This window comes from Nocardia sp. NPDC049707 (genome assembly GCF_040674855.1).
Classification (GTDB): Bacteria; Actinomycetota; Actinomycetes; order Mycobacteriales; family Mycobacteriaceae; genus Nocardia.
Window position 1 is genome coordinate 227626 of the sequence record NZ_JBFANN010000002.1, and the last position, 115343, is coordinate 342968.

General features: G+C 65.6%; 105 protein-coding genes, 2 pseudogenes and 1 riboswitch (2 of these 108 only partly in view). Of the genes and pseudogenes, 68 read left to right on the forward strand and 39 right to left on the reverse strand.

The window, feature by feature from the left end; genetic code table 11:
* Together AB0J29_RS03460 and AB0J29_RS03465 are read left to right on the forward strand one after the other, a co-directional pair.
* Positions 1-1000 carry the 3' portion of a cytochrome P450 gene (locus AB0J29_RS03460; protein WP_364778486.1) on the forward strand. The gene continues 236 nt to the left of window position 1, outside the view, so only the last 1000 of its 1236 coding nucleotides appear in the window; its start codon lies off the left edge, out of view; its stop codon occupies positions 998-1000.
* 602 nt (positions 1001-1602) lie between these two features.
* Positions 1603-2826: a cytochrome P450 gene (locus AB0J29_RS03465; protein WP_364778489.1), complete on the forward strand. Its 1224-nt coding sequence runs from the start codon at positions 1603-1605 to the stop codon at positions 2824-2826.
* 428 nt (positions 2827-3254) lie between these two features.
* Here the strand turns inward: AB0J29_RS03465 and AB0J29_RS03470 are convergent, their stop codons facing one another.
* A complete protein-coding gene (locus tag AB0J29_RS03470) occupies positions 3255-3737 on the reverse strand; it encodes a hypothetical protein (RefSeq protein ID WP_364778492.1) in 483 nt (160 codons plus the stop codon).
* Between the two features lie 95 nt (positions 3738-3832).
* A complete protein-coding gene (locus tag AB0J29_RS03475; protein ID WP_364778495.1) occupies positions 3833-4480 on the reverse strand; it encodes a TetR/AcrR family transcriptional regulator in 648 nt (215 codons plus the stop codon).
* A 150-nt stretch (positions 4481-4630) separates the two neighbouring features.
* On the opposite strand from AB0J29_RS03475, the gene AB0J29_RS03480 reads away from it, so the two are divergent.
* The 6 genes and pseudogenes from AB0J29_RS03480 to AB0J29_RS03505 all read left to right on the forward strand — a co-directional run.
* Entirely contained in the window at positions 4631-5296 is a 666-nt protein-coding gene (locus AB0J29_RS03480) for an SRPBCC family protein (protein WP_364778498.1), read from the forward strand.
* Between the two features lie 395 nt (positions 5297-5691).
* Positions 5692-7857 (forward strand): acyltransferase family protein, encoded by a 2166-nt coding sequence (locus AB0J29_RS03485; RefSeq protein ID WP_364778501.1) that lies wholly within the window; start codon positions 5692-5694, stop codon positions 7855-7857.
* 361 nt (positions 7858-8218) lie between these two features.
* Positions 8219-9121, forward strand: coding sequence for a class I SAM-dependent methyltransferase (locus tag AB0J29_RS03490; protein WP_364778504.1), 903 nt, complete (start codon positions 8219-8221; stop codon positions 9119-9121).
* 501 nt (positions 9122-9622) lie between these two features.
* Positions 9623-10795 (forward strand): aminoglycoside phosphotransferase family protein, encoded by a 1173-nt coding sequence (locus AB0J29_RS03495; protein ID WP_364778507.1) that lies wholly within the window; start codon positions 9623-9625, stop codon positions 10793-10795.
* Positions 10796-11110: 315 nt separating this feature from the next.
* Positions 11111-12388, forward strand: a complete 1278-nt coding sequence (locus AB0J29_RS03500) for a cytochrome P450 (RefSeq protein WP_364778510.1) — start codon at positions 11111-11113, stop codon at positions 12386-12388.
* 134 nt (positions 12389-12522) lie between these two features.
* A pseudogene (locus AB0J29_RS03505) lies at positions 12523-12644 on the forward strand (IS256 family transposase); the annotation flags it as partial.
* A 71-nt stretch (positions 12645-12715) separates the two neighbouring features.
* Here the strand turns inward: AB0J29_RS03505 and AB0J29_RS03510 are convergent.
* Complete coding sequence (locus AB0J29_RS03510; protein WP_364778513.1) at positions 12716-13714, reverse strand: AraC family transcriptional regulator; 999 nt, start codon at positions 13712-13714, stop codon at positions 12716-12718.
* A gap of 296 nt (positions 13715-14010) precedes the next feature.
* Between AB0J29_RS03510 and AB0J29_RS03515 the strand changes: the two genes are divergently transcribed.
* The 9 genes from AB0J29_RS03515 to AB0J29_RS03555 all read left to right on the forward strand — a co-directional run bounded on the left by AB0J29_RS03515 (position 14011) and on the right by AB0J29_RS03555 (position 23035).
* A complete protein-coding gene (locus AB0J29_RS03515) occupies positions 14011-14985 on the forward strand; it encodes a quinone oxidoreductase (RefSeq protein ID WP_364778516.1) in 975 nt (324 codons plus the stop codon).
* 43 nt (positions 14986-15028) lie between these two features.
* A complete protein-coding gene (locus AB0J29_RS03520; protein WP_364778519.1) occupies positions 15029-15922 on the forward strand; it encodes a TauD/TfdA family dioxygenase in 894 nt (297 codons plus the stop codon).
* Between the two features lie 41 nt (positions 15923-15963).
* Positions 15964-17016 carry a 3-keto-5-aminohexanoate cleavage protein gene (locus AB0J29_RS03525; protein WP_364778522.1) on the forward strand — a complete coding sequence of 351 codons (1053 nt, stop codon included), beginning with the start codon at positions 15964-15966 and terminating at the stop codon, positions 17014-17016.
* A gap of 138 nt (positions 17017-17154) precedes the next feature.
* A complete protein-coding gene (locus AB0J29_RS03530) occupies positions 17155-18495 on the forward strand; it encodes an MFS transporter (RefSeq protein WP_364778525.1) in 1341 nt (446 codons plus the stop codon).
* Positions 18496-18520: 25 nt separating this feature from the next.
* Positions 18521-19123: an alpha/beta hydrolase gene (locus AB0J29_RS03535; protein WP_364778528.1), complete on the forward strand. Its 603-nt coding sequence runs from the start codon at positions 18521-18523 to the stop codon at positions 19121-19123.
* The gene (locus AB0J29_RS03540; protein WP_364778531.1) at positions 19120-19884 is read left to right on the forward strand and encodes a CoA transferase subunit A; all 765 of its coding nucleotides are present in this window, start codon (positions 19120-19122) and stop codon (positions 19882-19884) included. The genes AB0J29_RS03535 and AB0J29_RS03540 overlap by 4 nt, the downstream gene beginning before the upstream one ends.
* A gap of 1 nt (position 19885) precedes the next feature.
* On the forward strand, positions 19886-20542 hold the full coding sequence (locus AB0J29_RS03545; protein ID WP_364778534.1) for a CoA transferase subunit B: 657 nt from the start codon (positions 19886-19888) through the stop codon (positions 20540-20542).
* An 84-nt stretch (positions 20543-20626) separates the two neighbouring features.
* Positions 20627-22234 carry a long-chain fatty acid--CoA ligase gene (locus AB0J29_RS03550; protein WP_364778537.1) on the forward strand — a complete coding sequence of 536 codons (1608 nt, stop codon included), beginning with the start codon at positions 20627-20629 and terminating at the stop codon, positions 22232-22234.
* 99 nt (positions 22235-22333) lie between these two features.
* Positions 22334-23035, forward strand: coding sequence for a hypothetical protein (locus tag AB0J29_RS03555; protein ID WP_364778542.1), 702 nt, complete (start codon positions 22334-22336; stop codon positions 23033-23035).
* A 94-nt stretch (positions 23036-23129) separates the two neighbouring features.
* Here the strand turns inward: AB0J29_RS03555 and AB0J29_RS03560 are convergent, their stop codons facing one another.
* Positions 23130-23609: a hypothetical protein gene (locus tag AB0J29_RS03560; RefSeq protein ID WP_364778545.1), complete on the reverse strand. Its 480-nt coding sequence runs from the start codon at positions 23607-23609 to the stop codon at positions 23130-23132.
* Positions 23610-23967: 358 nt separating this feature from the next.
* Between AB0J29_RS03560 and AB0J29_RS03565 the strand changes: the two genes are divergently transcribed.
* The gene (locus tag AB0J29_RS03565) at positions 23968-24708 is read left to right on the forward strand and encodes an NAD(P)H-binding protein (RefSeq protein ID WP_364778548.1); all 741 of its coding nucleotides are present in this window, start codon (positions 23968-23970) and stop codon (positions 24706-24708) included.
* Positions 24709-24914: 206 nt separating this feature from the next.
* On the opposite strand, the gene AB0J29_RS03570 is transcribed toward AB0J29_RS03565, so the two are convergent.
* Positions 24915-25469 carry a hemerythrin domain-containing protein gene (locus AB0J29_RS03570; RefSeq protein WP_364508909.1) on the reverse strand — a complete coding sequence of 185 codons (555 nt, stop codon included), beginning with the start codon at positions 25467-25469 and terminating at the stop codon, positions 24915-24917.
* A gap of 500 nt (positions 25470-25969) precedes the next feature.
* Between AB0J29_RS03570 and AB0J29_RS03575 the strand changes: the two genes are divergently transcribed.
* From AB0J29_RS03575 to AB0J29_RS03585, 3 genes are read left to right on the forward strand one after another with little or no spacing between them, the layout of a single operon-like run.
* Positions 25970-27448, forward strand: a complete 1479-nt coding sequence (locus AB0J29_RS03575) for an NAD(P)/FAD-dependent oxidoreductase (RefSeq protein ID WP_364778551.1) — start codon at positions 25970-25972, stop codon at positions 27446-27448.
* Entirely contained in the window at positions 27445-28329 is an 885-nt protein-coding gene (locus AB0J29_RS03580; protein WP_364778554.1) for an SDR family oxidoreductase, read from the forward strand. Before AB0J29_RS03575 ends, AB0J29_RS03580 begins: the two co-directional genes overlap by 4 nt.
* Before the next feature lie 13 nt (positions 28330-28342).
* Entirely contained in the window at positions 28343-28963 is a 621-nt protein-coding gene (locus tag AB0J29_RS03585; protein ID WP_364778557.1) for a TetR/AcrR family transcriptional regulator, read from the forward strand.
* 153 nt (positions 28964-29116) lie between these two features.
* On the opposite strand, the gene AB0J29_RS03590 is transcribed toward AB0J29_RS03585, so the two are convergent.
* The 3 genes from AB0J29_RS03590 to AB0J29_RS03600 all read right to left on the reverse strand — a co-directional run bounded on the left by AB0J29_RS03590 (position 29117) and on the right by AB0J29_RS03600 (position 34790).
* Positions 29117-30262 carry an IS701 family transposase gene (locus tag AB0J29_RS03590; protein ID WP_364778948.1) on the reverse strand — a complete coding sequence of 382 codons (1146 nt, stop codon included), beginning with the start codon at positions 30260-30262 and terminating at the stop codon, positions 29117-29119.
* A gap of 76 nt (positions 30263-30338) precedes the next feature.
* A complete protein-coding gene (car, locus tag AB0J29_RS03595; RefSeq protein ID WP_364778560.1) occupies positions 30339-33818 on the reverse strand; it encodes a carboxylic acid reductase in 3480 nt (1159 codons plus the stop codon).
* 624 nt (positions 33819-34442) lie between these two features.
* The gene (locus AB0J29_RS03600; RefSeq protein ID WP_364778563.1) at positions 34443-34790 is read right to left on the reverse strand and encodes a DoxX family protein; all 348 of its coding nucleotides are present in this window, start codon (positions 34788-34790) and stop codon (positions 34443-34445) included.
* Positions 34791-34891: 101 nt separating this feature from the next.
* On the opposite strand from AB0J29_RS03600, the gene AB0J29_RS03605 reads away from it, so the two are divergent.
* Complete coding sequence (locus tag AB0J29_RS03605) at positions 34892-35776, forward strand: sigma-70 family RNA polymerase sigma factor (RefSeq protein WP_364778566.1); 885 nt, start codon at positions 34892-34894, stop codon at positions 35774-35776.
* Between the two features lie 111 nt (positions 35777-35887).
* On the opposite strand, the gene ilvD is transcribed toward AB0J29_RS03605, so the two are convergent.
* The 5 genes from ilvD to AB0J29_RS03630 all read right to left on the reverse strand — a co-directional run bounded on the left by ilvD (position 35888) and on the right by AB0J29_RS03630 (position 41905).
* Positions 35888-37594, reverse strand: coding sequence for a dihydroxy-acid dehydratase (ilvD, locus tag AB0J29_RS03610; RefSeq protein ID WP_364778569.1), 1707 nt, complete (start codon positions 37592-37594; stop codon positions 35888-35890).
* 102 nt (positions 37595-37696) lie between these two features.
* The gene (locus tag AB0J29_RS03615; protein ID WP_364778951.1) at positions 37697-38902 is read right to left on the reverse strand and encodes an MFS transporter; all 1206 of its coding nucleotides are present in this window, start codon (positions 38900-38902) and stop codon (positions 37697-37699) included.
* Positions 38903-38996: 94 nt separating this feature from the next.
* Positions 38997-39470, reverse strand: coding sequence for an HAD-IIIC family phosphatase (locus tag AB0J29_RS03620; protein ID WP_364778572.1), 474 nt, complete (start codon positions 39468-39470; stop codon positions 38997-38999).
* 591 nt (positions 39471-40061) lie between these two features.
* Positions 40062-41171, reverse strand: coding sequence for an alpha/beta hydrolase (locus tag AB0J29_RS03625; protein WP_364778575.1), 1110 nt, complete (start codon positions 41169-41171; stop codon positions 40062-40064).
* A 77-nt stretch (positions 41172-41248) separates the two neighbouring features.
* On the reverse strand, positions 41249-41905 hold the full coding sequence (locus AB0J29_RS03630) for a hypothetical protein (protein ID WP_364778578.1): 657 nt from the start codon (positions 41903-41905) through the stop codon (positions 41249-41251).
* A gap of 18 nt (positions 41906-41923) precedes the next feature.
* On the opposite strand from AB0J29_RS03630, the gene AB0J29_RS03635 reads away from it, so the two are divergent.
* Positions 41924-42160, forward strand: a complete 237-nt coding sequence (locus tag AB0J29_RS03635) for a hypothetical protein (RefSeq protein WP_364778581.1) — start codon at positions 41924-41926, stop codon at positions 42158-42160.
* Positions 42161-42210: 50 nt separating this feature from the next.
* On the opposite strand, the gene AB0J29_RS03640 is transcribed toward AB0J29_RS03635, so the two are convergent.
* Positions 42211-43011, reverse strand: coding sequence for a VOC family protein (locus AB0J29_RS03640; protein WP_364778584.1), 801 nt, complete (start codon positions 43009-43011; stop codon positions 42211-42213).
* Positions 43012-43584: 573 nt separating this feature from the next.
* Here AB0J29_RS03640 and AB0J29_RS03645 point away from each other — a divergent pair.
* Positions 43585-44061: a hypothetical protein gene (locus AB0J29_RS03645; protein WP_364778587.1), complete on the forward strand. Its 477-nt coding sequence runs from the start codon at positions 43585-43587 to the stop codon at positions 44059-44061.
* 119 nt (positions 44062-44180) lie between these two features.
* Here AB0J29_RS03645 and AB0J29_RS03650 read toward each other — a convergent pair.
* Positions 44181-44545: pseudogene (locus AB0J29_RS03650) on the reverse strand (acyl-ACP desaturase); the annotation flags it as partial.
* Positions 44546-45198: 653 nt separating this feature from the next.
* Between AB0J29_RS03650 and AB0J29_RS03655 the strand changes: the two are divergent.
* Positions 45199-46749, forward strand: coding sequence for an acyl-CoA carboxylase subunit beta (locus AB0J29_RS03655; RefSeq protein ID WP_364778590.1), 1551 nt, complete (start codon positions 45199-45201; stop codon positions 46747-46749).
* A gap of 183 nt (positions 46750-46932) precedes the next feature.
* Here AB0J29_RS03655 and AB0J29_RS03660 read toward each other — a convergent pair whose 3' ends face one another.
* From AB0J29_RS03660 to AB0J29_RS03680, 5 genes are all read right to left on the reverse strand, one after another.
* Positions 46933-47541 (reverse strand): hypothetical protein, encoded by a 609-nt coding sequence (locus tag AB0J29_RS03660; RefSeq protein ID WP_364778593.1) that lies wholly within the window; start codon positions 47539-47541, stop codon positions 46933-46935.
* Positions 47538-48185: a helix-turn-helix domain-containing protein gene (locus AB0J29_RS03665; protein ID WP_364778596.1), complete on the reverse strand. Its 648-nt coding sequence runs from the start codon at positions 48183-48185 to the stop codon at positions 47538-47540. Before AB0J29_RS03665 ends, AB0J29_RS03660 begins: the two co-directional genes overlap by 4 nt.
* Before the next feature lie 244 nt (positions 48186-48429).
* Positions 48430-49491, reverse strand: a complete 1062-nt coding sequence (locus AB0J29_RS03670; protein WP_364778599.1) for a fused (3R)-hydroxyacyl-ACP dehydratase subunits HadA/HadB — start codon at positions 49489-49491, stop codon at positions 48430-48432.
* Between the two features lie 66 nt (positions 49492-49557).
* Entirely contained in the window at positions 49558-50973 is a 1416-nt protein-coding gene (locus AB0J29_RS03675) for a lipase family protein (protein ID WP_364778602.1), read from the reverse strand.
* A gap of 263 nt (positions 50974-51236) precedes the next feature.
* Positions 51237-52412, reverse strand: a complete 1176-nt coding sequence (locus tag AB0J29_RS03680) for a lipase family protein (RefSeq protein ID WP_364778605.1) — start codon at positions 52410-52412, stop codon at positions 51237-51239.
* An 856-nt stretch (positions 52413-53268) separates the two neighbouring features.
* Between AB0J29_RS03680 and AB0J29_RS03685 the strand changes: the two genes are divergently transcribed.
* From AB0J29_RS03685 to AB0J29_RS03700, 4 genes are read left to right on the forward strand one after another with little or no spacing between them, the layout of a single operon-like run.
* On the forward strand, positions 53269-53766 hold the full coding sequence (locus AB0J29_RS03685) for a DUF2599 domain-containing protein (RefSeq protein WP_364778608.1): 498 nt from the start codon (positions 53269-53271) through the stop codon (positions 53764-53766).
* A gap of 49 nt (positions 53767-53815) precedes the next feature.
* The gene (locus tag AB0J29_RS03690) at positions 53816-54511 is read left to right on the forward strand and encodes an NAD(P)-binding oxidoreductase (protein WP_364778611.1); all 696 of its coding nucleotides are present in this window, start codon (positions 53816-53818) and stop codon (positions 54509-54511) included.
* A gap of 32 nt (positions 54512-54543) precedes the next feature.
* Entirely contained in the window at positions 54544-54846 is a 303-nt protein-coding gene (locus tag AB0J29_RS03695) for a putative quinol monooxygenase (protein ID WP_364778614.1), read from the forward strand.
* Entirely contained in the window at positions 54843-55133 is a 291-nt protein-coding gene (locus tag AB0J29_RS03700) for a hypothetical protein (protein WP_364778617.1), read from the forward strand. Before AB0J29_RS03695 ends, AB0J29_RS03700 begins: the two co-directional genes overlap by 4 nt.
* 14 nt (positions 55134-55147) lie before the next feature.
* Here the strand turns inward: AB0J29_RS03700 and AB0J29_RS03705 are convergent, their stop codons facing one another.
* Together AB0J29_RS03705 and AB0J29_RS03710 are read right to left on the reverse strand one after the other, a co-directional pair.
* Positions 55148-56035 (reverse strand): helix-turn-helix transcriptional regulator, encoded by an 888-nt coding sequence (locus tag AB0J29_RS03705; protein WP_364778621.1) that lies wholly within the window; start codon positions 56033-56035, stop codon positions 55148-55150.
* 85 nt (positions 56036-56120) lie between these two features.
* Positions 56121-56345, reverse strand: coding sequence for a DUF397 domain-containing protein (locus AB0J29_RS03710; RefSeq protein WP_364778624.1), 225 nt, complete (start codon positions 56343-56345; stop codon positions 56121-56123).
* 572 nt (positions 56346-56917) lie between these two features.
* Here AB0J29_RS03710 and AB0J29_RS03715 point away from each other — a divergent pair.
* Positions 56918-57157, forward strand: coding sequence for a hypothetical protein (locus AB0J29_RS03715; RefSeq protein ID WP_364778627.1), 240 nt, complete (start codon positions 56918-56920; stop codon positions 57155-57157).
* Positions 57158-57349: 192 nt separating this feature from the next.
* Positions 57350-57547 (forward strand): hypothetical protein, encoded by a 198-nt coding sequence (locus AB0J29_RS03720; protein ID WP_364778630.1) that lies wholly within the window; start codon positions 57350-57352, stop codon positions 57545-57547.
* On the opposite strand, the gene AB0J29_RS03725 is transcribed toward AB0J29_RS03720, so the two are convergent.
* On the reverse strand, positions 57544-57675 hold the full coding sequence (locus tag AB0J29_RS03725) for a hypothetical protein (RefSeq protein ID WP_364778633.1): 132 nt from the start codon (positions 57673-57675) through the stop codon (positions 57544-57546). The genes AB0J29_RS03720 and AB0J29_RS03725 overlap by 4 nt on opposite strands.
* 414 nt (positions 57676-58089) lie before the next feature.
* Here AB0J29_RS03725 and AB0J29_RS03730 point away from each other — a divergent pair, with 414 nt between their 5' ends.
* From AB0J29_RS03730 to ligD, 15 genes are all read left to right on the forward strand, one after another.
* A complete protein-coding gene (locus AB0J29_RS03730) occupies positions 58090-59349 on the forward strand; it encodes a helix-turn-helix domain-containing protein (protein ID WP_364778636.1) in 1260 nt (419 codons plus the stop codon).
* An 84-nt stretch (positions 59350-59433) separates the two neighbouring features.
* Complete coding sequence (locus tag AB0J29_RS03735; protein WP_364778639.1) at positions 59434-59868, forward strand: CBS domain-containing protein; 435 nt, start codon at positions 59434-59436, stop codon at positions 59866-59868.
* Between the two features lie 229 nt (positions 59869-60097).
* Positions 60098-61306: an aminotransferase class V-fold PLP-dependent enzyme gene (locus AB0J29_RS03740; protein WP_364778642.1), complete on the forward strand. Its 1209-nt coding sequence runs from the start codon at positions 60098-60100 to the stop codon at positions 61304-61306.
* Complete coding sequence (locus tag AB0J29_RS03745; protein WP_364778645.1) at positions 61303-62595, forward strand: heavy-metal-associated domain-containing protein; 1293 nt, start codon at positions 61303-61305, stop codon at positions 62593-62595. Before AB0J29_RS03740 ends, AB0J29_RS03745 begins: the two co-directional genes overlap by 4 nt.
* Entirely contained in the window at positions 62592-64190 is a 1599-nt protein-coding gene (locus tag AB0J29_RS03750; protein ID WP_364778648.1) for a decarboxylase, read from the forward strand. The genes AB0J29_RS03745 and AB0J29_RS03750 overlap by 4 nt, the downstream gene beginning before the upstream one ends.
* On the forward strand, positions 64190-65509 hold the full coding sequence (locus AB0J29_RS03755; RefSeq protein ID WP_364778651.1) for a pyridoxal-phosphate dependent enzyme: 1320 nt from the start codon (positions 64190-64192) through the stop codon (positions 65507-65509). Before AB0J29_RS03750 ends, AB0J29_RS03755 begins: the two co-directional genes overlap by 1 nt.
* Positions 65510-65592: 83 nt before the next feature.
* Positions 65593-66219 carry a TetR/AcrR family transcriptional regulator gene (locus AB0J29_RS03760; RefSeq protein ID WP_364778654.1) on the forward strand — a complete coding sequence of 209 codons (627 nt, stop codon included), beginning with the start codon at positions 65593-65595 and terminating at the stop codon, positions 66217-66219.
* Positions 66220-66317: 98 nt separating this feature from the next.
* Positions 66318-66489, forward strand: a riboswitch (M-box (ykoK) riboswitch).
* A 234-nt stretch (positions 66490-66723) separates the two neighbouring features.
* Positions 66724-67443, forward strand: a complete 720-nt coding sequence (locus AB0J29_RS03765; RefSeq protein ID WP_364778657.1) for an MgtC/SapB family protein — start codon at positions 66724-66726, stop codon at positions 67441-67443.
* A complete protein-coding gene (locus tag AB0J29_RS03770) occupies positions 67440-69176 on the forward strand; it encodes an ABC transporter permease subunit (RefSeq protein WP_364778660.1) in 1737 nt (578 codons plus the stop codon). Before AB0J29_RS03765 ends, AB0J29_RS03770 begins: the two co-directional genes overlap by 4 nt.
* A 32-nt stretch (positions 69177-69208) precedes the next feature.
* Entirely contained in the window at positions 69209-70528 is a 1320-nt protein-coding gene (locus tag AB0J29_RS03775) for a nitrate/sulfonate/bicarbonate ABC transporter ATP-binding protein (RefSeq protein WP_364778663.1), read from the forward strand.
* Positions 70529-70548: 20 nt separating this feature from the next.
* Positions 70549-71031 carry a hypothetical protein gene (locus AB0J29_RS03780; RefSeq protein WP_364778666.1) on the forward strand — a complete coding sequence of 161 codons (483 nt, stop codon included), beginning with the start codon at positions 70549-70551 and terminating at the stop codon, positions 71029-71031.
* A 38-nt stretch (positions 71032-71069) separates the two neighbouring features.
* Entirely contained in the window at positions 71070-72170 is a 1101-nt protein-coding gene (locus tag AB0J29_RS03785; RefSeq protein ID WP_364778669.1) for an SPFH domain-containing protein, read from the forward strand.
* 31 nt (positions 72171-72201) lie between these two features.
* Positions 72202-72600, forward strand: coding sequence for a cold shock domain-containing protein (locus AB0J29_RS03790; RefSeq protein ID WP_364778672.1), 399 nt, complete (start codon positions 72202-72204; stop codon positions 72598-72600).
* Positions 72601-72904: 304 nt separating this feature from the next.
* The gene (locus AB0J29_RS03795) at positions 72905-73990 is read left to right on the forward strand and encodes an ATP-dependent DNA ligase (protein WP_364778675.1); all 1086 of its coding nucleotides are present in this window, start codon (positions 72905-72907) and stop codon (positions 73988-73990) included.
* Positions 73990-75000, forward strand: a complete 1011-nt coding sequence (gene ligD, locus AB0J29_RS03800) for a non-homologous end-joining DNA ligase (RefSeq protein WP_364778954.1) — start codon at positions 73990-73992, stop codon at positions 74998-75000. Before AB0J29_RS03795 ends, ligD begins: the two co-directional genes overlap by 1 nt.
* Before the next feature lie 48 nt (positions 75001-75048).
* Here ligD and AB0J29_RS03805 read toward each other — a convergent pair whose 3' ends face one another.
* On the reverse strand, positions 75049-75810 hold the full coding sequence (locus tag AB0J29_RS03805) for a DUF4190 domain-containing protein (RefSeq protein WP_364778678.1): 762 nt from the start codon (positions 75808-75810) through the stop codon (positions 75049-75051).
* A gap of 303 nt (positions 75811-76113) precedes the next feature.
* Between AB0J29_RS03805 and AB0J29_RS03810 the strand changes: the two genes are divergently transcribed.
* A complete protein-coding gene (locus AB0J29_RS03810; protein ID WP_364778681.1) occupies positions 76114-76482 on the forward strand; it encodes a hypothetical protein in 369 nt (122 codons plus the stop codon).
* Positions 76483-76496: 14 nt separating this feature from the next.
* On the opposite strand, the gene AB0J29_RS03815 is transcribed toward AB0J29_RS03810, so the two are convergent.
* The 6 genes from AB0J29_RS03815 to AB0J29_RS03840 all read right to left on the reverse strand — a co-directional run bounded on the left by AB0J29_RS03815 (position 76497) and on the right by AB0J29_RS03840 (position 82700).
* Positions 76497-77132, reverse strand: a complete 636-nt coding sequence (locus AB0J29_RS03815) for a helix-turn-helix domain-containing protein (protein WP_364778957.1) — start codon at positions 77130-77132, stop codon at positions 76497-76499.
* A 19-nt stretch (positions 77133-77151) separates the two neighbouring features.
* Positions 77152-78297 carry an acyl-CoA dehydrogenase family protein gene (locus tag AB0J29_RS03820; RefSeq protein WP_364778684.1) on the reverse strand — a complete coding sequence of 382 codons (1146 nt, stop codon included), beginning with the start codon at positions 78295-78297 and terminating at the stop codon, positions 77152-77154.
* A 257-nt stretch (positions 78298-78554) separates the two neighbouring features.
* Complete coding sequence (locus tag AB0J29_RS03825) at positions 78555-79307, reverse strand: SDR family oxidoreductase (protein ID WP_364778687.1); 753 nt, start codon at positions 79305-79307, stop codon at positions 78555-78557.
* The gene (locus tag AB0J29_RS03830) at positions 79307-80152 is read right to left on the reverse strand and encodes a fumarylacetoacetate hydrolase family protein (RefSeq protein ID WP_364778690.1); all 846 of its coding nucleotides are present in this window, start codon (positions 80150-80152) and stop codon (positions 79307-79309) included. The genes AB0J29_RS03825 and AB0J29_RS03830 overlap by 1 nt, the downstream gene beginning before the upstream one ends.
* Positions 80153-80225: 73 nt before the next feature.
* Positions 80226-81533, reverse strand: coding sequence for an MFS transporter (locus AB0J29_RS03835; protein ID WP_364778693.1), 1308 nt, complete (start codon positions 81531-81533; stop codon positions 80226-80228).
* Between the two features lie 123 nt (positions 81534-81656).
* Positions 81657-82700, reverse strand: a complete 1044-nt coding sequence (locus AB0J29_RS03840; RefSeq protein WP_364778696.1) for a mandelate racemase/muconate lactonizing enzyme family protein — start codon at positions 82698-82700, stop codon at positions 81657-81659.
* Positions 82701-82918: 218 nt separating this feature from the next.
* On the opposite strand from AB0J29_RS03840, the gene AB0J29_RS03845 reads away from it, so the two are divergent.
* Positions 82919-83590 (forward strand): GntR family transcriptional regulator, encoded by a 672-nt coding sequence (locus AB0J29_RS03845; protein WP_364778699.1) that lies wholly within the window; start codon positions 82919-82921, stop codon positions 83588-83590.
* A gap of 16 nt (positions 83591-83606) precedes the next feature.
* Here the strand turns inward: AB0J29_RS03845 and AB0J29_RS03850 are convergent, their stop codons facing one another.
* Positions 83607-84338, reverse strand: a complete 732-nt coding sequence (locus AB0J29_RS03850; protein WP_364778702.1) for an FCD domain-containing protein — start codon at positions 84336-84338, stop codon at positions 83607-83609.
* Between the two features lie 149 nt (positions 84339-84487).
* Between AB0J29_RS03850 and AB0J29_RS03855 the strand changes: the two genes are divergently transcribed.
* The 3 genes from AB0J29_RS03855 to AB0J29_RS03865 are packed head-to-tail and all read left to right on the forward strand — an operon-like array spanning position 84488 to position 87374.
* Positions 84488-85243: a (Fe-S)-binding protein gene (locus AB0J29_RS03855; RefSeq protein ID WP_364778705.1), complete on the forward strand. Its 756-nt coding sequence runs from the start codon at positions 84488-84490 to the stop codon at positions 85241-85243.
* Entirely contained in the window at positions 85240-86754 is a 1515-nt protein-coding gene (locus tag AB0J29_RS03860) for a LutB/LldF family L-lactate oxidation iron-sulfur protein (protein WP_364778708.1), read from the forward strand. The genes AB0J29_RS03855 and AB0J29_RS03860 overlap by 4 nt, the downstream gene beginning before the upstream one ends.
* The gene (locus tag AB0J29_RS03865) at positions 86751-87374 is read left to right on the forward strand and encodes an LUD domain-containing protein (protein ID WP_364778711.1); all 624 of its coding nucleotides are present in this window, start codon (positions 86751-86753) and stop codon (positions 87372-87374) included. Before AB0J29_RS03860 ends, AB0J29_RS03865 begins: the two co-directional genes overlap by 4 nt.
* Positions 87375-87457: 83 nt before the next feature.
* Here the strand turns inward: AB0J29_RS03865 and abaF are convergent, their stop codons facing one another.
* On the reverse strand, positions 87458-88831 hold the full coding sequence (gene abaF / locus AB0J29_RS03870; protein WP_364778714.1) for a fosfomycin efflux MFS transporter AbaF: 1374 nt from the start codon (positions 88829-88831) through the stop codon (positions 87458-87460).
* Between the two features lie 268 nt (positions 88832-89099).
* Between abaF and AB0J29_RS03875 the strand changes: the two genes are divergently transcribed.
* The 11 genes from AB0J29_RS03875 (at position 89100) to AB0J29_RS03925 (ending at position 101309) form a co-directional block, all read left to right on the forward strand.
* Positions 89100-90011: a dihydrodipicolinate synthase family protein gene (locus tag AB0J29_RS03875; RefSeq protein ID WP_364778717.1), complete on the forward strand. Its 912-nt coding sequence runs from the start codon at positions 89100-89102 to the stop codon at positions 90009-90011.
* Positions 90012-90074: 63 nt separating this feature from the next.
* Positions 90075-91547 (forward strand): aldehyde dehydrogenase (NADP(+)), encoded by a 1473-nt coding sequence (locus AB0J29_RS03880; RefSeq protein WP_364778720.1) that lies wholly within the window; start codon positions 90075-90077, stop codon positions 91545-91547.
* Positions 91544-92767 carry an FAD-dependent oxidoreductase gene (locus AB0J29_RS03885; RefSeq protein ID WP_364778723.1) on the forward strand — a complete coding sequence of 408 codons (1224 nt, stop codon included), beginning with the start codon at positions 91544-91546 and terminating at the stop codon, positions 92765-92767. The genes AB0J29_RS03880 and AB0J29_RS03885 overlap by 4 nt, the downstream gene beginning before the upstream one ends.
* Complete coding sequence (locus AB0J29_RS03890) at positions 92764-93096, forward strand: (2Fe-2S)-binding protein (RefSeq protein WP_364778726.1); 333 nt, start codon at positions 92764-92766, stop codon at positions 93094-93096. The genes AB0J29_RS03885 and AB0J29_RS03890 overlap by 4 nt, the downstream gene beginning before the upstream one ends.
* Positions 93093-94538: an FAD/NAD(P)-binding oxidoreductase gene (locus tag AB0J29_RS03895; RefSeq protein ID WP_364778729.1), complete on the forward strand. Its 1446-nt coding sequence runs from the start codon at positions 93093-93095 to the stop codon at positions 94536-94538. Before AB0J29_RS03890 ends, AB0J29_RS03895 begins: the two co-directional genes overlap by 4 nt.
* Positions 94538-95539 (forward strand): proline racemase family protein, encoded by a 1002-nt coding sequence (locus AB0J29_RS03900; protein WP_364778732.1) that lies wholly within the window; start codon positions 94538-94540, stop codon positions 95537-95539. The genes AB0J29_RS03895 and AB0J29_RS03900 overlap by 1 nt, the downstream gene beginning before the upstream one ends.
* Before the next feature lie 137 nt (positions 95540-95676).
* Positions 95677-97038, forward strand: coding sequence for an amino acid permease (locus tag AB0J29_RS03905; protein WP_364778736.1), 1362 nt, complete (start codon positions 95677-95679; stop codon positions 97036-97038).
* A gap of 50 nt (positions 97039-97088) precedes the next feature.
* Positions 97089-97793, forward strand: coding sequence for a GntR family transcriptional regulator (locus tag AB0J29_RS03910; RefSeq protein ID WP_364778739.1), 705 nt, complete (start codon positions 97089-97091; stop codon positions 97791-97793).
* Between the two features lie 277 nt (positions 97794-98070).
* Positions 98071-99300 (forward strand): hypothetical protein, encoded by a 1230-nt coding sequence (locus AB0J29_RS03915; protein ID WP_364778742.1) that lies wholly within the window; start codon positions 98071-98073, stop codon positions 99298-99300.
* 105 nt (positions 99301-99405) lie between these two features.
* Complete coding sequence (locus AB0J29_RS03920; protein ID WP_364778745.1) at positions 99406-100875, forward strand: SDR family NAD(P)-dependent oxidoreductase; 1470 nt, start codon at positions 99406-99408, stop codon at positions 100873-100875.
* Between the two features lie 44 nt (positions 100876-100919).
* Complete coding sequence (locus tag AB0J29_RS03925) at positions 100920-101309, forward strand: DUF2784 domain-containing protein (RefSeq protein WP_364778748.1); 390 nt, start codon at positions 100920-100922, stop codon at positions 101307-101309.
* Here the strand turns inward: AB0J29_RS03925 and AB0J29_RS03930 are convergent.
* Positions 101249-102022, reverse strand: coding sequence for an alpha/beta fold hydrolase (locus AB0J29_RS03930; RefSeq protein ID WP_364778751.1), 774 nt, complete (start codon positions 102020-102022; stop codon positions 101249-101251). The genes AB0J29_RS03925 and AB0J29_RS03930 overlap by 61 nt on opposite strands.
* A gap of 47 nt (positions 102023-102069) precedes the next feature.
* A complete protein-coding gene (locus AB0J29_RS03935; RefSeq protein WP_364778754.1) occupies positions 102070-102975 on the reverse strand; it encodes a dienelactone hydrolase family protein in 906 nt (301 codons plus the stop codon).
* Positions 102976-103019: 44 nt separating this feature from the next.
* Here AB0J29_RS03935 and AB0J29_RS03940 point away from each other — a divergent pair, with 44 nt between their 5' ends.
* Positions 103020-104366 (forward strand): CoA transferase, encoded by a 1347-nt coding sequence (locus tag AB0J29_RS03940; RefSeq protein ID WP_364778757.1) that lies wholly within the window; start codon positions 103020-103022, stop codon positions 104364-104366.
* A 33-nt stretch (positions 104367-104399) separates the two neighbouring features.
* On the opposite strand, the gene AB0J29_RS03945 is transcribed toward AB0J29_RS03940, so the two are convergent.
* Positions 104400-104972, reverse strand: coding sequence for a TetR family transcriptional regulator (locus AB0J29_RS03945; RefSeq protein ID WP_364778760.1), 573 nt, complete (start codon positions 104970-104972; stop codon positions 104400-104402).
* A 102-nt stretch (positions 104973-105074) separates the two neighbouring features.
* Between AB0J29_RS03945 and AB0J29_RS03950 the strand changes: the two genes are divergently transcribed.
* Genes AB0J29_RS03950 through AB0J29_RS03960 form a run of 3 tightly spaced genes read left to right on the forward strand, consistent with a single transcriptional unit; the run spans position 105075 to position 108241 of the window.
* A complete protein-coding gene (locus AB0J29_RS03950) occupies positions 105075-106280 on the forward strand; it encodes an FAD-dependent monooxygenase (RefSeq protein WP_364778763.1) in 1206 nt (401 codons plus the stop codon).
* A gap of 30 nt (positions 106281-106310) precedes the next feature.
* Complete coding sequence (locus AB0J29_RS03955) at positions 106311-107357, forward strand: nucleoside hydrolase (protein ID WP_364778766.1); 1047 nt, start codon at positions 106311-106313, stop codon at positions 107355-107357.
* Positions 107354-108241, forward strand: coding sequence for an amidohydrolase family protein (locus tag AB0J29_RS03960; RefSeq protein WP_364778769.1), 888 nt, complete (start codon positions 107354-107356; stop codon positions 108239-108241). The genes AB0J29_RS03955 and AB0J29_RS03960 overlap by 4 nt, the downstream gene beginning before the upstream one ends.
* 3 nt (positions 108242-108244) lie before the next feature.
* Here the strand turns inward: AB0J29_RS03960 and AB0J29_RS03965 are convergent, their stop codons facing one another.
* On the reverse strand, positions 108245-108886 hold the full coding sequence (locus AB0J29_RS03965; protein WP_364778772.1) for an NAD(P)H-binding protein: 642 nt from the start codon (positions 108884-108886) through the stop codon (positions 108245-108247).
* 120 nt (positions 108887-109006) lie between these two features.
* On the opposite strand from AB0J29_RS03965, the gene AB0J29_RS03970 reads away from it, so the two are divergent.
* Positions 109007-109501, forward strand: coding sequence for a MarR family transcriptional regulator (locus AB0J29_RS03970; protein ID WP_364778775.1), 495 nt, complete (start codon positions 109007-109009; stop codon positions 109499-109501).
* Between the two features lie 86 nt (positions 109502-109587).
* Here AB0J29_RS03970 and meaB read toward each other — a convergent pair whose 3' ends face one another.
* The 3 genes from meaB to AB0J29_RS03985 are packed head-to-tail and all read right to left on the reverse strand — an operon-like array spanning position 109588 to position 114739.
* A complete protein-coding gene (gene meaB / locus AB0J29_RS03975) occupies positions 109588-110598 on the reverse strand; it encodes a methylmalonyl Co-A mutase-associated GTPase MeaB (protein WP_364778778.1) in 1011 nt (336 codons plus the stop codon).
* Complete coding sequence (scpA, locus tag AB0J29_RS03980; RefSeq protein ID WP_364778781.1) at positions 110595-112895, reverse strand: methylmalonyl-CoA mutase; 2301 nt, start codon at positions 112893-112895, stop codon at positions 110595-110597. The genes meaB and scpA overlap by 4 nt, the downstream gene beginning before the upstream one ends.
* Complete coding sequence (locus tag AB0J29_RS03985) at positions 112895-114739, reverse strand: methylmalonyl-CoA mutase family protein (RefSeq protein ID WP_364778786.1); 1845 nt, start codon at positions 114737-114739, stop codon at positions 112895-112897. The genes scpA and AB0J29_RS03985 overlap by 1 nt, the downstream gene beginning before the upstream one ends.
* A gap of 174 nt (positions 114740-114913) precedes the next feature.
* Here AB0J29_RS03985 and AB0J29_RS03990 point away from each other — a divergent pair, with 174 nt between their 5' ends.
* Positions 114914-115343: the 5' portion of a TVP38/TMEM64 family protein gene (locus AB0J29_RS03990; RefSeq protein ID WP_364778789.1), read on the forward strand. 215 nt of this gene lie beyond the right edge of the window; only the first 430 of its 645 coding nucleotides appear in the window; its start codon is at positions 114914-114916; its stop codon lies beyond the right edge, outside the window.

Consider the following 115343-nt stretch of genomic DNA (forward strand, 5'->3'; position numbering starts at 1 on the left):
CGATCCGAGTGTCTGGCACAAGACCGCACCTGCGGATATCCCGATCATGCCGATGATCGAGCCCCGACCCAACGCAATCCGCACCAGCGGCGCAGATCACGCTCGCTACCGCGATACCTTGAACATCGCCTTGGCCGGGATCGACCTCAACTCCTTGCAACCCATGGTGCAGAGAACCGCCATCCCGATCATCAACACGTTCTGCGAGGACGGGAACGCCGACGTGTTGAAGCAATACGTCCTCCCGCTGGTCTTCTCAGTCTTCTGCCAAGTACTCGGCTGTCCACCAGACATCGGTGATGAGGTCGCAGCGGCCAGTGCCGCGATGTTCGACAGTGTGGATACTGAAGCAGTGAACGCGCAAATGGGCAACGCGTTGTTCAACCTTACCGCGCTGAAGCGCGCGCACCCGGCTGGCGACGTCGCCACGAGACTCGTCCAGCATCCCGCCGAGCTGACCGACGAAGAGATGGTGCAGCAGCTTGTCCTGCTGTTTGCTACCGGTATCGAACCACCACTGAACCTCATCGCCAACACCCTGCTGTTGATGCTGACCGACCCCCGCTTTACCAACCATGACAATCACTTCACAACCAAGACCGCACTCGATGAGAGGCTGGCAACCGACCCGCCAATGGCGAACTATTGCATTACCTATCCTCGCCAGCCAATTCTGATCGACGACGTCTGGTTGCCGGCGAATCAGCCGGTCATCATCAGCATGGCCGCGTGTAATACAGATCCAGAGATGAACACAGGCGAATTCCTGGACAACGGATGGAATCTGGCGTTCAGCACCGGACCGCACAACTGCCCTGCCCACGCACGGCTCTACGGAGTTCTGCTCGCACAGGAAGCTATCGATCAACTCCTGGACGCCCTCCCAGAGATGCGGCTGGCGTTGCCACCAGAGAAGTTGGACTGGCGGCCGGGCCCATTTCACCGAGCATTGAAAGCGTTGCCGGTTGTGTTCCCGCCTTCTTCTCCATTGCAGCTCTGAAGGCGTAAGTCTTTTGAGACGCGGCGACCAGCACATCCCACCGACAGCACCGATCTGACGGTGGACGAATACACCGGCCAGGCCGAATTCGCGCTCCAAAACCGCGGAGGTGCCCCGTCCACAGTGGCCGGCCTGCTGCTGGCCCAGTGTCGACATGTCGCCGAGATTTCGTGTGGCAGGGGCTAATTCCTGACCCGAGTGCGCTGCTGCGAGGTGCGGGTGAACTTGGTGGACGCCAACATGGCGATGCTGGCCGCCGCGACCGAGCATGCCCGCGGCCTCGGTACTGGTCGTCACGGAGCTGCATTCTTGCCTTGATAGGGCCCGGCTGCCCGACGGTGAGGATCTGGGCGTGCCGAACACCGGCCCCTCGGCTACCTTGCCGTAGCGGATGGCAGATTCCGTCGGCAACCACGTCGACAGTTGAACAGGCAACCTCACCAGTCCGGCCGACCCACCGCTTGCCAAAAAATATCGCAACTTTGCCGGAAATGACTGAGCCCCAACGGGTATCGACGGCTACGTTTGTTGTGAGCGCCCAGGGGACGCGGTGGCAACACGCAAGCCCCCGCCCGCTGGTTTACGGTCAGATTGGAGTTTGCATGGAAAACTACACCGACCCCATCGTCCTCGATCCCGAAGGTCGGGACATTCAGGGTGAGATCGCCCGCATCCGGAAGCGGGGACCGGTCACCAAGGTCGTGCTCCCGGGCGGAGTGCCAGCATGGTCGGTGACCGACGCGGCCATGCTCAAGGAGATTCTTTCTGGCTCAGAGGTTTCCAAGGACCCGCACAAGCACTGGCCCGCGTTCCGGAATGGGGAGATCGGCAAGGACTTTCCTCTCCTCAACTGGGTGAATACGCGCTCGATGTTCACCGCCTACGGATCCGAACACCGGCGGCTCCGCAACTTCGTGGCGCCAGCGTTCACCAACAGGCGCACCACGGCGCTGGAGCCCCGCATTCAGGCGATTGCCGATGACCTGGTGACGGGTCTGGATGCCGCGCCGGAGGGCAACCCCGTGGACATCCGCGAGCATTTCGCATATCCGCTGCCGCTCCGTGTGATCAACGAGTTGATGGGAGTTCCCGAGCACCTGATAGGGCCACTGCGGAAATGCGTGGACGGCATCTTCGACATCGCCTTGAGCGAAGAGGAAGCCGTAGCCAACTACGAGGAGATGATCGGGCTCCTGCAGCATCTCGTCGCGTATCGTCGCGAGAATCCGGCTGATGACATGACCAGCACGCTCATCTCCCACGCGGACGATCCCGCAAAGGATTTCAGCGTCGAGGAACTCGTCGGGACGCTATATCTGACAATCAATGCCGGGCACGAGACGACGGTGGATCTGATCGACCAGTCGATATACCTGTTGCTCACCAACCCGGAACACCGGGCCGCCGCGCTCGACGGCAGTCTGCCCTGGGCGGATGTGATCGAGGAAGCACTGCGGTTCGAGCCATCGATCGCGCACGCCCCGCTGCGCTACGCGGTCACGGATTTCGTCCTCGGTGACGTGGCGATCACCGAAGGTGATCCGATACTCTCCTGCCCCGCTGGCGCGAATCGGGACCCCAAGATCTACGGCGACAGCGCGGACAAGTTCGACCCCACACGGCCGCACAAAGACCACATGGCGTTCGGGTACGGCGCCCACCGCTGCCCGGGCGCACCGCTGGCACGGCTGGAGGCACAGGTGGCCCTTCCCTCCCTCTTCCAGCGGTTCCCGCACATGAAACTCGCCGTCTCGCCCGACGAACTCGGCACTGTACCCGGCTTCATCGCCAATGGGCACGACCGCCTGCCGGTACTCCTGAAATAAGGTGCTGCCCTCGATCCGGTGACCGCCCACCCGACGGACGGTTCGCCGGGGGCGTTTGTGAGCCTGGCCGGTCTTGGACACGACGTAACGTCGGGCAGGTTCGGCCGAATCGATTGTTACGGCACGACGGTGACAAGGTGGCGGCCCGCCGCGTGAGCAGGCCGCCATCGAGCCGGCCGCTACATCGTCATCCTCTCCAGTCGGCAACTAAGCCAAGCACCAACCTGCTGCCGACGCTGCACGATCCGTCGAATCACCCGTTACCAGTGGATATCCAAGATCCCAATACAAGCTCAGGCATCACCGCCGAAATCGACACGCGCACCGGCACACTCGCCCGCAGCGGAGCTCGCAGGTGCGTCGGGTTCGGCGCACATCGCCGCCAGCGCGGCGGTCATCCCCGGGTTCGACCCGGAATCCATTGATCTTCAACTGCTGGTCGGCGCGGCCGAGGAAATGCAGCAGACCGGCCGCATCCCATCGGCCGAGGTCACCCGTGCGGTACATACGGGCACCGGGCGGGCCGTACGGGTCGGCCATGAACCGCTCCGCGGTGCCGGGGCCCGGTGGTAGCCGTTGGCGAGGAGATCGATCCGGCGCGCGGGCTCGAACAGGGCGACTCGCCCGACCAGCGGTTGCTGTCGTGCGGCAAGTGCCGCGCAGGCGGCCAGCATCGGCGACCACAAGTCGCCCGCATCAGTGAGGCAGTCGATGCCGGCGAGCTGCACACCGATCCGAAAGGTCAATTCGCCGCGGTCGGGAACGATGACCACCGTGAGCGGAAAATGCGTGCCACCAAGGACTTCGACGGACGCGACCGAGAAGTCCGCGTCCCGGTCATCGAGCAGGCCGGTGTCGACAGGGAAGTTCTCGAAGACGAGCGCGGTGTCGAAAAGGTCAGCCTTCCCCACCGCGGACATGATGTCGGGCAGCCCGACATCGCTGAGCTGACACGATGGCGGGGCATGTCGCATCCGTTCGAGTGCCGGCCGCCGCTGCGGCGTGGTCAGTGTGTGATCAGGGTGTTGAGTTCGTCGGCGAACAGCAGGGCGGGGTCGAACTCCATTCCGGTGAAGTGCCCGGCGAGTTCGAGGGACAGGACGCCGTGGAGCCGGGTCCAGAAGGACATCGCTCGATGCAGAGTTGTGGTTGGCACGGAGCGGTCGTCGGCCCATCGGCGATGGTGTTCGAGGTGGGTGTCGAACGGTGTTACCTGCGGGTCCGCGCCCCCTACAGAGCATGCCTCGATCAGCATCGTCAAGATCTCGTTCGAGATCTCGGTGGTGTCGTCGGGTGCGTGGTAGCCGGGGACGGGCGTGCCGTAGATGAGGAAGTACCGCTGTGGGTCGGCCAAGGCCCATTTCCGTAGTGCGTAGGCCAGTCCGGTCAGGTCGGCGCCGGATTCTCGGGCCGCGCGCAGGGTGTCGGCGAGGCTTCGGTAGGCGTCGCGAATGAGTTCGGTGATCAGTTCGTCGCGGCTGGCGAAGTACCGGTACAGAGCGGGGCCGCTCATGCCCACCTGTTTGGCGATGGCATTGAGCGACAGCGCGGACGCCCCCGCCGTGGCGATTTGCTGCCAGGCGCACTGCTTGATCTCCGCCTGCATCTGCACTCGATAGCGCTCCCGGGGAGTCTTCACACCTGGGTTTGTCATCGACCGCTCCCTTCCTGGCTGTGCGCCAACAGTTCAGTTAGAAGATATCACTTTTGCTCTTGCATCTCACTCGCAAAGCGTTATATCTTCTAACCATTGCAATAGATGCTCACCAACTTTCATGTGAGCCCGTCGATGAGGAGCAGAATCATGAACGACACCCGCCTGCCCCGCACCACGAAGGCGCCAGCCGAGTTCGGCACCAGCCCTCGCCGCGGCCGGGTCGCCCTGCTCGGGATCGCGCTGGTCACCGCCTTCCTGGGCGCTACCTTCAGCCCCGCGCTTGCCGACGGCCCAGCCGACTCGACACCCCCGACCTGCGAGGGTGCGGGGATCGACACCGCGGCCCCGATTCACTACCGGACCGAAGCCCTGATCAAGGCGCCGCTGGACACCGTCTGGAATCTGCAGACCGACGTAGCACGCTGGCCGTCCTGGCAGCAGCCGGTCACCAGCATCGAGCGTGTGGATTCAGGGCCGCTGCAGGCTGGTTCACAGTTCCGATGGACCACTCCCGCCCCCGCCACCGCCACGACCCCCGCGACCACCCTGACAATCACCTCCACCGTCCAGCAGCTGCAGCCATCGCGGTGCATCCGGTGGAGCGGACCGGCGATCGGTGCTGGGATGCGCATCGACGGCGGAATTCATGTCTGGACCTTCACCCCGGTGGACGGCGGCGTCCTGGTGCGCACCGAGGAGAACTGGAACGGCACCCAAGTCGAGGCAGACGTGCCGACCGCCACCCACTTTCTCGGTGCCGGTCTCGAAGCCTGGCTGGCCGACCTGCGGACCGCCGCCGAAACACCGCACTGACCGGCGGCCGACCTCCTGGTTTTCACCGACAGTGACAGTTCGTCGCCCACACAGAAACTTCAGGGATGGGCGGCGCTGGCACCGGCATTCGAACTCGCCCGCGACATCGGCCACAGCCTTCGGCGTCGACGCCGACACCACTCAGCTCGCTGACCAAATCAGAGCAAGAGGACTTGAAGTCGAGTACGTCGTAAGTCGAAACATTGAATTCCTCATTGCAGGGTCGAACTATCCGAAGTTTCCGATTGTCGGAATTGTCGGTTCGAGCCGCTCAGGCATAGTGAAATGCCGATACCGAACTCGATCTGTTCGGCGACCGAATCATCGAGGTCAGGAAACCTGGTACGCGGTGAGTTGCCGTGACACAACCGGCGAGATCGATAACAATGCCGCCCATGGCGGTGGCGGCGAGCGGCGGATTGATAGATCGGCGGGCTGATCGGGCGCTCAATGCGACACCGCGCGGGAGATTTCGGCCCGACATCGAGGGGTTACGGGCAGTCGCCGTACTGGCCGTTGTGCTTTTTCATGCGAACACGCCGGGCGTCGGGGGCGGATTCGTTGGAGTCGATGTCTTTTTCGTCATTTCCGGCTTTCTCGTCACCGGAATTCTCTGGCGGGAAGCGGCGGCCGCCGACACTGTCGGACTGATCCGGTTCTACGGCGCGCGGGCCCGCCGACTGCTGCCCGCGGCGGGTGTCGTGGTGGTTGCCACCGTGATCGGCGCGGCCGTACTGCTGCCGCCGCTGCAGGCCCGCCAAGTCCTTGGCGATGGGATCGCCAGCGCCTTGTACACCGGGAACTATCGACTCGCGCTGCGCGGCACCGACTACCTCGCCGACGACATGTCTCCGTCGCCGTTTCAGCACTTCTGGTCGCTCGGTGTGGAGGAGCAGTTCTATCTGTTGTGGCCCGCGCTGATCGCCGTCACGGCCTGGTTCGCGCGGCGGCGCCGAACTGGTTCGGCTGCTGCATTCCCGTACCTGATCGTTCTCGCGGTTATCGCCGCGCTGTCCTTCGCGAGTTCGCTGATCTTGACCCGCACGCTGCCACCGTGGGCATTCTTCTCGCTGCCGACGCGGGCCTGGGAGCTGGCTGCCGGCGGCATGATCGCGCTGTCGGCCGGTGCGTGGTCCCGGTTACCGAAATCGGTCGCCGCCCCTGCCGGATGGATCGGGCTGACCCTGATCGTCGCGGCGTGTATCCAGCTGAACGGGAAGACATTCTATCCGGGCACTGCGGCCCTGCTGCCCGTTCTCGGTACCGCCCTGGTGATCATATCGGGTTGTGTGGAAACACCATTCGGGGTTGGCCGCGGACTGGCACTGCCGGCAATGCGGGCGATCGGCCGCGTGTCGTACTCCTGGTATCTGTGGCACTGGCCGGTCTTACTGCTGGCACCGTACGTGCTCGGTCACCAGCTCGGACCTGGTGGTTCGATGGGCGCGGTCGTGATGGCAGGTGGACTCGCGATGCTCACATTGTGGCTGGTCGAGAACCCGGTCCGCTTCGCTGCCTCGTTGCGAGGGTCGGCCGCACGCAGTCTCGCCTGTGGCGGCGCGATCACCGCGGTCGCCGGTGGTGTGGCACTGATGCTGCTCGTACTCGTTCCCATCCCGGTCGGTCGCGGTGCGGCGGCCGCGGCGCTCACGCTCGCCACGCCGGCCGCACCCGCCACCCCCAGCACCGACGCGCGCGACGCGGCGGTCCGGCAGCTGACCGCACAGACGCAGGCCGCAGTCGCTGCCTCGGCCGAAATCCGAGCTGTCCCTTCGAATCTCACCCCCTCGCTGGCCGACGCGCCCGGCGACAAGGCGGGCGTATTCGTCGATGGCTGCGTGCGATCGTGGCGTGACGTGGGACAGGCCGAGTGCGCCTCCGGCGATCCGGACTCGGACACGACAGTGGCCCTGGTCGGCGATTCACACGCCGCGATGTGGCATCCGGCGTTCGAGCCGATCGCCGCGCAGCGGCACTGGCGGCTGGAAACCATGGCCAAGGTCACCTGCCCATTGCTCGGCTTGCCCATCACCAGCCCCTATCTGGGCCGGGAGTACACCGAATGCGAGCAGTGGCGCGGCCAGATCCTGACCCGGTTGCGGGCCGAACGCCCCCGCCTGATCGTGGTGAGCATGTCCCGGCGCTACGGCGCCGACTTCGGCTTCGTCTCGTACGACCAGGCCTGGGTCGACAGCCTGAACCGCCTGGTCGGCCAGCTGCGAGCGACCGGAGCGGCGGTCCTTGTCCTCGGATCGATCCCCGATCCGCACACCACCGTGCCAGCGTGCCTGTCCGAACATATCGACAATGCCGCGGCATGCACGCCAGCGCGGCCGGTCGCCGTCAACGACGTGGGTATCGGGGTCGAGCAGGCGGCGGCCACCGCCGACGGCGGCCAGTACGCCGATCTGACCTCGCTGTTCTGCACTGCCGCCTACTGTCCCCTCATCATCGGTGACAACCTGGTGTACCGCGACGACAATCACCTCACCGTCAGTTACGCCAGAACGCTCGGACCGGTCATCGCCGCACTCGCTGATCGTGCGCTCGCCAACGGCTGAGCCGGCCACGCAGGTGCACGCGGAGTCGACGGCAATGAGGTACTCGTCGGGCATAATTCGGCGATGAAATCCTCTCGATCAGAATCACCGATATTCTTCGCATACGAACCACGGTGATAACCGACCATCCGACGCAAATCATCCCCATTGCGACGATGCATATCGCAACACTCCCGAGTCAGCCGTTGCCGGGTGTTGCGCTGACCCGACGGCGGCGGTATTCGGGATCGGGAGGAATCGGCCGGAACCTCGGGCGTTGCCCAGAGGTTGCGGATGAGAGGAAAATCGATGAGGTGGATGCGGAGCGCCGGCTCCGCTTCAGCAGGGCTCTGATGATCGCTGACACCATGAGGTGATATCTATGCGAACGGATGGAGACAGCTGGGACATCGTGACCAGCGTGGGTTTGACTGCCTTGGGCGTCGCTACGTTTCGCGCACTCGCGACACTCGAACCAGAGCCGCTGATCCGCGACGGCTATGCGACGTGGTTCGTCGAGGCGGCGGGTGAACCGCACTTTTTGCACATGCTCGACGACCCGTCCTCGGTGGGCCGAGTCGGTCTTATCAGGCGGTTTATGGGAGTTCGGACAAAGTTCTTCGACGAGTTCTTCGCCGCGGCGTGGCGGCGGGGTGTGCGTCAGGCAGTGATCCTCGCATCCGGTCTGGACGCGCGAGCGTATCGGCTGGATTGGCCCGTTGGCACGGTCGTCTTCGAGATCGATCAGCCCCGTGTGCTGGAGTTCAAGAGCCGGGTGCTCGCCGAGCACGGTGCCGTGGCCACGGCCGAACAGCGCGCGCTGGCGGTCGATCTGCGCGATGACTGGCCTGCCGCGCTCACTACCGCAGGTTTTGATCCGGGGCGGCCGGCGGCGTGGTCGGCCGAGGGGCTATTGCCGTTCCTGCCGGGTTCGGCACATGACGCATTGTTCGAACGCATCGACGCCCTGTCCGCACCCGGCAGCTGGGTGGCCGCTGACGATTTCGGCCGCGGCCTGGACCAGCACCACTTCGACATGGCGGAAAACTTCTTCGGCCCTAACCCGTTCAGCAACCTGAACGTGCGCGACCTGTGGTACGACGACGCCCGCGCCGATCCTGGGGACTGGCTTTCTGAGCACGACTGGTCGGTCCATCGCGCCACCCCCTTCGACCTGGCCGCCACCTACGGTCGCCCGATCACCGATCTGCCTGCCGAGCTGCCCATCGAGTTGCTCAACTTGATGCGGCAGGCGTCCTACATATCTGCCGAGAAGCACCGGTAAAGGCGCGAATTCGTCATGGGTGAACTGCGACTGCCCGGTCGGCCGGTGGGGATGGGCTCTCATGCCGCCGCTGCCGCCTCCCACAGTCTCGCCACCCAGACCGCTTCGACATCATGCGACGCGGCGGCAGCGCGTGCGATGCGGCGATAGCCGCTGCGCGGTGCGAAGCGTGGCCGAGCCGGGTTCCACGAGCATCGGCGGAGACGATTTCGTCTCGTTTGCGCCGTCGGGAACTGACATCCCCACCGTGGCAAGGCGTACGGCTCGAGCGGTTCGGGTCGTGCACCCTCGGGACTGTGTGCCAATTTCCACGCGAGGGGGCATCGAGTAGATCGCGCTGACCTCGCCATATGCGGTCACCGTCCCGGGGTTCGATGCATGATGGGCAATGCCATTGTCGTACAACATCTTCCAGAAGGATGGGGTACTGTCTGCGGGCGTCGACCGTTGAGGTCAGTTGCTCGGACAGTGTTGTCGTACTTCTGGAATCGAGGCAAGCGCATGAACCATAAACTCTGGTTGCTCGGGCGATCCGCGACGGTCGGTGCTCATATGCTGAGTGAGAAGATCACCCGACCGATGGCGCGGTCCATCGACGATGTCCCGGTTTCCGGCGAGAAGATCACCCCCGAGTGGCTGACAGCTGTCCTGTGCCGCGATGTTCCCGATGCCGAGGTGCTGTCGTTCGACACGGCCAACGGCAGCCGGGGTACCTCGACCCGAGTCGCGATCCGGGTCGAATACAACGACGTGGGCACCCAGTCGGGACTGCCGACGGAGCTGTTCGCGAAGACCACCACGGCGTTCAGCCAGCGCATACTCCTCGGCGGCGGAAAGATGATCGACGGAGAGACCCGCTTCTTCCGGGACTTCCGACCCAGAGTCGACATGGAGGCCCCGATCGGCTACTGGGGCGCCTCCGATCCATCGTCGTGGCGGTCGATCGCGCTGATGGAGGACATCGCCGCGACACGCGGGGCAGCATTCAGCGAGCCGACGGCTCCCATCGCCCGCGACCAGATCGAAGACCTGGTGCGCAATCTCGCGCGGCTGCACGGCACATTCTGGGAGGACTCGTCGATCGGCGTCCTCAACACCCCGGCCTACATGCTCAACGCCTACCTCGCCGCGATCGACATGAAGAAGCGGTGCGAGGTCGGCCTGCGCCGGGCGGAAGAGGTCGTTCCCGAGGCTTTGCACGGGCAGAGCGAGCGGTTGTGGGCGGGCGTCGAACGGGCCATCGCGATTGCGACCGACGACGTTCCCGCGACCTTGCTGCACGGCGACCCGCACATCGGGCAAACCTACGTGACTCGTGACGGCCGAATGGGGTATGTCGACTGGCAGGTGGTGATGCGTGGCGGGTGGGCCCACGACTTCGCCTATACCGTCAACTCCGGATGTGAGCCCGAGGACCGGCGTGCGTGGGACCGCGAACTGCTGGAGGCATACCTGGACGAACTCGGCCGTGCCGGCGGCGAGGTGCCATCCTTCGACGACGCCTGGTTGCTGTACCGGCAGCAGTCCATGTTCGCCTACGCCGCATGGGCTTTCACGATCGGCCGTGCGGCCTATCAACCCAAGATGCAATCGACCGAAACGTGTTTGACGTTGTTGAAGCGCATCACCACAGCGATCGACGATCACGATTCGTTGAAAGCCCTCGACGTCTAGTCCGGCAGTGGAGGGTGTGGTGCGTGTGCAGCGTCAGGTATCACACCCTCCGATCATCACCCGCGTCGATGCCAAGCCCCGCAGTCCACGACCACGGCTGAATTACTACGATCGCGCTGTCTCCGGCGACGCGGCTCATTTGCGCCAAGAAGATTCTGCCAGTACGGGTCTCATGCTGTCCTGCAGCACTGCGCTGCTCGCTATACCATCGACGCTTCCTGCCGAGCCAGCAGAACGATCGTGCTCTCCGGAGCAGCGACTCGGCACAGTGCAGTGCTACAGCAACGTGTAATACGAACAGTCTGGAGTTTCTTCTTGAGTACGTCGCAGTTCCGGGCGCACGCACAGTCGTGCCCGGTCGCCCACGGCTCGCCGATTGATTCCGACGGCCCGCGAATACCGCTGCATACGCCGGAGTTCGCCGCCGATCCGCACCATGCATATCGTGAAATGCGAAGGCAGTACGGCTCGTTGGCGCCGGTCGAATTGGCGCCCGATGTACCGGCTACGCTGGTCATCGGCTACCACACTGCGCTGCGCATCCTCAACGATCCCGAGCACTTCCCCGCCGATCCGCGCGAGTGGCAGAAAACGGTCCCGCCCGAGTGCCCGATCCTCCCACTGCTGGAGTGGCGTCCCATGGCCAGCAGGAGCGCGGGAGCCGACTTCGTGCGATATCGGCAGGCCATCACGGCAAGCATCGAGGCAGTGGATCTGTATGCCCTGCACGACATTGTGGAGAATATCGCGATCCCCCTGATCAACGGGTTCTGCCAGGATGGCCGTGCGGAGCTGATCAGTCAGTACGTATATCCGCTGGCGTTCGAAGTGGTGAATTCCATGCTCGGCTGCCCGCCGGAAATCGGGCAGCAGGTCGCCGCCGGCACGGCCGCGTTGCTCGAGGGGGTCGATGCCGAGAAAGGCAACCAGATACTCGGCGAGGCGCTGATGAACCTGGTAACCCTCAAACGAGTCCAGCCGGGAAACGACATCACCTCGGTACTACAGCAGCATCCGGCCGCCCTGGATGACGTCGAGGTATCGCATCATGTGTCGCAGGTCTACGGCACAGGTATCGAGTTCGAGCTGAACTTGATCGTCAATACCTTGCTGCTGATCTTCACCGACGATCATTTCGGTGACAGTGTTCGCGGCGGGAACATGTCCTCGCGGGAGGCATTGGACGCGGTGTTGTTCAACGACCCGCCACTGGCCAACCTGCTGATCACCTACCCTCGTCAGCCGATCCTCATCGACGGTGTTTGGCTGCCGGCCAACCAGCCGGTCGTCATCAGCATGGCCGCCTGCAACAACGACGATTCCATTCGGACCGGTGACCTGACAGGCAATCGTTCCCACCTGGCTTGGGGTATCGGCCCACACGCCTGTCCCGCGCAATCTCTGGCCTATTTGATCGCTCAGGATGCCATCGACCAACTCCTCGACGCCCTACCCGAAATCCAGCTCGACGTATCGGACGGTGCGCCGGCCTGGCGGCAGGGGCCCTTCCACCGGGCACTGACGGCACTACCGGTCACCTTTCCACCCACTTCTCCGTTGAACGTGCACAACGAACCTGCGCGCCTGCCCTGACTCACGTCACCGGACCGGTGGATCGACCGGAGCGAGAAGGGCGGACTCGAACCGAGTTCCCGCGATGCATCGCACAGCGCCCACTCTGCGAAGGCGCCACCGACCCAGGTTCCCCGGGCGGGTAGCAGGACCACCTGACCGAGAACATGCTCGAGACCGCATTGCCAGCGGAGATGACCGAGCACGTCGGTATAAGAGACACGACCCGGCGGGTTGCGGAAGCGGCAACTCCCGCAACGGAACTCGATCGAAGACGTGCTGACAGAGATCGGTCCGGTCGAGATCAAGGCCTTCAGACAGTTTCGGGCAAGCTCATCGGGGGACGGCTCAGGTTCCGCGAGTTCTCCATTGTGTGGGGCTGCAGCCGTGGCGTTGGCGGAACCACCGGGAGAAGTTGCCGGGAGAGGAGAAGGCGAGCAGTTCGGCGATCTCGGTGACGGTGTGGCGGCGGCTGGTGACCATGTGTTGAGCCAGTTCGGCACGGATGGCATCCAGCAAGGTTGTGAACGTTTCGCCCTCGGCGGCGAGGTGGCGGTGGATCGTGCGGCGGTCGACGCCGAGGCTGCGGGCGATCTGATCGACCGAGCAGCGGCCGGTGGGAAGGAGGAGTTCGATGAGTTGGCGGACGCGGTCGAGTGTTGTCGCGGACTGGACGTCGCGGACGGGGCCGAGGAACTGCTTGGCGTAGGCGCGCAGTTGAGGGTCCGACATGGCGTTCGGGGCGTCGAGATCGGTTGTGTAGATGACGATGCCGTTGAAGGGCTGGTCGAACGTGACGTGCGGGCCGAGGATGCGGTGGTGGGTGCGCCGGTCGCGCGGCGCGTCGTGGGTGAAGCGGACTTCCATTGGTTGCCAACCGGTCCCGAGAAACCCGCGCAGGAGTCCGTGCAGCACGCCGACGACCAACTCGATGGCTTGCCGGGGTTCGCCGGGCGCTCCCAGATCGAGGGTCACCCGGATGGTGGCGATGCCGTCGTGCTCGGTGAGGCGAGTGTGCAGGGCCTCGTTGTACATGTGCTCATGCCGGGACATGACCCGCAGCGCGCTGCGGACATCGGGCTCCTCCCGGATGACCAAACTCAATGGGCCGAGGTTGGCGAAGCGGCGGCGTTCGGCCAGCCGTAACCCGAAATCCTCACACCCGGACGCGCTCGCTGAGCATTCGAGCAGATCGGCTACGGCGGCGGCGGGAACCCAGCGGTCCTGCAGGCTCAAGCTGGCCGGATCGAGACCGGCTGCACGGATCAGCTCCACTGGGTCCAGGCCGAGTGAGCGCCCGAGTTCTACATAGCTGTGCAGTGCGGCATAGCGAGCCAGCGGCTTCAACACGCTCTCCTGTTGTCCCGAGATGAACGCAATCCTGTCCCGCCAAGATAAGCATGCGTAAGCGATCTGACTTACTGTGGATTCCATCACAGCGACGGTGACCAGCGGAAAGGAGGAGATCGTGATTGGTGAGCGCACCCGGCACGACCTTCCGCTGACATCGCGCACTCGATCAGTCCGGTAACCGTGAGCGCCCGTCGAGGGCGTTGTGGATGACGGATTCCGGACATCCGTTTTCGGACCTGTAGACCGCCCGCGCCCGTACGAACGCGGCGGCGATGAAGAGGAGATTCACTATGGCACAGGCTGTTCGCTTCTATCAGACCGGTGGCCCGGAGGTGTTGCGCTGGGAAGAGGTCGAAGTGGGCGAGCCCGGGCCCGGCGAAGTGCGCATCCGGCACGAGGCGGTCGGATTGAATTTCGCCGATACCTACTTCCGCAGCGGCCTCTACCCGGCAGCGCTACCCGCGGGCATGGGAGTCGAGGCGGCCGGCGTGATCCAGGCGGTCGGGCCGGGCGTGGACGAGTTCGATCCCGGCGATCGGGTCACCTACACCGGCAGCCCGCTCGGCGCCTACAGCACCGAACGAGTGATGCCCGCCGAGCATCTGATCCGGTTGCCGGACGAGATCGGCTTCGACACGGTCGCGTCGATGACGATGCGCGGATTGACCACAGCGTATCTGCTGCGCCGCATCCATCCGCTGCGCGCAGGTGACACCGTCCTGCTGCACGCAGCGGCCGGAGGCGTGGGTCTGATCTTCACGCAGTGGGCGAAGCTGTTGGGGCTGACCGTGATCGGTACGGTATCCACCGACGAGAAGGCCGAGATCGCACGGGCGCACGGCTGCGATCACGTGGTGATCTACACGCGCGAGGATGTCGCCGCGCGGGTGCGGGAGCTCACCGATGGAGCCGGTGTGCCGGTGGTCTACGACAGCATCGGCAAGACTACGTTCGACACTTCGCTGGATGCGCTTGCGCGCCGCGGTCTGCTGGTGTGCTTCGGCACCGCCTCCGGGCCGATACCGCCCATCAACGCCATGCAGCTGGCGGTCAAGGGCTCGCTGTTCGTCACCCGTCCCGCGCTCGCCGACTACATCGCCGACCCCGCCGAGCGCGCCGAACTGGCCGGCGAGCTGTTCGCCCACGTCGCTGCGGGGCGGATCCGTATCGAGATCAACCAGCGCTACGAGCTGCCTGATGCCGTGCGTGCGCACCGCGATCTGGAATCCGGCCGCAGCATCGGCTCCTCGGTCTTCACCCTCTGACACCCACCCGCTGCGGCGGCTCGATCCCATTGGAGGACCACTCATGACAACCATTGCCCCTCTGGACGATTCGACGGTGCGCAGCTCGATCGGCGTGAAGCCGCTGACCTGTACGATCGGCGCCGAGCTGGTCGATGTCGACCTTGCGCTGGCGGCTCATGACGACGCGCTGTTCGCCGAGTTGCGCGCCTTGTTGCTCGAGTACAAGGTGTTGTTCGTTCGCGACCAGGACATCAGCCGCGCTGATCATGTCGCTCTCGCGCAGCGTTTCGGCCCGTTGGAGGACCATCCCGTGGTCGGCAGCGATCCGGACCACCCCGGCCTGGTGCGCATCTACAAGGACCTCGACAGCCCGGCCGAGCACTACGAGAACGCCTACCACTGCGATGCGACCTGGCGCAAGAACCCGCCCATGGGCAGCATCCTGCGCTGTGTGGAGGGGCCGGCGGTGGGCGGCGACACCATCTGGGTGAACATGGTCGAGGCCTATCGGCGCCTGCCCGAGCAGGTCAAGCAGCGCATTCAGACGCTTCGGGCCCGGCACAGCATCGAAGCCAGCTTCGGCGCGGCTCTGACGATCGACAAGCGCCACGAACTCGCGCAACGGTTCCCCGACGCCGAGCACCCGGTGGTGCGCACCCATCCCGAAACCGGCGAACAGATCCTGTTCGTCAACTCCTTCACCACGCACCTGGTCAACTACCACACAGCCGAGAACGTGCGTTTCGGCGCGGACTACGCCCCTGGAGCCGCCGAGCTGCTGCACTACCTGATGCGGCAGGCCACCATCCCGGAATACCAGGTGCGCTGGCGGTGGACGAAGAACAGCTTCGCCATCTGGGATAACCGCTCCACCCAGCACTACGCGGTCCAGGACTATTGGCCCGCCGTCCGAAAGATGGAGCGCGCCGGGATCGTCGGCGACGCGACCTTCTGAAAACGATTCACCCGCAACCTCACTCGATTCGGAGAATTCTGATGCATTTCCACGACGACGCGCTGTTCCCGGAGAACCAGGAGAAGCTGGTCATCACCAGCGCACCGTACGGCCCGGAGTGGGAGCCGGACGACTTCCGCGAGGATCTGCCGCTGACCATGGAGGAACACGTCCAGCAGGCGGTGGACTGTTACGAGGCCGGTGCGACCGTATTGCACATCCATGTGCGTGAGCTCGACGGTAAGGGCTCCAAGCGGCTCTCGAAGTTCAATGAGTTGCTCGCCGGGCTGCGTGAGGCCGTCCCCGAGATGATCCTGCAGGTCGGCGGATCGATCTCGTTCGCACCCGAAGGCGAAGGCGCCGACGCGAAGTGGCTGTCCGACGACACCCGCCACATGCTGGCCGAACTCGATCCGAAGCCGGATCAGGTGACCATCGCGATCAACACCAGCCAGATGAACATCATGGAGTTGATGACCGCCGACGACATCGCGGGTACGTCGATGGAGCGTCCGGAGCTCGCGACGGCGTACCGGGAGATGACCGTGCCGGCCGGTCCCGAATGGGTCGCCGAGCACCTGCGCCGCCTGCAGGCCGCCGGGATTCAGCCGCACTTCCAGCTTTCGAGCATCCCGCAGCTCGAGACGGTCGAACGGCTCATCCGCCGCGGCGTATACACCGGTCCGCTGAACCTGACCTGGGTCGGTATCGGTGGCGGTTTCGACGGACCCAACCCGTACAACATCATGAACTTCATCCAGCGGGTTCCCGACGGCGCGTGCCTGACCCTCGAGACACTGATGCGCTCGGTGTTGCCCGTCAACGCCATGGCGATCGCCATGGGACTGCACACCCGCTGCGGTAACGAGGACACGCTGTGGGGCCGCAAGGGCCAGAAGATGACCTCGGTCCAGCAGATCCAGCAGCTGGTCCGGGTCGCCGGGGAACTGGGCCGCGAGGTCGCCACCGGCAAGGAGGCCCGCGAAATCTACCAGATCGGCACCACCTACGCCGACGCCGACGAGACCCTCGCCAAGATCGGATTCGCACCCAACCGTAAGCCCGGCCAGGTCGGTTTCACCCAACACGCCTGAGCATCAGACCTCGGGCGGTAGCTTCGGCCGCCGCTCGGCTCGGGGCGCGGGTCACAGGGATCTCGCGCCCCTATCTCTTCCCCTCAGCTCCGGTGCGCCGCACCACCGTCACGGTGCACCGGATTCGTAGGAGCACCAATGGAGTTGCACACTACCGCCACCGGGGCGGATGACCACACGGTCGCCGCCCCGGCCCCGGCGGCCACCCGCGTACAACCAACCCGCCGCTGGTATCCGTGGATGGTCTTCGCGCTGGCATTCGGCCTGCTGCTGGCCGACTACATGTCTCGGCAGGTCCTCAGCGCCGTCTTTCCCTTCCTGAAAAACGAATGGGCTCTGTCCGATTCACGGCTCGCATCACTTACCAGCATCGTCGCACTCATGGTCGGACTGCTCACCCTGCCATTGTCGGTGCTGGCCGACCGCTGGGGCCGGGTTCGCTGCCTGGTGCTGATGGCCGTGGTATGGAGCGCGGCGACCCTGCTCTGCGCGGTCGCCGCCGACTACGAGCAGATGCTCGCCGCCCGCTTCCTCGTCGGCGTCGGCGAGGCCGCCTATGGCAGCGTCGGCATCGCGGTGGTACTCAGCGTGTTCGCCCCGCGGGTGCACGCCGCCCTCAGCGGGGCCTTCATGGCTGGCGGCTCGTTCGGATCGATGCTCGGTGTCGGCCTTGGCGGCATCGTCGCCGTTCAGCTGGGGTGGCGCTGGTCCTTCGCCACCATGGCGATCTTCGGTCTGATCCTGGCAGTGCTGTTCCGCGCAGTCGTGACCGAGGCGAAACTGGCCCGCCACGCCACCGAACCGGGACCGCAAACACCGCACGGTGGCAACGGCTTCCGCGCACCGGTGTCGACGCTGTTCACCAACCCGGCGGTGCTGTGCGCCTATCTGGGCAGCGCCCTGCAGATCTTCACCGCCGCGGTCCTGCTGTCGTGGACGCCGAGCTTCTTCAACCGCTACTACGATCTGGCCCCCGACCGGGCCGGCGCGGTCGCCTCGGTATTCGTGCTGCTCGTCGGCGCGGGCATGGTGAGTTGCGGTGTGATCACCGACCGGGTCGGCCGCGCGGACATGTCGCGCAAATGGACCGCCGCCATCGTCTTCTGCACGATCTCGCTGCTGTGCCTCGCGGTCGGCTTCAGCCTCGCTGCCGGTCCATTGCAGCTGGTGCTCATCGGTATCGGCGCCTTCTTCTCGGGCGGGTCGTCGGGGCCGACCGCAGCCATGGTCGCCAACCTCACCCATACCTCGGTGCGGGCGTCGGCATTCGGCACCCTCACCCTGGCCAACAGCCTGCTGGGGCTCGCCCTCGGCCCGTTCGTCGTCGGTGTCCTCGCCGATCACCTCGGTCTGGCGAACGCACTGCGACTCGCACCGCTCACCTACCTGGCCGCCATCGCCGCCCTGATGCTGGGCAAACGCGCCTACCCCGCGGGGCTGCGCAAGCTCGTCGCCGTCGAGCGCATGGCCTCGCACTGATCTGGGAAAGGAACTGCCACACATCATGAAAGACACCCCCGACCCCACCGTCGTGATCGTGCCCGGGCTGCGCGACCACGTGCCAGAACACTGGCAGACCCTGCTCGCCGAACGGCTGGACACCGTCCACACCGTCCCGCCGCTCGAGCGCGACAAGTTGTCCCGCGCCGCCCGGGTCGCCGCTCTCGACGCCGTACTCGGCGACATCGAAGGCCCAGTGGTGCTGGTTGCGCACAGTGCCGGCGTCATGATCACAGTGCACTGGGCGCAGCAGGCCACCCGGCCCGTGCAGGGGGCGCTGCTTGCCACTCCGCCGGACTTCGAAGCACCACTGCCGCAGGGATACCCGTCACCGGACGAGCTCGACGCGGGTGGCTGGAACCCGATTCCCCGGCAGCGGCTGCCGTTCCCGAGCATTGTGGCCGCCTCCACCAACGACCCGCTCGCGTCGCACCGGCGCGCCGCGGGCATGGCCGAGGCATGGGGCAGCCGCTTGGTCGACCTCGGCGACGTCGGACACCTCAATCCCGCCTCCGGATACGGTTACTGGCCTCGCGCGGAGGAACTGCTGCGTGAGCTGATCACTACCACCACCCCTTCGGTGTCCGGTGCGGAGGCCCGGCGGTGAGCAAGGTCGTGACCACGGCCGCGGAAGCAGTTGCCGACATCGCGTCCGGATCTTGTCTCGCGGTCGGTGGATTCGGTTTGTGCGGCATCCCGGACGTACTCATCGCGGCTGTTGCCGCACGTGATGTCACCGATCTCGAAGTCATCTCCAACAACTGCGGGACCGATCAGAACGGGCTGGGAATCCTGCTGGCAGACAAGCGGATTCGTCGCATAACCGCATCCTATGTCGGGGAGAACAGCGAGTTCGCCCGCCAGTATCTGTCCGGTGAACTCGAAGTCGAGCTGACCCCGCAAGGCACGCTCGCCGAGAAACTCCGCGCCGGCGGTGCCGGTGTCCCGGCGTTCTTCACCCCCGCAGGTGTGGGCACCCCGGTCGCCGAAGGCGGCCTGCCGTGGAGGTACGCGCCCGACGGATCGGTCGCCGTGGCCTCGCCACCCAAGGAGGTCCGCAACTTCGGCGGCCAGTGGGGCCATCGGCGATACGTGCTCGAGGAAGCCCTCACCGCGGACTACGCACTGGTGCACGCGCTCGTCGGCGACACCGAGGGCAACCTGGTGTTCAACAAGTCCGCCCGCAACTTCAACCCGCTCGCCGCCATGGCCGGACGCATCTGCATCGCCCAGGTCGAGAAGCTGCTTCCCGCAGGTGATCTCGACCCCGAACATATTCATCTGCCCGGCATCTTCGTCGACCGCATCGTGCACACCGGACCGCAGCTCAAACGGATCGAGAAACGCACTGTCGCCCAGGAGCATTGATATGACCACCGCCAGCACCGTTCTCGGCTGGTCCCGCACCGAGATGGCCGCTCGTGCCGCCCGCGAACTGCGGACCGGCGAATACGTCAACCTCGGCATCGGCCTGCCGACCCTGATTCCCAATCACCTGCCCGAGGGCGTCCGCGTCACCCTCCACTCCGAGAACGGCATTCTCGGCACCGGCCCCTACCCACGCGAAGCCGACGTCGATCCCGATCTGATCAACGCCGGCAAGGAAACCGTCACCACCCTCGCGGGTGCCTCGTTCTTCGACTCCGCCACCAGCTTCGGCATGATCCGCGGCGGTCACATCGACACCGCTGTCCTCGGCGGCATGCAGGTCTCGGCGACCGGCGACCTGGCCAACTGGATGGTGCCCGGCCACATGGTCAAAGGCATGGGTGGCGCGATGGACCTGGTCCACGGCGCCCGGAGGGTGATCGTCCTCATGGAACACACCGACAAATCCGGCGCGTCGAAGATCGTCCCGCGCTGCACACTCCCGCTGACCGGCGAACAGGTCGTGCAGCGCATCATCACCAACCTCGCTGTCATCGACGTCACCGCCACCGGCTTGGCGTTGCGCGAGTGTGCACCTGGCATCACCGAGGCCGATGTCCGCGCGGCCACCGCCGCACCGCTGACCACTGTGCCCTGACCACTGTGCCCTGGCCCTGACCGAGCGCCCGACGGCTGCGTCCCTGCCCGCGCCGGGTCCCGGCGATTCCCCGAAAGGTATTCCGTGCTCAATCTTGCTGTGCTGCTGGAGGATTCGGCGCGTCGCAATCCCGATGACGACGCCGTCGTGCTCGGTGCCGAACGCCTCACCTACGCCGAACTCGACACCCGCGCCAACCAGATCGCACACCTGCTGACCACCTGCGGCGTCGAGCCCGGCGGCAAAGTCGCACTGTCGTGCCCGAACCTGCCGGAATTCCTGATCGTCTACTACGGCATCCTCAAGGCCGGCGCGGTCGTCGTTCCCCTCAACATCCTGCTGCGACCCCGCGAAATCGCCTATCACCTCACCGATTCCGAAGCCGACTTCTACTTCTGCTTCGAAGGCACGGCCGAGCTGCCCATGGGGGAGTTCGGTCACGAGGGATTCCAGCAGGCACCGGGCTGCCGCGATATGGTCTTGATCACCGCCGATCCGCAGGCCCCTTCGCCGTATCCAGGGGTCGACACCCTGGCTCGAGCTGTCGCGGCCCAGCCAGCAGCGTTCGCCACCATCACCCGCCGCGCCGACGACACCGCGGTCATCCTGTACACCAGCGGAACCACCGGCCGTCCCAAGGGCGCCGAACTGACCCACGCCAATATGGTGATGAACGCGCTGACGGCCAACCGACTGTTCGACAACCGCCCCGACCGACACGACACCCATCTGGTGACGTTGCCGCTGTTCCATTCCTTCGGCCAGACCATCCACATGAACGCCGGTGTCTCGGTCGGCGCGACGCTGGTGCTCATGCCGCGTTTCGACGCGGCCGCCGCGCTGCGGACGCTGGCCGATGAGCGCATCACCTTTTTCGCGGGAGTGCCGACCATGTACTGGGGGCTGCTCCAAGCCGGCGATGCGAGCGTCGACGTCGAGCGGATCGCCGGCACGCTGCGCAAGGCCGTGTCCGGCGGCGCTGCCCTCCCGATCGACATACTGTCGCGCTTCGCGCAGCGCTTCGGTGTCCAGATCCTGGAGGGCTACGGATTATCGGAAACCTCCCCGTTGGCGTTGTTCGCCGATCCGGACCGTGATCCCCGACCCGGGTCGATCGGAATTCCGGTGTGGGGCATCGAAGCCCGGCTGGTCGACGCGCAATGGCACACGGTCACCGCTGTCGGGGAGATCGGGGAGATCGCGGTACGCGGCCACAATGTCATGAAGGGTTATCACAACCGTCCCGAGGCCACCGCCGAAGTGATGCGCGACGGCTGGTTCCGCACCGGCGATCTCGCCCGCCGTGACGCCGACGGCTTCTACTACATCGTCGACCGGGCCAAGGACATGATCGTGCGCGGCGGATTCAATGTCTATCCCCGCGAAATCGAAGAAGTCCTGGCCGCCCACCCTGCGGTCTCCCTCGCAGCTGTTATCGGCATCCCCGACTCTCACTACGGCGAAGAGATCAAGGCCGTTATCGTTCCCGAAGCCGGAACCACGATCACTGAAAGCGAGCTCATCGCCTGGTGCCGACAGCAGTTGGCCGCCTACAAGTATCCCCGCGTCATCGAATTCAGCGCCACGCTGCCGATGACCGCCAGCGGCAAGATCCTCAAACGCGAACTCGCCGCATCCCACAGTGCAACTGTCGCGGCCGAATCGGCGGCCGACACGAGTTCTGGCGCCTGATCCTCGGCGCCTGATCCGGGAGCGGTGCATAACCCGTTCCATGACTACCGGCAATCACCTCACGGTATTGCCGATCGCATCAACGATGATGAGGAAAAGATGAGGAAAATCGTTACGTTGGCCGCGGGTTTGGTGGCCGCGGTCGGTATCGCGTCCGGTTCGGCGGGCGCGGAGCCTGGTGGTGAGGACGGTGCGGTCGGTTTCACAGCCAATGCGACCGATACCCAGTCGATCGTCACCACCGATGCGGGTTCGATGGTCGTGGAGGAGGGCATTTTCAAGATCAAGTCCGCGGGCGGCACCACGCTGGCGGGTATGCCGCTGACGTTCCGGGTCGATGACTTCGAGTTCCCGATCGCGGCGGATATCGCTGATCGGACCGCGACGTTGACCCCGCAGTTCGACATGGCGCACGCGAGCTACAAGCCGGTCGCGTTGCCGTTCGAGGACAAGGCGCCGTGGAAGACCGATTACGACCGTGAGCAGGCTGCTTGGTCCCGGATGACGAGCACCATCTCGATGGGTGCCACGATCGGTACCCTGGTCGGCGGTCTCGGCGGTGCGGCGGTCGGCTGTGTGCTCGGTGGCATCGCCGGTGCGACCGTCGCGGCGGCCGCGATCATCGGCCTGTTCGGCGCCTTCATCCCGGCCGCGGCCATCGGCTGCCTCGGTGGCATCGTCGCGGTCGGCGCCCTCGGTACCGTTGCCGGCCAGCTGTTGGTGACCGGCCCGGTTGCCATTGGTGCGGCTATTCAGTACTTCGCCACTATCGCCGCGCCGCCGGTGGCACCGGCGAAGTAGGTAGTGGGGAAGATCCCAGTGGCGTTCGCTGGGGACACCGGACCCCGTTCGGCCTTGCGGCCGGGCGGGGTCTTCGGCTGTTGGGCGGTCGGGCTCACGGCCTGCCCGTGTCCGTTGCGGCGAGGCCGGGCACGCTCCGGAGGCCAGCACCGAGGTGCGATGTCACCGGCCGGACCGCTGACTCGCGCCCGGCGTCGGCGACGAACTGTCGTTCGCGGTCGACGGCTTCGTGCAGGCGGCGGACGAGATCGTTGAATGTTGTTCCCGGGCGGGAGATTTCGTCGCTTGCGGGCGGCACCGGCAGCCGCGCAGTGGGATCGATATGGGTGATGCCGGCGTCGCGGGCGCGTATCCGTTCGACTGGCCATAGTGCGGCCGATACGGGGACTTCAGTGCGAGCGAGTGCATCTCGTACTCCCCCAGGCGTCGCCTGCGGCCACGCGCTTACTGGCGCGCTTCTCGAGTTCGGCCAGCGCGCGCCGATCAGCACGTAGGCGAGCCACGGGTGGAGGTTCGCTCCGGACAGCAACCAAGCCACGGCGGACAGCACGTGCTCCAGCGCCTGCCCGGACACAGGCTTGTCGGTGCGTCCGCGAACTGTGCGTCGGCTCGTAACCGCCGCACAGACGTCCGCGACCGCCTCCCTCCCCTACCAACGCCGAGGCCGCATACCCAGCGGTGGTTGCAGTATTGGCTAGCTGAACGGCCCGCAGCCGTGGAGTCGCGCAGTCGGAGCCTGAATTTCATCTGTCTCCGACAGGCACATGCCATCACTGTTTTGCTGGTGGGATGCAGGGTAGCCCCCTACTAGCGCCACGGACGCGGGAGAAAGGAGGTCTGGGCCACCGCATTGCACAGGACTTCGGACATCAAGGCAATCGACCTGTATGAACCTCCGCCATGCCCGGTGGCACGCCTTGAAAGGGGAATCCATGAAGCTCGTAGTCATCGGCGGTACCGGACGGATCGGCTCACAAGTGGTCCAGAAGCTGACCGCAGCCGGACATGAGGCCATCCCCGCGGCACCGTCCACCGGTGTCGACCTGATCACGGGGAAGGGCTTGGACAAGGCGCTGGCGGGCGCCGACGTCGTGGTCAACGTGGCGAACTCGCCGACCTTCGACGAGGCGTCGGTGGACTTCTTTCGCACCTCCATGAACAATCTGCTCGCGGCAGGAGAGCGTGCCGGTGTCGGACACCAGGTCGTTCTCTCGATCGTCGGCGTGGACCAGGTGCCCGAGCTGAACTATTACCGGGCCAAGACCTTGCAGGAGGACCTGCTCCGGCGCGGCCCGACGCCGTACTCCATCGTGCGCGCAACCCAGTTCTTCGAGTTCATGGACGCGACCTTGTCCTGGACCTCCGACGACGACACCGTCCGCCTGCCCGCGACCCCGATCCAGCCGATGGCCGCCGCGGACGTCGTCGACGCGGTCGTCGAGGTTGCCACCGGCGCCCCGCTACAAGGGATCCGCAACGTCGCCGGTCCGGATGTCTTCCCTCTCGACGAACTCGGCAGACTCACCCTGGCGGCCGAGCACGACAGTCGCACCGTCGTCACCGACGACAAGGCTGGCATGTTCGCAGCCGTCACCGGCGATGTACTCACCGCAGGACCGGACGCATACCTGGCACCCACGCACTACCGGGACTGGCTCCAGACGGCCCACTGAACCAGGAAGACCACGTCGGACTCGTCGACCCCGTCCATACAGACCGATCTCGTCGATGGGCGTCACACCGCCGACGGCCGAGCCGACCTCGCCGTCGGCGCCACCGCGATCACCGCAGTCGCCGCCGAACTCGGTGTTTCCGCCAGCCTCACCGCACCCCAGTCCTGCCGCACCCCAGCGGTATCCAGGTGCTGCCAGTAATTGTTTCAGTGCGAGCGCATGTCGCGCAGGGCGTCCCGCACTCGATCGAATACGGCCAGCGGCGGGCTCGTCACGAGGTTCGCCAGGCCGGTCTCGCCCGCGTGCGGATGCGGACGGGTCGGGGCGAGCTTCTCGGCGGCGCGCACCATGCCGGCCCAGCGTTCGAGTTGGTTCACCGAGAACTGTTTGCGCAGGAAGGGGAATTCCTCGGTCTCCTCATGTGCGGCATGCTCGGTGACCTTATCGGCGAATTCGGCGAGCTTGGCATCGAAATCGGGATGGTCGACGCCCAGGTCGTACAGTTCGGCCAGCGCGTGCTTCACCGCGTTCTCCTCGGCCAATCTGGGCCTGATGATGTCGTCGGCGCCGAAGGACGCGCGCCGCGCCACCGAGTGCACAACCTCCTCCTCCGCGGTTTCATGCACCGCGAGCAGGCGCACCAGCTCGGCGAACAGTTCCCGCTTATCGTCCTGGCCCGACTTCAACTTGTCGAGCAGGCGCCGGATCTGCTCGTGCTGGGCGGTCAGCAGATCGATCGCATTCTGATCCAGCTTTCCCATCGCGCACCTCATTTCTGCGGCGGAGTACTACACATCTTCCTCCGAAGGCCGACCAGCGCGCCACGGGCAAACCTGCCGACGGGCCGTTTGCCGCGCGCCCCGGGTAGGTCGGCAATGTTGACCATGCCAGAGCTCCTTACGCGATGCCCTGGCCGAATGCCTGACCTGGGTCAATACGGTCTCACCCGCCGGGCCGCGGACGAGCGGGTGCGGCGAATCCTTGGCGCCGACGCCGCCGACCGCTCGATGCGGACAGTTCGCGTGGTCGCGGACTGATACGCCGACCTGCGAGCTTCGGCGACTGCCTACGCATACTCACACGCTGTCCAGCTATGCGCGGCCCGCTGTGGAAGCGAGCGCGGAGCCCCCAATCCGCCCCGTTGAGCTGCGATAACACCGCTCGGCCTTGACACCTGACGCACCGTAAAGGAATCATCTGATTCCATTAGAATCGACCGATTCCAATGATTTCGAGTGCGGACTCGTCCGCAGGAGTGCAGATGGACCAGCCGACGACGCGACCCGACCATGTGCCGATCGTTGTCATCGGGGCCGGTTTCGCGGGTATCGGGTTGGCGGTGAAGCTGCGCGAGGCCGGATTCCGCGACTTCGTCATCCTCGAACGCGGTTCCGACCTCGGCGGCACCTGGAGCGCCAACACCTATCCGGGCTGTGCGTGCGACGTGCCTTCGATGTTGTATTCGTATTCCTTCGCCCCGAACCCGAATTGGTCGCGCCGCTACGGCACCCAGCCGGAGATCCTCGACTACTTGCGCGGTGTGGCGAATAAATACGATGTGCCGCAACACATTAGGTACGACACGGAAGTACTCGACGCCGTGTGGGACGAGGCCGCGGGACGCTGGCGCCTCCGTACCGGGCGAGGGTCACTGACCGCCGATGTACTGGTTTCGGCGATCGGCCCGTTCAGCGAAGCACAGATCCCCCGCCTGCCCGGTATCGCGAATTTCACCGGCACCCAATTCCATTCGCTGCACTGGGATCACGACCACGAGCTGACCGGTGAGCGGGTCGCGGTGATCGGCACCGGCGCGTCCGCGGTGCAGTTCATCCCGGAAATCCAGCCCATCGTGGCACGCCTCACGGTGTTCCAGCGTTCGGCGCCGTGGATCGTGCCGCGCATGGATTGGGCGACCAGCACCGTCGAGCGCACACTCCTGCGCCGAATGCCCTTGCTGGGCAAAACGGTCCGCGCCGCATACTTCACCGGCATCGAGGGGTTCGGGCTGGTCGGATTCGTGGACAAGCGGTTCCGTCATCCGTTCGAGGCGCTGGGTCGATTGCAGCTGCGTCGGCAGGTTCCCGATCCGCGACTGCGCCGGAAGCTGACGCCCGATTACATGATCGGCTGTAAACGCGCGATCTTCTCCGACGCCTACTATCCCGCGCTGTCCAAACCCAATGTCGAGGTCGAGACCGCGGGGATCACGGAGGTCCGGCAGCGATCGATCGTCACGGTTGACGGCACCGAACACGAGGTCGACACGATCATCTGGGGCACCGGATTCGGTGTGCCGCCACGGATATTCGAGGCGGTACACGACACCGCGGGGCGCACCCTCGCACAACTGTATCGCGAACGCCCCCAAAGCTATCTCGGCACTACCGTCACCGGTTTCCCGAACTTCTTCACCACCCTCGGCCCGTTCGGCGCGGCCGGGAACCAGTCGGCGATCTTCATGATCGAGGCCCAGATCCGCTATATCGTGGACGCGGTAAAGAATATGCGCGACAAAGGACTTCGCCGCATCGAGGTGCGTCCGCAGGTCCAGCGGGACTTCGTCGAGGAGATGGAGCAACGCAGCCGAGACACGGTTTGGGTCACCGGCGGCTGCCGCAGCTACTACCAGACCGCCGACGGTCGACACAATGCCGGGCTGTATCCGAACTGGAGCTTCGAATACGCCAGGCGCACCATGCGATTCGATTCCGATGCCTACCTGATCGAGACATCATGAACCTGCTGCGGCTGCTGCCGACCGAGGACACCTTCGACGTGGCCGACAAGGTGGTGGTGATCACCGGCGCCGCACGCGGCATCGGTGCGGAACTGGCGCAGATCTTGCACCGCCGCCGCGCCCGGGTCGTCATGCTCGACCTGGACGAGGCCAAGGTCCGCACTGCCGCATCGCGATTGGGGTCACGTGCGGTCCCGCTGTGCGCCGATGTCGCCGACCGCGACAGTATGGTCGCCGCGATGGCGACGGTCCGTGACCGCTTCGGCCGCATCGATCTCGTGGTCGCCAATGCCGGTATCACCCCGACGCCCGCCACGCTGCGCACCATGGACCCCGCCGATTTCGACCGGGTCATCGGGGTCAACCTGACCGGCGTCTTCAATACCGTCCGACCGGTCCTCGACGATATCGTCGCCACCGGCGGACACGTCGTTGTGGTCTCCTCCTGCGCGGCATTCGCGCCCGGTATGGGCGGGTCCCCGTACATGATCAGCAAGGCCGGCGTGGAACAGCTGGGCCGCGCACTGCGGGTCGAACTCGCCGCCTCCGGCGCCACCGCCGGGGTCGCCTATTTCGGCATCGTCGACACCGCCATGACCCACCACACGCTCGACAACGACGAATTCGGCCGCGCGGCCGATGCCAAGCTGCCCTGGCCGCTCAACCAGCGCATCAGCGCCGCCCAAGCCGCGCTGGCCATCGCCGATGGCATCGCGCACCGGGCCCCACGCACCATCGCACCCCGGGTTTGGGAGCCCTACTCCCTGCTGCGCGGCGTCATCAATGTGCTGATGGACCAGTATCTCAGCACCGACGAACAGCTGCGGGTGCTGCTGCGCAAGCTGGAACAACGCCAGCGCGGCGAGTCCAGCAGCGCATGACATGATCCACACCGTGAGTTCGTCCGCCACCACCTGGCGCGGCAGCACCATGGCCAGCCGCGCCGCCGAGCGCCGCGAGCAACTCGTGCGCGCCGGCTACGCGCTGCTCGGCGGCGAGGGGGCAGCGGCGACCACGATGCGGGCGGTGTGCCGTGAAGCGGGCCTGAGCCTGCGCTACTTCTACGAGAACTTCGCCGATCGTGAAGCCCTGCTCATCGAGATCTACGACCAGACCGCACAGGGCCTCGTCGATGCCGTCACCACCCGGCTGCGCGATGCCCCCGTCGATGAAACAGCCCGTGCCCGAGTGGCTTTCGACGCCGCGGCGCAGTATTTCGCGGACGATCCGCGCCGTGGGCGGATCATGTTTCGCGAAACCCTGGCCGATGACACGCTGCGCGCTCGCGGTACCGACGCACTGCCCGCCTTCGTCACGCTCGTCGCCGCCCAACTCGCACCGGAGCAGGCCGCGCGCTTCACCTCCGCACCGGGCCGGATACCGCTGCCGGTCAGCGCGATATCAGGCGCGCTCGTCGCACTGTTCCTCGATTGGCTCGACGGCGATATCGAGGCCAATCGCGATCAGGTGGTCGACTATGCCACCCGACTAATACTGCAACGGCGTTTCAGGTGAGTGGGTGTCCTCGTCGCCGGTAGTGGCTGAGGCGGGCTTGATGTTGGCGTCGTCGTCGCCACCTCGACCAGGCCCAGACATGGGTGTCGGGGTGGTCCTCGCGGAGGATCAGGCGTGCGAGCAGGCGACGGATCTCGGGTAACGTGAGTGCGATCATGCCCTCGTCGTGGTCGGCGAGTCCCCTTTTGCGGCAACAGCTTTAGAGGTCGACAGCCAGGCCAGGGCGAGCATCGACAGCGTGATGTGGGCGTACCAGGCCCGCCAGGTTCGGACCTGGTAGTGATCGAGCCCGGCCTCGCCTTTGGCCTGCTGGAACGCCTCTTCCACATGCCAGCGGGACCCCGCGACCCAGGCCAGGTCGACCAGCCGCGAACGGGCCGGGCCGTGGCAGAGGTAGTAGGCGATCTCGAGTTCGCCCTTACTGTTGGGAGTCAGCGAGCGACGCGCCAACAACCAATGCCCGCGTCCGCGTTTCCAGGTCCCGTCGATCTGCCGGTATGCCCAGTCGTATTCGCGTGGCCCGTGCGCGCCGGCGCCGACCGACAACCGCTGCCACCGGCTCGCGGGCAGCTCTGCGATCAGGGTATCGGCGCGCGCGGTGCGGTCGGCGCGGGTGGTCATCGCGTGGTCACAGCGTGTGGCCATCACATACGACACACCGTGGCCCTCGAGCCACTCGCGCAGGTACCCGGCCTGACCGTAGGCCTCGTCGGCAGTGAACCACGAAAACGGCACCCCTGCCGCCAGCGCCCGTTCGAGCATGGCGATGGCCTGGCGCGGCTTGGTCGCGAACTCCACCTCGTCGGGGATACCCGCGTCCCGGCACCGGTCGCGGTCATCGATCCAGGACTGTGGGATATACAGCTCTCGATCGATCAGCGCATGCCCGCGTGGCGAGGCGTAGGCCAAGAACGTGCCGATCTGACAGTTCTCGGTGCGCCCGGCCGTACCCGAGTACTGTCGCTGCACCCCTGCCGAACGCCTGCCCTTCTTCACGAAACCCGTTTCGTCGCAGATCAACACCCCCTCCGGATCACCCAGATGCTCGACCACGTACGCGCGCACGTCGTCGCGGACCCCGTCCACATCCCACCCGCCCGTACGCAACAACCGCTGAATCCCATCCGGGCACACCGCACCGGCATGCTCGGACACCGTCCACCCGTTCTTGCGCTCCAGACCCGCCACCAAGCCCACCACATACTCCCGCGCCCGCGCCCGCGGCTCCACACGCCCGAACCGGCCCCCGATCCGCGACATCAACGAATCCAACTCGGCCACAACACGATCCAACACCACACGCAACATCTACCAGCACCCCGCCACTGAAAACGCCGTTGCAGTACTAACCATCAGCATTCTCGAGCTGAGCTGACTACAGCAGTCCACGCAACCGCAGATCGCTGACGTACTTGTCGATGAGTGCGGGCGTTAGATGCGGAATATCGTGTTCGGCACCGATTTTCGCGGCTTGTACGGCCGCGGTGAAACCGCTTGCCGGGAGTGCGGCGCCACGGATCGGCCGATCGGGTCGGCGATAGGCGTGCAGTAGCGGTAGCAGCGAGGCCTGGCGCTGTTTCTCAGGGAGCCCGCGCAGCGCGGTTTCGAATCGGCGCAACCATTCCTGATAGTCGTCGATCCGCCGGATGGGATGGCCGGATTCGATGAGCCAGTCGACGAATTCGTCGAGGGAGATGCCGTCGTCATGCGGATTGAGGACGTCGAAGGTGCAGAAATCGGTGCGCGCCTCGGCGCCGATGGCGGTGATCGCCTCCGCGGTGAAATCGACGGGCAGCCCGTCGTAGTGTGCGCGTTGGCGTTTGCCGTCAGCATCGGTCTCGTAGAACGAGTACGGGGCGATACCGGTGGCCACGAGGCTGAGCAGCAGTCGGGTGAACATGTCCGGAACGTTGAGCTGGCCGCCGAATCGACTGTGCGCCAGGATCATGTCGGATCGGAAGACGGCGACCGGAAGTCCGCACAGATCGTACGCTTCCCGCAGCAGGACCTCCCCCGCCCATTTGCTGTTCCCGTAGCCATTGGCGTAGCTGTCGTCGATGGCGCGCGTTGGGCTGATTTCCCGGATATCGCCGTCCTCCTCGAAGGACGCGGGCGGGATCTGGGCGGCGACGGCCACGGTGGACAGATACGTCACGGGCTTGATCCGCGAGCTTATGGCCAGGCGGATGATTTCCGCGGTACCGACCACATTGGGTCCGAACAGCTGGTCGTACGGCAGGACATGGTTGACCAGCGCTGCGGGGTGCACGATCAGATCGACGGTATCGGCCAGCCGATGCCAGGTCGCATCGTCCAGGCCGAGATTCGGTTCGCCGATATCGCCGGGCAGCACTTCGAGGCGGCGGGCGGCTAGCTCGCGATAGTGCCGCAGCAGCTCCGGATCACCGCTGTCGAAAGCCGCGTCGAGCCGTTCCCGCGCTGCCGCGGCGTCTTTGCCTCGGATGATGCAGACGAGCGTGCCGCCCGACTTGTCCAGTCGCTCCAGCCATTCCAAGCACAGGAAGCGGCCGAGGTAACCGTTGGCACCGGTCAGCAGCACCGTCCGAGTCTCGGTGGTGTGCGGGAGAGTCGTTGCGGCGGATAGTGTTTGCGGGTCGATGAACTTATCGAGTGTCAGTTCATCGGCACGTGCGAGTCCGGCGTGCGTATGGACCGCGGCGAAGGTGGGCCGGATCGCACCGCCGCCCTGCGCCGACTCGATGTACTCTGCCAACTCCCGCAACCCGTTGGCCGGGCTGACGATAACGCCCACCGGCACGTCGACGCCGACGATATCGCGGAGCAGATTCGAAAACGACAGCGCGGACAGGGAATCGCCACCCAGATCGGTGAAATGCGCATCCGGTCGCAGATCGGTTGTCGCACAACCGAGCAAGGCCCGCGCGGCTCGGCTCACGGTTTCCAGAACCGGCAAGTCGGCGGCTTCGCGACGCAGTGCGAGCAGTTCGTTCGTTTGCCCTTCGGCCAGTTCGGTATAGAGCTGCTGCAGCCGCTCGCCGTAGCGCTCGATCAGTTTGGGACGCAACAACTTGCCGATGCCGGTGAGCAGCCCGTTTTCGGTGGTGAAACGTTCGGTTTCGATGAGGAAATCGCGAGGGATCTCATATGACTCGAGATCGGCCTCCTTGGCGATGCGCTGTAGCGAATCACTCAGTGCCGCTTTGGGATCGGCGAGGTGCAACGTCTCCTCGGTCGGGACGACGACCGCGAGCAGATAGGCGCGTTCACTGCTGCCGTAAACGAAGATCTGCTCGAGCAGGGGGCTGCTCGCGTAGACGGCTTCCAGGCGCGCGACCGCGACGAATTCGCCTTGGGACAGCTTCAGCACATTATTGCGGCGGTCGAGGTAGACGAGTTCATCGTGGGCGAACTCGGCAACGATGTCGCCCGTCCGGTAGAAACCGTCCGCATCGAAGATCTCCGCGGTGACCTCGGGACGCTTGTAGTACCCGGGAATCATGGTGGTGGTCTTGAGCAGCAGTTCACCGCGCGGATGCGGCTGGTCGGTACCGAAGTATCCCAGCTCCGGCACGTCCACCAGCTTGTAGTCGAGCACGGGTGGACGGCGGATCATATGGTCGACCATGACGGCGCCGCCCGCCTCGGTCGAACCGTAGCCATCGTGCAGGTCCATCTCGAGTACCGACTCCATGAAGGTTTTCATCTCGGCGGCCAGGGGCGCACTGCCGACAACGGCCGAGATGAATCGGCCGCCCAGGAAGTCCTCGCGCAGTTCGGTTTTCACCGTACGGTCGAGTTCGGCGCGGTCGATACCCGGATCCGAACGACGTTCCATTTCGCTCTGATAGCGCTGGAAGACCATATCGCACACGCGTGGCACGAAGAATACCTCGGACGGCCGGACGAGCCCGATATCCTCGAACAGCGTGGAAATATCGCTCTTGGCCGTGAAATACGCGGTGCCACCACGGGCCAGCACTCCGTAGAGCGATAGACGTCCGGCCACATGGCTCATCGGCATGTAGTTCAGGCTGATCCCCGCGACCTCGGGCTGGAGCATCCACATCGCGGCCACCAACCGGCTGGTGTACATGGCACCCTTGGGGGTTCCGGTGCTGCCGGAGGTGTAGATCAGCAGTTCCAAGGCGTCGTCGTCGGGTACGAACAGCGGTGCGAACGGCAGGGTGCGACCGCGTTCGAGAACCGACTCCAGCGATTCCACCACAATCGGAGTGTTCGCCAGGCGACTGCGAGCGGATTCGAATGCGTCGCGCTGATCATCGTCCTCGGGGTGGTAGTCGAAGACCACGAGGCGTTCCGGCGCTGGTCCGGCGAGGACGCATTCCACTGCGGTAGCGAGGTTTTCGGGGGTCGCGGCGAGGATACGCGGTGCGGTCTCGGCGAGGATCGCGGACAATTGCTTCGGTGCGGCGCCGGCCTGCAGCGGTACAGCGACCGCGCCGAGATACAGGCACGCCAGATCGAGCGTGGCGTAGTCGCCGCTGGTGAAGCCGAATGTGGCGATGAAGTCGCCTGCTTTGATGGGGTTGTCGGGATTGTGATGCCAGGCTGCGGCGATCGCACCGACGCGCGCCCACAACTCGCCGTAGGTGATGGTCGCGAATTCGGGCAGCGGTCGCAGCGTGCACCGCCCCGACTCGTCCGTGGTGGGTTCGAGGACCCGATGCCCAAGCGCGGGGCGATCGGCGTAGGCCGCCATGACCATCGCCACGATCTGTGATGGCCGCATTCCGGGTTCTCGGATCGCGGCGGAAGTCTCCGGTATCGGTCGCGCGTCGCGAATGTCCGGATAGGTGGCATACAGGTCGGCGATGCGACTCATGACCGATTCCATACGCGTATCAATAATCATGGCCAGCCTCCTTCGGTCGCATGCCGACCGTCGGTCGTTCCTGCGGATTGAAGACGCCTGTATTCAGTAACATGTTAGCTTGGCTAAATATTCCAGGGCAATACACATTCGGTAACGGGCCTGGTCAGATAAGTGCGTCACGCGGCGCCATGCGATCCGGACGATCCCGCTCCCCGAGCTTGTCGAGACGCTATTCGGCGATCCAGTCTCTATTGTGCGCGGCTCGTCAACGAGATCATCCGGATCCGCGTACACACCCATGTGCCGCGCGTAATCATCGGCGATCAGGCGGCTCAGTTCATCCACCGGGTCAGCGCAGTGTCATAGGCGAATGCGCTCGATGCCGCTTGCGATCGGGCGTAGAGCCGGGTCGGATCCGCCGGACTCCATGCGGGAATGTACCGAGCAGACAAGGGAATCCGTGGTCTCCGGCAGCGGCACCGCAAAGTTGGGCTCGAAATGGCATGCAGTGCAATATCGCATCGCATGCATGTGCGCATAAAGTGCTGTGCCGCACGGAATGTCGAACCGCCTGGCTCGACCGATGGCCGCGCCCATAGCGTGGACGAGCTGGTCCGACAGATAGCGGGCGGCAGGATCGTCGGCACAGTGTGCATGGATCGATCAGGCGTAGGCGAACAGGGCGAGCGACGCTGCGGACAGGATCAGGTAAGGCAGGGGGTAGGCGAGGTCGGTGTACCACTTGGCTCGGATGATGGCGATTTCTGCGCCGAGGAAGTAGAGGACCAGGCAGCCGGCGGCGGTGAGGCCTAGTGGCAGGATGGCCAGGCCGATCAGGAGGCCGAGGCCGCCGAGGGCCTTCAGGACGGCCAGCGGGTTGAGGGTCCACTGTGGAAGGCCGTAGCCGCGCATGGTCTCGCGCACCCGGTCCGCCTTGACGATATCGAAGCCGGCGGCGCCGAACGCGGCCACGGCGGCGAGGATGGTGACGACGACATATGCGATGGACATGGGGAACTACCCTCCGGGTATCTCGGTGCTGTGGGTCTGCGATCGTGGGTGGGCACCCGATCGTCATTCACATGACGGATGCCGACCGCGAAAGGTGACCGATGCACGCACAGGAATTGTTGGCGCGACGATTCGAGACGCACCGCGATCACCTGCATGCCGTCGCCTACCGGATGCTCGGATCGGCCAGTGAAGCCGAGGACGCCGTGCAGGAGGCCTGGCTACGGCTGGACCGCACCGACCCGAGCGATCTCGAGAATCTCGCGGGGTGGCTGACCACGGTGGTCTCCCGGATCTGCCTCGATATGCTGCGCTCGCGGGCCGCCCGACGCGAAGATCCGATCGATCGGATCGCCGAACTCGGCGACGCCGCCTACGACCGCGATCCGGAAAGCGAAGCGGTGCTGATCGATGCGGTCGGACGCGCGCTACTGGTGGTGCTGGATGCGCTCGGTCCCGATGAGCGGGTCGCGTTCGTGTTGCACGATATGTTCGCCGTGCCATTCGATCAGATCGCGCCGATCGTCGGGCGCACCAGTGCCGCCACCAAGAAGCTCGCCAGCCGCGCCCGATCGCGGGCGCACTGCGCTGCGACCGCATCCACCGCCGAACTCGCCGAGCAGCGGCAGGTCGTGGACGCCTTCCTCGCCGCCGCCCGCAACGGTGATCTCGACGCACTGATCGCCGTCCTGGCGCCCGATGTGGTGCGTACGGCCGATCCGGCCGCGCTGCCCGCCGGGATGGCGCCGGTCGCACGCGGCGCGCAAGCGGTGGCCGGCGAGACCGTCATCCTGCGCCGCCGCTCCCAGGTCGCCACGCTCGCGCTGGTCGATGGCGCGGTCGGCATCATTGTCGCTCCGCGCGGCAAACTGCTACTCGCACTTGTGGTCCGGGTCGAGGACCATCGAATCGCGAGCTACCAGGTGATCGCCGATCCTGCTCGCCTGCGGCAGCTCGATATCGCCGTACTCCCCGAATTGCCCTGAGCCGGACATATCCCAGGCTGCCGCAGCTGAGTCCGCCTGCCGCTACGCGGCGATACCGACGACTGCGCCCTCCGGTGCGGGCATCGAGCGTGGCGACCGGAGTCGCTTACTTCAATCGCAGACCGCCCCGAACGATGCCGAGCCGACCAGCTTCGTATATTTGGCGAGCACGCCGCGGGTGTAGCGCGGCGGCAACGGTTTCCAGCCGTCGCGCCGGCGGTCGAGTTCTTCGGGGGCGATGAGCAGGTCGAGGGTGCCTGCGGCGACATCGAGGCGGATCTGGTCACCGTCGTGCACGAACGCGATCGGCCCACCATCGACCGCCTCGGGAGCGATATGGCCGACGCAGAGACCGGTGGTGCCGCCGGAGAAGCGCCCATCGGTGAGCAGCAGCACGTCCTTGCCGAGGCCCGCACCCTTGATGGCCGCGGTGATCGCGAGCATCTCGCGCATACCGGGACCGCCCTTCGGCCCTTCGTAGCGGATGACCACCACATCGCCCGCCGTGATCGTGCCGTCCTCCAGCGCATCCATCGCCGCCCGCTCGCGATCGAAAACCCGTGCCGTACCGGTGAATACGTCGGAATCGAAACCTGCCGATTTGACCACCGCGCCGCCGGGCGCGAGCGATCCGGCGAGAATCGTGATACCACCGGTCGGGTGGATCGGAGCTGCCATGGCCCGCACCACCTTTCCGTCCGGATCCGGTGGCGCGATGGTCGCAAGGTTCTCCGCGACCGTGCGACCGGTGACAGTCAGGCAATCGCCGTGCAGCAGCCCGGCGTCGAGCAGTGCCTTCATCATCACCGGCACACCGCCGATCCGGTCGACATCGGTCATCACATGCCGCCCGAAGGGTTTCACATCCGCGAGATGCGGCACCCGGCGGCCGATGCGGGCGAAGTCCGCCAGTTCCAGCTCAACTTTCGCGTCGTGCGCGATCGCGAGTAGATGCAGTACCGCATTGGTCGAGCCGCCGAATGCCATCACCACCGCGATTGCGTTCTCGAAGGCCTCCTTGGTGAGGATGTCGGCCGTCGTGATCCCCCGCCGCAGTAGTTCCACCACCGCCGCACCGCTGCGCCGCGCGTAACCGTCGCGGCGCCGATCGGTCGCGGGCGGTGCCGCACTGCCGGGCAGCGACATACCCAATGCCTCGGCCGCGCTCGCCATGGTGTTCGCGGTGTACATGCCGCCGCACGCGCCTTCACCAGGACAGATGGCCCGTTCGATGGCGTCCACATCCGCCCGACTCAGCAAACCGCGCGAACAGGCGCCGACCGCCTCGAACGCATCGATGATCGTCACTTCGCGCTCGCTGCCGTCGCTGAGTTTCGCGATGCCGGGCAGGATCGAGCCCGCGTACAGGAACACACTCGCCAGGTTCAGCCGCGCCGCCGCCATCAGCATCCCGGGCAGGGATTTATCGCATCCGGCCAGCAGCACCGAACCGTCGAGCCGCTCGGCCTGCATCACGGTTTCCACACTGTCGGCGATGACCTCGCGCGATACCAGCGAGAAATGCATGCCCTCGTGCCCCATGGAAATGCCATCGGAGACCGAAATGGTCCCGAACTCCATCGGATACCCGCCGCCCGCGAACACCCCCTCCTTGCACGCCGTGGCAAGCCGGTCCAGCGACAGATTGCACGGCGTGATCTCGTTCCACGAGGAGGCCACGCCGATCTGCGACTTGCCCCAGTCGCTGTCGTCCATGCCAACCGCCCGCAGCATGCCGCGCGCGGCCGTCTTCTCCAGGCCATCGGTGACGTCGCGACTGCGCGGCTTGATATCGGGACCGTTCGGATCATTCACCATGGCCACATCATTCCCCGCCCGCATCCGCACTGCTGCCGACCACGCGGACACGCCCGCGATTCGATCGCCGCCAGGCCGTTCGGACTCGCCATCGACCGCGGCCTACCGCGCGGTCGCGCCGCGCTTCACCCTGGCGCCATATGTTCCCCCGCCGACGAAGACGAGCAGCGCCACCAGTTGTATGGCAGCGGTGACGCTGACGACGGCGGTCAGCGAACGGGTGTAGAGCAAGCCCAACAGCGCGGATCCGACGAAGGCGGCCAGGCCTGAACCGGCGGCGAAAACACCATAGGCGGCACCGCGTCGATGCGCCGGGACCAAGTCGGCGACGGTGGCGCGGAGTGTCGATTCCTGCGCGCCGAGCACGGCACCCCAGAGCAATGCGCCCACGACTGCGGGAATCGCATTGTCCTGAAAGGCGAGTGGCGGGATGAGGGCCGTCAGTATGGGCACCGCCATGAGGATTCGGACACCGGCGCGGTCGTAGCACCAGCCGGTGAGCAGGGCGGCGAGGGCACCGACGGCCATTGCCGCGGCGTAGACAACCGGGATGACCGCCACCGGGACGAGATGGTGGGTGGCCAGGTGGAAGGCGAGCAGGCCGAAGCCGGCGAAACCCGCCGTCGTCGCGGCCGCGAAAGTCAGGTAAGTCCAGAATTGCGACGACAATCTGGTTGGCACCGTTGCGGTTTCGGTTGTGCGCACCGCCGGTTCGTATGCGGCCGGATTCGGCACGCGGGCCCACAACCGCGCCAACGCCACCAAGACCGCGACACCTGGTATCGCCAGTGCGTAGAACGCAGGGCGGAAGTCGCCCGCCGAGAGCACGAGTATCCCCGCGACGACGAGCGGCCCGACCAGCGCACCGAGCTGGTCGAGTGCCTCGTGTACCGCGAACCCACGACCTCGACCGACGGCCGCCGCCGCATGCGATATAAGCACATCCTTCGCGGGACTGCGCGCCGCCTTTCCGGCCCGCTCCGCGATGACGAGCACCCCGGCCGACCACAGCCCGGTCGCCAACCCGAGCAGCGGAACCGAGGCGACGGTAAGGGTGTAGCCGCCGAACGCCAGCGGCCAGTAGGCGCGCGTCCGATCGGTCAGCGGACCGCTCACCAAACGACCGGCGAGCGCGAATGCCTCACCCGCACCGGTGATCAGACCCACCAGAACAGCGCTCGCGCCGAGTGAGGCCAGATACGGGCCGGTGACCGCGCGAGCGCCCTCGTACACGATATCGGCGAGCAGACTGACCACACCGAATCCGACGACGAACCGCCAGGGACTCATCGCCGTTGGTCCGGGCATGACCGCCGACACGCTCAGAGAATAGCGACAATACCCACACCGGAGCTACTCGAGCGATGCCGCCAAAGGTCGTTGTTCCGGCCGACGGGGCACGCTAGCCTCGGACGCTCGCGAAGCCCATGGGCGGCGTTGGCGACGGACCCGTGCGCAGCACCGGGCGGAAGTCGGGAAGTGCGGGCAGCACATCGGCATTGCGGGCGGCATAGCAGCGCACCCGCGGGAGCGCCCGGGTTACCTCGGCCCGCTCCACCGGTTCGGCATCGATGAACCCGATGGTGTCCAATTCCAGGCCGAGGGTGTGTGCGATCCGCAGTACCGACGCCGATTTGCGGCCCCAGCCGATCTCGATGGCCGAGAACGTGTCGTAGAGCCCGTGCCGGTAGAGCTTATTGAGGGTGAGGTCACGGTCGCTGCGGCTGGCAACGGCGTGCCAGATGCCGCGCTCGCTGAGCTTCCGCAAGGTGCGCAGGGCACTGGGGCGTGGTGCGCCGCTGGTCGCATCGCAGACGACACCATCCCAGAGGGTGTTGTCCAGTTCCCAGACAAGACATCTCAGAGCCGGTGTCATCGCCTGCCCCTATCGGTTGGTCAGCACTGCCTCTCCTGCCGTGTCGCCGGCGGATGGGCTACTGCGAAAACCATCCAGCGAACGGCACGTGCCGGACAAGCCCCCGCTTCCTCGGGCGCCCGTTCGACCGTGGCGATACTACCGGTACCGCCCGCGAATGCTCCTGTCAAAAGCAGTAGTAGCGGCCAACGAGCCGCTCATAGACTCGAGCGGGGGTGAATCGTCGGATCGAGAACGAGAGCCGAACGTCGCTGTCACACAGGTAGGTTTGGCGTGGTTCGGGTGCTTCCAAGATTGTCCGCACCTTTCTGGCTACCGTCTGCGCGGACTGTCCGCGCTCCGGATATCCGGTTACGCGCGCCAGTGCCGAAGTCCGATCGGCCGTGTAGTCCTCGATCGGATCGGCCACGCGCGCACCGGAATCGCTGATCGGAGTGACCATCCGCCCCGGCGCGAGCGCCGGGGCGGTCGAGGAGTTCTCGATAGAACTCGATGCGTGGTTTCGAGCAGCGCATGTTCTCGCCGCTGGTGCGGAAGGTGAATCCAGGGATACGACATAACGAGCCCTCATCGCCGACATCCTCGGGGTGTTCAGAACGGTGTCTTCGGTGTTCCGTCGGGTAGGCCTGCGAGCGCGGTGAGGCCCATGCGTAGGGCACCCGACGCTTCCAGCAATACTTCCCTGGCGATTGGGCTGATACCGGTGGCGTTCACGAGGCTGTGAATCACCCCGGGGTGGCGACGAATCGCGGTCGGCACCCCGGCCGCGGCGAGTTTCCGTGCGTACGCTTCGCCTTCGTCCCGCAGCACGTCGAATCCCGCGACCGCGATGTATGCCGGTGCCACACCCGAGAGATCATCTTGCAGTAGCGGCGAGACGCGCGGGTCGGTCACCAATGCCGGGTCGGTCAAGTAGTGGTTCTTGTACCAGTCCATGACGGCCTCGGTGAGGAAGTAGCCGTCACCGAAGAGCCGGTAGGACCCATGTTTGGTGGACACATCCGTGATCGGCATGAAAAGCAGTTGAAATGCCGGGACCGGCGTCGGTGCCTTCCGCGCGGCCAGCGCGGTCTGCTGTGCGATGACCGTGGCCAGGTTGCCGCCCGAGCTCTCACCGCCGACACCGATCGCATGGGCGTCGATGCCGAATTCGGTCGCGTTGGCCGCGATATGAGCGAATGCGGCGAGCGCATCGTCCAAGCCGAACGGAAAGGGATGCTCAGGTGCCAGTCGATAGTCGACGGCAATCACCATCAGGGACGCGTACTGGGCAAGGTAGCGGGCGACCGAATCGCTGGCGCTGAGATCGCCGAGTACCCATCCCCCGCCGTGGCAGTACACCAATGCCGCGGCCGGGCCATCGATCCCGGACGGGCGGTACAACCGGGCGGGAATCTCGCCGGCCGGGCCGGGAATGGTTATGTCGCGCACGGTTTCGACCGGTAGTTCGTCACCGAAAACCCAGGCCTCCGACGTGGCCTGAGCGCGGGCTTCCTCGACGGGCAAGCGGTCGAAGGACTTGGTGACCACATTCAGCAATCGCACGCCCGCTTGGGCGTCCAGGTCGAGCTCTTGGTCGTCGACGCGGATCGGTTTGCCCGCGATGAGGCGCTTCACACCGACAGGTAGTAGCGATGTACCGCGGGCAACACCGCGTGCGATGCGCTCTGGAAGGGTGTGGGACTGCGTGGACAGATCCACGCAATCAGTCTGAGCTATGCGGTGTACGACCACAACAGCCCGAGCACAGGCAACGGCGCGGTGTGCGGTTCGCCACGTCAGGAGTTCGGCCGGGCGGGTGTTCGGACGGCTATTTCGCCACCCAGTTCGTAGCCGCCACTCAGCTGCAGTCCGTCGCCGCTCCAGAAGCTTCCGGGGTCGTACGAGTTGGGGCTTCGGTGTTGCGGCAGCAGTCCCATCGACTGGTAGGTCGCCGCCACGATCTCCGCGCAGTACGCGCTCTCCAACTCCTGGACAGCCGCTCGGCGCGATCGACGACGGGGCAGGCGTGCGCGGCCGCGTAGCCAGCGTCCGGCGAGAGCGGCGGTGGAGGGAAACGGGGTGCCGTCGAGTCGAGCGATGGTGCGCAGCAAGCTGTCTTCCATCTCTCGCGTTGCCGGACAGTTCAATTGGCGCAACCAGGCCTGCTGACCGTAGCGGTGTGCCCACACCAGTACCGCGTCACGCAGGTTGTGCAACTGGACGCCGCGGTGCGCGACGCCCGACCACATATCGGGCAGAGATCGACCGAGCTCCGCATGCCAGATCAACGCGGGCAGATCGTCGAGCACCACCGACATGCCGACATGGTTCACCGGACTGTTCGTCGTCATCCGAATCGCCCGGTCGGCCGCCGAATGGCCACGGAACAGCCAGATGTCGCCGGTTCTGGTGAGCTCGAGCGCCCGATCGAGACTGATGCTCGTCCCCGTCATGGACGTAGCGTATGCGGTATGAGGTGGTGGAAGACAGTGGGATTGGCGGGCGCGGCCGGTGTGGTCGCGACCGGTGTGGTGATCGTGCGCGCTGAGCGCCGTCGCCGTGCCTACACTCCGGACCAGGTCCGCGAACAACTGCACGTGCGATTCGCCCAGGCGACCTCGGCCGAGGCGACCGCCGAAACCGTTGCTCCAGCACCTCGCGACGCGGTCGGCATCCGTACGCGCATCCGACGTCTGTTTCGGCGCTGACCACAGGGCCCCGCCGCGGCGGGGCCCTGTGACGGCTGCTGCGACACTCGCTACTGCGGCATATCGCCCACCATCACATTGGTGTCGATGATTCCGAATACCTCGCCCTGCGGCGCCGCGACCATCGCCATCCGCCCAGCGGGCGAGTCGGTGGCGGGCATCAGCACCGTCGCCCCGAGCTGGGCGGCCCGCTCCACCCCGGCGTCGACGTCGTCGAACTGGAACCAGGCCAGCCAGTGGCTGGGCACGGGCTCGCCGGGCATCACGGTGTCGTCGTTCATGCCGCCCGCGGGCTCGTCACCACCGCGCGGGGTGAACATCGCGTAGATCATGTTCTTGCCGTCGCCGATGTCGGCGTAGGTGTAGCCGAAGACGTCGGCATAGAACTTCTTCGCGGTGTCCGGCTGCCGGGTATGCAATTCGTTCCAGCAGTAGGCGCCGTGCTCGTTGTAGACGGCGGCGCCGTTATGCGCGCGGGCCTGCCAGACGCCGAATATCGCGCCGACGGTATCGACCCCGATGAACATGCGCCCGGCGTCGAGCACGTCGAACGGGGGCATGGCCACCTGCCCGCCGGCCTCGGCCACCTGCTCGGCGATTGCGTCGACATCGTCGGCGGCGAGGTAGGTCGTCCACACCGAAGGCATCCCCGCCTGCGGCTTGGGACCGATTCCGGCTACCGCGTTCCCACCCTTCGATCCCATCAGATATCCGCCGGCCTCATCCCCACCGCTGCCGATAGTCCAGCCGAACAGACCGGCATAGAACTCGCTCGCCTTCACCGGGTCGTCGACCTGGCAGTCGACCCAACACGGGGTGCCCTCGGACCAAGGTGTGCTTCGAACAGGCATCGGTATCTCCGTTCACTCGTCGGTTGCCTGCAGCCGCGGGCGGGTGTACCGATCCCACCCGACATGATGCCGATCACACTGCTTTCTAGTAGTGAACCAGCATCTTCAGCTGGCGTCCTGGAGTTTGCTGAACGTTCACAGTCGCCCGCACGCCGGATCCGGGCATCCGAATGCCACCGCGCCGATTGTGCGGATCAGCCAAGTAGACACGCCGGCGCCGACCGGGAAACAGAGGCGGGGTAGAAATCGGTTCACCGGTATCGGATCGCATGACGGTGGGCGCACCCGCCGAACAGGCTCGGGGAGTCAGGGTTCGGCCTGTTCGGCCGCGGTGCACGCCCTCTCAGGCGAGCGAATTCCACGGTCTCCCGCAGTGCCTCCGGATGGCTCTGTCCGCGGCAGACGGGCGAGCGATCCAGAATGCTCCACCCCCAATCTCCGAGAACTCGAAATCACCTCCCCCCGAACCTGATCGGCATCCCTGGGCGCGGCTGATCAGACGACCACCACGCATTGCCATCCCATCGGTTCCGGTCCACAATACGTGCACGTCAGGGTGATTCGGGTTCTAGCATGAAGCGGGTGCGTCTGCTACTTCCGCTCTTACTTCTCCCACTCGCCGCCTGCGCCGACCCGACACCGACGCCGAGCGCACCGACCATTACCACTACCGAGTATGTCCGTACACCGGCGGACTGTACGAAATTGGAGCTGACCGCACTCGTCGTCGAACCGGGCCACGGCTATATTTTCGGCACGCATGCCGAATGGCTGCCCAAGGGGCAGTTCGTTCGGATCCGAGTCGCGATTACCAATGCCGACAACATATTTCACACGACCCGCACCAGCGACTACGAACTCGACGACGCAACGGGGACCGCGCATCCGGTCAGCAACGATGCCATGGCCATCAAACGTCAATCCACCGAGGTGACGATCGGTGCCGGGAATCGACTGGAACTCGATCTCTGGTACGACATCCCACTCGACACCGCCCCGAAACTCCTGCGCGACAATGTCTGTGCCACCACCACCACGCTCCCTGGTTAGTCCGCCAGTTTCAGCGCCTGTCGAATCGTCAGCCTCCCTTGGGTCTGCATCGGCGATGCTGATAGCAGATCTTCTCCGCGATCACGACGATGCCGTAGGTTGCGACCGCCATGCCGACCGCCGGTATTTCTGTGACTATCCCGGTCGCCTGTTCCTGCCATGTCACATACGCGACCGAGCACAGGAACTGCGGTCCCTTCTCCGGTTTCGCGATACCCGATGTAATATGCGCCATTCTGGCCTGCACGAGGGGCACCGGATCCACCACACCAGATAATCGCGCATGACGATCGCATGACGGTTTTCCTCCGCGGCGCAGTGCCCGACCCAGGTGCCCCGGACACCGCCAGTGAGTACGACTCCGAGATCTCCCGGTGATAGGAGGCAGATTGTCCACGGTGAGCAGGTTGGTCACCACGGCGGTTCGCGCGACCTCCGGCAGCATCGTTTGCTTCGGATACCCATCGATGCCGCCCATGACCGCTGCGAAATCCCCTCGCGCCCACCGCGCGGCCGATCCGGTGATCACCGCGGGCCAACCGGCAACCGGAACCAACGGCGATTCCACCACTTGCGCGGCCTCCGCCATACAGGTGCGAGTGATAGTACCGAGATCTCCGCGCCGCGTGCATCGGGCCTGAAAAGGCAAATATTCGACCAGTTCAGATTCCATGTTCTTGCTGCCGGAACCAGCTTGTTCGCCCACCATGACTCCAAAGATCAGCTACGTTCGGGCCGAAATCGCATACCCGTTTCGGTAATTGGGAAAGTCATCACACCGCGCCGACCAGCTCGAACGAAATCACAAGCAGCGGAGCGATTCTCGGTAGCAACATTTCCGGTCATTCGGATGGCCGGATATCACCGGGCAAGACCGATGCCCGACGCGGACACCGACGCAGGCGCGCCACCCCGACGCAAAGGCTGTAACACTCGGCGGCAATTCACCGACGGCACCGAGGACGGCACGCCGGTGCCCAACGGACCTGTGAGCGGTCCTATGACTAAGGTGGAATCCCTATGCTGCGGGTCATATGCCCGATAGCATCGAGCGCCTTTGTGTCGTTCGGTCGATCCGAGCAGTGCATGGCGACGAGTTCGGGCATAACCCCCATATGGAAGGATGGCATAACCCATATGAGCGGCACACGAGAAAAGCTGGAGGAGCTCCGGGACATCCTGGAGCTAGCCGAGGAACCCGCTGGCGAGACCGGCATCGCGAAACGCAAGAGCAAAGGCATACCGAGTGCGCGCGAGCGCGTCCGCATGCTGTTGGACAAGGGTTCCTTCGTGGAAATGGGCGCGCTGGTGCGCCATCCGGGCAGCACCGACGGCATGTACGGTGACGGCGTGGTCACCGGGCGCGGCTACATCGACGGCCGACCGGTCGTCGTCATCGCTCACGATCAGACCGTGCACGGCGGTTCGGTCGGTGAGATGTTCGGCCGAAAGGTCGCCGCCGCAATGGAATTCGCGCAGGTAAACGCCTGCCCGGTGGTGTCGATCAACGATTCCGGCGGCGCCCGCATCCAGGAGGCGGTGACATCGCTGGCCTGGTACGCGCTGATGTGCCGACGCCAGGAGGATCTGTCCGGCTTCGTGCCGATGGTCGCGGTCATGCTCGGCAAATGCGCGGCCGGTTCGGTATACGGCCCGATCAATATGGATGTGCTGGTCGCGACCGAGAAGTCGTATATGTTCGTCACCGGTCCGGAGGTCATCAAGGGCGTGACGGGTGAGGTGGTCAGCGCCGACGATCTCGGTGGCGCCATCGCCCTACAGGCCAATGGCACGGTGCACCATGTCGCCGCTGACGAGCAGGCCGCCTTCGACTGGGTCCGCAGCTATCTGAGCTACCTGCCGTCGAGTTGCCTGGAACAGGCTCCGGTGGTGAATCCGGGCCTGGAACCGGAGATCACCGCCCACGACCTCGAGCTGAACTCGATCATTCCGGATTCCGACCGGTCCGGTTACGACATGCACGAGGTGCTGCTGCGCATCTTCGACGACGGCGACTTCCACGAGATCGGCGCGGGCACAGCCCAGAATCTGATCACCGGCTTCGCCAGGGTCGATGGACGCAGTGTCGGCGTGGTCGCCAATCAGCCGCAGGTACTCGGTGGCGCGCTCGACGGACTGTGCTCGGATAAGGCGGCATATTTCATCCGGCTGTGCGATGCCTTCGGTCTGCCGCTGATCTTCGTCGTCGACACCCCCGGCGTGCTGCCCGGCCTCGAAGAGGAACGCAACGGCGTCATCAAGCGCGGCGGCCGGTTCTTCCGTGCGGTCATCGAGGCCACCGTGCCGATCGTCTCGATCGTGACGCGCAAGGCCTACGGCGGCGGCTACGCTGTGATGGGCTGCAAGCCGCTGGGTGCGGACCTGGCCCTGGCCTGGCCGACGGCACAGATCGCGGTCATGGGCGCCGAGAGCATGGTCGGCATCATCGGCCGCAGACAGCTGGAGGCGACCCCGCCCGACCAGCGCGCCACCGTGCGCCAGCAGATGATCGATTTCTACAACGCCACCGTGGCCACCCCGTGGACCGCGGCCGAACGCGGCTATATCGATGCCGTGGTCGAGCCGTCGCAGACCCGTCTGGAGATCCGCAGGGCGCTGCACCTGCTACGGGACAAGGGCGCGGTCCCACAGCACAACCCGCGCAAGCACAGCCTCTTCCCGGTCTAGGCAGTCGACGCAGATCGAGTCTGTATGCCCGTTTGTGTTGCGGCACAGCGCAAACGGGTATCGATCGTGCGATATCCGATGTGCGTTCGCTCGCCGCGCGGCCTGATACCGCTGTGCCCTGACATCATCCGCGCCCACCGCGAGTGTCCCTATCCACTCGAATGAGCGCGCCGCACTTCGGCACTAGGCTTGATCCGGACGCGTCCCGTGATTGCCCCACATGCGGTCCACCGTCGCCCATTCGGCCTCCCACAACCGAGCCCTGCGCCGATCGAGCGCGCGGCGCAGCAGTGCGTAGCCGCAGCCGAAGCCAACCGCGATCCCGAAGACCATGCCGGTGGTGATCAGCAATGCCTTGCTCAATGCCCGGGTGCTCGACGGCGGCTCGGTGACCTTGCCCGCCCCGTCGAGCCAAATCTGCACCGTGGCACCAGCTTTCACCAAACCGGTGGCCTGGTAGTCGCTGGTATGCGTGACACCGTCGGCGTCGCGCCACTGCGCCCGAGCCGGGGTGATGGGCGCATACAGCGGTGCCTTGCCGACCTCGAGCACGGTCGCGTCGACCTCGTGCAACTGCGCCGCTTCCGCCCGCACGATGCGGTCTTCGGTCTGATAGATCCGGCCGCCGACCGCCATCGACAGCAGCGGGGCGATGATCAGGAACAATAATGTGAGCACCGCGGCGACCGCCAGTTGCAGACGATCCTCGCGGCGGCGCATCGGATTTCGATCCAGGCCGACCCGGCGGCAGGTGCGGCGGACAACGTTCGGCGACCCGGTTGCTGCGGTCATGACGGTGACACCTCGCTCTGGAATTCAGCTCTCAGCCCGTGAAGGGTGTCGAAGAATGCGTCGATGAGATCGGGCAATCCGTCGGTGTCCGAGCCCGTGCCCCAGGCCTGAAGGGCGGCGATCAGCAATCCGGACCCGGCCGCAACGGCCACCTCCGGCCGCCGGTCCACCGCGGGATCGACATCGAGTCTGGCGGCGATGATCCGGACGGATTCGCGCTGCCCCTCGAGCCGGATGCGCTGATAGCCCGCGGCCAGTGCCGGTTCGTCCTCGAAGCGTTGGAACAGTGCCCAGCGCCGGGCCAAACCCGCGGCCTTCGGTCCGGTGTATTCGGCGACCAGCCAGTCGTGCAGCGCATTGCGGTAGGCGACCAGCGGCGGCTCGGACCGGGGACGACGGCGCAGCGCCTCGTTGAACAGGTGCACGTCCTGGTCGATTTCACCGAGTACGGCCTCCTCGATGGAGGAGAAATGACGACTGAAGGTCCGCCGGGTGACCCCGGCGCGCTCCGCGATGTCCTCGACGGCCACCGAATCCAACCCACGCTCGTTGAGCAGGTCGAACGCGGCGCGCGACATGGCCGCGCGACTGCGCAGCGTACGCAACCGACGGCCGTCGAGGTCGACTTCGTCGTCGATACCCATATCGGCAGTCTACGCCCTATTGTCCCGTCGGGACATTAGTTCGGTGTGATTCGCATCAGGGCTTACGCGCCAGCCCGGTAACGATGAACTGCTCCCAGACGGTGAACTCACGGCCCGCGCCGGCGACCGCTGCCGCGGCACCGACTCGATAGATCCAAAATGCCCCATTTCCGCAAGCATTCGCACATCTGCGAGTACGTTCCCAACATCTTCGGCCCAGCATCTTCGGCCCAGCATCTCCAGCTCAGCGCAGCAACACCTCCGCGCTGGCCCGGCCGAACAGCTTGCGGCCGTCGGAGATCGCGGTGAGGGCGATGGTCGCCGCACGGCGGTCCGGATCCAATTCCTTGACCCGGCCGCGGAATTCGATCTTGCTTTGCGAGGTGGCCGCGACCGCGGCGAATCCGGCGAACCGCACACCGAATTCGGTCATCGCGGCCGGATCGCCGAGCCAATCGGTGAGATAGCTCGCGCCGAGGCCCATGGTCAGCAGGCCATGGGCCACCACGCCGGGCAGTCCCGCGGCGACCGCGACCTGCTCGCTGAAGTGGATCGGATTCGAATCACCCGATACCCCAGCATAATTCACCAGATCGCCGAGGGAGAGCGGAACGACGCGGGTGGGCAGTTCGGCGCCGATGCGCAGTTCGTCGAATTCGGGGATGCCGCACGATGCCCGCACCGTGATCTTGTCCACACCGGCCTCGGGCAACACCTCGTCGAAGCATTCGAACATCCTGCTGTCCACCGCATGTTCCGGCCGCCGCCGAATCGGGTCCTGCCGTTCGGTCAGCGCCTCGCCGGTCATGATGACGCCGTCGACCGCCGCGACCAGTTCGGTGGCCGCCTCGGCCCCGGTGCGTGCCACCACGGTGGTGTACGCGGTCTGCAGCAGTTCGTTGTACTGGTTGGTGAGCACATTCCGGATGAGCATGAAGTCCATATCGCTGAACTGCCGGAACGATTCGACGTAGGAGTCGCAGCGCAGTCGGTCACCGGCGATGAGCGGCCGGTGCACCCGAATCCTCTGCTCGGTCTGCAGCACCTGGCTGAAGTCGTAACCGGTCAGCACCGAATCGAACATCTTGCGCTGCAACAGCGGCCAGATGATCGACGAAAAGGTGGGCGGTGCGATGAGCCCGTCGTAGCCGAGTTCCCACGCCGCGTCCTCATACCAGTGCGCCGGGTGGAAGCCGCGAACCGCACGGGCGAATTCGCGAATCTTCTCCCGCCCGACCTCGTAATGGTCGGACATCCGATAGTGGCGGCCCACCATCGCGCTGGCCTGCTCAGATCCACTCGACACCGTCACATATCATAAATCGCGGCCAAGCGCCGGATGCTACGCTGATAGCAGATCGTAATAAGTCCCTTAACATTCATCATCCGCAGGCATGCCCTGCAGACGCTGATCCAGCCAGATCATCGCCTCGGGATAGCCGAGTGCACCGGCGATGATGTGTTCACCGAGGACGCTGCGATACACCGCCGACACGCCGAGGTCGCACTGCTCCCGGTAGAGGTTGCGCGCGCCCTGCGCCGGAATCCAGAATTCCTGCTCGCCGTTGTAGATGTAGAGCGGTGCCGCGGACCGCATGCCCGCCATGCGTGTCATGTCGTAGATCTCGGTGGCGACCTCGGAATGCAGCGGATCCGGAATCTTGGCGGCGATATCGATAGGCAGCATCAGCACCCCGACCGCGCCGAATACGCTGCCGCACAGATCTTTCAGCGGTGACGTCGCAGCCCACTGTGCCAGATTGTTCATGCTGGCCAGGATCTCCGGGCGCTCCCGGCCGACACCGAAGGTCGCGGCCAGGAAGACCCCCGAGGCGAGGTTGCCGTTCATGCTGCGCCCGAGGATTTCATAGTCCGCGGGCACGCCGCCGAGCGCGGCGCCGACGATCGATCCGGCCAATTCCGGCGCGTAGCTCTCGATCAGCTTCACCGCCCCGTTGGTGGCGATGGCGCCGCCGGAGTAGCCGGTCATACCGAATCGGCTGTCACCGAATTCGTCGGGGCGCAGTCCGCGCACCGCGCGAATGGCATCGAGAACGGCATGTCCGGCGACGTAGGGCTCCGCATAGGCCATCCACGGTCCCTCATGGTCCGGAACCAGCACCGCGTAGCCGCGCAATGTCGCCAATTGCGTTGTGGGCGGAACGAAGTCGGTGATGCTGGTATTGGGGGACCAGCCGTGCGCGAGGGTGTAGCCAGGCGTGCAGTCCCGGCCGAGCGCGTCGATCGGGAGGTTGTTCACCACGACCGGTCGGCTGCCCGGACCGGGCCATGCGGTGGCCGGAATGATCAATGTCGCGGTGGCATACGAGGCCGCGCCGCGCGAATCGGTGGTGCGATATTTCAGCAGCAGCGCCTGCCGTATGGGCACCAGCACCAAGGGCGCGGCGGTGGCGCTGACATCCCGCACCTCCACCAACTCGCCCGGTGCGTAATCGTCCAGATTCGCCGGCCACACATCGAAGATCGGATCACCGATGGCGCTCGGTGCCGAGGCCTGGCGCAGGGCGGCCAGCGCCGGGGACAGGGTCGTGGCCTCCGGCATCGGATCAGGCACCTGCGGCCCGGCAGCGATCGGTGGTGGCGGGATGACGCCATCGATCCACCGCTGCAGATCCGGCAGGATCGAACCACCGTCGGTCGGAATCGGTAAGGCGGGCAAGCCGGGAATGGCGGGCGGGGCCGGTGCGGGCGGTTCGGCCGCCGCCTCCCCCATCGCGACCGGACACACCAGCAACAGTGCGAAAACGATGACACGCAGACAGCTCATTGACACAGGCCCCAGGGTGCGACGTCGGGTTTCCCTGGCGCCGGGTTTATGGTGCCTTCGCCCCCGAAATGCCCCTGAGTGCCGAGGCCAGAAAGTCAGGCTATCCGAGGCGGGCAGATCGGATGCCCTGCCGTGCCCAAGTTGTGTATGTCACGTCGCCGAATCGCAACAATCCGAGCTGAATCCGCTTGTCCAGCAATGCGGATCCGACTCGGCCGCGATCCGGCATCCGCCGGATCGCACCAGTTCTGTTGTCCGCGTTCTCAACAGTTGCTCGGCGCCACCTCTCCCCGGAATCGCGCGTCCAACCAATTCAGCGCTGCTGGAATGCCCAGAACCGCAGCGGTGAGATGGTCGGGAACCGGGATCTGCTCGGACTGCACCCGCGCCCCGGCCGCGCACCAGCGCTTATCGGTATTCACCACCGCATCGATGGGAATGAGTCCATCGATCGGCGAATGCCATTCGAAGACAGGTGTTTTCGGCACGCCGTCGTAGAGTTCGAGGCTGTTCTCCTCGACCACCGCGCGTGCGGTGGCGTCGTTGATCATCGAGGTAGACTTCGCGAAGTCCAGCGCACCGCGCCCCGCGCCCGTAGCCAGGATGTCATTGGTGCAGCTGTTGGCGATCGTGGCCTGTGCGACAAGACCGCGCTCATTGAGTTGGTCGCTGAGCGGGAAGCGGTCGGGATACTCGCGCTCCAGGCCGAGTCCGGCCGCCAGGGCGAGCCCGAAAACCGGATGCGAGTTGAGACCGAGGGTCTCCAACATGGTCACCAGATTCATCGGCACACCGCCCATGGCGGCTCCGGCGATCTCCAGTTCCGGCGCATATCTGGGAGCCAGTGCGGCCGCCCATGCGGTGGCCATGCCGCCGCCGGAGTATCCGACCATCGATACCGGACTCTGCTGTACCTGTAGTTCGGCGACCTGCTTTACCGCCCGGATACCGTCGAGGGTGATCATGCCGCCCAATTTGGCCGCGCCATAGGCGAAATTCGGACCGAGGTGATCCGGCAGCGCGACGCTCCAGCCGCGCGAGAGCAGCACATTCCAGCCGGGCGCCTCCCGGACGATGAGGTTCGGATCGCCGGTGTAGAGCACCCGCGATACCGAGCACTCGGCGCCGAGCCCGTTGATGATGTGCTGATAGGACAGCAAGGGGCCGTCGGGGGCATGGGCCTTCGGAGTGAGCACCGTGGTGGTCGCCGCGATCGGCTGACCTTCGGAGCTGGTGGAACGGAAGCGCACTACGGTCACGGTGGTATCCGGGAAGATCGCCAGCGGCGGCATCACCCGCGTTGCGATCACATCACCGGGTTTCTTATCCGCCAGATCGGGCGGGGTGGCGTAGAAGGGGTCGGGATCCGGGGTGGGATACAGGGGTGTGGTGTGCGCGGTGCCCGCCGCTGTCAACACCATGAGCAGACCAATTGTCATTGCCAGCGACTGTTTGCCGGTTGCTCGGATCACGGCGCCGAGTGCGCGAATCGGGCTATGTAGGGCCTGCCTCATCGACGTATTGCCTCCGGGAGAGAATGTGGTCCAACGTTGCGAACATAGTCGATGGCGATTATCGCGAAGGCAAATGCCAAGCGAAATGTTTTGAGAAATCACAACTCTCGGGCGCGCAAATAGTGGTCGGCGGCCGGGCGCCTTCGTGACTGTCTCCGATCACGAGGTGTCGGGTCTGTGACATGTCCAGCCGAACAGCCAGACCATATGCCGCACCACGGTGCCCGACTTACCGTCATATACATCGACGCGGCCAGTGGGTGCCGGAGCGCACCGCGCCGATCACCGACGGCGACACCCCGCCTATCGCACGAATGGTCCACGCGCTCCCACTCGGACACCGATGGAACCGCGTACCGGGTGACGCTCCTCGGTGATGCCGTGCACCTGGCGTCGCCGGGCCGGCGACGGCGAACCGGCGACGTTCGACGCCGCCTAGCTCGGGAATGCGATCGCCCCCGACGACGTCGAAGGGCACGCGGCGCCCACGAAGAAGCGCTGTTCCCTCATAACGAGTCGGCCGCCGCGGACGCGCACCTGATCCTGGGGCGGTGCCTCGACGACCGCGCACCCTTCGGATTCGTCGATTTCCGCACGCGCGTCCGCGCGGAGGAGCACGATCGACCCGCGCAGTCCTGATCCATACCGCCGACGGTCCCGTTGAGGAACATCAGGTCCATGAGCCCGCAGCGAGATCAGGGTGGCGGCCACATCCCGGTATGGCTGTTGCGCCGCCGCACGATGGCTACCCTCAGATGGTGGACACCATGCGAGAGGATCGATGTTGACCCAGCGGAATACCGAACGGGCACGCTGGGCTGCGGTACTGCTGTGCTGCGGTGCGCTGGTCCCGGCCGCCGCCGCATGCGGCTCCGACGAGACAGCGTCGGTCGCGACGGCCGTGACGACAACCACGACGACCGCGGCCACCACTACCATTGCCGCACTGCCGAGCGTCGATCCCTACGCCGGCATGCCGCTCATCGACCACACCACCTGGACCGAGGGCGTCGACGGCCCCCGCCTGTTGGTCTATCCGACCGACGCCGGGCGCCGTGAGGCCTTCCCTGATACCGAGGAACGGGCGTGGCAGGAGGTGCTCACACACGCCCCAGACGCCGATACTCCCGGAATGCGTGACCAGTTCATCTGTCATTGGGCCTGGGCCCGCATGATGCAGCCCGATAAGGAGAGCTGGAATCTGGAACCCTGGCGTCCGGCGGTGGGCTATCAGGCCACCGTCCAGGCATCGTGTAATCCCGGAGGACCCGAACGCTGATCATTTCGAGCGACCAGCAAGCAGTCGCAACTGCCAGAAAGGACCCCACATGCGCATCGTCACCGCAGGCGGACACGGGAAGATCGCACTACGGCTCGGCGGAATACTCACCGGGCGCGGCGACGAGGTCGAGAGCCTCATCCGCAATGCCGACCATGCGGACGAGGTCGCGGCCACCGGCGCACGACCGGTCGTCCTCGATCTCGAGCACTGCACGGTGGCGGAGCTCGCTGCCGTCGTAAAGGGCTCCGACGCAGTGATTTTCGCCGCGGGCGCCGGCCCGGGCAGCGGGGCCGCCCGCAAGTACACGGTGGACAAGGGCGGTTCGGTGCTGTTGGCCGATGCCGCCGAGGCGGCCGGTGTCCGGCGGTTCGTGCAGATCTCGACCATGGGCGCGGGTAAGCCGCCCGCAGCCGGGACCGATGAGGTCTGGGCGGCCTATATCGATGCCAAGACCCAGGCCGAGGACGATCTGCGGGCCCGCGATCTCGATTGGACGATCCTGCGCCCCGGCCGGCTGCTCGATACCGCCGCGACCGACCGGGTCTTGCTGAGCACCCCGCCACTGCCCTTCGGCAGCATCGCCCGGGCCGATGTAGCCGTCGTCCTCGCCGAGATTCTGCACGCGTCACAGACCACGCACACCACATTGGAGCTCATCGCAGGCGACACACCGATAACCCGCGCGGTCTCGAATATTGGTAGCCAGTTGATCACCGAAGACGGTGCCGCACTGACCGATTGACACTATTCGCCGCTAGATTGGAGAACATAACCGTGTTCAGTCGTATCACTTCCCTGAAGCTGCGACCCGGATCCCGCGGCGAATTCCTCGATGTGGTCAGTCGCAGTGCCGCCGCATCGGTACGCGAGGAACCTGGTTGCCTGCGATTCGATGTGTGTGCCGACCGCATTGATCCGCACCGGTTTTTCCTCTACCAGGTCTATATCGATGAGGAGGCCGCCGAAGCGCACCGCTTCACCGATCATTTCCTGGCCTGGCACTGCGCCGCCGACCGATTCGTCGAACCAGGCACTCAGGTTCACTACAGCACCGATGTGGTCATCAATGCGAAATGATCGTGCCGAATTCGCTGCATCCGCGCCGGTTCGCGGATGATGAGCAGATGCGAAAAGCCCACTGCGAACGGACAATCAATCGTGCAGATGTGCTCGCATCCGAAAGGCGCCCCGACCTGAACTCGGTCCCGCAGGGCACTCGGCTGGAATCTGCGTGCCGCTGCGATATTCGACAATGCGTTCGCTGGTGGGGATTCGGGAGTGACCAGGGCGATTTCGATCTCGCCGCTGCGGATGCGTTCGCAGCTGAGACGAGCACCATCAACCCGAACGATCCGGCTCTATAGGGCTATCGGGCCGCTCAGGCGTTCTTCGCGTACTCGGCGAGGATCTTCAGCGACTCGCCGGGCGCCTCGGCTTGCACACTCAGGCGGTCCATGACCGAGAGGTACAGCGCCAGATCCTGCTTGCGATCCAGGTATAGCGCACTCGTCAGATGTTCGAGGTAGACGATGTCGGGCAGCTCGGTCTCGGCGAAACGCAAGATGCTGAACGAACTTCCCGCGGCCGCATGCTCGCCCGCCGAGTACGGCAGGACCTGCACCGTGACATTCGGCAGTTCCGCCAGCTCGATGAGGTGTTCCATCTGCTCGCGGTGCACCCGCGAACCACCGACCGGCCGATGCAGTGCGGCCTCATCGATAATCGCCCAGATGATCGGCGGATCGGCACGGTGCAGCACTTCCTGGCGACGGATGCGGACCTGCACGCGGCGGTCCATATCGGCGTCCTCGTACCCCAGTGACATGACAGCCCTGGCATATTCGGGTGTCTGCAATAGGCCGGGCACCAGATGCGCCTCGTAGGTACGGATCTTGGTCGCGGCCTGTTCCAAGCCGATGTAGGTGCCGAACCAAGACGGCAGCAGATCACTATAGCGATGCCACCAGCCTGGTTCGTTCGCCTGCCTGGCCAGATCCAGGAAATTTTCCCGCTCCTCGGCGTCGGTGACGCCGTACAGGGTGAGCAGGTCGCGGATGTCGCGTTCCTTGAAACCGGTGCGGCCCAACTCGAGACGACTGATTTTGGCGTGCGAACCGCGGATGGCGTCACCTGCGGCCTCACGGGTGATGCCATTCTTCACCCGGAGGTCACGCAACTGCCCGCCCAGCGCGATCCGCAAAACGGTCGGACCACGTTCCACTACAACTGATTGCACACGACCGTCGTCATCGGGTTCTGCGATCATGAAGTCATCTCCGATACTCGGGTTCGACCACAGTGTGTCACAAAAACCACATTCAACACACCGCACCGATCGGTCATGCTACCGCTCAGCTGGTCAGGTCGTCGAACTCCCCGGCCTTCGCGCCGCGCACGAACGCGTCGATCTCCGGTCGGGTGTAGAACAGCATCCCGCCTTCCGGATCGCGTGAATTACGAACGGCGACAGAACCATCCGACGCTTCGGCGACCTCGACGCAGTTACCGCCCGACGGACCGCTGAACGAGCTCTTGCGCCACGCGCCTGTGATCTTGGGTGTACCGGTGTCGAACATCTTCCCCACTCCTGTGTGAGATGTACGCTCGAGCGGCCTTACAGATGTGCGCTCAAACGTTCTTGCATTTGCACCTACATCCGCAAGATATCACGAAGCTTCGCCATGCGGCACAAGAGAATTCAGACCTGCCGGTTCCCTACGCGCCCCTGTTCACAGCGCTACCCGGGCGCCGAACCCGGCACCGCACGACGCGCTCGAAAATGCGTGATCGACTTCGCCATCGCGAGGGTTCAGCGGAGGCGAATCTTGTACTGTCGCAGTGCACATCGGCCGTGCCGGCCAATCGCGACACCCGCCGTCCGAGCAGTCCGGTTCACCATCGTTCAGCCGATCTCCGCCTACGGCGCGGTCGCACGCAAGCCCTGAAGCACAAGCGGCACAACGGCGGTCATCGACCACCCGGCCGACGACCGCCGTTCTTGTTTCTATTGGGCGTCCGTGCAAATGTACTTGCATCTGCAAGCGCCGACGGCCTAGAATCGGGCCCAGAATCGGGGAGGTACGCAGGGAGTTCGCGCCAGCGTCACCACAATTATCTCTCCATCCGGCAGACGCGAGGGGCGGTCGAGATGAGTACGCCATTCCGAACTCCGCACGGGGCCATGATGGCCGGCGGATCCGGGATCGACACCCTGCGGCAATGCTCGGCTGCGCCGGAGTACGCGCCGTTCGATTGCGGTGTCGAACCGCGCGGAATCACCTATCGGCAGGCCAGCGAGATCCTGCGCCTACACGAGGTACACGGCCCGCAGTGCCGCCAGTGGCTCGCCGCCGCCGCCTACCTCTCGGCTGGACTGAACGACGAATAGCGTTCGACCCCAACGGCTTCCCATAGGTATTGCTCCTAATCGCTGCGCACGCAGCGATGTTCGTGCAGATGTACTTGCATTTGCACGAGACATCGCTCTAAACTCGTGCGCGACAAGGGAGTTTCGCAACCGGGAGCCCGTGCCGCTGTCGCCGCCGGGATCTCTCGGCGCCAGAGCCACAGGGGCGTTCGCATGAATTCACCACACGCTGCCGGTCGACTCGGGATCGCCGATGTCGCCGCGGCATACGGCACCGAGGCACTACAGCGGCGCATCGCCGAGTTGCGCGCCAGCGGTCGGCACTACGCCGCCATCGCGATCGAACACGAAATCCGCAGCGGAGCACTGGTAATCGATTCCGAGCTGCGGAATCAACAAGGCGCGGTCTAGATTTCGCCACCACCGCCGATGAACCAGGGGTTGCTGCACACCAGGTTCAGAAGTGTGGTCGGGTCGAGTGCCCGCAGCGCAATGGATGCCGTACGCGACGAGTATGTCATCGTCAGCTGATCGGACATATCCTGATCACAGCCGTCTTGGAGCGTGATGTTGTGCATGGTCGCCCCGGAACCCGAAGGCAGGAAGGTCAGCTCCGCGCGAGCATGGCCATCCCGACCGACGTGGTGCGTGGAGCCGGACGGTGACCATTAGCGCCGCCTTACCAACTCCCCCTTCGAATTTCAGATTGAGCGGTTCACTGTGCCACCCTGCGAGTGCGCGACGATATCGGCCGCAGCGTTGAAAGAGTCCGGGTCGACACAGCACATGATGTCGAGAGGTGCAGCACCGCCGGAACCGAAACGCCCTCGGGACGGGGTCGCCCGACAATAGATCTCGCGCAATCTTCGCCTGGGTTCATAACTTTTTCGTATAGTGGTGCAACGATTCGGGCGCAGATCTATTACGTCCGAGGTGGCCCTGGAGCGACGCTGATGACCTTCTCCGCGCCGGATCGGTCCGTCGAGCCGACGGAACCTGTACTAGAGATCGGCGGCCAGCCCGCGTCGATTCCCCTACTCAATACCGACCGCATCGCCTCGCGCATGGTCGGCTACTTCGCGACCTGTATGGCGCCGTGTCGCACGCTGCCCGGCGAGCAGTTGCGTGGCGATGTCACCAGACTGACCCGCAGCTGCCTGGCATTGGCCGCCGAAATGCTCGACAAGCGAACGGTTCCCGGCAAGGAACAGCTCGGCGAAGTCACAGCGGCCGCAGCGCAATGGGCTCGCGAGGCAGTGCCGCTGGGCACCATCCTGCGCGCCTACCACGAAGGGCTGCGCATCGCATTCGGACTGGTGACCGCGCGCGCCAAGGCCGACGATGTCGATGAACTGCTGGTCGCCACCGACCTGATGCTCGAACTCCTGGAGGCGATCACCGCCGCGGTTTCGGACGCCTACGTCGAGGAACAGCATCTCGTCGCGCGTGAACACCAGACCGCGTCGCAGACACTGGCCTCGGCACTGCTGAGCGGTCGGGGCAGTTCCGCACTCGCCCGCCAGGCGGGCATACCGATTGCCGACTCGTATCAGGTAGTCGCGCTAGCGATTCCGGAACATCCCGACGAGCGTGATCCTCGGGTCGACAGCCATGTGGCCGCCCGCAGGAAGCTGCGCCGACTGCAGGCGGCACTGGCCACCACCTTCGAATCGCGGGTACTCGCGCTGCTGAGCGCCAAGGGCGGCACGCTGCTGGTCCCGATCGAGGACGATGCACCGACACTGACCGTCGAAACACTGGCACTGCTGGCCGAATCCGCCGAGGTCGCGCTGACCGCGACGTTGGTCACCAGTGGGACCGATCTAATACCCGACGCCGCCGACCAGGCGCACGAGCTCCTCAATCTGGTGCGGGTCGGCGAACGCAATCCGGGCCTGTACCAGATGGCCGACCTGGCCGTGGAGTACCAGCTCACCCGCGGCGGTCCCGCCACCCGCCGCATCGCGACCATTCTCGATCCGCTCGACGCCCATCCCGAACTGTTCGACACCATGCGCGCCTACCTCGGCAATGATATGAATCGCCAGCTCACCGCGCGCCAGCTCTATGTGCACCCGAATACCGTCGATTACCGGCTGCGCCGCATCGCTCAGCTGACGTCCATAGATCTGGCCACCTCGGCAGGCATCTCGCAGGCCGCCATCGCCCTGCTCGCCCGCGATCTGGACCGCAGCGTCGCCCGCCGGCTGTAAATTGCATCCTGATGCGGATTTGTGCTGGTCACGAGATCACAGAGGCGTCATTCTAGTAGTGCCACGACGTCGGGATGGTGGACCATGCGAATAGCGGAGATCTTGCACAGGAAGGGCAGCGACGTGGCGACCGTCGCGCCCGAGACCACGGTACGGACCCTGCTCGGCACGCTCGCCGAACACAATATCGGTGCGGTGGTGGTATCGCCGGACGGCAACCGGATCTTCGGCATTGTCTCCGAGCGCGATGTGGTGCGCAGTCTGCACGCGCGCGGCGCCGCGCTGCTCGATACGCCGGTCTCGGAGATCATGACCGTCGATGTGCGCACCTGTGACCCCGATGACCGGGTCGACGGACTGCGCGGCACCATGACCGAGCACCGCGTCCGGCACTTGCCCGTGGTCCGCGACGGCCGCCTGGTCGGCATTGTCAGCATCGGCGATGTGGTCAAGAGCGCGATCTCCGAACTGGCCACCGAACGCCAGCATCTGGTCGAGTACGTACAGGGGCAGTACTGAACGATCCAGGATATCCGCGACGTGGCCTCGGGTACCTGTGACTTGTCGAAAGACGTTGGCTACGAGAAGTCTTCGAAGTCGCTCGGAATAATGCGTATCGTTGGTGACGTCCAGTGCGTTCTCGGAAGGGAGCGGCAGTTTGCGGTCACCTGCGTCCGGTGCGCACCTAGTCCGATCGACCACCACCCAGTCCGCCCCGCAGATACCGGCACCAGCGCCGCTCGCGGCCGTGCGCGCACTTTTTCCGGCGTTGGCCGAATCCACGGAGGTCTATCTGGACAGCGCGGCCACCACGCAGAAGCCGCTGCCGGTCATCGAGACCATCCACCGCTATCACAGCTCACGCACCGCCAATGCCGGTCGCGGCACCTACCCGTGGGCCACCAATCTGACCACCCGCCTTGCCCAGGTCCGCGAACGCATGGCCACCTTCATCGGCGCCGAATCGCCCGCGGAGGTGGTCTTCACCGGCGGCGCTACCGCGGCGCTCAATGCCGTCGCACTGTCCTGGGGGCTGGCCGAACTCGATGACGGTGACGAAATCCTTTACAACCCACGCGATCACGCCTCGAATGTGCATCCGTGGCACCATCTGCGCAAGGTGCTCGCCCGCTTCGGTCGGCGCATCGAACTGGTCCCCTACCGGGTGACCGAACTCGGCGAAGCCGATACCGCCGACATTCTGGCCAAGGTCGGTCCGCGCACCCGGCTGATCACCACCAGCCATCTGCACCACGTCTTCGGCGGACTCACCACACTCGAGGAGCTGCGCGGGAAGCTCGATCCCCGGATTCTGCTGTGCTTCGACTGCAGTCAGAGCGCGGGGCATATGCCGCTGGACGTGACCGAACTCGGCGCGGACTTCGCGATCTTCGCCGCGCACAAGATGTTCGGCGCGCCCGGTACCGGAATCCTCTACTGCCACCGCAGAGTTCACGATCGGCTGCTGCCTTTCCTGCCCGGTGGAAATACCGGGGTCGATCTCACCGACGCCGGATTGACCTCGACCGGCATGCCGGACCTGCTCGAGGGCGGCACCCAGAACCTTCCGGGCATCCTGGCCCTCGGCAGCGCACTGGAGGTGCTGGAATCGCTGGACGTCGGCGTGATCGCCGCGCACAATCGCGCATTGACGCTGCGGCTCATCGACAATCTGCGTCCGGTACCCGGGCTGGAATTCCTCCCCGGTCCGGCGCACGCACCATGCGCAATCGGCTACGGCATCGTGTCCTTCACGCTCGCAGGCATTTCCGCGACCGATCTCGGATTCGTCATGAGCGAGTTGGGTTTTCTGGTCCGCACCGGCTTACACTGCTCACCCCGGGGTGGCGACGAGCCCACGGACTCGGTGCGGGTCAGCACGCACATCTACAACACCTTCGACGAGATCGACCGGTTCGCGACCTGCGTCAAGACGATTGCCGAGGAGGTCACATGAGAATGGACGACACCCCGCGCTATGACCGGCGCGCGGCGTCCCGGGTTCTGGCGGGACTGGCCCAACCCGGATTGTTCGCCACTCCCATCGCGGTTCCGGCGAGTCGACATATCGAATACACCTGTGCCGCACTGCGTCCCGAACCGGGCAGTCACCTCACCTATTCGCAGCGGCTGTACCTGCAACAGTTCATGCGCCCGTGCCAGCCCGCGCAGGTCACCAGCGCGACGCACCGTATCGCCTGGACCGATAGCGACGGCGTCCCCAATACCGGGCACTTCCGCGCCGATGGCCTCGGCCCGCTCGTGCCCATCGCCATGCGTGAAACCGTGCTGGTGCTCTGGCATGCCCTCGCCGCGAATTCCGCACTGACACAACGGGTCGACGGCCTCGGCCCGCACGAGCACGCGCTGTTGGACGGCACTACCACCGATCACGATCCGATCGAAATCTTCCGCGTCGGCATCGAGGCCACCGGGCGCGCACTGGCCCAGCACGCATTGCTGGCCCGGCAGACGCAGTATCGCACTGCGGCCGAATTCGCCAGGGGCATCCACGATTCCGGCATCTTCACATCGGTCGCCACCCGCTGGTACTGGGAGTTGCAGGCCTCCACCTACCGCCGCGGCATGATTCCGGTAACGCTGGCCGCTCAACCCGACGGCACGGTGCGGTACACCGCCGACACAGTGGCAACGCTGCGTGCGATGAAGGATGCCACCATCGAGGACGCGCACACGGTAATGCGGCGAGCGACCCGCGCCGAGGGACTGAGCGTCGACGCGGCCATTGCCAAATACCATGACGATCTCGATCTCATCTCCCGCCAGTACGCGCTGCTGCCCGCCGATACCCGGCCCGCATGCCTGGCCGCCATGCCACATCATCTCGGTGGCGCCCAGTACACGCTGTTGCCGGTGGTCGTGGACAAGTTCGTCGAGATCTTCGAACAGCTCGCCGAGCGGATCCGGATCACCGAGGTGAATGCCGAGCTGGACGAACTGACCGCCGACCTGCCTGCCAGCGCCGAGGATCGGATCTTCTATGTGCCCGATATGAGCTGTCAGCACTGTGTTCGCACGATCACCGGGGTGCTGGAGAATATGGGCATCAAGGTGATCGAGATCGATCTGCCCAGTAAGCGGGTGGTCGCCGAATTCCGCAGTCCGCGCAATCGGGCCAGTGCCTTCGAGTCGATCCGCGACGGCGGCTACAACCCGGTGACCGAGAAACCGGCGCGAACCGCATTGGCGCCCGTGCGATCCCAGCCCACGGAAACCGCCGTATGACGGTACCGCCACCGGCGCTACCCGCGAAGATCCATCCGCTGGTGCGCGCCTTTCTCGATACACGCGATGCCGTCGAGGAGACGCTGATTCGCTTCGGATCCCCGATCCACCTGGTGTTTCCGCAGGTCTACGCGGAGAACCTGAAGCGATTGCGCGCCGTACTGGACAGCAAGGGTGCGCGCTACCGAATCTGCTACGCGCACAAGGTGAATCAGTCCCGTGCCTTCGTGCGCACCGCCGAACATGCCGGTATCGCCATCGATGTCGCCTCGCCGCAGGAGCTGGCCAATGCCATCGGAGCCGGATTCGACCCGATGCGGATCGAGGTGACCGGACCGAAAGGTGAAGCGTTCCTGCGTGATCTGATCGATTGCGGCGTCACCATCAATGTCGACAATCTGTGGGAGCTGGGGCGAATCACCGAATTGGCCGGTGATCGCGCGCGAGTTCCGGTGCTGCTGCGGGTGTCCGGCTTCGACGAGACCGCGGTGAGCCGGTTCGGTGTACCGCTGGCCCATGTGGACCGCGCCCTGGATCTGCTGTCGGCCAACCGCCACCGAATCGCGTTCCTCGGCTTCGCCTTTCATATCGACTCAGGTGATGCCGCGGAACGCATCCGGGCCATCGACACCTGCCTCGATCTGGTCGAGCGCGCCTACGACTGCGGCCTCGACCCTTCGGTATTGAATATCGGCGGCGGCTTCCGGCAGGTGTTCACCGCCGACGCTGACCGCTTCGACGGATATGTGCGGGCACTGCGCGAATCGCTGCTCGGCCGTGGCGAATCGATGAGCTGGTCGAACAATACCTTCGGCTATCACGTCGATGACGGTGCGGTGCACGGGATTCCGATCTTCCACAAGTATGCGAACACCGTGGCCGCAACGCGGATGCTGGACGATCTGCTCGGCGCCCCGCTGGGGCGGCACGGTGGCCGCACCGTGGCCCAGGTCGCCGGGGACAATATGCTCGATATCTGGTTGGAGCCGGGTAAGGCGCTGGTCGATCATGCGGGGGTGACGGTGTCGCGGGTGGAGTTCGTCAAGGAGCTCGCCGATGGCACGGTGCTGGTAAATCTGGATCTGAGCCGGGATCAGGTGACACCCGCGGATCAGGAGGTCATGGTCGATCCGGTGATCCTGCCGAGTGTCGCGCATATGCCGAGGACCGCTCCTGTGCGCGATGCCGGCCCGGGTGATGGCGCAATGCCGCCGCGCGGCGCCGCCGACACCACGCCGACATTGCCTCCGGTGGTCGAATCCGGCCCGGTCGGTGTGTATTTCGCCGGACGCCTGTGCCTGGAGCGTGATCTGATCACCAATCACAAGGTGTGGCTGCCCGAATGCCCCCGCCAGGGCGATCTGGTGGTGTTTCCGAATACCGGCGCCTACCACATGGATCTGTCCGCGGCCTCGGCATCGATGCACGCACTGCCCGCGAAACTCGCCGTCGTACACCGCGCGGGCAGTTTCCAGGTCTACCGCGATACCGATTACGAACCACTCATACCGGTTGGTCTGCCGCCACCGCGCCGCACACCCCCGCGCGGCCCCAGCCGACCGCCGCTGCCGCGCCGACCCTCCGAGGCTCAGTAATGCGCTACGACCACATCACCGAGCTGATCGGCAATACGCCGCTGCTGCGGCTGGATCCGGCGGTGCACGGCCTGGACAATGTCGAGCTGTACGCGAAACTGGAGTCGCACAATCCCTTCGGCTCGGTCAAGGATCGGGTGGCCTGGGGCATGATCCGCGATGATCTGGACGAGATCCGGGCGGGCGGGCAAACGCTCATCGAGGCGTCCAGCGGCAATACCGCCAAGGCGCTGCGTATTCTCGGCGCGATACACGGCATCGGTCTCCGTGCGGTGACCAATCGGATCAAGGTCGCCGAGGTGCGGGAGCTGCTGCAGCTGTTCGGCACCGAGATCGTGGAGTTGCCCGGGCTGTCCGAATGTCCGGACCCGACCACACCGAACGATGTGTATTCGGTGATCGAGGCGACCATGGGCAAGGAGCCGGGCGCCTATTATCACGCCTCGCAGTACACCAACGAGAAGAATATCGAGGCGCATCACCACGGCACCGGCCGCGAGATCCATGAAGACTTGGCCGCCGACGGCATCACTCGCGTCGACTATCTGATCGGCGGGCTCGGCACCACCGGCTCCACCCGCGGCACCGCCACCTACCTGCGCAAACACAATCCCGAATTGCGCTGTACCGCAGTGGTTTCCGATCGGTCGGATTTCATACCCGGTATCCGCTCGGAGAGCGAGATGTGGGATGTGGGACTGTTCCAACCCGATTTCTACGACCGTATCGTCACCATCGATTCCACCCGCGCGGTGGACGCTACCCTCGCATTGGCCACCGGGTACGGCATCCTGGCCGGTCCGACCAGCGGCGCCAGCTATGCCGCGGCGCTGGAAACCCTTCGCGAGCAGGCGGCTTCCCCGAGTGAGCCGGTGGTGGCGGTCTTCATCGTCTGCGATCGACTCGAACCGTATCTGTCTTATATCAAGAAGCGCAGGCCGGAACTGTTCGACCGCGCCGATCGCCGCCGCGCACCAACGCCTGCCGAACTCGCCGCGACCCCGGCCGTATCCCCGCAGGAATTGGCCGAACTGGACCGCACCGCCCGCCCGACCATCGTGGACACCCGCGGCGCCATGGCCTATCGCATCGGTCACGTGCCGGGCGCGATCAATATCCGCGACGACCAACTCGACGATATGTTCACCCACGGCATCCCGTTTTCCCGATCGCGCCCCCTGGTATTCGTGTGTCCGGTCGGCGAACTATCCCTGCGCTTCGCCGCGATCGCTCGCCAGGACGGTTTCGACGCCTGCAGCCTCGGCGGCGGAATCGTCGCCTGGCGCGATGCCGGATTCGCACTCGAACGTGGCGGCTGAACCGTCCCCGGCTCGTGCACGACAACCGGAGATGTGTGCGCAACCCTGGCCTCGCCCCGACAGCCAGGCATTACTGTGGGCGGGTGCAGAAAGGCCAGGAATCAGCTGACGATGCCGGTCCTCGGATCTGGGGCGGTACGACGCTCACCGAACGTCGAGAGGCTCGCCGCGCCGCGCTGCTAGAGGCCGCGCTCGACCTGATCGGGGAATCGGGTGCGAGCGGTGTCACCATGCGGGCGGTGTGTCGTCGCGCCAATCTCACCGACCGGTACTTCTATGAGAGCTTCACCAGCCGCGACGAACTACTGGATGTGCTCTACCGGCAGGTCGCCGACGAATTCCTGGAACCGATGACCGCCTTCGCCGCCGCCGATCCCTCCCGCGACCGCGCGCTGTCGGAGATCCTGGTCGACACAGTGCTCGCGGATCCGCGCAAGTCCCGACTGTTCCTGGTCGAACCGTACTCGAGCACCAGCCTCGGCCAGACCACCATCGCGGTCATGCCGGTCTTCACCAAGGTTCTGCAGGATCATCTGTTCACCCATATCGATGATCCGGTGCGCCGCAGACTGGCCGCACTCACCATGGCCAGCGGTAATGCGGGCATGTTCTCGGCCTGGTTGAACGGATCGCTGCGCGCCACCCGCGAGCAGGTCATCGAGCACTGCGTGGCGACGCTCGCCGCCTACCGCTCGCTGTACCAGTCCTGATTCGACCCGCATTCGGCTGCGGCGCAGCGGGATTGAACGTTGCGCGGCTTACACCGGGTTGCGAGGTCGGCGATGCGGGTGTTTACTTGCCAACGCAAGGTGCCAATCGTTCGCTGAGGCTCCTTCACGGATACAGGCCAGCGACCCCGAACGTCGAGAGACGCCCCGGGTCAGGACAGATCTCCCCGGCCCAAGGGGTGATCCCGATTGGCTCCCGATGTAGTCGGGTTCACGCCGTGAAGTGCCAAAGGTCTTACGAGGAGAGGCTTCGACCGGCCATTTGTCGGATTCCTCTGCTGTGCTCTGCGACGATGACACACGATGCCCGGCTGTGCCGTGCGGCCGATCGGAAGAAGGAGGTGAGCCGGATGTCCGGCGGTGAAAGTCCCGTGCCCCTGTTAGCCGAATATTCACCCGGCGACACCTCCGCAGCGGCGCTCCGGAACGGGACCAGCCCGTAGCCTGCTGTTCGATGGTGCGCTTGACCTAGTCAGGGAGTGCGTAATGTCAACGGTAGAGATGCTCCTGCGGCTGCTGGCCGGTGTCGGCCTCGGCGCCGTCATCGGCTTCGAGCGGCAGTATCGGGCCAGGATGGCGGGGCTGCGCACCAATGCGCTGGTGGCGGCGGGTGCGACACTGTTCGTCCTGCTCTCGGCGCACGGCTTCCACGGCGGTGACGCCGATCCGACCCGGGTGGCCGCACAGATCGTCTCCGGTATCGGTTTCCTCGGCGCGGGTGTGATCATCCGCGACGGGTTGAACGTGCGCGGGCTCAATACCGCTGCGACACTGTGGTGTTCGGCCGCGGTCGGCGCGCTGGCCGGTGCGGGCATGTTCCTCACTGCCGCCGCGGGCGCCCTGGCGGTGATGGTGGTCAATATCGCACTGCGGGCCGCCGGACGTGCGGTGGACCGCCATCCCGATGCCGCCGCCGAACAACCCGCATCCTATGTATTCGTCGCGGTGACCAACGATGACCAGGAAGCGCATGTGCGGGCGCTGCTGGTTCAGGCATTGACCCGCACCGACTTTCGGCTGATCTCGGTGGCGAGTGCGAATACCGATATTGCGGGTCGGGTGGAGGTGCGCGCCGAACTCACCGGTGACCAGCGCGACGACCGGCAAATGGAATCGGCGGTGAGCCGGCTCAGCCTGGAACCGTCGGTGACCAGTGTCGGCTGGCATATTTCGGTCGACGACGCCGCGGACGGAGCACAGGCATGACTCTGCTGCGCTCCTACTCCTCCCGCGACGCCGTCGATCGCCCGCGCAATCGCGCGGCGGATGTGGCGGTATTCGTCGGTGCCGCGGTGCTGATCTGGGCAGTTGTGCGGATCTCGACCGGCATCGCGGTACCGTTCGACGAAACCACGGCCACGGCAACAGTTTCCACGGACACCAGCGAGCTGCCGTATTACGCGGCCCGATCGCTGCTGCGGATGTTCGCCGCACTCGTGCTCTCGATCGTCTTCACCTTCGTCTACGCGACCGCCGCCGCCCGACTGCGGCGCGCCCGCGTGGTGCTGGTGCCCGCGCTCGACATTCTGCAGTCGGTGCCGATCCTCGGGTTCCTGTCCATCACCGTCGCCGGATTCATCGCCCTGTTCCCCGGCTCGGAACTGGGCTTGGAGGCCGCGGCCATCTTCGCGATCTTCACCTCGCAGGCATGGAATTCAACGTTCGCCTTCTACCACAGCCTGGCAGCGCAACCGCGTGAGCTCGACGAGGCCTCGCGGAATCTGAGATTGTCGCGCTGGCAACGGTTCTGGCGGGTCGACGTGCCCAGCGGCATGATCCCGCTGGTGTGGAACGGCATGATGAGCTTCGGCGGTGGCTGGTTCTTCCTGGTCGCCTCCGAGGCGATCAGTGTGAACAACCGGCAGTACGCGCTGCCGGGTATCGGCTCATATGTGGCGACCGCGACGGCGGACAGCGAGCTCGGCAAGGTGTTCATCGCCATCGGCGTCATGATCGTCATGGTCGTCGGGGTCAACTTCGTGTTCTGGCGGCCGTTGGTGGCGTGGGCCGAGCGCTTCCGAGTCGAAGACTCCGAAGCCGCCGAGGCGCCGCGCAGCGTGGTGCTGAACCTCTTGCGGCGCTCACATATTCCTGGGCTGCTCGGCCGGATCCTCGGACCGCTGGTCGCACCGCTGGATCGGGTGATGAGTGTCTTCGGCCTCGCTGAATATCCGCTGCACACTTCGGTTTCCCGCCGCCGGGTCGGCGATATGGTATTCGCGGCGGTAGTGGTGACCGCGATCGCCTACGGTGGCTATCGGGTGCTGGACTACATCGACGCCACCGCGGGGTTCGGTGAGGTGACGCATGCGTTCGGGCTGGGTCTGCTCACGTTATCGCGTGTCATCGTGCTGCTCATCATCGCGACATTGGTCTGGGTGCCGATCGGGGTCTGGATCGGTCTGAACCCCAAGGTGTCCCGCATCGCCCAGCCGATCGTGCAGGTGCTCGCGAGCTTTCCGGCGAATTTCCTGTTCCCGCTCTTCACGGCGATGCTCGTCTGGAGCGGGGCGAGCCTGAACTGGGCGGGCACCATCCTGATGGCACTCGGTGCACAGTGGTACATCCTGTTCAATGTCATCGCCGGGGCCAGCGCGGTGCCCAATGATCTGCGCGAGGCCGCCGCGAATCTGCAACTGCCACGTGCACTGTGGTGGCGCAAGCTGATTCTGCCCGCCGTCTTCCCGAGCTATGTGACCGGCGCGATCACCGCGGCGGGCGGTGCCTGGAATGCCTCTATCGTCGCCGAGGTGGTGCAGTACGGGTCGACCACGCTGGTCGCGGCCGGACTCGGTTCCTACATCAAACAGGCGACCGAAGTCGGCGATTCGCCGCGCATCCTCATCGGTGTGCTGGTGATGAGCATGTACGTCGTCGGCATCAACCGGCTGTTCTGGCGGCGACTGTACGCCCTTGCCGAGCGGCGGTATTCGCTGTGACCACACCCCGCTCACCACGAAAGAGGTCGATCATGACCACAACGACCGGTAATGGCGAAGTGCTACTGGATGTCACGGGTGTCAGCAAGTACTTCACCGGCGCCGCGGGCGACGAACTGCGGGTGCTCGACGGGATCGACCTGCGACTGCACAGTGGTGAGATCATCGCGCTGCTGGGGCGTTCGGGCTCGGGCAAGTCCACACTGCTGCGCATTATCGCCGGACTCATCGCACCGACCAGCGGGCACGTCCGCTATCGGGGCGCCGAACTCAACGGTGCGAATCCCGGTGCCGCACTGGTCTTCCAATCCTTCGCGCTCATGCCGTGGCTCACCGTGCAAGACAATGTCGAACTCGGCCTCGCGGCCCGCAACATCGCACCGGCCGAGCGCCGCCAACGGGCGCTGGCCGCGATCGATATGATCGGTCTGGACGGTTTCGAAACCGCCTATCCCAAGGAACTTTCCGGCGGAATGCGCCAACGCGTCGGCTTCGCGCGAGCGTTGGTCCTCGAGCCGGATCTGCTGCTGATGGACGAACCGTTCTCGGCCCTCGATGTGCTGACCGCCGAGAATCTGCGCACAGAGCTCGTAAACCTCTGGGCCACCGATGGTTTCCCGACCAAGTCGGTGTGCATTGTCACGCACAATATCGAGGAGGCGGTGCTGCTCGCCGATCGTGTGGTCGTGCTCGGCGCCAATCCAGGGCGCATCATCGCCGAAATTTCGGTCACTCAGCCGCGACCGCGGGACCGGCGCACCGCGAATTTCGAGAATCTGGTCGACGAGATCTACGGCCTGCTCACCGGCCGCGAGACCGAACCCGCCGCCCCCGCACCCGATATCGCGACACCCACGGCGCGTCCGCTGCCCGACGCATCGGTCGGCGGCCTCGCCGGTCTGGTCGAGCTGGTTTACGCCAATGGCGGCCGGGCCGACCTCCCCGATATCGCCGACGAACTCAATTTCGAAATCGATGACCTGCTCCCCCTTGTCGATGCCGCGACCATGCTCGGTTTCAGCACGGTGGAATCCGGTGATGTGCTGCTCACCGAGATCGGCACCCACTTCACCACCGCCGATATCCAGGAGAGCAAGCGGATCTTCGCCGAACAGGCCCGGCACCGGGCCCCATTGGTGCGCACCATCTGCAAGGGCTTGGCGGGCAGTCGCGACGGCAGCCTGCGTGCCGGATTCTTCCTCGACCTGCTGCGCCGCGGTTTCGGACCGGAAGATGCCCGCCGCCAACTGGATATCGCCATCGACTGGGGCCGCTATGCCGAGTTGTACGACTACGACACCGACTCCGATCGGATCACCGCCGATCCGGCCGCGCAGCTCAGATCAGCCTGAAGACGAATTCGAATTCGACCATGCGGAGCACCACGCTTCGGTCGCAAGGCCAGACCGCGGCGAATGCGCTGACCAGCGCTGAAGTGGTTCGCGCCCTTCGGTTTCGGGATGGCGAGCAACTCGACAATGGTTCGAATCCGCACGATGTCGCGAACTATCTCACCAAGAATTCGGTCGGGCAAATCATCGTCGAGTCCCTCTCGTCCGGAGCCATTCCACATCGCGCGTACGCTGACAACTCGGGCACCGAGTGCGAGGAGTTCATCGCGATGACCGACCCCGTACAGGGTTTGACGGGTACGCTCACATCGCCGATCCGGGGTGCCGGAATGCTCGGCGAAGTATTGGTTGCGATTCGCGGGGGCACGGAGATATATATCGCGCGGGCGGCCGAGCCGATCTCGGCCGGCGAAACTGTCTTGATCATCGCGGTACAGCCGGGCCGCATCGTCGATGTGGTGCCGTGGATTCCGCTCGAACCCGTCCCGGTCGACGACGTCTGACACCCGTGATCGAAGTTATGAACTGCTAGGGAGGCACAGTGCTGGGTTATCACGTTCCGGATCCTGACGAGGCGATGCTGGTCAGCGGCGGTAAGAGCAAGGACAACGCACCCTTCGGCGTGGTCATCGGGCGCGGCAAATGGGTGATGCCGTTCTTCCGCAAGGTGAGCTATCTGTCGCTAGCCATGTTCGAGGCCGAGATCAAGGAACGCTGCGTCACCAAGCAGGCCATCCAGCTCGAGGTGCGCGCGGTGATCGCGTTCAAGGTTGCCAACGACACCCATTCGATCGTCAACGCGGCCCAACGCTTTCTGTCCGAACAGGAGCGGGAGATGTCGGTGCTGACCGGCCGCATCTTCTCCGGACACCTGCGCTCGATCGTCGGTTCGATGACGGTCGAGGAGATCATCCGTGAACGCCAGCGGCTGGCCGACGAGGTGCTGGTGGCCTCCAAGGTGGAGATGAGCAACATCGGCCTGTGGGTGGATTCGTTCCAGATCCAATCCATCGATGATGGCAATCTGGGATACATCACCGCGCTGGCCGCACCGCACAATGCGGCCGTGCAGCGCGATGCGCAGATCGCGCAATCCCAGGCCGCGCAGCACGCCGCCGAGGCCGAACAGGAATCGCTGCGCCGCCGCGCCGAATATCAACGCGAGACCGCCATTCTCCAGGCGCAGTATCAGCAGGATATCGATAAGGCCAATGCCGAAGCGGCCCAGGCCGGCCCGCTGGCCGAGGCCAAGGCGATGCAGGAGGTCCTCACCGCGCAGGCTGAACAGGCGCGCAAGGAGGCCGAGCTGCGTGAGCAGCAGTTGCAGGCCGAAGTCGTGAAGCCCGCTCAGGCCGAGGCGGAACGGGTGCGCATCCTCGCCGAGGCCGAGGCCGATCGGACCCGGATCCAGGCCGAGGCGGCGGCCTCGAACAATCGGATCGCATTGGACCAGTTGCTGATCGAGCAACTGCCGGAAATCGTCAAACAGGCCTCCAACGGCCTGGCAAGCGCCAACCTGACGGTGCTCAACGGTCCGGACGGCGTCGGCGAATTGGTCAACGGAATGGTCGGTCAGGGCCTCACTGTATTCAACTCGTTACAAAAGGCGCTTTCGTCCAACGACGGGGATAATGCGGGTTAAAGTGACCGAGTAGCGTCGGCGCGAGGAGCGGGTGTTGGTGTCCATCGGGAAATTGGTGTCGTTCGACAGTTCGCGGGGATTCGGGTTCATCCGGCCCGACGATGGTGGCCCGGATGTGTTCGTTCATGTCAACGACATCGGACTGGACGAGGACGAACTGCGTCAGGGGCGGGTGTTCGAATTCGATGTGACCGAGGGTGACCGTGGTCCCAAGGCGGTCAACCTCGCGGTGGTCGGCGGTCAACCGCCAGCACCCGCTCCTCGGCACAAGAAGGACAGATCCGGCTCCGGCCAGCTGACCGCCACCGAACACAAACGCCTGATCACCGAGCTACTACTGGACGCGAGCCCGGCTCTCACCGCCGGCGAGATCCTCACCATCCGCGACCGCCTCACCGCCTTCGCCGATCAGCACGGCTGGCTGGAATAGCGCAAGCTCCGCTCCCCCGCCTCCGGGGCCTCGAGGCGCCAGACTCAGGTGCCACAAAAATTGTGTTCGCGCCTGGCGGGAGGGTGTAAGTCGGGTTAGCCGTCCCTGGTTAGTCGCCATGTTCGCACCTGATCAGTCGTCGTGTGGTCGGCCACCCTCGACGCCACCACGGGCGGTCCGGGTGAGGTTCACGACCTTGTCGGACCGGCGTCCTAGGATCGAGCCACCGCCCCGACCGCACCGATGAATCCGCGTCGACTGCGACGTCGATATGGGTGAGAGAACGGACCCCGAGGAGGATGGTGTGGACTTACCCGTGATGCCGCCCGTCAGGCCGATGCTGGCGAAAACGGCGCCCTCGGTGCCGCATGAGCCGGGCCTGAGTTACGAACCGAAATGGGATGGTTTTCGCTGCGTGGTGTTCCGCGATGGCGACGAGGTGGAACTCGGTTCCCGCAATGACCGCCCGCTCACCCGCTATTTTCCCGAGGTCGCCGAACTGCTGAAGGCGGCACTACCGGATAAATGCGTGGTGGACGGTGAAATCGTGGTGGTCACGGATGAGGGACTCGATTTCGACACCTTGCAGAATCGGTTACATCCGGCGGCGTCGCGGGTCAACAAGTTGGCCAAGGAAACGCCCGCGAGCTTTGTCGCCTTCGATCTGCTCGCGCTCGGCGACAAGGATCTGACCGGTGAACCGTTCGCCGAGCGCCGACGGCTGCTGGAGACCATTCTGGATACCGAACTCGCCCGCGTGCACCTGACCCCGATCACCCAGGATCCCGCTGTCGCCGAGGACTGGTTCACCCGCTTCGAGGGTGCGGGTTTCGACGGCGTCATGGTCAAGTCCAACGACCTGGCGTATCTGCAGGACAAGCGGGTGATGCTCAAGGTCAAACACGAACGCACCGCCGACTGTGTGGTGGCCGGTTTCCGCTGGCACAAGGATGGTGCTGGCATCGGTTCCCTGCTGCTCGGACTCTTCGACGACGAGGGCAATATGCATCATGTCGGCGTGGCAAGCAGTTTCCCGGCAGCCAAACGCAAGTCGCTGGTGGATGAGCTGAAACCATTGCGGGAAAACGCATTGGCGAACCACCCGTGGCGAGAATGGGCCGATGCGGCGGCGCAGGCCAAGGCCGACGGCAAGATGCCGGGCGGGGTGAGCCGATGGACCGGCGGTAAGGATCTGTCCTGGGAGGCGCTGCGTCCGGAGTTGGTCGCCGAGGTCCGCTATGAACATGTGCAGTCGGGGCGGTTGCGGCACGGCGGCAGACTGGTCCGATTCCGGTCCGATCGCACCCCGGAATCGTGTACCTACGCGCAGCTCGACGAGGTCGCACCGGCCGAATTGAGCGCCATCTTCACCGAAGCCCGGGGGAAATGATGAGCGAATCGATCGATATCGAGGTGGACGGCAGAACTGTCGCCATCAGCAGTCCGAACAAGATCTACTTCACCAAACGCGGTGAGACAAAGCTCGATCTGGTGCGGTACTACCAAGCGGTGGCCGAGCCGTTCCTGAAGGTGGTGCGCGACCGGCCGCTGCTGTTGGAGCGGTATCCCGATGGCGCATCCGGTAAGTCGTGGTTCCAGAAACGGGTGCCGAAATCCGCGCCCGATTGGCTGCACACCGTCGAGGTCGCCACGCCCAACGGCACCACCAGCGATGCCCTTGTCGCCCACGATCTCGCACACATCCTGTGGGCGGTGAACCAGGGCTGCCTCGGTTTCCATGTCTGGCCCAATCACGTCGACGATCTGAATATCGCCGATGAGCTGCGCATCGACCTGGATCCCTCCCCTGGCATCACCTTCGACGATCTCAAACACGCCGCCGTACTCACCCGCGAGCTGTTCACCGAACTCGGCATCGACTCCAGGATCAAGACCTCCGGCTCGCGCGGATTGCACATTTACGTTGCGCTGGAACCGACGTGGGACGGCTATCAGGTGCGCGCGGCGGCGGTCGCGCTGGCTCGGGAACTGGAGCGGCGGCATCCGGACGAGATCACCGCGCAGTGGTGGAAGGAGGAGCGCGGCAACCGCGTCTTCGTCGACTTCAACCAAAATGCTCCGCACAAGACGGTTTTCGGCGCATGGTGCGTGCGCCCGAAGGTCGGCGCACAGGTCTCCACGCCGATCGACTGGTCCGATCTGGATTCCATTGTCCCCGAGGAATTGACCATCGCCACCGTCCCCGCGCGGCTGGCCGAATCCGGCGACCCGTGGGCGGATCGACCGACCCAATCGATCGAGCCGCTGCTGAAAATGTCGGAGCGGGATATGGCATCCGGGCTCATGGACGCACCGTGGCCGCCGCAATATCCCAAGATGCCGAATGAGCCGCCTCGGGTCCAACCGAGCCGGGCCAAGAAGCCGGAAACAGCAGAATAGCTACCGAAAGGCTATTCGGTTCCGCACCCTATTCGGTCCGCAACCGCGCTACTCGGTCCAGAGCACCCACGCCTTGCTCTCACACGTCACTGCGCGCCCGTCGGCGGTGCGGGCGCTCTTGGTCGAACCATCGCATTTGGCTCCGGGCTCGGCGACGGTGCCACCGACGGTGTACGGACCGCTCCACTGATAGACACCGCCGCTGGCCAGGCAAAGCAGAGTGGTGCCGTCCGCGCCCGTGCCGATGCGGCCCGGCTCGGTGCACACCGCACCCTTCTTCGGGGTCGCCTGGCTCGTCGACGGAGCGGCCGAGGTCACCGGGGGCACAACGACGGAGGGCACCACCGAGGGCTGCGCGACGGCGGTCTGGGCGATGGTGGAGGGCAGCGCGACACTCGAGACGACCGGGGTCCGGTTCGCCCCGGACAGCGCATCGGAGAAATTGGTGCCGGACAACACGAAATATCCGGCGATGGCGACCACCTCGAGCACACCGAGCAGCAGTGCGCACACCGCCATCGCCTTACCACGCGGATGGCTGAAGGCGATGAACCCGAACACGATCGCGACCGGGAAGAGGCCGAGCAGGGCGGCCACCAATGCGACGATCGCATACGGGTTGACGATGGGCGGAACTTCCACCCGTAGTCGACCGGCCCGGGGAGCCCGCCGGGCCGGCGGGTCGACCTCCGGCCAGCGGTCGCTGGGCTCCGAATCCGGCCACCGGCCGATCACTGCCGTCTCGTCCTCGTACTCCTCCGGCTGCGCCTCCGGCCAGCGCTCGCGCTCACGGTTATCCGTCCGTGCCATCTCCAGGTCCCTCTTCCACACCACCAAACCACGCAGGAACCTCGAACTGCCCGGACCCGCCCTGATACCGACAAAGGATAGGGGCCGACGGCCGCAACAATTCCGAAACGGCCGATCGATCGTCATCAAACCGTAACCGCGAACGCCGCCATGTCAACTCGGCACCGCGCCGACGGGATTCGGCGTGGTGCCGATCGAGCACCGGAGTAACGAACCAGCAAACACCACTCCCGCGTCGCGCCGACGAGGTACATGCTGGTCTCGGGACCGATTCATGCGGTGACTTCGGCACAGGAGGGTTCCATGCGCGCCGAATCCGGTTCGACCGGACAACATAGCCGCCCGTGGCATTCCCACGCGGGCGACCTACTCGGTGACGACTACAACGTTCCCGGCATCATCCTCTGCGCCCTCGGCATCGTCGCCATGGCCTGCACGCTGACCGCGGCCGGTTACGGCTTCGTCGGCTGGACCCAGATCGGTGCGATAGCGACGGCCGCACTGTGGATCACCGGAATCGGCGCACTGCTGGTCGAACATCGCCGCGAGGAAGTGATCGAGCTGAAGTACGGCCGCAACGGACACGCACCCGGCCATGTGCGGCCCGTCCGCTACAGCGCAACCGAGCGCAGGATCGCGTCGCGTGAAAGGCGTTCGGAATTGCCGAAATAGCCTGCGGCGCAAGGTCAGGGCCCGGGATCGACCTTCGGCATGGTTTCGGTCATCAGTGTCATCAGCATGTCGGACAGCAGCATGTGCACCTGCTCGCGGGTGAGAGCGCCGCGGGTGATCCATTCCCGGCCCGCGACTTTCACCAACCCACCGAAGGCGCGGACCATGGCGCGCAATTGCGCACTGCGCGCCGAATCCGCGCGACCGACCATCAGCAGCATCCGCTCGGCGGCCGCGTCATCGGCCTGATCCAGGATCTGCTGCACCTCGGGATCTTCGCCGACACCCTCGTGACTGGTCACCTTCACCCAGGTACTGCCGTGTTCGGAGATCACATCGAGCAGCCAGTGCACACTCGCATCGACGCGCTCCCGATCGGTGCCGGTCGGCGCGACCATATCGTCGAGGCGCGGCAGCGTGACCATTCGGCGCACGACCACTAGATACAGATCACGCTTATTGCCGAAGTAATGGTTGATCAGCCCGCGCGCAACTCCGGCGCGCTGCGCGAGTTCGGCGGTGGAGACTGCCGCGTAGGGCCGCTCGCCGAACATGTCGATCGCACACTCCAGGATCTGTGCGCGTCGCTCGTCCGGTTCCAGCCTGCGCCTGCGCGGCTGCGCCTCGGTGTCGTTTCGAGCGACCCGCAAGCGATCGCTAGCGGTGACTTCAGAGTGACCTGGCAATGAGATCCTTCATTACCTCGTTGCTGCCCGCGAGGATGCGCAGCACCCGGGCGCCGGTGTAGAGCTGGGAAATCGGATACTCCGTCATGTAGCCGTAGCCGCCGAACAGTTGCAGGCAGCGATCGACCACAATACCGACTTGGTCGGTGAGCCAATACTTCGACATCGCAGCCGTGGGAATATCGAGTTCGCCGCGTAGATGTTTGCCGATGCAGTCGTCGAGGAAGATCCGGCTCACCTTGGCGATGGTCGCGCATTCGGCCAGCTCGAATTTGGTGTTCTGCATCGCGAACAGCGGCTTGCCGAACGCCTCGCGGCCCTTGGTGTACTCGACGGTCAACCGCACCGCGTTCTCCATCATGGCGACCGCGAGAATGCCGGTGACCAGTCGCTCCTGGGCCAGCAGTTGCATCATCTGATAGAAGCCCTGCCCCTCGGCCTCGCCGAGCAGGTTCGAGGCAGGTACGCGTAGCCCGTCGAAGAACAGCTCCGCGGTGTCCTGGGCCTTGCCGCCGATCTTGTTCAGAATGCGGCCGCGTTTGAATCCCGGCGTCTGGTCACCGACCTCGGCGAAGATCAGCGAAACGCCCGCCGCGCCCTTGGTCGGATCGGTCTTGGCCGCGATGAGGATGCCGTCGCAGAGCCAGCCATTGGTAATGAAGATCTTCGAACCCGTGATGACGTACTCGTCGCCCTCGCGGATCGCGCGGGTCTTGATGTTCTGCAGATCCGAGCCGGTGCCCGGTTCGGTCATCCCGATGGACAGCACCATCTCGCCGGTCGCGGCCTTGGGCAGCACCCGCTGCTTGAGGTCTTCGGTCCCGAACTGGTGGAGATAGGGCGCGATGATCGAGCTGTGCACGGCCATACCCATCGAGCCGTCACCCGCGAACGCCTGTTCCTCGATGATCGCGGCCTCGTGCGCGAAAGTGCCACCGCCACCGCCGTATTCGGTCGGGATCGCGGCACACAGCAGGCCGAGTTCACCGGCCCGGTTGTACAGGGCGCGGTCGGGATGTCCCTGTGCGACGAACTTCTCCTCGTGCGGGACCACTTCCTTGACAAAGAAGTTTCGTGCCAGCTCCCGGACCGCCTCGACCTCGTCATCACTCCATGCCGCGCGTGCCATCGCAGAGATCCTTTGCTCATCGCGCGAGCCTGTCGCACCCGCGTCTCGTCATCAGACTGACGCACTATTGGCGCGATGTCAACAAAGCGGGCGCATGACGGATCGAGGCGGTTCAACGAGGACGGAACGCGGATCTGCCGAGCTGTAGGACAGCGACACCGATTCCCGGGTTTGACGTTGTCGCTACGTCAATGTTTAACGTGACGGTCACCGTTCTCGACAGCTACACACCTGAATTTCTCCCGCCCCGTTCGGATCTATTCGGGGCGCAGTCGTAGCCCCTGCATTCCGCCGTCGACTGCGATCGAAGTGCCAGTCGTAGACCCTGACGTCGGGCTGGCGAGGTAGCCGACCGCAGCCGCGACCTCATCAGCCGTAACGAGTCGTCCGTGCGGTTGGCGGGCGCACAGTGCGGCACGCTCGGCGGCGCTGTCCGATGATTGGTCCAGAAGCCGGCCAACCCAGGGAGTATCCACCGTTCCTGGATTCACGCAGTTCACCCTGATCCCGTCACGTACCAGGTCAGCTGCCATAGCGCGCGTCAAGGACAGCACCCCGCCCTTGGTTGCGCTGTAGAGCGCGCGTTGGGGCAGACCTGCGGTGGCGGCAATGGAACTGACATTGACGATCGCCGCCGCGTGCGAGGCCCGCAGCAGCGGCAGGGTAGCTCGGCTCATGCGGGCTATGCCGATCACATTGACGTCCCAGACGCGGTGCCACTCATCGTCTGAATTGTCCGCTACGGTTCCTACCGCACCTATTCCCGCGTTGTTGACAACAATGTCCAATTGCCCGGCAGTACTTGCGATTTCGGCGACGGCTGCCTGCACGGAGTCGTCATCCGAGACGTCGCACACCAATCCGGTCTGGCCGCCGGGGACGCTTTCGGGGTTCAGGTCGAGAACGAAAACGGTGCATCCACGTCCCTGTAACTCACGCGCGATAGCGGCCCCGATTCCGGATGCTCCCCCAGTGACCGCTGCAACAAGCCCCTTCATATCCGCCGACATCACTTCTCCTCAGCAGTTGCCGTCGTCGCCCTGAAGAACTGCTGACGCTGACGCCCCAGCTCGTCGATTTCCATCTCGACGATGTCACCGTCGTCGAGGTAGGGAAATCGGCCGGACAAGGCAACGCCTTCCGGAGTTCCGGTCAGGATGAGATCTCCCGGTTCGAGCAGCATGTACTGGCTGAGGTGATGCACGATGGTGGCGGTGTCGAAAATGAGGTCGGCCGTCGACGAATCTTGCCGAAGTTCTCCGTTGACCCAAGTCCTCAGTCGAAGTGCGTTCGGATCAACCTGGTCTGCCGGTACGAACCACGGACCAACTGGGGTGGATGACGGCAGCGACTTCCCCTTCGTCCATTGTCCCGCTGGACCGTTGAGCTGATAGTCGCGCTCGGAGAGGTCGTTCGCCATGACGTAGCCGGCTACTGCCTGCTTCGCGTCCTCGATCGAGGCCAGGTATTGCGCGGACGATCCCATGATGATGCCCAACTCCACCTCCCAGTCGTACTGCTCGGATTGCGGAGGAATCGGCGCAGCATCGTAGGGCCCGGCGATCGTGTTGCTCGGCTTGAGGAACACGACCGGAGTCGTGGGAGGCTCTGCCCCGGACTCGGCGGCATGTGCCGCATAGTTCATGCCGATGCAGATGATGTTCGCCGGGCGTGCCACCGGGCTGCCGATACGCTGCGGTGTCGGCCATTCGATCTCGTCGAACACATTATTGTCCAGACCTTTTCGAACCCGATCTACCCCATCGGCAGCCAAAAAGGCTCCATCGATGTCGTCGACGATCGGGGACAGGTCGAAGGCACGTTCATGCCCTTCCTTGTCGAGGGTGATTGCCACTGGCTTCTCATGGCCATGGTCACCTACACGTCCAAGTCTCACAGCTGACCTTTCAAAGGGGTAATTGATTACGTCAGTCAACAAATGTTCCGGTCGATTGCTCGAGCTCACGAACCGTCATGGCACGGAGATTCCGTCCACGGGTCTCGGGGCCGACGAGGGTCACGATGAATCCGAAAACGCAGGTGGCGAGAACGAAGGCTGCTACGAGCCAAGACTGGCCTGATGCTGCGGATACCAGCGCAACGGCGATCAGCGGTGTCAGCCCACCCGAGAGTGCGCCGGCAACCTCACGGCTGAATGCGAGGCCGGTGAAGCGCGATCGGTTCGTAAAAAGCTCAGAGAAATACGCGGCCTGCGGGCCGAACATTGCGCCGATACCGATACCTACGCTGGCTGTCACGGCGATCGTCACCCCCCAAGTCGCCTGGGTGTGGTCGATCAACCAGAAGTACGGGAAGACAAAGACTCCTGAGAAACCGATGCCGAACAAGATGACCGGCTTCCTGCCGATCCGGTCTGACAAGACCCCGAACAACGGCAGCGTCAACAGCGCGGTCGCCGTGGCAATGGTGACCGCGATCGGCCCCACCGACTTGGACATCTTCAGGGTGCCGGTGAGGTACGCGGCAATGAACGTCAGATTCAGATACGCGATCACGTTCTGGGGCGTCTGCATACCGATGAGGGTGAGCATGCCGCGCCACTCGAAGCGGAACACATCGCGGACGGACGCCGCCTGATGAGTGGTCTCATCAGTGGCCTGCACATCCAGGAAGGCCGGGCTCTCCGTCAAACGCAATCGGATGAAGAGAGCGACCCCGATAACCACGATGCTCGCGGCAAAAGGCAATCGCCAACCCCAGGCAAGGAACTGATCTTCAGGCAGCTGGGTGACCAGAGCGAACGCGCCAGAGGCCATGAGCAGGCCCAGATAGACACCCACCGCGGGCCATGCGCCTTGTAGTCCGCGCACCCGCGAGTTCGCATGTTCGACGGAGAGGATCGATGCTCCGCCGAATTCGGCTCCTGCACCGATGCCTTGAATGGCGCGAAGGAGAACGAGGATGATCGGAGACCAGACGCCGACTTGGCCGTAGGTCGGGATGACTGCCATCAGGACCGTCGAGAACCCCATGACGAGCAGGGTCAGGACCAGGACGCTTTTACGTCCCATCCGGTCGCCGAGGCGACCGAAGATCAACCCACCAAGGGGGCGGATGAAGTACCCGATCGCGAATGTTGCGAATGCCGCCATCGTCGCGACTGTGGGATTGGAGTTGGTGAAGATGATCCGGTTGAAAACAAGGGCAGCGGCCGTGCCGTAGAGATAGAAGTCGTACCACTCGAGGGCGGAGCCCACCAGGGCAGCGGCTGCCACCCGCCTCGTAGCGGTGGGAGATGCATGGTCATTCCGAGGTTGATCGACCGTTGTTGATTCGGACATTTGTATTCCTAAAGAAATCCGGTTCGGGTGCAGGTGTGTGGCGGCGCACCGGCGGTGTCACGCCACGCGCAGGTTGTCGATTTGATCGGTGTCCCAATCGATTCCCAAGCCGGGAACATCCGGGGCAATCGCATGACCGTCCACGATCTCGATTTCGGTCGTGGTCACCGATCGCAGCTGTGGAATGTGTTCGACGAACTGACCGTTGGGTATTGCCGAGACGAGGCTGACGTGGAGTTCCATCAGGAAGTGCGGACTGACGGAAACGTTGAATGCCTCGGCCAAGTGCGCGACCTTGAGCCATGGCGTGATACCGCCGATCCGCGCAGCATCTACCTGGACGATCTGGGCGGCACCCGACTCGAGGTACTGGCGAAAATGGCCGATGGAGTACATCGATTCTCCGACAGCGACGGGAATGCTGGTCGCATTGGAGAGCCGGACATGACCGGATACATCGTCGGCGGGCAGCGGCTCTTCGAACCAGCTCAGGTCCGTCGCCTCGAACGCGGCTGCCCGCCGGATGGCCTCGGCGCTCGTCATCGATTGATTGGCGTCCACCATGATGTCGAAGCCGGGCCCGACGGCCGCACGCACGGCATGGAGCCGTTCGCTGTCTTCGTGGCAGGTGGGCTTGCCGACCTTGATCTTCACGCCCTTCCACCCTTTCGACTTCGACTCGAGCGCACCGTCGACGAGCTCATCGGTCGACAGGTGCAGCCAACCACCTTCCGTGTCGTACAGCGGAATGTGCTGCTGGTAGCCGCCGGCGGCACGCCATAGCGGAATCGCGGTTCGACGACAGTTGAGGTCCCAGACAGCTGTATCGATGGCCGCGAGCGCTAGCGATGTCACGACACCGACGGCTGTTGCGCGCGTCGAATTGAACAGCGTGCGCCACACCTGTTCGACATTCCGGCAATCGAGACCGATGAGCTGCGGGATCAGGTGATCGCGCAGCATGGAGAGAACGGACCGTCCTCCGGTTCCGATCGTGTAGGAGTAGCCGCGGCCACGGTGTCCGTCAGCGGTTGTGATGTCGACGAACAGCGTCTCCTGCTTGAGGAACGACTGCACGGCATCGGTTCTGACAGTTTCCACGGGGATGTCCACGAGATACGCCTCGGCGGCAACGATGCGCGTGTCATCGGATCCCCCAGCGAACTCGGCGGATGTTCCAGAAAGAGCGTATGCCATGCGTCACATAAAATCATATACTATATGATCCGGCAAGAGGTGCTACGGATGATCGAGCACGGGCAGGGGGCCAATAAACTGAGCAACGTGGAATCACAGGGCCAGGCAGCCGAGGCAATGCGGTGAGCAAGAGATCCGGCATGATCAGCGCCGACGTTTACGAACGCATCACGGCGATGATCCTGCGCAATGAGCTGAGGCCGGGAACGCGGATCAACATCGACCAACTCGCGCACACCCTCGACGTTTCGGCAACGCCGGTTCGAGAAGCGCTCGCTCGGCTCGAGTCGGATGGACTTGTCACAAAGATCCACCTCAAGGGCTACCGCACCGCCGAGGTACTCGGCAGGCGCGAACTCGAGGAGATCTATCAGTTTCGCCTGCGACTCGAGCCGTACTCCGCCGCACAGGCAGCGCAACAAGCGACCAACGACGACGTAGCACGACTGACGTCAGAGCTATCGCTATTCGAATCACCGCCGATACGAGCGGATTACGACTCCTACCGACAGTTCAGCGCACATGATGCTCGACTACACGCGCTGATACTCGAGATCGCCGACAACAACGTCATCGCGCAAGCGTTGGAACGCACCCACTTCCATCTGCATGCGTTTCGCTTGGCCTACGACGCGGCAGCGGGGGCACGCACGATCGGCGAGCACAAAGAAGTGGTCGCAGCCATTGCTGCCGGAGACCCGGCGCGCGCAGACAAAGCGATGCGTACCCACCTCGAGAACGCGATGAATCGACTGCTCCCCACCTCACTGGCTCCACCCACGGGCAACGGCTGAACCAACGCAGCGTGCCTCAACGGTCGCTGCGTACCCCCTGGTAGTACCCGCGGATGTGGTCGATGATCCGCTGCTGCGCCAGCGAATCATCGCCCCGGGTCACAGCGTCGACCAGCCCGCGATGTTCACCTCGCAGACGGGTGCATGTCGTCGGCCACGCGGTGAAGTCCACGCCCGCCACGACATACGACTCGATCGATGCGCGCAGTCCAGCCATCATCGCCGCAATCACCTGGTTGCCGGCCGCGTCGGCCAACGCGACATGGAACTGGGCGTCGAGAACGAGGAACTCGTCAGCGGTGAGCGCGGGCTCGTCCATCGAGTCGAGCAGTTCGACAGCCGTGGTGAGGTCGGCCGACGGCTGCTGCGACAGTGTCCGCATCACCTCGGATTCGAGCACCAGACGCGTCTGGACGACGTCGGAGACCGGGAAGCCATGCGCGGCGACCTGCATGCGCATGAGCATTGTCATGCCACCGGTAGGGCGAGAGACGATCATCGCGCCGGCGTTCGGACCCGATCCGGTCTGAGCCTTGAGCAGACCGAGTGCCTCCATCACGCGCAGCGCCTCGCGAACCGAGGAGCGACCGACGCCGAGATCGGCGGCGAGGGCGCGTTCGCCGGGGAGGCGCTGGCCTGGGAGCAGTTCGCCGGAGACCATCATTTCCTCGACCTTGCTCAGCACGTGCTCCCACGCGCGCAAGTGCGGTGCAATCGGCAGGTCGGTGGCCGGGGACTCGGACGTCATGACACGCGAGCCTAGGCCGTTGGCATGGCGTCGGAACCCCCGGCAGATCAGCAGCATCGCCGAGCTGAAGCTGCGCCGCATTTGCGTTGGTGCGCTGACCATGCGTTACTGTGGTCCGACCACACCGAAGGACGATCCCGGAGATCCGCATGCGAATCGCGCTGTTCGCCACGTGCATCGGGGACACGATGTTCCCGGACGTTCCCAAAGCCACCGCTGTGCTGCTGACGCGGCTCGGTCACGAGGTCGTGTTCCCGCCCGGTCAGACGTGCTGCGGGCAGATGCACGTGAACACCGGCTACCAGCCCGATGCGTTACCGCTGGTGCGCAACTACGCTGAGGAGTTCGGCGACGCCTCGATCGACGCCGTCGTCGTACCGTCGGGATCATGCGTCGGGTCGGTGCGGCATCAGCATGAGATCGTCGCTTCCCGGTATGGCAACGCCGCGCTGTGTGAGCAGGTCGAGACCGTGAAGGCGAAGACATACGAGCTCTCCGAACTACTCGTCGACGTCCTCGGCGTCACCGATGTCGGCGCGTACTTCCCGCACCGCGTCACCTACCACCCGACGTGTCATTCGCTGCGAATGCTCGGGGTGGGGGAAAAACCTTTGCGGTTGCTGCGGGCGGTGCGGGAGATCGACCTGGTGGAGCTGCCCGAGGCCGACGCCTGCTGTGGGTTCGGTGGCACGTTCGCGATCAAGAACGCGGAGACATCGACGGCCATGCTTGCCGACAAGATCCGCACTATCGGCGATACCGGAGCCGAATTCTGTGCTGCCAGCGACTCGTCCTGCCTGTTTCACATCGGCGGCGGCATGTCGCGGCTGCGGATGGGCACCCGAACGGTGCACCTCGCCGAGATCCTCGCTTCCGTCGAGTCGAACGTGGAGGTGACCGCATGAGCGGTGTGACTCTGGGACTGCCCGCATTCCCGCCGCGCGCGCCGAAGGGCGTCGGATTCTTGCGCGGCACCGAGAAGTTCCCGGCCGCCGCGCACCACGAGCTGGCCAACACGCAGCTGCGCAACAACATCGGCAAGGCGACCCACACCATCCGGGCCAAGCGCCTCAACGTCATCGGGGAGCTTCCGGACTGGGAGGACCTACGCGACACCGGCTCCGCAATCAAGACCGATGCGATGAACCGGCTACCGGAGCTGCTCGAGCAGCTCGAGGCAGCCGTCACCGCACGCGGCGGGATCGTGCACTGGGCCGCCGACGCGAACGAGGCCAACGCGATCGTCACCCGGCTCGTCCGTGAGACGGGGTCGGACGAGGTCATCAAGGTCAAGTCGATGGTGACCCAGGAGATCGAGCTCAACGAACACCTCGCGGCGAACGGTATCCGCGCGTACGAGACGGACCTGGCGGAGCTGATCGTGCAGCTCGGTCACGACAAGCCCTCGCACATCCTGGTCCCGGCGATCCACCGTAACCGGTCGGAGATCCGGGAGATCTTCCTGCGGGAGATGACGGGTGTCGACCCGGGGTTGGACGACGATCCCGAGCACCTCGCCGCCGCCGCGCGGAAGTTCCTCCGGCACAAGTTCATGACGGTGCCCGTCGCGATCTCGGGTGCCAACTTCGGCATCGCGGAGACCGGCACCCTCGGCGTGGTCGAGTCCGAGGGCAACGGCCGCATGTGCCTGACGATGCCACAGACGCTCATCACCGTGATGGGCATCGAAAAGGTGATTCCCCGGTACACGGATCTCGAGGTGTTCCTGCAACTGTTGCCGCGGTCGTCGACTGGGGAGCGCATGAACCCGTACACCTCGATGTGGACTGGAGTGACACCCGGCGACGGCCCCCAGAACTTCCATCTGGTGCTGCTCGACAACGGTCGCACCGCCGCACTCGCGGACGCCGTCGGACGGCAGGCCCTCAACTGCATCCGGTGCTCGGCATGCCTGAACGTGTGCCCGGTGTACGAACGCACCGGCGGCCACGCCTACGGCTCGACCTATCCCGGGCCGATCGGTGCGGTGCTCACCCCTCAGCTCGCGGGCATGGACGGCAAGAGCGACCCGAACTCGACCTTGCCGTTCGCCTCGACTCTGTGCGGGGCCTGCTACGACGCGTGCCCGGTCAAGATCGATATCCCGTCGCTGCTGGTGGAGTTGCGGCACCACAAGGTGGAGAAGTCCGGCTTCGGACCCGAGGCCGCCGCAATGAAGGCAGCGTCGGTGGTGATGTCGTCCGCCACGCGGTTCACGTTGGCGCAGAAGGCCGCCGGGCTCGGCCGGGTGCTGGCCGGGAAGAAGGGCAAGATCTCGACGTTGCCGCCGCCGCTGAACGGCTGGACCGCCGCACGCGACATCCCGGCCCCGCCGAAGCAGACGTTCCGACAGTGGTGGGACTCCACGCAGGGGCGGGCCGTGATCGCCGCCGCACGGAAGGACGCGCAGCAGTGAACTCACGAGAGGTCATCCTGGGACGCATCCGGGATGCGCTGACACTCGCGCCGCCGGTCGAGCAGGAGATCCCCCGCGCCTATCGGACCGGGCAGACGATGTCCAGCGAGCAACGCGTCGAACTACTGGTCGACCGCCTGCTCGACTACAAAGCCATCGTCCACCGCAGTGCGTCCGATGAGTTGCCGGACGTGCTGGCGCGAGTCCTCGCCGACGTCGGCGCCCGACGCGTCGGCGTCCCTGCGGGACTGGACGATTCGTGGCTGTCCCGGTTCGCTGGTGAGGTTGTCGTCGACTCCTCGGATATGCCCGCCCCGCAGCTGTCGGAGCTGGACGGCGTCGTGACCGCGTCGACGGTGACCTGCGCCGAGACCGGCACCATCTTCCTCGACGGCAGCTCGGACCAGGGCCGCAGGGCATTGACCCTGGTGCCGGACCTGCACGTGTGCGTCGTGACCATCGAAAGCATCGAGGTCGGCGTTCCAGAGGCACTGGCGCGACTGGTTCCCGAACGTCCGACCACCCTGATCAGCGGGCCGTCCGCGACATCGGATATCGAACTCGAACGCGTCGAAGGTGTCCACGGTCCACGAAACCTGCACGTCGTGATTGTGAGATGAGAACAAGCGGGATGCTGATCCGACAATGGGGCGGGTGATGTCGTAGCCGGCGTTGAAACGATCAAGATCGCCACGGGCGTAGATCATCTCGCGGACTCCGCGTCGACGGTCTGCAGAGACTTGCCGACCGTCTCCTTGGCCAGACCGACGGCGACCACCGAGATAGCCGCCGCCGCAACCAGATACAGCGAAATCGGCACCGAGCTGTGGAAGCTGTCGAGCAGGCTGACGGCGATCAGCGGTGCCAGCGAACCGGCCATGATCGGCGCGACCTGATAGCAGAACGACAGCGCGGTATAGCGGACGTGGGTCGGGAACATCTCCGTCATCAGCGCGGAATACGGTGCGTAAGTGAGTGATTCGATCGCCAGACCCAGCGTGATCGCGATGATGATGACCGCGTAGTTCCCGGTGTCCATCATCGGGAACGCCATGAATCCCCATCCTGCGGTGAGCACGGCGCCGGTGAGGTAGACCGGCCTGCGGCCGATCAGATCCGAGAGCAGTCCGGCCGCCGGAATCATGAAGAAGTGCAGCAGATGCGCCGCGAGCAGCAGCGCGAGGATCGGCGCCGTGTCCACATGCACCATCAGCTTGAGATAAGTGATCGAGAAGGTCACCACGGTGTAGTAGAGGATGTTCTCGGCGAAACGGGCGCCGATGCCGATAAGCACCTCGCGCCAATGGAAGCGCAGCACCTCGACAATGCCCAGTGACCGTTGCTGATCCGCCTCGAGCCTGGCCTGCGCCGCACGGAAGATCGGCGCGTCGTCGACGCTGGAGCGCACCCAGTAGCCGATCAGCACAACCACGGCCGACAGCCAGAAACCGATGCGCCAGCCCCAGGACAGGAACTGCTCATCGGACAGGTTCGCCGACAGCACCAACAGCACCACGGTCGCGAGCACGTTCCCCAGCGGCACCCCCGATTGCGGCCAACTTGCCCAGAATCCGCGACGGTCGTCCGGGCTGTGTTCGCTGACCAGCAGCACCGCACCGCCCCATTCGCCGCCGAAGGCGAAGCCCTGGATCAACCGCAGCGTCACCAGCAGGATCGGCGCCCAGTACCCGATCGCGTCGAACGTCGGCAGACAGCCCATCAGGAAGGTGGTGACACCGACGACGACCAGGCTCAGCTGCAGCAGCGCTTTGCGACCGACGCGATCACCGAAATGTCCGAACAGCAGCCCGCCGAAAGGGCGGGCGAGGAAGCCGACCGCATACAGCGCGAAGGCCGCGATGATGCCATCGACGGCGTTTCCGCTGGAACGGAAGAACACCTGACCGAAGACGAGCGCCGAGGCGGTGCCGTAGAGGAAGAACTCGTACCACTCGGCGACCGCGCCCGCCATGGCCGCGGCGACGATGCGACGTAGCCCGGCGGGTCCCGATCGCGTCGCGCCTGGGCGAGCGGCCGCGGCATCCGGCGTGGTCTCGGTGTTGTCGAGAGCGGTCATGGTGTTCACCTTTATGGATCGAATGGCGCGTCGGATGAGCCGACCACCGGGAGAATCGGGTCCCCTTTGCGCCGATCGGCGGAGATAGAGAGGAGCAACCCGCACACTGTGACGTGTGACATTGCACAATAGAGAAGTGATGCCGCTCACGCAAGACATTGCGTGAGCGCCATCACTCGCGTTACATTCAGTGCAATGTCACACCGCACTGGTGTGGCTGGTCGACCGGGCACAGGTTTCCCGGACTCCCACACAGATGGAGGCGCACATGTCCGAAATGACCACATCGGCCGAGACCAAGCCCTGGCACGGGGTGCTGGTCGCGACGACACTCCCCTTCACCGCCGACTACGCCGTCGACTACGACGCGTACGCCGAACACGTGCGGTGGCTGGCGGCCAACGGCTGCCACGGGGTGAGCCCGAACGGATCGCTGGGCGAATACCAGACCCTCAGCGACGAGGAGCGGGCCAAGGTCGTGACGACGGCCATCTCGGCAGCCCCCGAGGGATTCACCGTGATGCCCGGCATCGCCGCCTACGGCGCGCTGCAGGCGCGCAAGTGGGCCGAGCAGGCCGCCGAAGCGGGGGCGCAGGCAGTAATGCTGTTGCCGCCCAACACCTATCGCGGCGGACGCGATTCGATCCTGGATCACTACCGCACGGTGGCACAGGTCGGACTGCCGATCGTCGCGTACAACAACCCGATCGACACCCGCATCGACCTGACCCCGGACATCCTGGCCGAACTGCACGGCGAGGGTCTTATCGTCGGTGTCAAGGAGTTCACCGGCGACGTACGGCGCTTCTACGAGATCAAGGAACTCGCCCCCGAACTCGACGTGCTCGTCGGCTCCGACGACGTGGTCATGGAACTCGGCATCGCGGGCGCGGTCGGCTGGGTGGCCGGTTACCCGAACGCCATCCCGCAGGTGACGGTGGAGCTGTACAACGCCGCGGTCAACCGGGACCTGGACAAGGCGCTGCCGCTGTACCGCAACCTGCACAAGCTGCTGCGCTGGGACTCGAAAACCGAATTCGTGCACGCGATCAAACTGTCGATGGATCTGGCCGGACGCGCCGGCGGCGCGTGCCGCCCGCCGCGGGTACCGCTCGCGCCGGAGCTTGCCGAGAAGATCGCCGCCGACACCCGTGAGGTGCTGGCTCAGGGCTACCGGTAGTCGAAAGCCCCACGGCAACTGGTGAATTCGGAAGTGGTGAACACGGGAAGTGAGGAGCAGGCGATGACCGGAGGCATGGTCGAATCCGTTGCCGATACGACCGAGGACGAGGTCGATGCCGTCGTCCGGGCGGCAGCCGCGGCGGCGGCCCCATGGGCGGCGCTGGAGCTCGCCGACCGGGCCCGGGTGTTGAGGGGCATCGCGGACCGGCTCGACGCGCAGGCCGCCGAACTCATCCCGCTGGCGATGCGCGAAACGCATCTGAGCGAACCGCGGCTGGTCGGCGAACTGAAACGGACCAGTTTCCAGTTGCGGCTGTTCGCGCAGACGGTGCTCGACGGCGAATTCCTCGACGTACGCATCGACGCCGCGGACGCCGATTGGCCGATGGGCGCACCGCGGCCGGATCTGCGCCGGATGAACATCCCGCTCGGACCGGTGGTCAACTTCGCGGCCAGCAACTTCCCGTTCGCCTTCTCCGTCGCCGGGGGCGACACCGCCGCCGCGCTGGCCGCCGGATGTCCGGTGATCGTCAAAGCCAGCCCTGGCCACCCGGTGCTGTCACGCGCGGTCGGCGCCCTCGTCGACGCGGCGGTCGCCGAAGCCGGCGCGCCGCGCGGCACCTTTGGTCTGGTCTTCGGCCGCGACGCCGGGGTGCAGGCGCTCACGCACCCGGACGTCGCCGCCGCGGCGTTCACCGGTTCAACGGCCGGCGGCCGCGCGCTGTACGACCTTGCCTCCCGCCGTCCGGTACCGATCCCCTTCTACGGCGAGCTCGGCTCGATCAATCCGGTGTTCGTCACGCCGGATGCGGCCGCAGCGCAGACCGAGGAGATCGCCACCGGATTGCTGACCGCAGTGAGTGCGAGCGCCGGGCAGCTCTGCACCAAGCCAGGGCTGGTCGCGGTGCCCGCGGACGCGCCGGTGCTCGGCAAACTGGCCGAGCTGATCCGCACCCAGCCGGTGCCGACCGGGCAGCTGCTCAATGACGCGATCGCGGACGGGTTCGCCCGCGCCGTCGAGCAGGTGCGCGCACACCCCGATGTGGAAGTGCTGGGCGGCGGCGAATCCGACGAGGCACTGCTGCTGATCACGACGGTCCCGACGGTACTCGCCGATCGCGACCAGCTGATGCACGAAATGTTCGGCCCGGCAACGCTATTGGTGACCTACCAGGACACTGCGGAGCTGCTGGAACTGGCCAGCGCGCTGGACGGACAGCTGACTGTCTCCGTGTTCGGCGAGCACGCCGACGACACCGCACGCGCGCTGCTCACCGCCGCCGCGGGCGCGGCCGGTCGGGTGCTGTGGAACAGCTGGCCCACCGGGCTTTCGGTGACCTACGCCCAGCAGCACGGCGGGCCGTACCCGGCGACCACCGCACCGGGCTCGACGTCGGTGGGCACCGCGGCCATCGCGCGCTTCCTGCGTCCGGTGGCGTACCAGTCGGTGCCCGACGACCTGTTGCCACCACCGCTGCGGGCGCAGAATCCGCTCGCCGTGCCGCGCTCGGTGAACGGGGCGCGCGCGCAATGACCGGCGAGGCGTCCCTGCGAGGTACCGATGTGCTGGTCATCGGCGGCGGCATGATCGGATGCGCGCTCGCGGACCGGCTGACGCTGGCCGGTGCGTCGGTGCGGGTCTGCGAGGCGGGTGGGCTGGCGTCCGGCACCACCTCCCACGGCGAGGGAAACGTCCTTGTCTCCGACAAGGGGCCGGGACCCGAGCTGGAACTCGCACAGCTGTCACGGCGGCTGTGGCCCGACATCCTCGAACGGGTCGCCGAGCGGCTGCCCGCCGACGCGGCGGACATCGAATGGGAACCCAAGGGCGGCATCGTCGTCGCCACGACGGACGCGGGAGCCGCCGCGCTCACCGCATTCGCACGTGGTCAGCGCGCGGCGGGCGTGTGCTGCGAAGACCTCGACGCGGATCGGCTCGCGGCGGCCGAACCGGCGCTGACCAGGGATGTTGTCGCAGCCATCTACTACCCCGATGACGCTCAGGTGCAACCGGCCGGTGCCGCGGCCGCCCTCATCGGGTCGGCGGTCGCGGCGGGCGCGGCGGTAGAGACCGGCTGTGCGATCACCGGCCCGATCCTGCGCGGCGGGCGGCTGATCGGCGTGCAGACCACCAAGGGAACGCGGCACGCCGACGTGGTCATCAACGCGGCCGGCCCCTGGTCGGGTTCGGTATCGGGCCTACTCGGCGCGCCGATCGCGGTCCAACCGCGCCGCGGCGATGTGCTGATCACCGCGCCGATGCCGCCGACGGTCTTCCACAAGGTCTACGACGCGGACTATGTGGGCGCGGTGGGCAGTTCGGACGCGGCGCTGCAATCGTCGGCGGTGGTCGAGTCCACCCGCGGCGGGCCGTTGCTGCTCGGATCGTCGCGACGCCAATGCGGTTTCGACAACCGGCTGCGCCCCGACAGCCTCGCCGCCATCGCCCGCAAGGCGATGCGCCTGTACCCGGTGCTTGCCGATGTCGCGATCATGCGTGCCTACGGCGGCTTCCGCCCGTACGTCGACGATCACCTGCCGGTGATCGGACCCGATCCGCGACTGCCCGGACTGTGGCACGCGACCGGCCATGAGGGAGCCGGAATCGGCCTGTCGACCGGCACTGCGCAACTGGTCGCGTCCGCGCTCGCCGGTCGACCGGACGAGGTCGACATCGCGGCCTTCGCCGTCGACCGCCCGGCCGTCATCGCCGCCCCCTCTACCGCCCCACGCACGGAGGACGTATCCCGATGAGCCCCACCGTCATTCCCCCGGCCACAGACCCGGTCGGCCGCGCCGACCGGCCCCTGACGATCACCGTCGACGATCGCGAAGTGCTCGGCGTGCACGGACAGACGCTCGCATCGGTGCTGCTGGCCAGCGGCCGCTCGGATTGGCGCACCGCGCCCACCGCCGGGCCGCGCGGCGTGTTCTGCGGCATCGGCGTCTGCTTCGACTGCGTCGCCACCGTCAACGGCGTCCCCGACGTTCGGCTGTGTCTGCGCCCGGCCCGCGACGGCGACTCGATCACCACCCAGTCCCGCATCACCCGGCCCGCCGAATCCGAACGGGGGGCGCGATGAGCAGGCATGTGGTGGTGATCGGCGGCGGCCCGGCGGGCACGGCGGCTGCGGAATCCGCGCTGCGGTATGGCGCGACCGTCACGCTGATCGATTCGAACGAAGAACTCGGCGGCCAGTACAACCGGCGCATCCCAGCCGCGTACGGCGTTCGCCGCCCGCTCAGCATCGGACACGGATACGTGGCCGCGGATCGACTCGCACGGCTGCTGATCGATCATCCGCGGTGCGAGTACCTGCCGTTGGCCTCGGTCTACCAGATCGAGCGGCACCACGAGGGCGGCTGCCCCGCCGTCCGGCTGCTGCTCGGCGCCGAGGGTGACCGGCGGACTCACCGGGTGGTGCAGGGCGACGCACTGGTGCTGGCCACCGGAGCCTACGACCGGGTGTGCCCGTTCCCCGGCTGGGATCTGCCCGGCGTCTACACCGGCGGTGCCGCGCAGACGCTGGCGAAGACCCAGCGGGTGCTGGTCGGCAAGTCCGTATTGCTGTCGGGCACCGGCCCGTTCCTGCTTCCGGTCGCGCAGTCGCTTGCCGCGGGCGGGGCCGATGTCCTCGCGGTGCTCGAGGCCAATCCAGGCCGCCGGCTCGCCCGGCAGTGGGCTGCCCGACCCTGGCAGCTGCGCCACAGTGCGGGCAAGGCAGCCGAGCTGATCGAGTACATCGCGTGCGGGGTGCGGCACCGGATCCCGCTACGCACCGCCCGTGCGGTGGTCGCGGTCGCCGGCGACAGACGAGTCGAGCAGGCCACGGTCGCCCGACTCGACGAGAACTGGACGCCGATACCCGGCAGTCATGCCACGGTGGCCGTGGACGCAGTCGCTGTCTCGCACGGATTCACCCCGCAGCATGAGCTGGCGGTCGCCGCGGGCGCGCGACTGGACGCTGACGGATTCGTCCGCGTCGACCACACCCAGCGCACCGGCGCCGACGCCGTTTGGGCGGCCGGGGAGATCACCGGCATCGGCGGCTCCCAGGTCGCCGCCATCGGGGGGGCGGTGGCCGGTATCGCGGCGGCGGGCGCCGACCCCACCGCGGACCGGGCACTGCGAGCCAGGCACCGCACCGCCGAACAGTTCGTCGCGCGCCTGGCCGCCGCGCACCCGATCCGGCCCGGCGTGCTGACCTGGTCACGACCCGAGACCGTGATCTGCCGGTGTGAGGGCACCACCCGCGGTGAGCTGGCCGCCGCTTGGGCCCGCGCCGCGGGCGACAGCTACCGGCCCGCCAAACTGGCCACCCGCGCCGGACTCGGCCCGTGCCAGGGCCGCATGTGCGCGGCGAACGTCGAGGCGCTGCGCGGCCGATCGTGCTCCGACAGCGCCGAGTCGTCCGCCGCGACCGCTCCCTCCGGTCTCGCGGCCGCCACCCCCGCCTGGCGTCCGCTGGCCACACCGGTGCGGCTCCGGGAACTCGCCGACCTCGACAACGAAGGACACTCCTGATGCGCAGCTCCATGATCATCTCCGCAATCGACACCCACACCGAGGGGATGCCGACCCGGGTCGTCACCGGCGGAGTAGGCACCATCCCCGGTGACACGATGGCGGCCCGGCGGATGTACTTCGCCGAACACCTCGACGGACTTCGCAAACTACTGGTCAACGAGCCGCGCGGCCACGCGTCGATGAGTGGGGCGATCCTGCAACCGGCCACCACCGACGATGGCCACTACGGTGTGCTGTTCATCGAGGTCAGCGGGCTGCTGCCGATGTGCGGGCACGGCACCATCGGCGTGGCAACCGCACTGGTCGAGGCCGGCATGGTGCCGATCACCGAACCAGTCACCGAGATCCGGCTCGACACCCCCGCCGGGCGGGTGGTCGCGGAAGTGGCTGTCAGCGGCGGCCACGCCGACTCGGTCACTCTGCGCAATGTGCCCGCGTACTGCGATAGCCTCGACAACACCGTCGAGGTGCCGGACCTGGGCACTGTGCGCTACGACATGGCCTACGGCGGCAACTTCTACGCCATAGTCGACCTCGGCTCGCTCGGGCTGCCGTTCGACCGCGCGCACAAGGACCGCATCCTGGAATCTGGTCTGCGAATCATGCGGGCCATCAACGAGTTCCGGCGCCCGGTCCACCTCGCCGACGAACGGATCGCCGGATGCAAACATGTGCTGTTCCTCGATCCGGCCTCCGAGTCCGCGCATACGCGCCACGCGATGGCCATCCATCCGGGCTGGTTCGACCGCTCTCCCTGCGGCACCGGCACCTCCGCGCTCCTGGCCCGCCAGCACGCCCGTGGGTTGTTGTCCGGTGACCAAGTGCTGCACAACGATTCGTTCATCGGCACTACTTTTCGTGCACGCGCGGTCGACACGACCACCATCGGCGACCGCCAAGCGATCGTGCCCGCGATCACCGGACGCGCATGGCTGACCGGGACGGCGAACTACCTGCTCGATCCGTCGGACCCCTTTCCCGAGGGATTCATCTTCTAGCGCAAGACATTTCGCACACCGCCCCATCCACCACAACCCATCTCCGCCACCGCCACACCCCGAAAGGCCAGCCCATGTTGCGAGTCGGCAATCGACCTCCGCGCCCACCGATGACCCGAAGCGGGGTGTTGCGACGAATGCCCGTCACCGTCGCGGACACCGGCGACTTCACCAAGAGCATGGGGCTTTGGCAACTCGTCGCGCTGAGCCTCGGCGGGCTCGTCGGCGCCGGTGTGTTCTCGCTGGCTGGTGTTGTGGCCCATGAGGTTTCCGGCCCGGCGGTGCTCATCTCCTTCCTCATCGCGATCATCGCCTCCGGCGCGGCCGGCCTGTGCTACGCCGAGTTCGCGGGCATGGTCCCGAAGGCGGGCTCGGCCTACACCTACTCCTATGTGGCACTCGGCGAGATCATCGGCTTCATGATCGGGTGGGATCTGCTGCTCGAATACACCGCCATCGTGTCGGTGGTCGCGATTGCGGTGTCCGGCTATCTCAACTACATCACCCACTACATCGGATTCGACCTGCCCACCTGGGCGCTCGGCGCGCCCGGCACCGGGTCCGGACACAAGGTCGATCTGTTCGCGGTGGTGCTGTGTCTGCTGTTGGCGTTCCTGCTCTCGCGTGGCACCCGTGAATCCGCCCGCGTGCAAACCGGACTCGTCGTGGTGAAGATGGCGATCGTCGCCATCGTGGTCGTCGCGGGCGCGTTCCACATCAAGGCGGGCAACTACACGCCGTTTTTCCCGTTCGGGGTCGGCGGCGCGGTTTCCGGTGCGGCGCTGGCGTTCTTCGCGGTGTACGGCTACGACGCGATGAGCGCGGCCGCCGAGGAATCCACAGACGGCAAGAAGCTGATGCCGAAGGCCATCATGATCAGCCTCGGCATCGCCTCGGTGGTCTACCTGTTGATCTGCCTGGTCATCGTCGGCATGGTGAACTACACCGACATCACTGTCTCCTCGCCGTTCTCCAGCGCGTTCGACACCGTGGGGATGGGGATTCTGGGTCTGGTCATCGCGGTCGGGGCCGTCATCGGCGTCACTACCTCCGCGTTCGCGAATATGCTCGCCGTCACCCGGGTCGGCTTCGCGATGAGCCGAGACGGTCTGCTGCCTTCGTACTTCGGCAAGAGCAGCCCCACCCGCAAGGTGCCGACCCGGGTGATCTGGCCGGTCGGCATCGTCTCGGCCCTCATCGCCGGATTCCTGCCGATCCGCGAGGCCGCCGAACTCACCAACGTCGGAATCCTCATGGCGTTCATCGTCGTCGCGCTGGGCGTGATGCGGCTGCGTCGGACCCGGCCGGACGCCGATCGAGCCTTCCGGACTCCGTGGGTGCCAGTGGTGCCGTTGATCGGGATCGGGTTCTCGGTCTGGCTGATCAGCCACCTCGACTGGGTGACCTGGCTGCGTTTCGTCACCTGGCTCGTGCTGGGTCTGGCGCTGTACTGGGGCTTCGGCTACCGCAACTCGAAACTGAACACGACGGAGGGCTAACTATGCTGGAAGCCGCGGGCCCGCCCAGAGGAGAAACCCGGAGCGCATTGATGATTGAACGATTGGACACTCGCAAGCGGCCGACGCTGCGTGATCACGTCCTGGACGCGCTGCGTGCGGCGATCATCTCTGGCGAGCTCGAACCCGGAGAACTGTACTCGGCGCCGTGGCTGTCGGAGCGGTTCGGCGTGTCGCCGACTCCGGTGCGCGAGGCGATGCTGAATCTGGTCAAACAGGGGCTCGTTACCTCGGTGCCGAACAAAGGCTTCCGAGTCACCGAGACCTCCGATCACGATCTCGATTCCATCGCCCGCATCCGGATGCTGCTGGAGCCGCCTAGTGTCCGCTCCATAGTCGGAGAGATCCCCGACGCCGATATCCCGGGTTTGCGCACGCAGGCCGACAAGATCGTCGACGCGGCCAAACGCGGCGATCTGGTCGAATACGTCGACGCCGATCAGCGGTTCCATCTGATGCTGCTCGACTATTGCCATAATCCCCGGCTGTCGCAGATCGTCAGCGATCTGCGCGCGCAGACCCGGCTGTTCGGTCTCGCCTCGCTCGTCGAGCGCGGCGAACTGGAGAAATCGGCGCAGGAACATCACACGATCATCGATCTGATCGAACGCAAGCAGGGCGAGGATGTCGAACTCTTCCTGCGCCGCCATATCGGGCATGTGCGCGGCATCTGGGCATCCGGCAATACGGTCGAAAACCGCGTGGAGAGCCGCCGGAAATCCGATCGGAAAGACTAGGAACGCCTGCCACAACAGATCGACCTCGCCCGCGTCGAGATCGACGGCCGAATGCGATGCCACACCGGTTTCCGCTACTAGCGCACGCTGAGTGGATCGGTTGTGGCGCTGCCCGATTCGCGCCGATCACTGGCTGCCGGTGACCGAGCCGCTGCTCGTCGCCGAGGATCGCGAAGGTTGTCGCGGATCTACGCACAGCCAACGCCAGCATCCCGCAGTGACCGTGTTGGTCCCACCAGCGGTGAGCGGCAGGGATACAAGGTGGTACCTTGCGCGCATGACTGGACCGGGGGAACAACAGAACCAGCCCAACGACGCTTGGTGGGCGCAGGAGCAGCCGCAACAGCAGAGTCCGCAGTATTCACAATCGGATCCGACGATGGTCGGGCAGCCGGGTTATCAGCCGCCGTCGCAGCCGGCGGTTCCGGTTGCGGGACCGCAATCCGGCGCTGCCGAGCGGCAGCCCGCCGACCCGACGATGGTGCGGCAGCCGTTCGATCAGCCGGGAGCCGCGCCCGCTGGATACCAACCGGGGACCGGATATCAGCAACCGGCATATCACCAGTCCTCGCCGGGATATCCGCAGCCGGGGGCACCCCAGGTCGCGGGGGGATACCCGCAGGGTAGTGCCCCGCAAGCCGCACCGGGATTCCAGCAACCCGGGGTACCGCAAGCCGCGCCGGGATTCTCGCAACCCGGATTCGAACAGTCCGCACCCGGATACTCGCAGGGCGCACCAGGTTTCCCACAGCCCGGCTATCAGCAACCCGCCGGATTCCAGCCCGCGCCCGGATACCGGCAACCGGCAACCGGCTATCAACAGCCGCCCACATCCGGTAGCAAAGGCTGGCTTTGGGCGCTCGGCGCGGTCGTCATCACCTCGGCGGTATGGGCGGGCGCGATGGTCGCGATCGGCGCCTTCGACGCGGGCAAGGCCGATATCAGCAAGGACGCCGACCTGCGCGGCTACAAGTACATCGACAATCTCTGCGATATCACCGACACCTCGCCCTACACCAGCGCCGGCTTCACCCTGTCGAAGACCGATTCCTCGGGCGATACCTACCCGAAGCACGAGGGCTCCAAGCACGCCGCGGTCGACTCGATGGGGTGCGATATCCGCTTCACCCCGTCCGCGTCGACCGAGAAGTACGAATACGCCGCGATCTATACCAGCGCGCAGGTACACAAGCAGACCAATCCGGGACCGGAATTCACCGCGTCGTACGAAACCTGGACCCAGAACGAATACGGTAAGGACGCGAAGGTCGACAAGATCTCCGGACTCGGTGACGAGGCATATGTGGTCACCGGCAAGCACAGGTTGGACGATCCGACGGCCGATGTCTCATTGGCCGTGCGCGACGGCTGGACCATCTACCACATCAGCTGGTCGCAGTATTCCTCCAGTACGTCGAAGTCTCCGGGCAAAATCCTCAGCGCGTCCGAGGCCACCGAACTGCTGAAGAAAACGGCCTCCTCGACCATGAACAAGCTGCGCAAATAGCTGGCGTCCGGTCGGTGCGGGACCGCCCGCGCCGACCGTCCGCATTCCGGATGCGACAATAACCGGGTCAACCTCCCAGTTCACGAAGGATCAACCTGCATTCCGATGGTCGAGAACACCGTGTCGACGTCTACCACACCAGCGCCGAGCGGGACCGGCATCGACCCCGATGAGCTGGCGATCTGCCTGCGGGTGCTGGAACAGGCCGCGTGCTTGGACAAGGACGATCCGGATTCGGTCACGGTGCAGCGCGCTGTCGGCCATATGTTCAAGAAGTTGAAGCAGCGCAAGCGAACCGAGGCCAGGGATGCGGTCGCGGAGGCGGACCGGGCCGTGGTCGCGGCAACCGCGACCGGATCGCCGAATCGGATCGATGACGAAACCGCCGGCATTGCGCTGACCTCGAATGCGGCCGGCGCGAGCGCGGGCACGCTGATCCGGTCGCGCCCCTGCTATATCTGCAAACAGCGCTACACCCGAGTCGACGCGTTCTACCACCAGCTGTGCCCGGACTGCGCGGCCAGCAGCCACGCAAAACGGGACGCCCGTACCGATCTCGCCGGGAGGCGCGCTCTGCTGACCGGCGGTCGAGCCAAGATCGGCATGTACATCGCGCTGCGGCTCCTGCGCGACGGTGCGCACACCACCATCACCACCCGTTTCCCGAACGACGCTATCCGCCGCTTCGCCGCCATGGACGACAGCGCCGACTGGCTGCACCGGCTGCGCATCGTCGGCATCGATCTGCGGGATCCGGCCCAGGTCGTCGCACTCGCCGATGATGTCGCTGCGCAGGGACCGCTGGATATCCTGATCAACAATGCCGCCCAGACCGTGCGCCGGTCCCCCGGCGCGTACAGCGCGCTGGTCGAGGCCGAATCCGGGCCGCTACCCGCGGGTGCGCTGCCGGATGTGGTGACCTTCGGCAAAACCATGCAGGCGCACCCCACCGCACTCACCGCATCCCTGACTCCGACGCTGTCCTCGGCCGAGGTGGCGGAACTAGCCCTGGTTGCGGGATCGGCCACGCCGGAACGCATTTCGCGCGGTATCGCCATCGATGCCGGTGGTCTGGTGCCGGATCTGGCGCACACCAACAGCTGGGTGCAGACCGTCGCCGAGGTGGACCCGACCGAACTGCTCGAGGTCCAACTGTGCAATTCGGTGGCGCCGTTCATTCTGGTTTCCCGGCTACGCCCGGCCATGGCGGCCGCCGCGGCCCGCCGCAAATACGTCGTGAACGTCTCGGCCATGGAGGGCCAGTTCTCCCGCGCGTACAAGGGCGCGGGCCACCCCCATACGAATATGGCCAAGGCGGCGCTGAATATGTTGACCCGCACCAGCGCCCGCGAAATGTTCGAACAGGACGCCATCCTCATGACCGCCGTCGATACCGGCTGGATCACCGACGAACGCCCGCACTACACCAAGATCCGCCTCGCCGAAGAGGGCTTCCACGCGCCCCTGGACCTGGTCGACGGTGCCGCCCGGGTCTACGACCCGATCGTCCAGGGCGAAACCGGCACCGACCTCTACGGCTGCTTCCTCAAGGACTACCAACCCTCGCCCTGGTGATCCGGCGGGCCGAGACCCTACGCGCCCAGGGTTACGCTGGGCATATGGTGTATCGGCTGCTGGCCGATGCCACCGCCGTGGTGCATTTCGCATTCGTGGCGTACGTGGTGGTCGGCGGGTTCGTGGCATGGCGGTGGCCACGCACCATCTGGCTGCATCTGCTCGCGTTCGGCTGGGGTTTCAGCACGGTGCTGTTCGGATTCGATTGTCCGCTCACGTATTTGGAGAATTGGGCACGGCATCGGGCCGGGGTGGCCGGACTGCCGCCGAGCGGGTTCATCGACCACTACCTGACCGGGGTGATCTACCCGGAGAGCGCGCTGGGGTTGGTGCGGGTGCTGGTCGCGGTGTGTGTGGTGGTGTCGTGGGTGGGCTATGTGTGGAGGCTGCGGGCGATGAGGTCGGCGACCTCGGAGACCTTGTCATCCAGGTAGAAGTGACCGCCGCGAAAGACCGTGTGGTCGAAGGAGCCGGTGGTGTGCTCGCGCCACTGCTCGGCCTGCTCCGGTGTCATCGTCGGATCATCGGTGCTGACCAGTGCCGATACCGCGCAGGACAGCGGGGTGCCGTCACGATAGCGGTAGGTCTCGACGGTCTGATAGTCGCTGCGCACCGCGGGCAGCACCAGTTCGGCGAGACTCGGCTCGTCGCGCAGAATCCGGATGGACCCAGGATCGGTTGCCAGGCGCTCCAGGTCACCGATCAGATCGTCGTCGGAGCCGAGATGCAGGCGACCCGGCTCGACGAAAGTCGGCGCGGGACGGCCGGATACGAACAGCGCGACGAGCGGTTGCCCCTTGCTCTCCAGGCGGCGCGCGGTTTCGAAGGCCACGGTCGCACCCATGCTGTGGCCGAACAGGGAAAGCTGTTCCACCGGGCCCTGATTCAGCACCTCGTCTACGATCCGATCGACGAGGACGTCCATATCGCCGATGGTGGGCTCACCGAGCCGGTCCTGCCGACCCGGATACTGGCCGGCCGCGACGGCGATGCCGTTCTCGAACCGTTCGGCCAGTGCCCGATATGCCGTGACCGATCCCCCACCCGGCGGGAAGCACAGCAGTTGATGGCTCGGCGCGGGATGTGCGCGCAACACCCGCAACCAGTCCGTCGCCGCAATGGCCTTGCCCACGTCGATCTCCTTCACTGTCGAAAGTTCCACCGACCTGATATCGCGACGGAAACAGCCGCGTTTCACCCGAGATAGGTTCCGTACCAATCCAGGACCCGCTGCCACGCTGCAGCGGCCGCGGTCGGGTTGTAGCGAGGTCCGGTGTCGTTGAAGAAGGCGTGGTCCGCATTCGGTGCGACGTAGATTTCATGGGTGAGGCCCGCCCGGTCCAGTGCCGCCTCCGCGGTGGGGCGCGAGGCGATCACCCGCTCGTCCTTGGCGGCGTAGATCCCGAGCACCGCCGCCTTGGAACCGGACAGATCTCCGTTCGCCGGGAATGGGCCGTAGAACGGTGTCGCCGCAGCGAGTTTCGGCGTGCCCGCGGCCAGCAGCAACCAGACCAGACCGCCGCCGAAGCAGAATCCGGTGGCGCCGATCTTCTTTCCCGGCACCCGCCGTTCCAACTCGACAATCCCGGCCTGCAGATCGGCGATGAACTGCTGCGGCGCGATCTTGCCGAGTTCGGCGGTCGCCGCCGCCGGATCGGTGAAGGCGGCGGTACCGCCGAGTCCCGACAAAAGATCAACGGCGAGTGCGGAGTATCCGGCACCCGCGAAACGTCCTGTCACCGAACGGATATGGTCGGTGAGCCCCTTGTTCTCATGAATGATGAGCACGCTGCCACGCGGCTGCGGCGCAGCCGCCCACGCGGCTTGTAGCTGGCGATTGTCCGGTCCGGAAAAGGTGATCGCGGTGGCCGGGACCGCGCCGCTGGTACCTGGCGGGGGCGATGACGCCGCGGGCTTCGCACCCGTCGACGCGGAATTCGCCTGGTCGCCACTACTGGAGCAAGCGGCGAGCAATGCGACCGCGGCGGTGGCGCCGACCCCGAGCATTCCTAGTCGGCGCAGCGCTTCCCGGCGGCCGATCAATCCGTCGGCATGGTCGGTGGCTATCTCTTCGGCGATATAACGCTGCAGCGGCGTCATGGCCCCGACCCTACTACTGCGGCACAACAACTACTCTCGATCTCGTGATTGTGCACGAACAGCTGGTCCGCGACTACGAGGCCGGAATCGGTGTGCCAGCCTCCGGCACCGTCCCCGCCGACGATCCGGGCAGCTGTTTGGCTGCGACGCTGCCGGTTTGGGCGCTGGCCGCCGGATCGGTGGCCGCGGTGACGGCGGCGGCGAACCGAATCCGCGACGCACACCACCTGAATCCGGTGCTGCACCGGCTGGATCCGGACCGGATCAATGCCGCCTTCGCCAGCGAACGCCTGCTGCGCATCGGCGGTGCGCCCGCCACGATATTCGCCGATCTATCCGGCTTCTTTCCCACCTTCGACGGCTGGGTCCGCACCCACGCCAACTATCCGCACCATCGCGCGCGGTTGCTCGCCTCGCTCGGACTACCCGAGGACGCCCCCGTCGATCTGGCGGTCGCGCAGATGGCGATGAGCCGGGCCAGCGATATCGAGGACCATGCGGCCGCGCACGGCGCCATCGCGGTCCAGGTGCGTACCGAGCAGGAGTGGGCGGCGAGCCCGCAGGGCCAGGCCGCCGCATCGGGTCCACTGGTGGCGATCGACACCCGGATCGACCGGGGCGAACTCGGCCTGCCGATCGGCGCATCGCCGTTGCAGCCGTTGCGCGGGGTCCGGGTACTCGATCTGACCCGTGTGATCGCCGGACCCGTCGCGACCAGAACTCTGGCACTGCTCGGCGCCGATGTGCTACGGATCGACCCGCCGCACCTACCCGAGATCCCCTGGCAGTACTACGACACCTGCCAGGGCAAGCGTTCCACACTGCTCGATCTGCATCGGCACCTGCCGCTGGTCAACGAACTGCTCGCCGCCGCCGATGTGCTGATCACCGGATATCGACCGGGCGCGCTGGAAAGCGCCGGACTCATCGCCGCCCGCCGTCCCGGCCTCGTACACGGTCGGATATCGGCATGGGGCGAATCCGGCCCGTGGGGTCGGCGGCGCGGTTTCGACAGCATCGTGCAGGCCGCGGCGGGTATTTCGATCGCCGAGGGCGCACCCGCGGTGCCGGTGACACTGCCCGCACAGGCGCTCGACCACGCCTCCGGCTATCTGCTCGCCGCCGGGGTGATCGACGCACTCGTGGCGCGCGCCCATGACGGTATCGGCCGCGACGTCAGAGTCGCATTGGCGCGCACCGCATCCTGGCTCCTCACCGCGCCCGGCCGGACCCCGCGTCATCCGCAGGCCGCGCCGCCGAGTCCGATGGCGGCGGTCACCAACGGCAATGTCACGACCGCCGCGCCGGTGCTCGCCGAATATCCGGATTATGCGTGGCCCGCACCGCGGTACGGCGCGGACCAGCCGGTGTGGCCGTTGCACACCCGATAGCACTGGCACTGTTCGGCAGCGGGCAGCGACCGATCAGGACTCGCCGGCCAGCGCCGCGATGGCCTTGGCCATTCGCGCGCCGTCGGGCAGGTTCTCGCCGCGGGTGATCGTCCACAGAATGCCGAGGCCCTGGGTCAGCATGAAGTACAGCTCGCCGATCGCCAGGGCGGTGTCCGCGTCCAGGTCCGGACGGGTTTCCTGTACCGCTCGAGCGATCTCCTCGTAGGCACCGGTGAGGCTTTCGCTCATGAATGTCTGCGATTCCGGCGTCCGCGCGACGCGGACCAGATTCTCCAGACTGGCCAGCATGCCGTCGAGGTTGTCCTCGAAGACCTGCGGCATCGCGTTCCACATCTGCGCGAATGCCCCGAGCGGCGGCTGACCGCTGCCCGCGCGGACCAACGCCTCCATACGGTCGCCGATATCGGTGCCGAGCGCCGTGGCGAGTGCCTCGGTGATCAGCTGATCCTTGGAGCCGAAATGGTAGCCGATCGCGGCCAGGCTGACACCCGCGGCCGCCGCGATATCACGCGCGGTCGTTTTCGCCACGCCACGTTCGATGATGGCCTTACGCGCTCCCGCCAACAAATCTTCTCGGTTTCCCATGACCCCAGCTTACACATGGCTCAGACATTTGTACTAGACATTCGTGCCAACCTTGTGTTAGACATACGTCTGGCACATTCGTTCGAGAGATTGGTCCCGGTCATGACCTTCAACTCCCTCCACATCCTGATCAGCGGCGGCGGTATCGCGGGCAACGCGCTCGCGCTGCAATTGCTGCGGGCAGGCATCCGAACCACCGTTGTCGAGCGCGCCCCCGAGCCGCGCCCCGGCGGTCAGGCCGTGGATCTGCGCGGGCCGAGCCGCGAGATCGCCGAGCGGATGGGACTCATGCCGGGCGTCCGCAAGTACCAGCTCGACGAGCGCGGCATGGCCTACGTCGACGGAAACGGCCGTGAGTTCGCCCGGATGCCCGCGGAGATGTTCGACGGCAAGGGTCCGGTGGCCGAAATCGAAATCACCCGAGGCGATTTGAATCAGGTGCTGCTCACCGAACTGGCCAGCACGGCGGGCGAACTCGATTACCGCTACGGCGAATGGATCGCGGCGCTGCGTCAGGACGATGCCGGAGTCGAGGTCGGCTTCGCGTCCGGGCGCACCGAGCGTTTCGATCTGGTCGTCGGCGCGGACGGTGTGCACTCGGCAACCCGGCAGCTGGCCTTCGGACCGGAGGAGCAGTTCGTCACCTATCTCGGCGGCTACGTATCGTTCTTCACCATCCCGACACCCGACGGAACCGAGCCGGGCTGGTTCAAGATGCATGCGGTGCCCAGCGCGGCGGTCGGGATTCGACCGGATGCCGATCCGGCCACCTCAAAGGCGATCATCACCATGCGCACCGAGGCCGATCCGGCGCTGCGCCGCGACGTCGCCGCCCAGCAGCGACTCATCCGCGCCATGCTGGCCGAGGCCGGATGGGAGACCCCGGCCGTGCTCGACGCGATGACCACCAGCCCGGACTTCTATTTCGACATGCTGGCGCGGGTCGACATGCCATCACTGTCGACCGGCCGGGTCACGCTGCTCGGCGACTCCGGCTTCTGCGGCTCCCCGATGACCGGCATGGGCACCGCCATGGCCATCGTCGGCGCCTATGTCCTGGCCGGTGAAATCGCCGCCGCCCCGGCTGATCTCGCGACGGCGCTGACCCGCTACGAGGAGATCGTCAGACCGTTCCTGGACAAGGCCAAAGAGCTGCCCGGTGGCGGCATCAAGATGATGTTGCCCACCTCGCGCCTCGGCACGCGGATGGCACGCGTGAGCATCCAGGTGATGACCTCGCGGGTGATGCGCCCGTTAATGCTGCGGATGATGTCGAATACCGACGACTACGTGTTGCCCACCTACTGAGCCGCCAGGTCCGCTCGCTACGCTCGACTGGTGTGGCAGAAGATCATCATGGACGTCGATACCGGGATCGATGATTCACTCGCACTGCTCTACCTGCTCGCCTCTCCAGAGGCCGAGATCGTCGGGATCGCCGCCACCGCGGGCAATGTGCCCGCGCCACAGGTGGCGGCGAACAACCTCGCCTGGCTGGATGTGTGCCGGGCACCCGAAATCGAGGTCGCGCTGGGTGCCGCGGAACCGCTCGCGATCCCGCTGCGTACCACCGAGGACACGCATGGGCCGCAGGGTGTCGGTTATGCGGAGCTGCCGCGATCCACTCGGCCGATCTCGGCCCGGTCCGCGGCCGAAATGTGGGTCGATCTGGTGCGTGCGGCTCCCGGCGAGATCATCGGACTCTGCACGGGACCGCTGACGAATCTGGCGCTCGCACTTCGAATCGAGCCACGGCTGCCACTGCTGCTGCGGCGGCTGGTGATCATGGGCGGAGCATTCAACCATCCCGGCAACACCACGCCGACCAATGAATGGAATGTGCACGTGGATCCGGAGGCGGCCAAGGAGGTCTTCGACGCCTTCTCCGCCGCCCCCGCCGATCGGCGACCGATCGTGTGCGCGCTCGATATCACCGAGACCATCGAGATGCGGCCCAAGCATGTGGCGCAGCTCGCCGAACGCGCGGGCAGTCTGCCCGTAGAGCTGGTTTCGGAGACCGACCCGCCGGAGGCCAGGTCGGCGACGAGCAATCCGATCGTGCGGTACTTCACCGATGCGGTTCGGTTCTACTTCGACTTCCACAAGCGCCACAACCAGGGCTATCTCGCGCATATGCATGATCCGTTCGCGGCGGCCGTCGCACTGGATCCGGCACTCGCGATTACTCGACCGGCCACCGTCGATGTCGAACTCGTCGGCGCCATCACCCGCGCCACCACGGTGGCAGACTGGGCGGGCATGTGGGGTCGAGAACCCAATGCCGACATCGTGGTCGGCACCGACCCGGAGGTGTTCTTCGAGCGATTGATCACCAGGGTCAGCGACTTCGCCGGGTCGGTCTATCCGCAGGAGGCTGCTCGATGATCGGCGACAGCGACGACGATACCTATCTCGCCGACTTCCGAACCCGGCTCGCACTGCCCGGAATCATCGACGTCCATACACATTTCATGCCGGAGCGGGTCATGGCCAAGGTGTGGGCATACTTCGATTCGGCCGGTCCGCTGGTCGGCCGGGAGTGGCCGATCGCCTACCGCGACGATGCGCAGGTCCGATTGAAGACCTTGCGCGACTTCGGTGTTCGCGCGTTCACCTCGCTGGTGTATCCACACAAGCCGGATATGGCGGCGTGGCTCAACGAATGGACCGCCGACTTCGCCGAGCGCACCCCGGATTGCCTGCATACCGCCACGTTCTATCCCGAACACCACGCCGCGAGTTATGTGGAGGCGGCCATCGAGCGCGGCGCCCGGGTGTTCAAGGTGCATGTGCAGGTCGGTGACTTCCATCCCGGTGATCCGCTGCTGAATCCGGTGTGGGGCATGATCGAGGACGCCGGGATACCGGTGCTGATCCACTGCGGCTCCGGACCCGCGCCGGGCGAGTACACCGGCCCGGAACCGATTGCCGGTCTGCTGCAACGCTATCCGCGCCTACACCTGATCATCGCGCATATGGGTACGCCCGAGTATTCCGAATTCCTTGATCTGGCACAGGAATACCCGGACGTGTACCTGGACACGACGATGGTGTGGACCGATTTCACCGAGGCTTCGGCACCCTATCCGACCGCCGAGCACGGCAGGCTGCGCTCCATGAGCGACCGCATTCTGTTCGGTAGCGACTTTCCGAATATTCCGTACTCCTACGGACATTCGATCCGCGCGCTGGAACGCCTGGAACTGGGCGACTCCTGGCTGCGGCAGGTCTGCTACCGAAATGCCGAACGGCTCTTCGAGATCGGGTAGGGCTCAGGCCGATGCGACGGTGAACCTGGTTCGCTGGTGCACCGGCCGCTCGGCCTCGTCGAGCAGGGCCACCGCGAAATCCGCCAGGGAAATCGCCGAGACGCCGTCGGCATCGGTGAGCAGTTCGTCCGCGCCGAGCCGGTAAGCGCCGGTTCGCCGACCCGGCACCAGTTCGGCGGGCGGGCTCACATACGTCCAGTCCGCGACGGTCTCGGCGCGGCAGATGGCATGTTGGTCGGCGCAGGCGCGGGCGATGGCACGCAATTCGACCGGGAAGGCCGCGCTTTCGTGCAACGTCAGCGCACCGGCGCCGGATATGAGCAGGGTGGCCGCGCCGCCGACCACCAGCAGACGCACGCCGGTCCGCGCCGCCCCGGACAACAGCACCGAGGTGATGGCGGGCAATTCGTGTTCGCAACCGGGTGCGGGACGGGTCGCGGTGATGACCAGATCCTGTCCGGCGCTCAGGGATACGACATCGTCGAGGTTTCCCGCATCACCCGTGCGCAGCGCCGCCGCCGCGGGTACCGCACCCGCCCGCGCGAGGTTGCGGACCACCGCGGTGACCTCGTGCCTACGCTCCAGTGCCTCGGCCACCACGCGGCTGCCCACTTCGCCCGCTGCTCCGAACACGGTGATACGCATAGCGATTCGCCTTCCATCCCGACCCGATTCAATCACTTAGCACTAAGAAACATAGCTTAGCGTTAAGCAATTCCTGGCTGTGAGATACCTCACCGCTGAGATATTCGCTAGGCTGCGGACGTGACAGATCATGTCGAACGGGTGCTCGAGCAATGGCGCACACAGCGTCCCGACCTGGACGTCTCACCGATGGCCGTCCTCGGCAGATTGACGAGACTGTCCCAGGTGGTCGGCGCCGAGCTACGCACGACCTTCACCGCACACGGACTCGACGCCGCCTCCTTCGATGTGCTCGCCACCCTGCGCCGCAGCGATCCACCCCACTGCCTCACCCCCACCGAACTCATGCATTCGTCCATGATCACCTCGGGCGGTGTCACCCAACGCCTGGACCGTTTGGAGGAGCGCGGCCTCGTCGCCCGCGCGCGCAGCGAACGCGACGGGCGAGGCGTGCGCGTCACGCTCACCGACGCGGGGCGCGAACTCATCGACAAGGCACTCCCCGACCACGTCGCCACCGAGGCCCGCCTGCTCGAACCCCTCACGCCCGCACAGCGCAAGCAACTCGCGACCGCCCTGCGCACCCTGCTAGAGGCCCATGGCGATTCGATCTGATGCGCGAAGGGTGCGGCCGCCCTCGCAACCGCACCAGCCCCAGCTGGTCGCCGACCAGCCGCAGCCACCGGTGGATTATCGCCACCTCAACTGTCGAAGGCGTCGAGAATCTGCTCGGCGGCCAGCGCCGCGGTCAACGTACCGTCGCGCACCTGCTTCTCCACTTGTGCGCGAATGGCATTGACGTTCGGGTTCTCCGCGAGGCGGCGCAGCATCTGGTCGTGCACCATGGTCCAGGTCCAATCGACCTGTTGGCGGCGCCGCTTTTCGGCGAATTCCCCGGCCTCGGTGAGCACTCGGCGGTGTTCGAGGACGGTGCCCCAGAACTTGTCCAGCCCATGGCCTTCCAGACCGCTCATGGTCAGCACCGGTGGGCGCCAGAGTGCATCGTGCGGATGGATGAGGCGCATTGCCCCGGCCAATTCGCGGGCCGCGGCCTTGGCTTCGATCTCGTGTTTGCCGTCGGCCTTGTTCACTGCGACCAGGTCGGCGAGTTCCAGGACGCCTTTCTTGATGCCCTGCAATTGATCTCCGGTGCGGGCCAGGGTCAGGAAACAGAACACGTCGACCATATTCGCGACGGTCACCTCGGACTGGCCGACGCCGACGGTCTCCACCAGGATCACGTCGTAGCCCGCGGCCTCGAGCAGCACGATGGTCTCGCGGGTCGCCTTGGCTACGCCGCCCAGGGTGCCCGCGGTAGGCGACGGACGGATATAGGCATTGCGCTCCAACGACAGTCGCGCCATGCGGGTCTTGTCACCGAGGATGGAGCCGCCGGTGCGGGTCGAGGACGGATCGACGGCCAGCACCGCCACCCGATGCCCCTTACCGATCAGCTCCATGCCGAGCGCATCGATGAATGTCGACTTGCCGACGCCGGGCACACCGGTGATACCGACCCGATTCGAGGTGACCGTATCGGTCGACGGGGTCAGTTGCAGCAGCAGTTGCTGCGCCAACTCTCGATGGTCGGCCCTGGTCGACTCGACCAGTGTGATCGCCCGCGCCACGGCGGCCCGATCCCCCGAGCGGACCGCCTGCGCGAGTGCGTCGACATCAATGGCGCGCTGACGCCCGCCCGATGCTGAAATCATCGGCCGCTGCCGCCACCGATCTCATGACCGAGTTCGCCAGCCAGCTTCTTCAGCAGATCGATGGCCGCATCGGCGATCACGGTGCCGGGCGGGAAGATCGCCGCCGCGCCCGCCGCATACAACTCCTCGAAGTCACCGGGCGGGATGACGCCGCCGACAATGACCATGATGTCGGGTCGCCCGACATCGGCCAGTGCCTGCCGCAGGGCGGGCACCAGCGTGAGGTGGCCGGCCGCCAGCGAGGACACACCAACGACGTGCACGTCGTTATCGGCCGCCTGCTGCGCCACCTCTTCCGGAGTCTGGAACAGCGGGCCCACATCGACGTCGAAGCCGAGATCGGCGAAGGCCGTGGCGATCACTTTCTGACCTCGGTCGTGCCCGTCCTGGCCCATCTTGGCGACCAGGATGCGCGGGCGCCGCCCCTCCGCCTCGGCGAATTCCTCGACGAGTTCGCTCGCCTTGCTGATATTGGTCACCTTCCCGGCCTCGTCGCGGTACACACCGGAGAGCGTACGGATCTCGGCCTGGTGCCGGCCGTACACCTTTTCCAGTGCGTCGGAGATCTCACCGACGGTGGCCTTGGCGCGCGCCGCATCGATGGCCAGCGCGAGCAGGTTGTTCGCCATGCCGCCATCCGAAGAGGCTGCCGCACGGGTCAATTCGGCGAGTGCCCGCTGCACTTCGACCGAATCGCGTTCGGCCCGTAGCCGGTTCAGCTTCTCGATCTGCTCGGCACGCACCCGGGAGTTCTCGACCTTGAGGACCTCGACCTGCTGATCCTCTTCGACCTGGTACTTGTTCACGCCGATCACCGGCTGCTGGCCGGTATCGATGCGGGCCTGCGTGCGGGCGGCGGCCTCCTCGATGCGCAGCTTCGGGATGCCCTCACCGATCGCCTGCGCCATACCGCCATGTGCTTCCACCTCGGCGATATGCGCGCGGGCGCGGTTGGCCAGCTGGTGGGTCAGCCATTCCACGTAATACGAACCGCCCCAGGGGTCGATCGGCCGCGTGGTGTTGGACTCCTGCTGGATCAGCAGCTGGGTATTGCGGGCGATGCGCGCGGAGAAGTCCGTCGGCAGGGCCAACGCCTCGTCGAGGGCGTTGGTGTGCAGCGACTGGGTGTGGCCCTGGGTCGCGGCCATCGCCTCGATGCAGGTGCGCGCCACATTGTTGTAGGCGTCCTGTGCGGTCAGCGACCAACCCGAGGTCTGCGAATGCGTCCGCAGCGATAGCGATTTCGCGCTCTTGGGCTCGAACTTCGCTACCAGCTCGCTCCAGAGCAGCCGTCCCGCACGGAGTTTGGCGACCTCCATGAAGAAGTTCATGCCGATGGCCCAGAAGAACGACAGGCGCGGCGCGAACTTGTCGACCTCCATGCCCGCGGCGATACCCGCGCGGATGTACTCGACACCGTCGGCGAGGGTGTAGGCCAATTCCAGATCGGCCGTTGCTCCGGCCTCCTGGATGTGGTAACCGGAGATGGAGATGGAATTGAACTTCGGCATCTTCGCGCTGGTGTAGGCGAAGATATCGGAGATGATCCGCATCGAGGGCCTGGGCGGGTAGATGTAGGTATTGCGGACCATGAACTCCTTCAGAATGTCGTTCTGAATGGTTCCGGCCAGCTGTTCCGGTGCGACACCCTGCTCCTCGGCCGCGACCACATACAGCGCGAGGATCGGTAGCACCGCGCCGTTCATGGTCATCGAGACCGAGACCTGATCCAGCGGGATGTGATCGAAAAGCTGACGCATGTCGAGAATGGAATCGATGGCGACACCGGCCATTCCGACATCACCCTGGACCCGCGGATGATCGGAGTCGTAGCCACGGTGCGTGGCCAGGTCGAAGGCGACCGAAAGCCCCTTCTGACCCGCCTGCAGATTGCGGCGGTAGAAGGCATTCGAATCGGCGGCGGTGGAGAAGCCCGCGTACTGGCGAATCGTCCACGGCTGGTTCACATACATCGTCGGATACGGACCGCGCAGGAACGGCGCGATGCCCGGCACGCTGTCCAGCGGATACCCCTCGGCCGCAATGGCATCGCGGTCGGCCTTGGTGAAAACCGGTGGCACGTCGATACCTTCGGGCGTCGACCACACCAACTGTTCCGGGGTGTAGTTGTGCGCCTCGGCGGCGGCCCGCACGAACGCGTCGACCTGCGCGGAGTCGACGTCGGCGGGTTCGGCCGGACGTTCGGACAGCGGCACCTCGGCGAAACTGCCGATCCGGTGCTCGATGCCGCCGGGCTCGTCGATGTCGCCCGGCTTGTCGATATGACTCAATGTCATCAGGCTCCCACCCTCTCCAGCAGGTCGGACAGTGCGGCCACCGCATCGATACGGGCCGCGAGATAACCGTCGGGGCGCTGCGCGGCGCTCAGGTCGGCGACGGCCTTTTCCGCACCGGCCAGCAGCACCGTGTCGATTCCGGCGGCACGCAACTGCTCGGCCGCCGGGCCCGCCTGCTCGGCGTAACGCTTGTCCGAACCACACAATACGGCGATCGTGGCACCGGATTCCGTTGCCGCCGTGCCGATTCCGGCCACCGCCAGCGGACCGGGGTTGATCGACTCGATACCGCCCGAGGCCAACAGGTTCGCGATGAAGGTGACCCGCACATTGTGTTCGGCCACTGTGCCCAGCGGCACCAACAGCGCACGCGGTCGCACCCCATTGGCCGCGAGGTAGGCATCCGCACGATTGCGCAGTGCCTCGAATGCGGCGCCGTAGCGAACCACCTGCCCGGGCTGCCGTGCGGCCTCGGACAGCGGCTGTTCGGCCGGGTTCGGGAATTCGTTGACTCCGGTGACCGCCGTCTTGCGGTGTGCCACATCGGCATCCCGGGCTGATCGGGTGGCGGCGATCCGCTCGGCGAGCAGGCCGGAGTCCAGCGCGGCCAGATAGCCGCCCGCGGCCTCGAGCTCCTGCATGAACTCCCATGCCTTGGCGGCGAGAGCGGCGGTGAGATCCTCGACGTACCAGGAACCGGCCCCTGGATCCTGCACATGACCGAGATGCGACTCCTCGAGCAGCAGCAGCTGGGTATTGCGAGCCATACGGTCCGCGAACGACTTCGAGACGCCGAGTTCACCGGGCGGCAATGCCGAATCGAAGGGCAGCACCGTAACCGTATCCGCGCCACCGACTCCCGCACCGAACGCCGCGAGGGTGGTGCGCAGCATATTCACCCACGGATCGCGCTGGGTCATCATCGCCGCGGAGGTCACCGCATGCTGCGGCGCTTCACCGAATGCGGGTGCACCGCAGACATGCGCGACGCGGGCCCAGAGCTGGCGGGCCGCACGGAATTTCGCGATGGTGGCGAACTGGTCGTCGGTCGCGGCGAAGCGGAATTCCAACTGCTCGAAGGCATCCGCGATGTCCTGGCCCTCGGCGAGTGCGCGCAGGTAGGACAGGCCAGCGGCCACCGCCGCACCGAGTTCCTGGGCGTCCGAGGCGCCCGCATCGTGAAAGACGGTGCCGTCCACCGTGATAGCGCGCACGGCCTCCGGACGCTGCACCGCCTGACCGGCCAGGGCGATCGCCTCCGCCAGTTCGATATCGGCGGCTCCGGCGAAGCGACTGGTGAGCGGGGCCGCACCCAATGCGACTCGAATGTCGGTCCGGTCCGCCACCTGGTAACCGTCCAGCACCGCGAAGACCTGTTGCGCCGCCGCGGAAACCGCTTCGCCCGCGGCGAGTGTCAGCGGCGCCAGCTCGAACAGCAGACCGGACAGCGCCGCGGGCAGTTCGGCCACCGGCACACCGCGCTCGCCGGCGCCGAGCCACAGTGCGCTGATCCCGTTGTCCAGCGCGGCCAGAATCTCGCGATTCGCCGCGGCGCCATCGGCCGCGCCGATGAATGCGCTGACATACCAGCCGCGATGCACATCCCTGGTGGCGTCCCGGCCACGGACGAACGGATATTCGCCCGGCAGCGGCAGTTCGGGCCGCTCATCCCTGCGGGTGTACAGCGGGGCGATGGTCAGACCGTCATAGGTCTGCTCCTCGAGCAGCTTTTCTGGCTCCTCCGGAAGTTCGGCGACGTCGACCCTGCGGGCCTTCGCCAGTACCCCCGCCACGCCCTTGCGCCATGCGGCGTAATCGGGCACCGGCTCTGAAGCAATCGGCATAGCTGCTGTTCCTCTTCTCCTCGACGCACACCTCGTGTGGCCCAAAACCATTGCATTCGCCCAGCTCAGCAAGCACATCGGTTAACGGGCATTCGTCGGCGTTCCCTTCGATGCTAGCGGCCGCCTCCCAGTCGGTTGACCGTGGCCGCCACTACCAACGGGTAACCTGGCGCGGTGCTCAGGCTCATCCGTGACCCACGCGTTGTCGCCCTGCTCGTCGGTGGCGTGGCGCTGTTCCTCGCGGCCATGCTGGTCCCGCTGCCGACACCGCGGCAGATCCAGGACTGGGCCACCTCGGTCGGTCCGATCTTCCCGCTGTTGTTCTTCGTGATCCATGCACTGGTTACGGTGGCCCCGATCCCCCGGACCGTGCTGACGGTGAGCGCGGGCGTCCTCTTCGGACCCGCACTCGGCATCGTTCTCGCCGCCTCCGCGACCACGGTCAGCGCCGCCCTGGCCATTCTGCTCGTCCGCGCGCTGGACCGCGATCGAGTGGCCGCCCACCTCACCCACCCGGCAGTGCGCTCCATCGATGAACGCCTCGAACGCCGCGGCTGGCTCGCGGTCGGCTCACTGCGCCTGATCGCCTTCGCCCCCTTCTCGG

What these genes read in the sequence shown, in the direction of transcription:
- AB0J29_RS03465 (WP_364778489.1), top strand. Translation starts at nt 1,603, where the DNA reads ATGGAAAACTACACCGACCCCATCGTCCTCGATCCCGAAGGTCGGGAC.
- AB0J29_RS03475 (WP_364778495.1), bottom strand. Translation starts at nt 4,480, where the DNA reads ATGACAAACCCAGGTGTGAAGACTCCCCGGGAGCGCTATCGAGTGCAG.
- AB0J29_RS03480 (WP_364778498.1), top strand. Translation starts at nt 4,631, where the DNA reads ATGAACGACACCCGCCTGCCCCGCACCACGAAGGCGCCAGCCGAGTTC.
- AB0J29_RS03485 (WP_364778501.1), top strand. Translation starts at nt 5,692, where the DNA reads ATGGCGGTGGCGGCGAGCGGCGGATTGATAGATCGGCGGGCTGATCGG.
- AB0J29_RS03490 (WP_364778504.1), top strand. Translation starts at nt 8,219, where the DNA reads ATGCGAACGGATGGAGACAGCTGGGACATCGTGACCAGCGTGGGTTTG.
- AB0J29_RS03495 (WP_364778507.1), top strand. Translation starts at nt 9,623, where the DNA reads ATGAACCATAAACTCTGGTTGCTCGGGCGATCCGCGACGGTCGGTGCT.
- AB0J29_RS03515 (WP_364778516.1), top strand. Translation starts at nt 14,011, where the DNA reads ATGGCACAGGCTGTTCGCTTCTATCAGACCGGTGGCCCGGAGGTGTTG.
- AB0J29_RS03520 (WP_364778519.1), top strand. Translation starts at nt 15,029, where the DNA reads ATGACAACCATTGCCCCTCTGGACGATTCGACGGTGCGCAGCTCGATC.
- AB0J29_RS03525 (WP_364778522.1), top strand. Translation starts at nt 15,964, where the DNA reads ATGCATTTCCACGACGACGCGCTGTTCCCGGAGAACCAGGAGAAGCTG.
- AB0J29_RS03530 (WP_364778525.1), top strand. Translation starts at nt 17,155, where the DNA reads ATGGAGTTGCACACTACCGCCACCGGGGCGGATGACCACACGGTCGCC.
- AB0J29_RS03535 (WP_364778528.1), top strand. Translation starts at nt 18,521, where the DNA reads ATGAAAGACACCCCCGACCCCACCGTCGTGATCGTGCCCGGGCTGCGC.
- AB0J29_RS03545 (WP_364778534.1), top strand. Translation starts at nt 19,886, where the DNA reads ATGACCACCGCCAGCACCGTTCTCGGCTGGTCCCGCACCGAGATGGCC.
- AB0J29_RS03555 (WP_364778542.1), top strand. Translation starts at nt 22,334, where the DNA reads ATGAGGAAAATCGTTACGTTGGCCGCGGGTTTGGTGGCCGCGGTCGGT.
- AB0J29_RS03565 (WP_364778548.1), top strand. Translation starts at nt 23,968, where the DNA reads ATGAAGCTCGTAGTCATCGGCGGTACCGGACGGATCGGCTCACAAGTG.
- AB0J29_RS03570 (WP_364508909.1), bottom strand. Translation starts at nt 25,469, where the DNA reads ATGGGAAAGCTGGATCAGAATGCGATCGATCTGCTGACCGCCCAGCAC.
- AB0J29_RS03575 (WP_364778551.1), top strand. Translation starts at nt 25,970, where the DNA reads ATGGACCAGCCGACGACGCGACCCGACCATGTGCCGATCGTTGTCATC.
- AB0J29_RS03580 (WP_364778554.1), top strand. Translation starts at nt 27,445, where the DNA reads ATGAACCTGCTGCGGCTGCTGCCGACCGAGGACACCTTCGACGTGGCC.
- car (WP_364778560.1), bottom strand. Translation starts at nt 33,818, where the DNA reads ATGATTATTGATACGCGTATGGAATCGGTCATGAGTCGCATCGCCGAC.
- AB0J29_RS03600 (WP_364778563.1), bottom strand. Translation starts at nt 34,790, where the DNA reads ATGTCCATCGCATATGTCGTCGTCACCATCCTCGCCGCCGTGGCCGCG.
- AB0J29_RS03605 (WP_364778566.1), top strand. Translation starts at nt 34,892, where the DNA reads ATGCACGCACAGGAATTGTTGGCGCGACGATTCGAGACGCACCGCGAT.
- ilvD (WP_364778569.1), bottom strand. Translation starts at nt 37,594, where the DNA reads ATGGTGAATGATCCGAACGGTCCCGATATCAAGCCGCGCAGTCGCGAC.
- AB0J29_RS03615 (WP_364778951.1), bottom strand. Translation starts at nt 38,902, where the DNA reads ATGCCCGGACCAACGGCGATGAGTCCCTGGCGGTTCGTCGTCGGATTC.
- AB0J29_RS03620 (WP_364778572.1), bottom strand. Translation starts at nt 39,470, where the DNA reads ATGACACCGGCTCTGAGATGTCTTGTCTGGGAACTGGACAACACCCTC.
- AB0J29_RS03630 (WP_364778578.1), bottom strand. Translation starts at nt 41,905, where the DNA reads ATGACGGGGACGAGCATCAGTCTCGATCGGGCGCTCGAGCTCACCAGA.
- AB0J29_RS03635 (WP_364778581.1), top strand. Translation starts at nt 41,924, where the DNA reads ATGAGGTGGTGGAAGACAGTGGGATTGGCGGGCGCGGCCGGTGTGGTC.
- AB0J29_RS03640 (WP_364778584.1), bottom strand. Translation starts at nt 43,011, where the DNA reads ATGCCTGTTCGAAGCACACCTTGGTCCGAGGGCACCCCGTGTTGGGTC.
- AB0J29_RS03645 (WP_364778587.1), top strand. Translation starts at nt 43,585, where the DNA reads ATGAAGCGGGTGCGTCTGCTACTTCCGCTCTTACTTCTCCCACTCGCC.
- AB0J29_RS03655 (WP_364778590.1), top strand. Translation starts at nt 45,199, where the DNA reads ATGAGCGGCACACGAGAAAAGCTGGAGGAGCTCCGGGACATCCTGGAG.
- AB0J29_RS03660 (WP_364778593.1), bottom strand. Translation starts at nt 47,541, where the DNA reads ATGACCGCAGCAACCGGGTCGCCGAACGTTGTCCGCCGCACCTGCCGC.
- AB0J29_RS03665 (WP_364778596.1), bottom strand. Translation starts at nt 48,185, where the DNA reads ATGGGTATCGACGACGAAGTCGACCTCGACGGCCGTCGGTTGCGTACG.
- AB0J29_RS03675 (WP_364778602.1), bottom strand. Translation starts at nt 50,973, where the DNA reads ATGAGCTGTCTGCGTGTCATCGTTTTCGCACTGTTGCTGGTGTGTCCG.
- AB0J29_RS03680 (WP_364778605.1), bottom strand. Translation starts at nt 52,412, where the DNA reads ATGACAATTGGTCTGCTCATGGTGTTGACAGCGGCGGGCACCGCGCAC.
- AB0J29_RS03685 (WP_364778608.1), top strand. Translation starts at nt 53,269, where the DNA reads ATGTTGACCCAGCGGAATACCGAACGGGCACGCTGGGCTGCGGTACTG.
- AB0J29_RS03690 (WP_364778611.1), top strand. Translation starts at nt 53,816, where the DNA reads ATGCGCATCGTCACCGCAGGCGGACACGGGAAGATCGCACTACGGCTC.
- AB0J29_RS03700 (WP_364778617.1), top strand. Translation starts at nt 54,843, where the DNA reads ATGATCGTGCCGAATTCGCTGCATCCGCGCCGGTTCGCGGATGATGAG.
- AB0J29_RS03705 (WP_364778621.1), bottom strand. Translation starts at nt 56,035, where the DNA reads ATGATCGCAGAACCCGATGACGACGGTCGTGTGCAATCAGTTGTAGTG.
- AB0J29_RS03710 (WP_364778624.1), bottom strand. Translation starts at nt 56,345, where the DNA reads ATGTTCGACACCGGTACACCCAAGATCACAGGCGCGTGGCGCAAGAGC.
- AB0J29_RS03715 (WP_364778627.1), top strand. Translation starts at nt 56,918, where the DNA reads ATGAGTACGCCATTCCGAACTCCGCACGGGGCCATGATGGCCGGCGGA.
- AB0J29_RS03720 (WP_364778630.1), top strand. Translation starts at nt 57,350, where the DNA reads ATGAATTCACCACACGCTGCCGGTCGACTCGGGATCGCCGATGTCGCC.
- AB0J29_RS03725 (WP_364778633.1), bottom strand. Translation starts at nt 57,675, where the DNA reads ATGTCCGATCAGCTGACGATGACATACTCGTCGCGTACGGCATCCATT.
- AB0J29_RS03730 (WP_364778636.1), top strand. Translation starts at nt 58,090, where the DNA reads ATGACCTTCTCCGCGCCGGATCGGTCCGTCGAGCCGACGGAACCTGTA.
- AB0J29_RS03735 (WP_364778639.1), top strand. Translation starts at nt 59,434, where the DNA reads ATGCGAATAGCGGAGATCTTGCACAGGAAGGGCAGCGACGTGGCGACC.
- AB0J29_RS03745 (WP_364778645.1), top strand. Translation starts at nt 61,303, where the DNA reads ATGAGAATGGACGACACCCCGCGCTATGACCGGCGCGCGGCGTCCCGG.
- AB0J29_RS03750 (WP_364778648.1), top strand. Translation starts at nt 62,592, where the DNA reads ATGACGGTACCGCCACCGGCGCTACCCGCGAAGATCCATCCGCTGGTG.
- AB0J29_RS03755 (WP_364778651.1), top strand. Translation starts at nt 64,190, where the DNA reads ATGCGCTACGACCACATCACCGAGCTGATCGGCAATACGCCGCTGCTG.
- AB0J29_RS03765 (WP_364778657.1), top strand. Translation starts at nt 66,724, where the DNA reads ATGTCAACGGTAGAGATGCTCCTGCGGCTGCTGGCCGGTGTCGGCCTC.
- AB0J29_RS03770 (WP_364778660.1), top strand. Translation starts at nt 67,440, where the DNA reads ATGACTCTGCTGCGCTCCTACTCCTCCCGCGACGCCGTCGATCGCCCG.
- AB0J29_RS03775 (WP_364778663.1), top strand. Translation starts at nt 69,209, where the DNA reads ATGACCACAACGACCGGTAATGGCGAAGTGCTACTGGATGTCACGGGT.
- AB0J29_RS03780 (WP_364778666.1), top strand. Translation starts at nt 70,549, where the DNA reads ATGCGGAGCACCACGCTTCGGTCGCAAGGCCAGACCGCGGCGAATGCG.
- ligD (WP_364778954.1), top strand. Translation starts at nt 73,990, where the DNA reads ATGAGCGAATCGATCGATATCGAGGTGGACGGCAGAACTGTCGCCATC.
- AB0J29_RS03805 (WP_364778678.1), bottom strand. Translation starts at nt 75,810, where the DNA reads ATGGCACGGACGGATAACCGTGAGCGCGAGCGCTGGCCGGAGGCGCAG.
- AB0J29_RS03810 (WP_364778681.1), top strand. Translation starts at nt 76,114, where the DNA reads ATGCGCGCCGAATCCGGTTCGACCGGACAACATAGCCGCCCGTGGCAT.
- AB0J29_RS03820 (WP_364778684.1), bottom strand. Translation starts at nt 78,297, where the DNA reads ATGGCACGCGCGGCATGGAGTGATGACGAGGTCGAGGCGGTCCGGGAG.
- AB0J29_RS03825 (WP_364778687.1), bottom strand. Translation starts at nt 79,307, where the DNA reads ATGTCGGCGGATATGAAGGGGCTTGTTGCAGCGGTCACTGGGGGAGCA.
- AB0J29_RS03850 (WP_364778702.1), bottom strand. Translation starts at nt 84,338, where the DNA reads ATGACGTCCGAGTCCCCGGCCACCGACCTGCCGATTGCACCGCACTTG.
- AB0J29_RS03855 (WP_364778705.1), top strand. Translation starts at nt 84,488, where the DNA reads ATGCGAATCGCGCTGTTCGCCACGTGCATCGGGGACACGATGTTCCCG.
- AB0J29_RS03860 (WP_364778708.1), top strand. Translation starts at nt 85,240, where the DNA reads ATGAGCGGTGTGACTCTGGGACTGCCCGCATTCCCGCCGCGCGCGCCG.
- abaF (WP_364778714.1), bottom strand. Translation starts at nt 88,831, where the DNA reads ATGACCGCTCTCGACAACACCGAGACCACGCCGGATGCCGCGGCCGCT.
- AB0J29_RS03875 (WP_364778717.1), top strand. Translation starts at nt 89,100, where the DNA reads ATGTCCGAAATGACCACATCGGCCGAGACCAAGCCCTGGCACGGGGTG.
- AB0J29_RS03880 (WP_364778720.1), top strand. Translation starts at nt 90,075, where the DNA reads ATGACCGGAGGCATGGTCGAATCCGTTGCCGATACGACCGAGGACGAG.
- AB0J29_RS03885 (WP_364778723.1), top strand. Translation starts at nt 91,544, where the DNA reads ATGACCGGCGAGGCGTCCCTGCGAGGTACCGATGTGCTGGTCATCGGC.
- AB0J29_RS03890 (WP_364778726.1), top strand. Translation starts at nt 92,764, where the DNA reads ATGAGCCCCACCGTCATTCCCCCGGCCACAGACCCGGTCGGCCGCGCC.
- AB0J29_RS03895 (WP_364778729.1), top strand. Translation starts at nt 93,093, where the DNA reads ATGAGCAGGCATGTGGTGGTGATCGGCGGCGGCCCGGCGGGCACGGCG.
- AB0J29_RS03900 (WP_364778732.1), top strand. Translation starts at nt 94,538, where the DNA reads ATGCGCAGCTCCATGATCATCTCCGCAATCGACACCCACACCGAGGGG.
- AB0J29_RS03905 (WP_364778736.1), top strand. Translation starts at nt 95,677, where the DNA reads ATGCCCGTCACCGTCGCGGACACCGGCGACTTCACCAAGAGCATGGGG.
- AB0J29_RS03910 (WP_364778739.1), top strand. Translation starts at nt 97,089, where the DNA reads ATGATTGAACGATTGGACACTCGCAAGCGGCCGACGCTGCGTGATCAC.
- AB0J29_RS03915 (WP_364778742.1), top strand. Translation starts at nt 98,071, where the DNA reads ATGACTGGACCGGGGGAACAACAGAACCAGCCCAACGACGCTTGGTGG.
- AB0J29_RS03920 (WP_364778745.1), top strand. Translation starts at nt 99,406, where the DNA reads ATGGTCGAGAACACCGTGTCGACGTCTACCACACCAGCGCCGAGCGGG.
- AB0J29_RS03925 (WP_364778748.1), top strand. Translation starts at nt 100,920, where the DNA reads ATGGTGTATCGGCTGCTGGCCGATGCCACCGCCGTGGTGCATTTCGCA.
- AB0J29_RS03935 (WP_364778754.1), bottom strand. Translation starts at nt 102,975, where the DNA reads ATGACGCCGCTGCAGCGTTATATCGCCGAAGAGATAGCCACCGACCAT.
- AB0J29_RS03945 (WP_364778760.1), bottom strand. Translation starts at nt 104,972, where the DNA reads ATGGGAAACCGAGAAGATTTGTTGGCGGGAGCGCGTAAGGCCATCATC.
- AB0J29_RS03950 (WP_364778763.1), top strand. Translation starts at nt 105,075, where the DNA reads ATGACCTTCAACTCCCTCCACATCCTGATCAGCGGCGGCGGTATCGCG.
- AB0J29_RS03960 (WP_364778769.1), top strand. Translation starts at nt 107,354, where the DNA reads ATGATCGGCGACAGCGACGACGATACCTATCTCGCCGACTTCCGAACC.
- AB0J29_RS03965 (WP_364778772.1), bottom strand. Translation starts at nt 108,886, where the DNA reads ATGCGTATCACCGTGTTCGGAGCAGCGGGCGAAGTGGGCAGCCGCGTG.
- meaB (WP_364778778.1), bottom strand. Translation starts at nt 110,598, where the DNA reads ATGATTTCAGCATCGGGCGGGCGTCAGCGCGCCATTGATGTCGACGCA.
- scpA (WP_364778781.1), bottom strand. Translation starts at nt 112,895, where the DNA reads ATGACATTGAGTCATATCGACAAGCCGGGCGACATCGACGAGCCCGGC.
- AB0J29_RS03985 (WP_364778786.1), bottom strand. Translation starts at nt 114,739, where the DNA reads ATGCCGATTGCTTCAGAGCCGGTGCCCGATTACGCCGCATGGCGCAAG.